Annotated in this window: 92 protein-coding genes, 2 tRNA genes and 1 pseudogene; 86 read left to right on the top strand and 9 right to left on the bottom strand. The window is 48.5% G+C overall.

What is annotated here, in order from left to right; translation table 11 throughout:
• Window positions 1-285 precede the first annotated feature (285 nt).
• Both CLFS41_RS04270 and CLFS41_RS04265 read left to right on the top strand, forming a co-directional pair.
• Window positions 286-1,713 carry an extracellular solute-binding protein gene (locus CLFS41_RS04270; protein WP_007869262.1) on the top strand — a complete coding sequence of 476 codons (1,428 nt, stop codon included), beginning with the start codon at window positions 286-288 and terminating at the stop codon, window positions 1,711-1,713.
• Window positions 1,706-3,646: a diguanylate cyclase gene (locus CLFS41_RS04265; protein ID WP_007869260.1), complete on the top strand. Its 1,941-nt coding sequence runs from the start codon at window positions 1,706-1,708 to the stop codon at window positions 3,644-3,646. Before CLFS41_RS04270 ends, CLFS41_RS04265 begins: the two co-directional genes overlap by 8 nt.
• Before the next feature lie 44 nt (window positions 3,647-3,690).
• Here the strand turns inward: CLFS41_RS04265 and CLFS41_RS04260 are convergent, their stop codons facing one another.
• On the bottom strand, window positions 3,691-4,623 hold the full coding sequence (locus tag CLFS41_RS04260; protein WP_007869252.1) for a LysR family transcriptional regulator: 933 nt from the start codon (window positions 4,621-4,623) through the stop codon (window positions 3,691-3,693).
• A gap of 197 nt (window positions 4,624-4,820) precedes the next feature.
• Between CLFS41_RS04260 and CLFS41_RS04255 the strand changes: the two genes are divergently transcribed.
• The 57 genes and pseudogenes from CLFS41_RS04255 to CLFS41_RS03985 all read left to right on the top strand — a co-directional run bounded on the left by CLFS41_RS04255 (window position 4,821) and on the right by CLFS41_RS03985 (window position 65,691).
• Entirely contained in the window at window positions 4,821-6,149 is a 1,329-nt protein-coding gene (locus CLFS41_RS04255) for an enolase C-terminal domain-like protein (protein WP_045091567.1), read from the top strand.
• 28 nt (window positions 6,150-6,177) lie between these two features.
• Window positions 6,178-7,185, top strand: coding sequence for a hypothetical protein (locus CLFS41_RS04250; RefSeq protein ID WP_007869245.1), 1,008 nt, complete (start codon window positions 6,178-6,180; stop codon window positions 7,183-7,185).
• A 108-nt stretch (window positions 7,186-7,293) separates the two neighbouring features.
• Entirely contained in the window at window positions 7,294-7,692 is a 399-nt protein-coding gene (locus tag CLFS41_RS04245) for a tripartite tricarboxylate transporter TctB family protein (protein WP_007869243.1), read from the top strand.
• A 15-nt stretch (window positions 7,693-7,707) separates the two neighbouring features.
• Window positions 7,708-9,204 carry a tripartite tricarboxylate transporter permease gene (locus tag CLFS41_RS04240; RefSeq protein ID WP_007869241.1) on the top strand — a complete coding sequence of 499 codons (1,497 nt, stop codon included), beginning with the start codon at window positions 7,708-7,710 and terminating at the stop codon, window positions 9,202-9,204.
• A gap of 31 nt (window positions 9,205-9,235) precedes the next feature.
• On the top strand, window positions 9,236-10,579 hold the full coding sequence (locus CLFS41_RS04235) for an enolase C-terminal domain-like protein (protein WP_007869239.1): 1,344 nt from the start codon (window positions 9,236-9,238) through the stop codon (window positions 10,577-10,579).
• Between the two features lie 158 nt (window positions 10,580-10,737).
• Window positions 10,738-11,598, top strand: a complete 861-nt coding sequence (locus tag CLFS41_RS04230; RefSeq protein ID WP_045091566.1) for an energy-coupling factor transporter ATPase — start codon at window positions 10,738-10,740, stop codon at window positions 11,596-11,598.
• A 47-nt stretch (window positions 11,599-11,645) separates the two neighbouring features.
• Window positions 11,646-12,527, top strand: a complete 882-nt coding sequence (locus CLFS41_RS04225; protein WP_045091565.1) for an energy-coupling factor transporter ATPase — start codon at window positions 11,646-11,648, stop codon at window positions 12,525-12,527.
• Complete coding sequence (locus tag CLFS41_RS04220) at window positions 12,520-13,320, top strand: energy-coupling factor transporter transmembrane component T (protein ID WP_007869233.1); 801 nt, start codon at window positions 12,520-12,522, stop codon at window positions 13,318-13,320. The genes CLFS41_RS04225 and CLFS41_RS04220 overlap by 8 nt, the downstream gene beginning before the upstream one ends.
• Before the next feature lie 42 nt (window positions 13,321-13,362).
• On the top strand, window positions 13,363-14,106 hold the full coding sequence (gene truA, locus CLFS41_RS04215) for a tRNA pseudouridine(38-40) synthase TruA (protein ID WP_007869231.1): 744 nt from the start codon (window positions 13,363-13,365) through the stop codon (window positions 14,104-14,106).
• Between the two features lie 224 nt (window positions 14,107-14,330).
• Entirely contained in the window at window positions 14,331-14,759 is a 429-nt protein-coding gene (gene rplM / locus CLFS41_RS04210; protein ID WP_007869229.1) for a 50S ribosomal protein L13, read from the top strand.
• 24 nt (window positions 14,760-14,783) lie between these two features.
• Complete coding sequence (rpsI, locus tag CLFS41_RS04205; protein ID WP_007869226.1) at window positions 14,784-15,176, top strand: 30S ribosomal protein S9; 393 nt, start codon at window positions 14,784-14,786, stop codon at window positions 15,174-15,176.
• Between the two features lie 347 nt (window positions 15,177-15,523).
• Window positions 15,524-16,354 carry a phage antirepressor KilAC domain-containing protein gene (locus tag CLFS41_RS04200; RefSeq protein ID WP_045091564.1) on the top strand — a complete coding sequence of 277 codons (831 nt, stop codon included), beginning with the start codon at window positions 15,524-15,526 and terminating at the stop codon, window positions 16,352-16,354.
• Window positions 16,351-16,518 carry a hypothetical protein gene (locus CLFS41_RS30390; protein ID WP_200895076.1) on the top strand — a complete coding sequence of 56 codons (168 nt, stop codon included), beginning with the start codon at window positions 16,351-16,353 and terminating at the stop codon, window positions 16,516-16,518. Before CLFS41_RS04200 ends, CLFS41_RS30390 begins: the two co-directional genes overlap by 4 nt.
• Window positions 16,499-17,173 (top strand): helix-turn-helix domain-containing protein, encoded by a 675-nt coding sequence (locus CLFS41_RS04195; RefSeq protein WP_045091563.1) that lies wholly within the window; start codon window positions 16,499-16,501, stop codon window positions 17,171-17,173. Before CLFS41_RS30390 ends, CLFS41_RS04195 begins: the two co-directional genes overlap by 20 nt.
• A complete protein-coding gene (locus CLFS41_RS04190; RefSeq protein WP_045091562.1) occupies window positions 17,170-18,015 on the top strand; it encodes an ATP-binding protein in 846 nt (281 codons plus the stop codon). Before CLFS41_RS04195 ends, CLFS41_RS04190 begins: the two co-directional genes overlap by 4 nt.
• Window positions 18,016-18,090: 75 nt before the next feature.
• Complete coding sequence (locus tag CLFS41_RS04185; protein WP_045091561.1) at window positions 18,091-19,011, top strand: ParB/RepB/Spo0J family partition protein; 921 nt, start codon at window positions 18,091-18,093, stop codon at window positions 19,009-19,011.
• A gap of 13 nt (window positions 19,012-19,024) precedes the next feature.
• On the top strand, window positions 19,025-19,531 hold the full coding sequence (locus CLFS41_RS04180) for a hypothetical protein (protein ID WP_045091560.1): 507 nt from the start codon (window positions 19,025-19,027) through the stop codon (window positions 19,529-19,531).
• A gap of 10 nt (window positions 19,532-19,541) precedes the next feature.
• Window positions 19,542-20,177, top strand: coding sequence for a DUF3846 domain-containing protein (locus CLFS41_RS04175; RefSeq protein WP_045091559.1), 636 nt, complete (start codon window positions 19,542-19,544; stop codon window positions 20,175-20,177).
• Window positions 20,178-20,195: 18 nt separating this feature from the next.
• Window positions 20,196-20,678, top strand: coding sequence for a PcfB family protein (locus CLFS41_RS04170; protein WP_045091558.1), 483 nt, complete (start codon window positions 20,196-20,198; stop codon window positions 20,676-20,678).
• Window positions 20,675-22,432: a VirD4-like conjugal transfer protein, CD1115 family gene (locus CLFS41_RS04165; RefSeq protein ID WP_045091557.1), complete on the top strand. Its 1,758-nt coding sequence runs from the start codon at window positions 20,675-20,677 to the stop codon at window positions 22,430-22,432. Before CLFS41_RS04170 ends, CLFS41_RS04165 begins: the two co-directional genes overlap by 4 nt.
• A 206-nt stretch (window positions 22,433-22,638) precedes the next feature.
• Entirely contained in the window at window positions 22,639-22,854 is a 216-nt protein-coding gene (locus CLFS41_RS04160; protein WP_002576404.1) for a Maff2 family mobile element protein, read from the top strand.
• A gap of 182 nt (window positions 22,855-23,036) precedes the next feature.
• Entirely contained in the window at window positions 23,037-23,252 is a 216-nt protein-coding gene (locus tag CLFS41_RS04155) for a Maff2 family mobile element protein (protein ID WP_002576404.1), read from the top strand.
• A gap of 305 nt (window positions 23,253-23,557) precedes the next feature.
• Window positions 23,558-24,424, top strand: coding sequence for a VirB6/TrbL-like conjugal transfer protein, CD1112 family (locus CLFS41_RS04150; RefSeq protein WP_002576403.1), 867 nt, complete (start codon window positions 23,558-23,560; stop codon window positions 24,422-24,424).
• 17 nt (window positions 24,425-24,441) lie between these two features.
• Window positions 24,442-24,834 carry a PrgI family protein gene (locus tag CLFS41_RS04145; protein WP_045091556.1) on the top strand — a complete coding sequence of 131 codons (393 nt, stop codon included), beginning with the start codon at window positions 24,442-24,444 and terminating at the stop codon, window positions 24,832-24,834.
• A 19-nt stretch (window positions 24,835-24,853) separates the two neighbouring features.
• Complete coding sequence (locus CLFS41_RS04140; RefSeq protein ID WP_045091555.1) at window positions 24,854-27,241, top strand: VirB4-like conjugal transfer ATPase, CD1110 family; 2,388 nt, start codon at window positions 24,854-24,856, stop codon at window positions 27,239-27,241.
• Window positions 27,242-27,244: 3 nt separating this feature from the next.
• Window positions 27,245-29,014 (top strand): C40 family peptidase, encoded by a 1,770-nt coding sequence (locus CLFS41_RS04135; RefSeq protein ID WP_045091554.1) that lies wholly within the window; start codon window positions 27,245-27,247, stop codon window positions 29,012-29,014.
• A gap of 36 nt (window positions 29,015-29,050) precedes the next feature.
• Window positions 29,051-29,302 (top strand): DUF4315 family protein, encoded by a 252-nt coding sequence (locus CLFS41_RS04130; RefSeq protein WP_013274293.1) that lies wholly within the window; start codon window positions 29,051-29,053, stop codon window positions 29,300-29,302.
• On the top strand, window positions 29,299-30,462 hold the full coding sequence (locus tag CLFS41_RS04125) for a CD1107 family mobile element protein (protein ID WP_045091553.1): 1,164 nt from the start codon (window positions 29,299-29,301) through the stop codon (window positions 30,460-30,462). Before CLFS41_RS04130 ends, CLFS41_RS04125 begins: the two co-directional genes overlap by 4 nt.
• 426 nt (window positions 30,463-30,888) lie before the next feature.
• Entirely contained in the window at window positions 30,889-31,605 is a 717-nt protein-coding gene (locus CLFS41_RS04120; RefSeq protein ID WP_045091552.1) for a hypothetical protein, read from the top strand.
• Window positions 31,606-31,676: 71 nt separating this feature from the next.
• Complete coding sequence (locus tag CLFS41_RS04115; protein WP_045091551.1) at window positions 31,677-33,755, top strand: DNA topoisomerase 3; 2,079 nt, start codon at window positions 31,677-31,679, stop codon at window positions 33,753-33,755.
• A complete protein-coding gene (locus CLFS41_RS04110) occupies window positions 33,752-34,639 on the top strand; it encodes an LPD16 domain-containing protein (RefSeq protein ID WP_045091550.1) in 888 nt (295 codons plus the stop codon). Before CLFS41_RS04115 ends, CLFS41_RS04110 begins: the two co-directional genes overlap by 4 nt.
• On the top strand, window positions 34,636-34,830 hold the full coding sequence (locus CLFS41_RS30665) for a hypothetical protein (protein WP_242856769.1): 195 nt from the start codon (window positions 34,636-34,638) through the stop codon (window positions 34,828-34,830). Before CLFS41_RS04110 ends, CLFS41_RS30665 begins: the two co-directional genes overlap by 4 nt.
• A 100-nt stretch (window positions 34,831-34,930) precedes the next feature.
• Complete coding sequence (locus CLFS41_RS04100) at window positions 34,931-35,524, top strand: YodL domain-containing protein (RefSeq protein WP_045091549.1); 594 nt, start codon at window positions 34,931-34,933, stop codon at window positions 35,522-35,524.
• Entirely contained in the window at window positions 35,525-35,731 is a 207-nt protein-coding gene (locus CLFS41_RS04095) for a transposon-transfer assisting family protein (protein ID WP_045091548.1), read from the top strand.
• A gap of 802 nt (window positions 35,732-36,533) precedes the next feature.
• The gene (locus CLFS41_RS30660) at window positions 36,534-36,878 is read left to right on the top strand and encodes a TnpV protein (RefSeq protein WP_227970575.1); all 345 of its coding nucleotides are present in this window, start codon (window positions 36,534-36,536) and stop codon (window positions 36,876-36,878) included.
• Between the two features lie 5 nt (window positions 36,879-36,883).
• Window positions 36,884-43,222, top strand: coding sequence for an SNF2-related protein (locus tag CLFS41_RS04090; protein WP_242856767.1), 6,339 nt, complete (start codon window positions 36,884-36,886; stop codon window positions 43,220-43,222).
• A complete protein-coding gene (gene mobC, locus CLFS41_RS04085) occupies window positions 43,219-43,551 on the top strand; it encodes a plasmid mobilization relaxosome protein MobC (RefSeq protein ID WP_045091546.1) in 333 nt (110 codons plus the stop codon). Before CLFS41_RS04090 ends, mobC begins: the two co-directional genes overlap by 4 nt.
• Before the next feature lie 152 nt (window positions 43,552-43,703).
• Window positions 43,704-44,009, top strand: a complete 306-nt coding sequence (locus tag CLFS41_RS04080) for a hypothetical protein (RefSeq protein ID WP_045091545.1) — start codon at window positions 43,704-43,706, stop codon at window positions 44,007-44,009.
• 16 nt (window positions 44,010-44,025) lie between these two features.
• Window positions 44,026-44,295 carry a hypothetical protein gene (locus tag CLFS41_RS04075; RefSeq protein ID WP_045091544.1) on the top strand — a complete coding sequence of 90 codons (270 nt, stop codon included), beginning with the start codon at window positions 44,026-44,028 and terminating at the stop codon, window positions 44,293-44,295.
• Window positions 44,296-44,349: 54 nt separating this feature from the next.
• The gene (locus CLFS41_RS04070) at window positions 44,350-45,822 is read left to right on the top strand and encodes a relaxase/mobilization nuclease domain-containing protein (protein WP_045091543.1); all 1,473 of its coding nucleotides are present in this window, start codon (window positions 44,350-44,352) and stop codon (window positions 45,820-45,822) included.
• Between the two features lie 174 nt (window positions 45,823-45,996).
• A complete protein-coding gene (locus CLFS41_RS04065; RefSeq protein WP_045091542.1) occupies window positions 45,997-47,013 on the top strand; it encodes an O-acetyl-ADP-ribose deacetylase in 1,017 nt (338 codons plus the stop codon).
• A 109-nt stretch (window positions 47,014-47,122) separates the two neighbouring features.
• Window positions 47,123-47,782 carry a VWA domain-containing protein gene (locus tag CLFS41_RS04060; protein WP_045091541.1) on the top strand — a complete coding sequence of 220 codons (660 nt, stop codon included), beginning with the start codon at window positions 47,123-47,125 and terminating at the stop codon, window positions 47,780-47,782.
• Window positions 47,783-48,078: 296 nt separating this feature from the next.
• Window positions 48,079-48,315, top strand: coding sequence for a helix-turn-helix transcriptional regulator (locus tag CLFS41_RS04055; RefSeq protein WP_045091540.1), 237 nt, complete (start codon window positions 48,079-48,081; stop codon window positions 48,313-48,315).
• Between the two features lie 13 nt (window positions 48,316-48,328).
• Window positions 48,329-48,751, top strand: a complete 423-nt coding sequence (gene brxF, locus CLFS41_RS04050; RefSeq protein ID WP_045091539.1) for a BREX-3 system P-loop-containing protein BrxF — start codon at window positions 48,329-48,331, stop codon at window positions 48,749-48,751.
• A 14-nt stretch (window positions 48,752-48,765) separates the two neighbouring features.
• The gene (locus CLFS41_RS04045) at window positions 48,766-52,440 is read left to right on the top strand and encodes a DUF6079 family protein (protein ID WP_045091538.1); all 3,675 of its coding nucleotides are present in this window, start codon (window positions 48,766-48,768) and stop codon (window positions 52,438-52,440) included.
• 37 nt (window positions 52,441-52,477) lie between these two features.
• Window positions 52,478-53,475 (top strand): annotated as a pseudogene (locus CLFS41_RS04040) (PDDEXK nuclease domain-containing protein).
• Between the two features lie 53 nt (window positions 53,476-53,528).
• Window positions 53,529-56,036, top strand: coding sequence for a DNA methyltransferase (locus tag CLFS41_RS04035; RefSeq protein WP_045091537.1), 2,508 nt, complete (start codon window positions 53,529-53,531; stop codon window positions 56,034-56,036).
• A gap of 14 nt (window positions 56,037-56,050) precedes the next feature.
• Complete coding sequence (locus CLFS41_RS04030; protein WP_045091536.1) at window positions 56,051-57,193, top strand: SAVED domain-containing protein; 1,143 nt, start codon at window positions 56,051-56,053, stop codon at window positions 57,191-57,193.
• A complete protein-coding gene (locus CLFS41_RS28900; RefSeq protein WP_052665614.1) occupies window positions 57,194-58,342 on the top strand; it encodes a nucleotidyltransferase in 1,149 nt (382 codons plus the stop codon).
• Window positions 58,299-58,802 carry a hypothetical protein gene (locus CLFS41_RS04020; RefSeq protein WP_052665613.1) on the top strand — a complete coding sequence of 168 codons (504 nt, stop codon included), beginning with the start codon at window positions 58,299-58,301 and terminating at the stop codon, window positions 58,800-58,802. Before CLFS41_RS28900 ends, CLFS41_RS04020 begins: the two co-directional genes overlap by 44 nt.
• Window positions 58,799-61,471 carry a helicase-related protein gene (locus tag CLFS41_RS04015; RefSeq protein WP_045091535.1) on the top strand — a complete coding sequence of 891 codons (2,673 nt, stop codon included), beginning with the start codon at window positions 58,799-58,801 and terminating at the stop codon, window positions 61,469-61,471. Before CLFS41_RS04020 ends, CLFS41_RS04015 begins: the two co-directional genes overlap by 4 nt.
• Window positions 61,472-61,474: 3 nt before the next feature.
• On the top strand, window positions 61,475-62,935 hold the full coding sequence (locus tag CLFS41_RS04010; protein WP_045091534.1) for a PglZ domain-containing protein: 1,461 nt from the start codon (window positions 61,475-61,477) through the stop codon (window positions 62,933-62,935).
• Window positions 62,928-63,632: a hypothetical protein gene (locus CLFS41_RS28895; RefSeq protein ID WP_052665611.1), complete on the top strand. Its 705-nt coding sequence runs from the start codon at window positions 62,928-62,930 to the stop codon at window positions 63,630-63,632. Before CLFS41_RS04010 ends, CLFS41_RS28895 begins: the two co-directional genes overlap by 8 nt.
• 23 nt (window positions 63,633-63,655) lie before the next feature.
• Entirely contained in the window at window positions 63,656-63,994 is a 339-nt protein-coding gene (locus CLFS41_RS04000; protein ID WP_045091533.1) for a hypothetical protein, read from the top strand.
• A gap of 31 nt (window positions 63,995-64,025) precedes the next feature.
• The gene (locus tag CLFS41_RS03995) at window positions 64,026-64,844 is read left to right on the top strand and encodes a hypothetical protein (RefSeq protein ID WP_045091532.1); all 819 of its coding nucleotides are present in this window, start codon (window positions 64,026-64,028) and stop codon (window positions 64,842-64,844) included.
• A gap of 18 nt (window positions 64,845-64,862) precedes the next feature.
• Window positions 64,863-65,291, top strand: a complete 429-nt coding sequence (locus CLFS41_RS03990) for an MmcQ/YjbR family DNA-binding protein (protein WP_045091531.1) — start codon at window positions 64,863-64,865, stop codon at window positions 65,289-65,291.
• Window positions 65,260-65,691 carry a hypothetical protein gene (locus CLFS41_RS03985; RefSeq protein WP_045091530.1) on the top strand — a complete coding sequence of 144 codons (432 nt, stop codon included), beginning with the start codon at window positions 65,260-65,262 and terminating at the stop codon, window positions 65,689-65,691. Before CLFS41_RS03990 ends, CLFS41_RS03985 begins: the two co-directional genes overlap by 32 nt.
• A gap of 71 nt (window positions 65,692-65,762) precedes the next feature.
• Here CLFS41_RS03985 and CLFS41_RS03980 read toward each other — a convergent pair whose 3' ends face one another.
• Window positions 65,763-66,272, bottom strand: coding sequence for an ImmA/IrrE family metallo-endopeptidase (locus tag CLFS41_RS03980; RefSeq protein ID WP_045091529.1), 510 nt, complete (start codon window positions 66,270-66,272; stop codon window positions 65,763-65,765).
• 48 nt (window positions 66,273-66,320) lie between these two features.
• Entirely contained in the window at window positions 66,321-66,737 is a 417-nt protein-coding gene (locus tag CLFS41_RS03975) for a helix-turn-helix transcriptional regulator (protein ID WP_002576372.1), read from the bottom strand.
• Between the two features lie 201 nt (window positions 66,738-66,938).
• Between CLFS41_RS03975 and CLFS41_RS03970 the strand changes: the two genes are divergently transcribed.
• The 8 genes from CLFS41_RS03970 to CLFS41_RS03930 all read left to right on the top strand — a co-directional run bounded on the left by CLFS41_RS03970 (window position 66,939) and on the right by CLFS41_RS03930 (window position 73,768).
• Window positions 66,939-68,174 carry a DNA polymerase IV gene (locus tag CLFS41_RS03970; protein WP_045091527.1) on the top strand — a complete coding sequence of 412 codons (1,236 nt, stop codon included), beginning with the start codon at window positions 66,939-66,941 and terminating at the stop codon, window positions 68,172-68,174.
• 81 nt (window positions 68,175-68,255) lie between these two features.
• Window positions 68,256-68,516 (top strand): hypothetical protein, encoded by a 261-nt coding sequence (locus CLFS41_RS03965; RefSeq protein ID WP_002576370.1) that lies wholly within the window; start codon window positions 68,256-68,258, stop codon window positions 68,514-68,516.
• Entirely contained in the window at window positions 68,513-69,244 is a 732-nt protein-coding gene (locus tag CLFS41_RS03960) for an ImmA/IrrE family metallo-endopeptidase (RefSeq protein ID WP_045091526.1), read from the top strand. The genes CLFS41_RS03965 and CLFS41_RS03960 overlap by 4 nt, the downstream gene beginning before the upstream one ends.
• Before the next feature lie 474 nt (window positions 69,245-69,718).
• A complete protein-coding gene (locus tag CLFS41_RS03950) occupies window positions 69,719-70,000 on the top strand; it encodes a helix-turn-helix transcriptional regulator (protein ID WP_013274263.1) in 282 nt (93 codons plus the stop codon).
• A gap of 472 nt (window positions 70,001-70,472) precedes the next feature.
• Complete coding sequence (locus CLFS41_RS03945) at window positions 70,473-70,895, top strand: type II toxin-antitoxin system PemK/MazF family toxin (RefSeq protein WP_013274262.1); 423 nt, start codon at window positions 70,473-70,475, stop codon at window positions 70,893-70,895.
• Complete coding sequence (locus tag CLFS41_RS03940; RefSeq protein WP_041709464.1) at window positions 70,888-71,133, top strand: hypothetical protein; 246 nt, start codon at window positions 70,888-70,890, stop codon at window positions 71,131-71,133. Before CLFS41_RS03945 ends, CLFS41_RS03940 begins: the two co-directional genes overlap by 8 nt.
• Window positions 71,134-71,192: 59 nt before the next feature.
• Window positions 71,193-72,407 carry a site-specific integrase gene (locus CLFS41_RS03935; protein ID WP_045091525.1) on the top strand — a complete coding sequence of 405 codons (1,215 nt, stop codon included), beginning with the start codon at window positions 71,193-71,195 and terminating at the stop codon, window positions 72,405-72,407.
• 152 nt (window positions 72,408-72,559) lie between these two features.
• Complete coding sequence (locus CLFS41_RS03930) at window positions 72,560-73,768, top strand: site-specific integrase (protein ID WP_045091524.1); 1,209 nt, start codon at window positions 72,560-72,562, stop codon at window positions 73,766-73,768.
• 306 nt (window positions 73,769-74,074) lie between these two features.
• On the opposite strand, the gene CLFS41_RS03925 is transcribed toward CLFS41_RS03930, so the two are convergent.
• Both CLFS41_RS03925 and CLFS41_RS03920 read right to left on the bottom strand, forming a co-directional pair.
• Window positions 74,075-74,530 (bottom strand): hypothetical protein, encoded by a 456-nt coding sequence (locus tag CLFS41_RS03925; RefSeq protein ID WP_007869222.1) that lies wholly within the window; start codon window positions 74,528-74,530, stop codon window positions 74,075-74,077.
• Window positions 74,531-74,661: 131 nt separating this feature from the next.
• Window positions 74,662-75,393, bottom strand: coding sequence for an SDR family oxidoreductase (locus CLFS41_RS03920; protein ID WP_007869219.1), 732 nt, complete (start codon window positions 75,391-75,393; stop codon window positions 74,662-74,664).
• A 171-nt stretch (window positions 75,394-75,564) separates the two neighbouring features.
• On the opposite strand from CLFS41_RS03920, the gene trxB reads away from it, so the two are divergent.
• The 3 genes from trxB to CLFS41_RS30015 are packed head-to-tail and all read left to right on the top strand — an operon-like array spanning window position 75,565 to window position 78,172.
• Window positions 75,565-76,482 (top strand): thioredoxin-disulfide reductase, encoded by a 918-nt coding sequence (trxB, locus tag CLFS41_RS03915; RefSeq protein ID WP_007869215.1) that lies wholly within the window; start codon window positions 75,565-75,567, stop codon window positions 76,480-76,482.
• A gap of 16 nt (window positions 76,483-76,498) precedes the next feature.
• Complete coding sequence (locus CLFS41_RS03910) at window positions 76,499-77,989, top strand: SH3 domain-containing C40 family peptidase (RefSeq protein ID WP_045091523.1); 1,491 nt, start codon at window positions 76,499-76,501, stop codon at window positions 77,987-77,989.
• A gap of 45 nt (window positions 77,990-78,034) precedes the next feature.
• On the top strand, window positions 78,035-78,172 hold the full coding sequence (locus CLFS41_RS30015; protein WP_156199993.1) for a hypothetical protein: 138 nt from the start codon (window positions 78,035-78,037) through the stop codon (window positions 78,170-78,172).
• 82 nt (window positions 78,173-78,254) lie between these two features.
• Here the strand turns inward: CLFS41_RS30015 and raiA are convergent, their stop codons facing one another.
• The 3 genes from raiA to CLFS41_RS03895 form a co-directional block, all read right to left on the bottom strand.
• Complete coding sequence (gene raiA / locus CLFS41_RS03905) at window positions 78,255-78,785, bottom strand: ribosome-associated translation inhibitor RaiA (RefSeq protein ID WP_007869210.1); 531 nt, start codon at window positions 78,783-78,785, stop codon at window positions 78,255-78,257.
• Window positions 78,786-79,363: 578 nt separating this feature from the next.
• Window positions 79,364-79,864, bottom strand: a complete 501-nt coding sequence (locus tag CLFS41_RS03900) for a CarD family transcriptional regulator (protein ID WP_040417408.1) — start codon at window positions 79,862-79,864, stop codon at window positions 79,364-79,366.
• Window positions 79,865-79,967: 103 nt separating this feature from the next.
• Window positions 79,968-80,171 carry a cold shock domain-containing protein gene (locus tag CLFS41_RS03895; RefSeq protein ID WP_007869208.1) on the bottom strand — a complete coding sequence of 68 codons (204 nt, stop codon included), beginning with the start codon at window positions 80,169-80,171 and terminating at the stop codon, window positions 79,968-79,970.
• A 628-nt stretch (window positions 80,172-80,799) separates the two neighbouring features.
• Here CLFS41_RS03895 and secA point away from each other — a divergent pair.
• The 5 genes from secA to CLFS41_RS03870 all read left to right on the top strand — a co-directional run bounded on the left by secA (window position 80,800) and on the right by CLFS41_RS03870 (window position 87,015).
• The gene (gene secA / locus CLFS41_RS03890) at window positions 80,800-83,373 is read left to right on the top strand and encodes a preprotein translocase subunit SecA (RefSeq protein ID WP_007869207.1); all 2,574 of its coding nucleotides are present in this window, start codon (window positions 80,800-80,802) and stop codon (window positions 83,371-83,373) included.
• A gap of 61 nt (window positions 83,374-83,434) precedes the next feature.
• Window positions 83,435-84,572 (top strand): peptide chain release factor 2 gene (gene prfB / locus CLFS41_RS03885; protein ID WP_117452023.1). Its coding sequence is split into 2 segments (ribosomal slippage): window positions 83,435-83,509 and window positions 83,511-84,572, totalling 1,137 coding nucleotides; the frame shifts between segments, so codons are not numbered across the junction.
• A 234-nt stretch (window positions 84,573-84,806) separates the two neighbouring features.
• The gene (locus CLFS41_RS03880) at window positions 84,807-85,250 is read left to right on the top strand and encodes an ACT domain-containing protein (RefSeq protein ID WP_007869203.1); all 444 of its coding nucleotides are present in this window, start codon (window positions 84,807-84,809) and stop codon (window positions 85,248-85,250) included.
• Window positions 85,251-85,331: 81 nt separating this feature from the next.
• The gene (locus CLFS41_RS03875; RefSeq protein ID WP_045091522.1) at window positions 85,332-86,573 is read left to right on the top strand and encodes a homoserine dehydrogenase; all 1,242 of its coding nucleotides are present in this window, start codon (window positions 85,332-85,334) and stop codon (window positions 86,571-86,573) included.
• A 91-nt stretch (window positions 86,574-86,664) separates the two neighbouring features.
• A complete protein-coding gene (locus tag CLFS41_RS03870) occupies window positions 86,665-87,015 on the top strand; it encodes a DUF2752 domain-containing protein (RefSeq protein WP_007869192.1) in 351 nt (116 codons plus the stop codon).
• 20 nt (window positions 87,016-87,035) lie between these two features.
• Here the strand turns inward: CLFS41_RS03870 and CLFS41_RS03865 are convergent, their stop codons facing one another.
• Window positions 87,036-87,488 carry a DUF4190 domain-containing protein gene (locus tag CLFS41_RS03865; RefSeq protein WP_007869190.1) on the bottom strand — a complete coding sequence of 151 codons (453 nt, stop codon included), beginning with the start codon at window positions 87,486-87,488 and terminating at the stop codon, window positions 87,036-87,038.
• 179 nt (window positions 87,489-87,667) lie between these two features.
• On the opposite strand from CLFS41_RS03865, the gene CLFS41_RS03860 reads away from it, so the two are divergent.
• The 11 genes from CLFS41_RS03860 to CLFS41_RS03810 all read left to right on the top strand — a co-directional run bounded on the left by CLFS41_RS03860 (window position 87,668) and on the right by CLFS41_RS03810 (window position 97,023).
• Window positions 87,668-89,812 (top strand): Tex family protein, encoded by a 2,145-nt coding sequence (locus CLFS41_RS03860; protein ID WP_045091521.1) that lies wholly within the window; start codon window positions 87,668-87,670, stop codon window positions 89,810-89,812.
• A 5-nt stretch (window positions 89,813-89,817) separates the two neighbouring features.
• Window positions 89,818-90,243, top strand: coding sequence for a tRNA (adenosine(37)-N6)-threonylcarbamoyltransferase complex ATPase subunit type 1 TsaE (gene tsaE, locus CLFS41_RS03855; RefSeq protein WP_040417433.1), 426 nt, complete (start codon window positions 89,818-89,820; stop codon window positions 90,241-90,243).
• On the top strand, window positions 90,243-90,995 hold the full coding sequence (tsaB, locus tag CLFS41_RS03850) for a tRNA (adenosine(37)-N6)-threonylcarbamoyltransferase complex dimerization subunit type 1 TsaB (RefSeq protein WP_007869183.1): 753 nt from the start codon (window positions 90,243-90,245) through the stop codon (window positions 90,993-90,995). Before tsaE ends, tsaB begins: the two co-directional genes overlap by 1 nt.
• 13 nt (window positions 90,996-91,008) lie before the next feature.
• Window positions 91,009-91,458 (top strand): ribosomal protein S18-alanine N-acetyltransferase, encoded by a 450-nt coding sequence (gene rimI / locus CLFS41_RS03845; protein WP_007869181.1) that lies wholly within the window; start codon window positions 91,009-91,011, stop codon window positions 91,456-91,458.
• Between the two features lie 180 nt (window positions 91,459-91,638).
• The gene (locus CLFS41_RS03840; RefSeq protein ID WP_007869178.1) at window positions 91,639-91,881 is read left to right on the top strand and encodes a hypothetical protein; all 243 of its coding nucleotides are present in this window, start codon (window positions 91,639-91,641) and stop codon (window positions 91,879-91,881) included.
• Between the two features lie 141 nt (window positions 91,882-92,022).
• Complete coding sequence (locus tag CLFS41_RS03835) at window positions 92,023-93,708, top strand: VWA domain-containing protein (RefSeq protein ID WP_045091520.1); 1,686 nt, start codon at window positions 92,023-92,025, stop codon at window positions 93,706-93,708.
• A gap of 199 nt (window positions 93,709-93,907) precedes the next feature.
• Window positions 93,908-94,819, top strand: a complete 912-nt coding sequence (locus CLFS41_RS03830; protein ID WP_007869173.1) for a ribonuclease Z — start codon at window positions 93,908-93,910, stop codon at window positions 94,817-94,819.
• A gap of 24 nt (window positions 94,820-94,843) precedes the next feature.
• Window positions 94,844-95,878 (top strand): tRNA (adenosine(37)-N6)-threonylcarbamoyltransferase complex transferase subunit TsaD, encoded by a 1,035-nt coding sequence (gene tsaD, locus CLFS41_RS03825; RefSeq protein WP_045091519.1) that lies wholly within the window; start codon window positions 94,844-94,846, stop codon window positions 95,876-95,878.
• A 5-nt stretch (window positions 95,879-95,883) separates the two neighbouring features.
• Window positions 95,884-96,627, top strand: coding sequence for a 2-C-methyl-D-erythritol 4-phosphate cytidylyltransferase (gene ispD, locus CLFS41_RS03820; protein ID WP_045091518.1), 744 nt, complete (start codon window positions 95,884-95,886; stop codon window positions 96,625-96,627).
• 156 nt (window positions 96,628-96,783) lie between these two features.
• Window positions 96,784-96,869, top strand: a tRNA-Ser gene (locus CLFS41_RS03815).
• A gap of 65 nt (window positions 96,870-96,934) precedes the next feature.
• Window positions 96,935-97,023 (top strand) — tRNA-Ser (locus CLFS41_RS03810).
• Window positions 97,024-97,160: the final 137 nt, after the last annotated feature.

Genomic DNA, 97,160 nt, shown 5'->3' with positions numbered 1-97,160 from the left:
GATTGTCTCTTCCTATCATGTTAGGGGTTAAAAGTCGGTATTAACCGATACCCCCATTCTTTCTTAAAATGGTCATTCCTTACATGGTCCAGGCTGCATATCAAACTCCGGACGGAAGGCTATTTGCAGATTCTTCCGCATATAATAGAATGGGAAGATCCCTTATAAAAACGTAATTTATCCATATCATATGCAAGAAAATCAAATAGACACTGTGTTTACAATCGTGTATACTTAAAAATAACGATGTATTACAGGCTGTATGTTTGGTATTGGAGAAGGACAATGAATCGAAGGAAATATAGGGTTCTGGCAATTATGCTGCTGGGGGTGCTGCTGGGGGGCGCAGGATGTGCGGGCAGGGAGAGCCTTGTGCTGGATCCTAAATCCCCCACGGTCATCACCATGTGGCATGCTTATAATGCAGTGGCAAAGGCCCAATTTGACGATCTGGTAATGGAGTTTAACGAGACCGTGGGTATGGAACAGGGGATCGTGTTGGATGCGGTGGGATACGGCTCCAGCGAGGAGCTGGAGGATGTCCTTTACGCGTCAGCTAATCATGTGATAGGGTCAGACCCCCTTCCGGATATATTTGCATCCTATCCGGATAATGCGTATCGATTGGATAAGATAGCCCCTCTGGTCAGTTTGGACCAATATTTTACAGAAGAGGAAAGGGAAAAATACAGGCCGGAATTTTTGGAGGAGGGTGTGTGGGACGCCTCCGGAGGATTTAAAATGATCCCGGTCTCAAAATCCACGGAACTTTTATATCTTAACAGAACGGACTGGGACCGGTTTGCTGAGGAAACCGGCGCCTCCATGGATCTGCTGCAGACCTGGGAAGGGCTGTCGGAGGCAGCTTCCATGTACTATGAATGGTCTGGTGGATGCGCGTTCCTGGGCATGAATTCATACAATGACTTTATGATGCTGTCCGCAGCACAGATGGGTGGTCAGGTGTATCAGATCAGGGACGGCAAGGTGGAATTTACCTATCCGGAGGAAATTGCAGCAAAAGCCTGGGATGCCTTCTATGTGCCCCACATCAAGGGATGGTATGAGAGCAGCGTATATAATCAGGATGGGATCAAGAGCGGCCGTCTGATGGCTTACATCGGTTCCTCTGCCGGGGCCGGTTTCTTTCCCCGGGAGGTGATAGAGAGTGAGAACCAGTCCCATGTCATCGAGTGCGAAAGCCTTCCATACCCCACCTTTCAGGACGGAACCTCCTATATGACCCAGAGAGGGGCAAACATGGCCGTGTTTGCATCTGATACGGCTCATGAATACGGCTCGGTCCAGTTCCTTAAGTGGTTTACGCAGCCGGAGCAGAATATCCGGTTTGCCGTATCCACCGGTTACCTTCCGGTGGAAATGGAGACGCTGGCATCTGTTAACGACCTTTTAGGCCGGGTGGATGAATCCAACAACGCGGCCGTGGTCAGGAGCAGCATACAGACTGCCCTGGATGCCATGAGCGCCCGGGAGTTCTATATCCGCAGGCCCTTTGAGGGTTCATACGATATGACCCAGACCTTTGCGTCTTCCCTGGAGGATAAGGTATCCCTTGATCTCCATGAGAAAAAGCGGAGGATGGAGGCCGGAGAGAGCCGGGAAGGTGTGGAGCGTGACCTTCTGGGAGAAGGGAACTTGAAAGAATGGTACGAAGCTCTCATAAAGGAGATGGCTGGTAGGACAGATGGGTAAAAAGAATATTAGCAGTTCAATCGCATTTAAGCTGGCAGTGGTGTTTATCTGTTTTGCTATATTCCAGAGCATTTTGCTGGCATCCCTTATGGTGCAGGGAGGTGTTCTGAAACAGGCTGAGGCCAATCAGTACCGCTTTTTCTCGGAAAAAGTCAATGGCCGCAGCAATAATCTGGAAAATCAAATGAAGAATATCTGGACGAATCTGGATTATGACATGGAACAGATCAGCCAGTTTTTTGAGACAGAGGCAGATGCCAAACAGGCTGACCAGATCCTGGAGGAGATGGCGCCCCTTGTCATGGATGCAATGCTGCGCACCAAAACAACGGGAGCATTTCTTGTGATCCCGGAGCAGGGGGAGGATGCGGATCATTCCCTGCCTGCCCTGTACTTCAGAAACAATAATCCGGACAGGAGCAGCAGGGAGAACTCCAACCTTTATATGCTGGTAGGACCATGGAATGTGGCGGAGAAAATGCAGATTGCAACCACGGCAAACTGGAGCTTCCGCCTGAATATGACAGATTCCAACCAGGCGTTTGTGACAAAACCATATGAGGCGGCCCGGGAGATAGGCAAGTCCAAGTGGTTGGGATACTGGAGCCCTCCCTTTAAGGTCAACCCTCAGGATGAGGAGGTCATTACATACTCCACTCCTCTGTTTGGAGCGGATGGAAACGTTAAGGCCATATTCGGCGTGGAAATATCCGTAAGCTACCTGTATCATTTCCTTCCAGCATCCGATCTGCAGACAGCCAACGCATATGGGTATGTTCTGGGGATCAGAGATGAGGAGGGACAGCTGCGGGCAGCCGTGACCCATGGCGCCATGCAGAAGAGAATGCTGGAGGAGGGGAAGCCCCTGGATCTTACCAGTGTGGACCAGGAAAATTCCGTTTACAGGCTTATGAACCACAAAAGCAATGAGGAGATATTTGCCTGTCTCAACCCCATGGGAATGTATTATTACAATACGCCCTTTGAGAATGAGGAATGGTATATCATCGGGCTGATAGAACGGCCGGTCCTTCTTCAGTTCCCGGAAAAGATAGGGAGGATCCTGAATTATTCCTTTCTTGTGTCCATTATCATTGGGTTTATCACAGCCATTATCACCAGCCAATGGTTTACAAGACATGCCAAGCTGATCGAGCTATCCGGGCTTCCGGTAGGTGTTTTTGAGATCGGCGGTCACTCAGGCCGGGTTTATATGACCAGTCAGATCCCCCGTCTGTTTAATCTTACCAGGGAACAGGAACGGAAGTTTTCCAGGGATAAGAATCAGTTTATCGCCTTTTTAAAGGAACTTAAGTCCCTGGAATCCGGGGAGGAGGGAGTCTATAAGATGGAGGCGGAGGGTGAGTACCGGTGGATTAAGATAACTCGGAAAAATTCAGAAAATCCTGTGCGCTGTGTGGTGGAGGATGTGACGGATGAGGTCCTTCAGACAAAGGCATTAAAAAAGGAGCGCGACAGGGACGGACTCACCGGGGTTAAGAACCGTATGGCCTTTGGAACGGTCATGGAACAGATCAAAGGGAGGCTGGATGAAACGTCAGTATGGGCGTTGGTGATGTGTGACCTGAATGACCTGAAAGGTGTAAACGATGCCTTCGGACATGATAAGGGGGATGAATATATCCGCGCAGCGGCGGATGCGATCCGGGATTCATTCCCACGGGGACAGGTGTTCCGTATAGGAGGGGATGAGTTTGCGGTCATCCTTTCAGGCGTCTCCCCTCAGGAAGTAGAAGAGGGTGTCCAGGTCCTGAGATGTACAATGGAGGAATACAGCAGCCGGTGCAGCTTTGACGCCTCTGTGGCAGCCGGTACGGCCTTTTATGACCCGGTCCTGGACTCGGACTTAGAGGGAACATTAAACCGGGCGGATGCGGGAATGTATGCAAATAAGAGGAAAATGAAAGCATAGGGAGTGGAATGAACTATGGGGTGGACTGGACGTATGGATTCCACTCAGACCACGCTCTGGTTGTTCTCTTTTGCCGTGGAATGATAATATTCAATCGCCAGTTCAATAAAGGTCTTACCCGCTTTGGTGAGGTAATGACCTTTTTTGTATGTGGCGCACAGCTCCCAGAAGGGATGGGAGGGGAGGTAGAAGTAGGCCACATCCTGCTGCTCCTTGGCATAGTTTTGAGTGATCAGCGAGCAGGCCATGTTGTTTTTCACCATGTTGCACAGGGTCAGGTTGCTGGAGGTCTCAAACAAGATCCGGGGAACGAAGCCGGCCTCCTCAAAAAGGGGGTCTATGACCGTGCGCAGGGTGGAGTTCTTAAACATCAGCACAAACTGCATGTCCTTAAAGTCACGCAGGTCAGCAGTGGCAAAGGGCTGTCCCGGGGGATTGGCGTGTCTGGCCAGGGGGTGGGACCGGGGAACGGCCAAAAGGATATTCTCATAGTAGATATGGATATACTCATCATTTGTCTTGTCCTTCTCGCTGAGGGTGACAAAGCCCAGGTCCAGGTATCCCTTGGATATCATGGACTGCTGATTCTTTACGCCGATCTCCTGAGGCTCTATGGTGATGTGGGGAAACTGCTGATAGAACTGGGGATAGATGCTCATCAGCATGGTAATGCCTCGTTCCGGTGTGAGTCCCACGGACAGGCGTCCCACCTTGTTGTCGGCCATGTCATTAAGTATATCATAGGCTTCCTGCTTTAACTGAAGCATCTGGCGGGCGTAACTTACATAGACCTTACCGGCCTCTGTGAGGCGCAGGTCGTTCTTGCTGCGGTGGAACAGCTGGATGCCCAGCTCAGATTCCAATTTCAGAAGCTGCTGGTTCAGACCGGACTGGGATATGTAAAGGCGTTCGGCTGCCCGTGTAATGCTGTTCTCATCTGCAATTTTCACAATGTATTCTAATTGTTTCAGATCCATATTCCTTCTCCTGATTTGTGAATAAGTTTTACTTAGTCTTTCTATCGAAACAAGTAATTTGACTTAGTTATATATATTTTATACAATAAAGACATGAAAAACACAAGAGCAAAATTACAAAATGACGGTTAACATTTTGTTAAAAAGCGCAGTAAGTAAAAAATAACACATAATTCATAAGCTGGGAGGTAGTGAAAATGTCGCCAACAATTACAAAGATGGAAGTCTGGCCGGTTGCAGGCTGTGACTGCATGGAATTGAACCTGAGCGGAGCCCATGCGCCGTATTTTACCAGGAACGTGGTGGTTCTGTACGGGGACAATGGTGAGACAGGCGTGGGTGAGGTGCCGGGAGGACAGAAGATCACAAAGGCATTGGAAGAGTGCATTCCCCTTGTGGTGGGCACCAAGGTGGCGGAATATAAGAGTACGCTGCTAAAGGTAAAGAAGCACCTGGAGGAAAAGGGCGAGGAGGATGTGAGAGGGAACCAGACCTTTGACCTGCGCACCGGTGTGCATGTGGTGACAGCCATTGAGGCGCCCTGCCTGGATCTGCTGGGAAAGCATCTTGGGGTACCTGTGTGTGAGCTTTTGGGAGAAGGACAGCAGAGAGACAAGGTTCGTATGCTGGGTTACCTGTTCTTTGTGGGAGACAGGAACAAGACGGATCTTCCCTATCTTTCAGAGCCTGATTCCGATTGTGAGTGGTACAGGATCCGCCATGAGGAAGCTCTGACAGCCGAGTCCATTGTGGCTTTTGCAAAGGCTACAAAAGAGAAATACGGGTTTGAGGATTTTAAATTAAAGGGCGGCGTGCTTCCAGGAAACGAGGAGATGGATGTCATCCGGGCCCTGAAAAAGGAATTCCCCCATGCCAGGATCGATCTGGATCCCAACGGCGGATGGCTGTTGGAACAGGCGGTTAAATACGTGGAAGGAATGCAGGGCATCCTAACATACTGTGAAGATCCGTGCGGTGCAGAGGGAGTGTACTCCGGGCGTGAGATCATGAGCGAGTTCCGCCGCCGTACAGGATTCCCCACAGCCACTAACATGATTGCCACGGACTGGAGGGAAGTAGGACACTCCCTGGAATCCCAGGCAGTGGATATCATCCTGGCAGACCCTCATTTCTGGACCATGGCCGGCTCCGTAAGGGTGGGACAGATGTGTCATGACTTTGGCTACACATGGGGTTCCCATTCCAACAACCATTTTGACATCTCACTGGCCATGTTCACCCAGGTGGGCGCAGCTGTCCCGGGAGAGTACAATGCGCTGGATACGCACTGGATCTGGCAGGAGGGCCTGGAGCGCCTGACCAAGGAGCCGCTTCAGATCGTGGACGGATGCGTGGCTGTCCCGAAAAAGCCGGGCCTTGGAGTTGAGGCGGATATGGACCAGATCAAGAAGGCAAACCAGCTTTACCTGGAAAACTGCCTTGGGGCCAGAAATGATGCAATGGGTATGCAGTACCTGATACCCGGCTGGAAATTTGATCCCAAACGTCCTTGTCTGGTAAGATAAATAAACATATAAAAAAGGAGAATGAGTAATGAAGAGAAGAGTATTGTGTATGTTATTGGTGTTGGCAATGGCAGTGACCTGCCTGGCAGGCTGCAACAGAAAGAAATCCGTCCGCGTGGTGATCGGTTCCTCCTCCACCAGCGGTGACAGCTACCTTATAGCTGATACAGTGACCCGTTACCTGGCAGAAGAGATGGGGTGGGATGCAAAAGTTGATCCCGTTGGCGCGGCAGAGATGTTTGAGATCCTCCGTACCGATAAGGGCAAGGGCGACACCATCGCGATCTTCCACGACATGATGTACCTGGGTGTTGTGTTTGGCACATACGGAGAAGAATACGCACTTGAAAATATCACCGTTGGCCCAAGAGTGGCCCAGAACCCGGGATGCTGTTTTGCAGCCAAGGCCGATGCGCCTTACAGTACAATGGTGGAAGCAGCTGAATACCTGAAGGCAAATCCGGATGCTGAGATCCGCGTGGCCTGTGAGAACGGCTCCGTATCCACCCTGTGCTATCTTGCGTACTACAACTGGGTACTTGACAACTACGGCCAGGAAGTAGCTGACCAGCTCCGCGTGATCGCAGCAGGTGTTACCTCTGAGAAGCGTCAGATGTTATGGGACGGCAATGTAGACATTATTTTTGATGATTATTACGGAATCCAGCAGTATGTGGGTGTTGACGACAAGCAGCTGGCCATGAAATGCGTGGGCCTTCTGGATGAGATTGAGGGCGCTGAAAATGCTCCTACTTATGCCGAGCAGGGAATCACCTTTAATAATGAACCATTTTCACTGTCCAAAGATTTCCTTGTATACTATCCTCAGAATATTGATGCCGAATTTGCAAAGGCAGTGGATGCAGCAGCAGCCAAGGTTTGTGAAAATGCCAATTTCCAGTCCGATATGGCCAAGTTAAATTACAGAGGCGCATATCTGGATTCCGCGGCAGCAAAAGAATTTATCTACAATAAGAGAACAGACATGACCCAGCTGATTGAGGCATGCCCGGACTTTGATTACCTGACACAGTGATCATAGTCTGACACAGTGACCATGGCCTGACTCAGTGACAACCGGCTAAAACGCACATAAGCGCCCGGAACACGGGCGCTGAGTGCTCCTTAAGAGGAGGGAAAGCTTGTGAAGCTTAAGATTATAAATTCAACATCACACTGGGTCATGCCCAGGATCGTGATGGTAATTCTGGTGATTCTCTTAATCATCATAGCAGTCCAAAGGATGATCAGCTGCAAGAAAACAGGAACACCATTTATTAACCTTAAGAACTACCGTTTCTTTATGCCAGGATGGGATAAGGTAAAGCTGCTGGGGAGTATCCTCACCTTTATTGTTTATATTTACCTGATGGAGTTTTTAACATTCCTTCCGGCCAGCATCATCAGTATCTTTCTGTTAAATGTTCTCTTTGACAATGAGAGAACAAAAAAGAGCATGATAACATCCGGTGTCATATCAGTTGGATTTTCCATATTTATCTGGCTGGTATTCGGGGTCCTGTTCCGCATCACTTTACCATAAAAGGAGGTTTCGATCATGTTTGGAATTATGAATATTATAATGTCGTTCCTCGGAGTGGTGATCGGTATTGTATTTGGAGCACTTCCCGGTATGACAGCAACCATGGCAATAGCGGTTTTTCTGCCGTTGACGTATTCACTGGACCTGGGCCAGGCGCTCTGCCTGCTGCTGGGTCTTTATGTAGGCGGCATCAGCGGCGGCCTTGTACCGGCTATCCTGATCAATATCCCGGGCACGCCTTCCTCCATTACAACGGGTTTTGACGGTCACCCCATGGCTGCCAGAGGAGAAGGTGAGAGGGCGCTGAAGATCGGTATCACTGTATCGCTGATCGGCGGTCTGATCTCCCTGCTGGCCCTGTTCTTCTTTACACCCCCGCTGGCAAAACTGGCCATCAAGTTTTCCGCTGTTGAAAAATTCCTGATCATTGTATTTGCAATGACGGTTATTGCAGCCCTTTCCAAGGGATCCATGACAAAGGGAGTTTTTGCAGGTTTCCTGGGCGTGCTGGTTACCTTGATCGGCCGCTTCTTTGACAACCAGCAGCTGCGCATGGTGCCCTCCTTCCTGACTGTGGAACTGGGAAGCGGGTTTCAGCTGCTCCCTGTCCTCATCGGACTGTTTGCCCTTTCACAGATCCTGCTGGAAGCGGAAACGGGAATGAAACGGAATCCAAAGATGGAAGGCGGCATCAAGGGCGGAGGAAAGGGGTTCTCCTTCTCAGACTTAAAGGGACAGGGCATTAATACGATCCGTTCCTCCGCCATTGGTACGTTTATGGGAATCCTTCCCGGAGTGGGCGGTTCCGCGGCATCCCTTCTGTCCTACAGCCAGGCCAAAAACTTCTCCAAACATCCGGATGAATTCGGAAAGGGCTGTGTGGATGGTCTGGTTGCCTCCGAAGCGGCAAACAATGCACTGACCGGCGGTGCCCTGATCCCTCTTTTGTCCCTGGGAATTCCGGGAGACAGCACCACGGCAGTTCTGGTAGGCGCCTTCCTTTTACAGGGAATCCAGGTGGGACCGTTGTTCATTACCCAGAACCCGGATCTTTGGAGGGATATCCTTCTTGGCCTGGTGGTGTGCAACATCATCATGTTTGTAGTAATGTTTTATCCCATTAAGTATATTGCAAAGATCATCAACATCCCGAAAAACCGCCTTTATCCGGTTGTGATCCTGATGTGCGTGGTGGGCTCCTATGCTATCCGCAACGGAAATATGTTTGATGTGTGGACTCTGCTGATTTTTGGAATTGTTGGTTTTGTGTTCAGCAAAACCGGAATCCCCTCCGCTCCCTTCCTCATTGGCTTTATTTTGGGAGATGACTTTGAGAAATATTTTATCGATGTGTTAAAGTCTTCAGAGGGAAGCTTTGCAGCATTTTTTAACAGGCCCATCGGCAATGTGATCTGGGTCCTGATCCTGATCTCACTTGCCTATGCATATTTTGATAATAAGAGAAGCAAGAAATTAGAAGCACAGAAGATAGAATTGCAGAATAAGGCCTGATGGGATAGGCCTTCCGGATGGAGGTAACCTAATGTTAAGCAAAACACCTGTAATAACGGATATGAAGGTCATTCCCTGTGCGGGATACGACAGCATGCTCCTGTCCTTAAGCGGGGCCCATTCCCCTCTCTTTACCAGGAATATCGTGGTCATAACGGATAACTCCGGCAATACGGGAGTGGGAGAGGTGCACGGCGGGGATGATATCACAAAGATACTTGAAAGCTACGTCCCCCTGGTGGTGGGCAGGACGATTGGAGAGTACAAGAGCATTGTCAGCTGCATCAGAAATAACGGATATGTGCCCGGGGGCAATGACGGGCAGGGGCTTCAAAAGCTGGACCTGAGCAACCTGAAGTTTGTGGTACATGCGGAGACAGCGGTGGAATGCGCCCTGCTGGATCTGATGGGGAAATTCCTGGGCCTGCCTGTCTGCGAACTGCTGGGAGATGGACAGCAGAGGGATAAGGTGGTGATCCTGGGGTATCTGTTCTATTGCCAGGATCATACAAAGACGGATATGAAGTACCTGGATGAAAGTGATTCTGATGACAAATGGTTCAGCCTCAGGCGCAGGACAGCCATGACCACGGACCGCATTGTTGAGAATGCATACGCCATGAAAGAAAAATATGGGTTCAAGGACTTTAAGCTAAAAGGCGGCGTATTAAACGGCTGGGAGGAAATGGAAACCGTCCGGGCCCTGAAAAAGAACTTCCCGGACGCCAGGATCAACATAGATCCCAACGGCTCCTGGACTCTGGAGCAGGCCATCCGGTACTGTCAGGGGATGAACGGCATTCTTACCTATATAGAGGATCCCTGCGGTGAGGAGAGAGGATTTTCCGGCCGTGAGATTATGAGGGAATTTAAAAATGCCACAGGCCTTCAGGTAGCCACCAACATGATCGCCACTGATTGGCGCCAGTTCTACCATGCAGCCAGCCAGACCGCTGTGGATATCGTGCTGGCGGACCCGCATTTCTGGACCATGAGCGGATCTGTGCGAATGGGACAGGTGCTAAATGACTGGGGATTGACCTGGGGGTCCCATTCCAATAACCATTTTGATATTTCCCTGGCTATCTTTGCCCACAGCGCGGCGGCCGCTCCGGGGAATATCACGGCACTGGATACACATTATGTGTACCAGGACGGCCAGTACCTGACAAAGAATCCCATGGAGATCAGGAACGGTGTCATTGAGATCCGCAAAGAACCGGGACTGGGCATTGAGGTGGACATGGATGCTGTCATGAAAGCCAATGAACTCTACCGTACCCTTCCTTACGGGGACAGAAATGACGGGGTGGCTATGCAGTACCTGATCCCCGGGTGGAAGTTTGACCATAAGAAACCGTGTATGGTGAGATAGGGATCGCAGTCATCCCAGAAAAAGGAGGTCCGGCAGGACCGGGACAGGTAAGTCCGGTTCTGCCGGACCTCTTATTTTATGCGCCATACTTGACTTCTATAGTAATTTCATCTACAATTGAAAAACGTAAACAATAGAAGGAAGCAAAGGAAGATCATATGGGAATCGTAAGGGCAGCAAAACTGGTCTATGAATATATCAGGCGTGACGAGGAAGAGAATATAGAAGAAGTAAACCGTGCCATAGACGGTTTGGACGTGGATATACAAAAGGGTGATTTTGTGGCTGTCCTGGGTCATAACGGTTCCGGTAAATCTACCTTTGCCAAGCATATAAACGGACTGCTGATGCCCACAGAGGGAACGGTGTGGGTCAGTGACATGGACACCAGGGACGAGGAACACCTGTGGGATGTGAGAAAGACCGCGGGAATGGTGTTCCAGAATCCGGATAATCAGATCATCGGAAACATTGTGGAGGAGGACGTGGGCTTTGGCCCTGAGAACATAGGCGTGCCTACTGAGGAGATATGGAAGCGGGTGGAGGAGAGCCTTAAGGCGGTGGGGATGACGGCATTCCGCCTTCAGTCCCCTAACAAGCTGTCAGGAGGCCAGAAGCAGAGGGTTGCCATTGCCGGTGTGATGGCCATGAAGCCGCAGTGCATCATACTGGACGAGCCCACGGCCATGCTGGATCCCAATGGCCGCAGGGAGGTCATTAAGACCGTCCATGAGCTGAACCGGGCAGAGGGGATCACCGTCCTTCTGATCACCCACTATATGGAGGAAGCCACGGAGGCTGACCGCATCATTGTGATGGATGAGGGCAGGATCGTGATGGACGGAAGACCTAAAGAGATTTTTTCCAGGGTCAGGGAGTTAAAGGAACACGGCCTGGATGTACCCCAGGTGACAGAGCTGGCGTATGAGTTAAATGAGGCGGGGATGCCTCTGTCCGATGGCATCCTTACCAGGGAACAGCTGGTAAAGGAACTGGCGCCCCTGATCAGGCAGGCATAGGAGGCCTTTGAACACTGGGCGTTGGAGTGACGGTAAGGAGAAAACAGATGTCTATTAAAGCAGTTGATCTGAATTTTGTATATGGCGGAGGAACGGCCTTTGAGCAGCACGCCCTGTTTGACGTGAACCTGGAGATACAGGACGGAGAGTTCATAGGGCTTATAGGACACACCGGGTCGGGAAAGTCCACGCTGATCCAGCATATGAACGGACTGATCAAGGCCAGTAACGGGGAACTCTACTACAATGGGGAGAACATCTACGACAACAGCTATGATATGAAGAAACTGCGCAGCAAGGTGGGGCTGGTATTCCAGTATCCGGAGCACCAGCTGTTTGAGGTGGATGTGCTCACCGATGTGTGCTTTGGCCCGAAGAATCAGGGACTTGGCAAGGAGGAGGCGGAAGCCAGAGCCAAGCAGGCGCTGGAGCTGGTGGGGCTGGATCCTTCCTATTATAGGCAGTCCCCCTTTGAACTTTCCGGGGGGCAGAAACGCCGGGTGGCCATTGCCGGGGTGCTGGCCATGGAGCCGGAGGTACTGATCCTGGACGAACCCACCGCAGGGCTGGATCCAAGAGGAAGGGATGAGATCCTGGATCAGATCGAACATCTCCACAAGGAACGGCACATGACCATTATCCTGGTTTCACACAGTATGGAGGATGTGGCCAGGTATGCGGACCGTCTGATCGTGATGAACCATGGACAGAAGGTATTTGACGGCACGCCCAAGGAAGTATTCCACCACTACAAAGAGCTGGAAGCGATCGGCCTGGCAGCGCCCCAGATCACCTATCTGGTCCATGACCTGAGGGCACAGGGCATTGATATTGATGGGGATATCACCACAGTGGAAGAGGCAAGGGAAGCGATACTTGGACAGTGGAACCGAAATTTGACAGAAAGCAGCAGGGATAAGAATGTTTAGAGAAATTACATTGGGACAATATTACCCGGTTGATTCCGTGGTCCATGGCCTGGATCCCAGGACAAAACTGTTTGGGACCATGGTCTTTATTGCGTCCCTGTTCATTGCGGATAACATTTGGGGGTATGTCATTGCCACATTGGTGCTGTCAGCCGCCATCAAGATCACAAAGGTCCCGTTCCGTTTTATTGTCAGGGGACTGAAGGCCATCATGATCCTTCTGATCATCAGTGTGAGCTTTAACCTGTTTCTCACAGGCGGACAAGTAATTGTGAAATTCTGGATATTTAAGATCACGGTGGAAGGTGTCCGCCTGGCGTTCTTTATGGGGCTCAGACTGGTATACCTGGTGATCGGTTCTTCCATCATGACGCTGACCACCACGCCTAACCAGCTGACGGACGGCCTGGAAAAAGGACTGGGATTTTTAAGACGGTTCAGGGTGCCTGTCCATGAGGTATCCATGATGATGTCGATTGCCCTCAGGTTTATCCCGATCCTTGTGGAGGAGACGGACAAGATCATGAAGGCGCAGATGGCCAGGGGAGCTGACTTTGATACGGGAAACCTGATCCAGAAGGCCAAGGCCATGGTGCCGCTGCTGGTGCCTCTGTTCATATCCGCCTTCCGCCGGGCCACGGACCTGGCCATGGCCATGGAGGCCCGCTGTTACAGGGGCGGGGAGGGACGCACCAAGATGAAGCCGCTGCAGTACAAGCGGGAGGATCATGACGCATATATGATATTCGCCCTGTACCTGGTGGTGATGATCGCATCCAGGGTGTATCTGTAGAACGGGGCTCCGAGAGTACAGGAATCTGGATAGGAGGAAAAGATGAAGCGAGTACGGCTTGTGGTAGCCTATGACGGCACCCATTACCATGGGTGGCAGATACAGCCGGGCAGGGTTACCATTGAATCTGAATTAAATGAAAAACTTACCATGCTTCTGGGAGAGCCGATCCAGGTCATCGGAGCCAGCCGCACTGACTCAGGCGTACATGCCCGGGGCAATGTGGCTGTATTTGACACAGAACACCGCATGCCGGCGGATAAGATCTGCCTGGCCTTAAACCAGCGGCTGCCCGAGGATATACGGGTCCAGTCATCGGAGGAGGTAGCGGCGGACTGGCATCCCAGGAAACACAGATGCATTAAAACATATGAATATAAGATCATGAACCGAAGGATTGAGATGCCTACCCAGCGTTTCTATTCGCATTTTTGCTATTTTCACCTGGATCTGGATCAGATGTGCCGGGCAGCGGACATACTCACAGGGGAGCATGACTTTAAAAGCTTCTGCAGCGTGCATACCCAGGTGACGGACACGGTCCGCACAATATACAGCCTGGATATCAGACGGGATGAGGAGGACATGATCACCATCCGGGTCACGGGAAATGGGTTCCTCTACAACATGGTCCGGATCATTGCCGGCACGCTGATAGCGGTTGGCATGGGACAGATCCATCCTGGGGAGATGGAGCAGATTCTGGAGGCCAGGGAACGGCGCCGGGCAGGTCCCACGGCGCCGGCCAGGGGGCTGACCCTGATCGAAATGAAATATGTGGACTAAATCACGTTTTTATGATGTTTTTGTGGCATTTTTTCCCGATTAAGTGGTTGACATACGGCGGAGGATATTATATAATATAAAACTGTGACATTAGCAGAGAATGTTCATCCAAAGCCCCGGAATGAACATTTGTAGATAAATACTTCCCATATTTATCATGCATAAAGCGGGCATCCGTTGGATGTCGATGTATAACAGGATTGAGATTAACAGGAGGTTAACCAATGAAGAGTTTTATGGCTAGTCCAGCGACAATTGAAAGAAAATGGTACGTAGTTGATGCTACAGGATATACATTAGGACGCTTATCTTCCGAGATAGCAAAGGTTTTAAGAGGAAAGAATAAGCCGATTTTCACACCTCACATGGATTGCGGCGATTATGTGATCGTTGTTAATGCAGATAAGGTGAAAGTAACCGGTAAGAAGTTAGACCAGAAGATCTACTACAATCACTCTGATTACGTAGGCGGCATGAGAGAGACCACTCTGCGTGAGATGATGGCTAAGAAGCCTGAGAAGGTTATGGAGTTAGCTGTTAAGGGTATGCTTCCAAAGGGACCTCTGGGAAGAAGCATGATTGACAAGCTTCACGTATATGCAGGCCCAGACCATGAGCAGGCAGCACAGAAACCAGAAGTTTTAACATTTTAATGAGGATTGGAGGAAGAAAGTATCATGGCTAACGCAAAATTTTATGGAACAGGCAGAAGAAAGAAATCCATTGCCAGAGTATATTTAGTACCGGGTACAGGTAAGGTTACGATCAACAAGAGAGATATCGATGAGTATCTTGGTCTTGAGACTTTAAAAGTTATTGTACGTCAGCCTTTAGTTGCAACTGAGACTACTGACAAATTCGATGTACAGGTTAACGTTCGCGGCGGCGGCACAACAGGACAGGCTGGTGCGATCCGTCACGGCATCTCCAGAGCGCTTCTTCAGGCAGACGCTGATTACAGACCCGTTCTGAAGAAAGCCGGTTTCTTAACAAGAGACCCAAGAATGAAGGAAAGAAAGAAGTACGGTCTCAAAGCCGCACGTCGTGCACCGCAGTTCAGCAAGCGATAATCGACAACTTCAAAATGCAAAAAAAGCCCGGAAATACGCCATTTTCCGGGCTTTTTCTATACCCAAAATTCTGCCTGGACTGTTCGGTTTTGATGGAATTTGAACGGAAATTTATGGGTTTATAGTGGTCAAATTACTGGTGGACAAGCCCATTTTGACCTCTTATGGGTTAAATTACTGGTGGACAATAGGAGCAAATGAAGTCCAATTTTGCCATCGACGGACGAACACATACTTGACTGATTTACATAGAGCCTTGGCTCATTCTTTGAAAACGAGAATGGGTCGAGGCTCTATTTTTTTCGCCCGAAATCCGGCGAGACAAATTTGAGCAGGAGGTAACAGGTATGACGGATTTCAATCAGAAGACCCATGACACCGATGTGGGCAGTCATGGCGGACAGTCGAGGCAGATGATGGAGGTGTTTGAGAACCAGGAGTTTGGTTCAATCCGGTTGTTACAGGAGGCAGGCAAGACCTTCTTCTGTGCAAGCGACGTGGCGAAAGCGTTGGGGTATGTGAATCCCTACGCCGCAGTGAAACGCCATTGCAGAGGCCCCCTAATGAAACGCGAGGGGGTCGTTCAGAAGGTGAATCAGTATGGGGATGCTGGAGAGCAGGTCGTTGAAATCTCCTTTATCACGGAAGGCGATGTTTACCGGCTGATCGTTCACAGCAAACTGCCATCGGCAGAACGATTTGAACATTGGGTGTTTGATGAAGTTCTCCCGTCCATCCGAAAGCATGGTGTGTATATGAGCGATTCCATTTTGGATCAGGTGATTCAGCACCCGGAGGTCATCTACACCCTGGCACAGGAGCTTGTAGCCGAGAGGGAGCAGCTTGAGGGTATCCGCAAACAGCTGGATGCAGCGCAGCCCAAGGCAGACTACTTCGATACCTTTGTGAATTCGGAGGATTGCACCTGCATCCGGAATTTCTGTAAGGAAATCGGAATCCCGGAGAAGACGGCGGTGGCTCTCTTACTGGATCACCGCTATCTGTACCGCAGTCCAAGTGGCTGGCTGATGCCTTTTGCAGACAAATCGGCAAGGGGCTATTTTATTGTCCGGGATTGCTATGGCAGAAGCGGAAAACTGGTGCAGCAGACGAGAGTGACCTGCAAGGGAAAGAATCATCTCTTCAAGTTGTTTAAGAAATGGGGTGTGATCGAATGACGCTTTTTACAGAGGGACGACTTCAGGCGTTTGAACGCATGATGCAGGATACCGGTAAATACCATCGCCGGGAGGACAGCGAAGATCATCCGCGCAAATGTCCGAAGAAGAAAGCGGAGCCTGCGAAAAAGGATGGTGAGCACCATGCCGGTATTCAGGGTTGAGAAAAACAGCAATTACACAACGATGTGCAATTACCACCTGCGGGATCAGGGTCTCAGCCTGAAAGGAAAAGGACTTCTCTCCATGCTGCTCAGTTTGCCGGACACATGGAACTATTCGGTACGGGGATTATCTTCGATTACGCCGGATGGCGTAGATGGAGTGCTTACGGCTCTGAAGGAGCTGGAGCGTCTTGGGTATCTGGAAAGGAACCAGCAGCGTGAGAGCAACGGGCGGATGGGCAGAGCTGAGTATGTGATTTATGAGATGCCGAGGAAAAAGCCGTGTTCGGAATCACCGTGTACGGAAAAGCCGTATACGGTAAATCCGGATACGGACACACCGGCTACGGAAAATCCCGCGCAATTAAGTACTAATAGAACAAGTACTGAAACAATCAATAAAAGAGAGAAGAAGGAAATCCAGCACCGGTATGGCTCATACGAAAATGTTCTTCTTTCTGACACGGAATACGGCAAGCTCCGGCAGGAATTCCCAGGAGATTATCAGATGCGGGTTGAACGGCTCTCTGAGTATATGGCTTCCACCGGCAGGAGTTACAAAAATCACCTTGCCACAATCCGGAGCTGGGCAAAGAGAGAAAAGCCAAAGTATAACCCGGCAGACTACACATTTGAGGAAGGAGACAGCCTATGAGCGAAATGGTGCCTGAAGTATTGAATGCAGCGTTGGATTCGCTCTTTACGCCGAAAGAACCCGGAGAGCGGGAATACCAGGGCGAGGACGGACTGCTGTATTGCCGGAACTGCCACACGCCGGTGCAGTGCAGGGTAAAGCTCTGGGGCAGAGACAAGATTGTTCCCTGCCTTTGTAGATGCCAGCAGGAAGCGATGGCGGAAAAGAAACGCCAGGATGAGCTGGTGGAGCGGCAGCGTAAAATCAGGCAGCTGAAAGCAACGGGGATTCAGGAAAAGCATCTTCTGGAATGGAATTTTGCCGTTGCAGAAGACAACAAGGATATCCAAATGGCAAAACGCTATGTGGAGCAGTGGAAAAAGGTCAAGGCTGAAAACCTTGGCCTTTTGTTATGGGGAGATGTCGGAACCGGAAAGTCCTTTGTGGCGGCATGTATTGCCAATGCGCTGCTGGATCAGGGCATTCCGGTTTTGATGACGAACTTTTCCAAAATTCTGAACCAGATGGGTGCCATGTATTCGGAAGAACGATATCGGTATATCGCTTCGTTTTCCAACTATTCCTTGTTGATTCTGGATGATCTGGGAATTGAGCGCAGCACCGAATATGCGTTGGAGCAGGTCTACGCCGTCATTGATGAACGGTACAAGGCCGGGCTTCCGGTCATTATCACAACCAATCTGAAGATTGCAGAAATCCGCAATCCGCAGGATGTGGCATACGCCCGAATCTACAGCAGGATTCTGGAAATGTGTACGCCGGTGCGAATCAGCGGAGAAGATCGCAGAAAGAGCATTGGAAAAGAAAAACAGCAGGTCGTAAAGGAGGTACTTGATCTATGAAGTGCAAGGCAAAAAAGGCGTTTTTCGCAGGTAAGGATGACATCTATCACCGCTGGAAGGAGGTTAAGAAGCTGAATGGCAAAAGCAAAAACCAGTATTACAACAGAAAACCGCAGTGGCTCAGCTGCCGACGCTGCGGCTAAGGAGCAGCGGACGGAGATGTCGCTTTCTGACCTGCATCCCTTTGAAGGGCATCCCTTTAAGGTGCTGGACGATGAGCTGATGGAACAGACTGTGGAGAGCATCAAGCAGATTGGTGTAGTATCACCGCTGATTGTCCGTCCTGACCCGGAAGGCGGATTTGAAATTCTTTCGGGACACCGCAGACTTCATGCGGCACAGCTGGCAGGTTTGGAGACAGTGCCGGTCATCGTCAGGGAAATGGACGATGATGCAGCAATCATCTTTATGGTGGACAGCAATTTGCAGCGGGAAAATATCCTTCCCAGTGAGAGAGCGTTTTCCTACAAGATGAAGTTGGAGGCAATGAAGCATCAGGCAGGAAGGCCATCGAAAGAAAACGATTCCCAACTTGGGAATAATTTTGGAAAACTGTCGAGTGAGGAAATGGCGGAAGAGCTTGGTACAAGCAAAAATCAAATTTTTCGCTATATCCGCCTTACCAACCTGATTCCCGAAATTCTGGATATGGTGGATGAAAAGAAAATCGCCTTTAATCCGGCGGTAGAGTTGTCTTACCTGAAACCGTCTGAACAGAAGGAATTTCTGGAGGCAATGGACTATGCACAGGCATCCCCGTCCCTGTCACAGGCACAGCGGCTGAAAAAGCTCTCGCAGGAGGGCGGCTGCGCCTTGGATGCCATGTGTGAAGTGATGAATGAAATCAAAAAGGATGAGCTTGACCATGTGACGATCAAAAACGAGGTTCTTCGGAAGTATTTTCCGAAATCCTATACACCGAAGCAGATGCAGGACACGATTATCCGGCTGCTGGAAAAGTGGCAGCGGAGTAAACAACGAGATATGGAACGATGAGAAGGAGATTTTTATGATGATGAACTTTAAGAAGAATCAGAACAACGCAGTGTGCAGCATGGACTGCAAGAACTGCCCGAATGGTGCATCGCAGCCGAATCCGATGGATGATCCCATGTTTGAGAAGACCGTTGCGATGCTTCATAACTGGGTGATGCTGGAGGCAATCCGTGAAGATCACCCGAAGGAGCGCATTGTGATGGTGATCCTGCCGGGGGCTGGCGGCGAACTTCTGACCGAGGATGCCAGTCGAGACATCTTTGAGGATGTTTACGATGAGATGGAGGCTGATCTGGTGGCAGATGGGGAACTGCTTCTCCATTATGATAAGAGCGATGTGATCGAGACAGACAGAACCCGCTATCTGCTGGGAGCTGCGGAAGTTTCGGAAATCGACCAGAACGGCAACGAATGCAGCATCAATCTGTTTACGCTGGAACGCACCATCGACTATGTGAACGAAAACCTGACGGTGGTTTCCATTGGCGGCGAGTTGGTTCCGGCACTGCGCCTGATCTAAGGAGGTGCCTATGAAGAAATTTGATGTGGAGATTACAGAGACTCTCCAGAGAAAGGTTTCCGTGGAAGCTGCCTCACAGGAAGACGCGGAACGCATGGTGACGCAGGCGTGGAACAATCAGGACTATGTTCTGGATTCCGGCGATTTCACCGGCGTGGATTTCAAGACCGTGGGAGAACATGAGCTGGCAGAGACCAGGACAATGGATGTGCTGCTGGTGCAGCCCAACGCCTACCCGAAGAAAATTAGTATTGGCACGGAGCTGGAAGATTTGCAGGCCATGGTTGGTGGCGATATTGAAGTAACCTATCCATTTGAGGATGAAGTGGCCATTATTCTGAATGAATCCGGTAAAATCAATGGCTTGCCGCTGAACCGTGCGATTTACACCGAAGACGGGGATATGCAGGACATTTATGCCGGTGATTTTCTGGTAGTAGGGCTGACAGAGGATGACTTTGGTTCTTTGACTTCGGAGCAGATGCAGAAATTTGAGGAGCAGTTCCATCAGCCCCAGATGTTCGTTCGTATGGGTCGTAGCATCATGGCGATTCCGGTTCCGGATGACATGGTGAAGAAGATGGAGGAAAAGGCTGCAAAGCCCCAGGAAAAGAGTAAACCGGCACCGGACCGGGACGGTTTGTAAGGAAGGAGGCGGAGATTCATGCAGGAAGAAGTTGAAAATCGTACCGTCAATCTGGCAATCAGCACCACGAAACTGACCTTTCACACCATCGTGAATGGCTATAATGCCTGGAAACGGCACCATCAGGCGAAAGTGGCTCAGAAAACAGCACAGCTGCCGATTGGAAAGCAGAGCATCAAAGAACTGATCGGTCAGAATCAGGGAGTCAGCAGTATCCCCATTGAGAAAACGGATTTGAAAGGCTTTGAACAGGTGGCGCGGAAATACGGCGTGGATTATGCCATTACGAAAGACCAAAATGTGATGCCACCCAAGTACACAGTGTTTTTTAAGGCGAAGGATGCGGATGCACTGACTTCCGCTTTTGAGGAATTCACCAACCGCAAGCTGAAAGCAAAGGAAAAACCGAGTGTTCTGGAGCAGCTTAACAAGCTCAAAGAGCTGGTTGCTGCAATTCTGCCGGATAAGGTTCGCCACAAAAGTCAGGAGCGTGATCTATGAGTAATAAGACAAAGAAGCTGCTGATCCTGAACCTGCCGTACTTCATTGCCGGTCTTGTATGTACCAATCTGGGAGAAGCGTGGAGAATTGCCGAGGGCACAGACATGTCTGAAAAGCTCCTCGGCTTTCTTTCTGCCCTGGGTGCAGCCTTTTCCAATCCGATGCCAAGTCTGCATCCGATGGATTTGCTGATTGGTGTGTGCTGCGGAGCAGGTCTGCGGCTTGCCGTGTACCTGAAAGGAAAAAATGCCAAGAAGTATCGCCATGGCATGGAGTACGGCTCTGCCCGGTGGGGAACGCAGAAAGACATCGAACCATTTGAAGACCCGGTGTTTGCAAACAATGTAATTCTGACCCGGACGGAGCGGCTGATGATGGGAAACCGTCCGAAGAATCCGGCAAATGCCAGAAACAAAAATGTGCTTGTGGTCGGCGGTTCCGGCAGCGGTAAGACCCGGTTTTGGCTTAAGCCCAACCTTTTACAATGCCACAGCTCCTACGTGGTCACTGACCCGAAAGGCGATATCGTAATCGACTGCGGACAAGCCCTTTTGAAGAACGGATACAGCATCCGGATTTTCAATACTATCAATTTCAGAAAGTCGATGCACTATAATCCCTTCGCGTATATTCACAGCGAAAAGGATATTTTGAAGCTGACCACAACCCTCATTGCCAACACCAAAGGGGACGGCAAGGCCGGTGACGAATTCTGGACGAAGGCAGAGACCCTGCTTTATTGTGCTTTGATTGGTTATATCCACTATGAGGCACCGCTGGAAGAGCAGAACTTTGCAACGCTGATTGAATTTCTGAATGCGATGGAAGTGCGCGAGGATGATGAAACCTTTCAGAATCCAGTGGATCAGATGTTTGAAGCACTGAAAAAGAAGAAGCCGAATCACATTGCTGTCCGGCAATATGCCAAATTTAAGCTGGCTGCGGGCAAGACCTTAAAGTCGATTCTGGTAAGCTGTGGCGCACGTCTGGCTCCCTTCGATATTGAGGAAGTCCGTGATATCACCATGTACGATGAGCTGTCGCTGGATACGGTGGGAGATAAGAAAACGGCTCTGTTCCTCATTATGAGCGATACAGACCCGACTTTTAATTTCCTGATTTCCATGATTTACACACAGCTGTTTAACCTGCTGTGCGAAAAAGCGGATGATGTCTACGGCGGCAGATTGCCGGTGCATGTGCGCTGCCTGATTGATGAGTGTGCGAACATTGGTCAGATTCCGAATCTGGAGAAGCTGGTAGCCACCATCCGATCAAGAGAGATCTCGGCATGTCTGGTGCTTCAGGCACAGAGCCAGTTGAAGGCAATCTACAAGGACAATGCAGATACCATCATCGGCAATATGGATTCCCGTATTTTCCTTGGCGGTTCGGAGCCGACTACGCTAAAAGAGTTGAATCAGGCACTGGGAAAAGAAACGATTGATCTGAACAACACATCTGATACCAGAGGAAACAGTCCATCCTACGGCACCAATTATCAAAAGGTCGGGCATGACTTGGCTTCGGTGGATGAACTGGCTGTGTTGGATGGTGGAAAGTGTATTTTGCAGCTGCGCGGTGTCAGGCCGTTCAAGTCAGATAAATATGATTTGACCCAGCATCCGAACTACAAGCTCACTGCCGGTGCTGATAAGAAAAACGCGTTCAGCATCGAGGCTTTTCTCGACCATCGGCTGAAGCTCAAGCCCGGTGATAAGTACGAAGTGGTTGACGCAGATCATGCCAAGTGAGTTTGTTCTGGTGACGAAGATGTCATGGGTGTACTGCTGGCAACAGTATAAGAAGGGGCGGCGAGCTGCCGCCTCTTTACATAGCCAGGTTTCTGATTGGGATTGGAGACCTGGCTATATGTTTGCCCATTTGCAGGTGCACATGCAGATGGAAAATCACTATTCATCCGCCTACAAGGGCGCATTGTACAAGGAGGTACACATTTATGGCATTTTTCAACAGCGCAGTAACCGTTCTTCAGACTCTCGTCATCGCACTGGGTGCCGGTCTCGGCATCTGGGGAGCCATCAATCTGCTGGAGGGCTACGGCAACGACAACCCCGGTGCCAAGTCTCAGGGCATGAAGCAGCTGATGGCTGGCGGCGGCGTGGCACTGATCGGCACGACTCTGGTGCCGCTGCTTTCTGGACTTTTTGGTTAAACAGAAAGCATACGAGGTTGGAATTCTGATGAGGGCGGCGGTGAGCCGCCCTTTTACATAGCCAGGTTTCTGATTGAAATTGGAGACCTGGCTATTTTTTGCCCATTTGCAGGTGCACATGCAGGGGGAAATTCACTATTCATCAGCCCATAAGGGCGCATCGTACAAGGAGGTACACATTTATGGCATTTTTCAACAGCGCAGTAACCGTTCTTCAGACCCTCGTAATCGCACTGGGTGCAGGTCTCGGCATCTGGGGAGCCATCAACCTGCTGGAAGGCTATGGCAACGACAACCCTGGTGCTAAGTCTCAGGGTATGAAGCAGCTGATGGCTGGCGGTGGCGTGGCACTGATTGGCACAACTCTGGTGCCGCTGCTTTCCGGTCTGTTCGGTTAAGCGAAAGCTGTCGGAACAAAGATTCCGACCGGGCGGCGAAAGCTGCCTGTTACATAGTCAGGTGCAGGCAATCTCCGCAGCTGGCTATTTTCTGCGCTCTCCGGCAGGTGCACATGTTGGAAGTATGGCGCGAACCGCAGTTTAGAATCGCACCGGCTGATAGGCCGGACAAGTTACAGGAGGACAAATCTATGGCGTTTCTTACTACAACTGCATCGGCACTGTCTCTTTTCTCTCAGCTGTTCATGCTTCTGTCCCGGATGGCGAAGCTGTTCGGCGTGTTTGCGTAAGGAAGGAGGCGGCTCATGCAGAGTATCCTTGAACAAATCACAGATTGGCTCAAGAGCATGATCATTAGCGGTATCATGGGAAATCTTTCAGGGATGTTTGATTCGGTCAACCAGCAGGTTGGACAGATCGCAGGCGATGTGGGAACCACACCGGCGAACTTTTCACCTGCGGTCTTTTCTATGATCCGCAACATCTCGGAATCCGTGATCCTGCCCATTGCCGGAATGGTGCTGACATTCATCGCCTGTTATGAGCTGATCCAGATGCTCATCGAGCATAACAATCTGGCAAATTTCGAGACCTGGACATTTTTCAAATGGGTCTTTAAGACCTTTCTGGCAGTGACTCTGATCTCGAACACATTCAATATCACGATGGCTGTCTTTGATGTAGCGCAGCAAGTGATTTCCCGAAGCGGCGGGCTGATTTCCGGCAGCACGTCCGTTAGCGATGCGACCCTGACAGCGATGCAGGCTACACTGGAAGGGATGGACTTGGGACCGCTGCTGGGACTGTATTTGCAGACCTTTGTGGTTCAGGTCACGATGCTGGCGTTGTCGGCTATCATCTTTGTCATCGTGTATGGCCGAATGGTGGAAATATATCTCATGGTGAGCCTTGCGCCGATTCCATTTGCAACTTTTGGAAACCATGAGCAGAGCCATACCGGTCAAAACTATCTGCGCTCCCTGTTTGCACTGGGATTCCAGGGCTTTCTTATCATGATTTGTGTAGGCATCTATGCAGTTCTGATTCAGAACCTGTCCTTTTCGGATAACATTATCAGCAGCATTTGGGGCGTTATGGGCTATACGGTTTTGCTGGCATTTACGCTGTTTAAGACGGGAAGCCTCGCAAAATCCGTGTTTGCAGCGCATTAAGGAAGGAGGCATGATTCATGGCATCTTATATTTCTGTACCGCGTGACCTTTCAAAGGTCAAAACCAAGGTCTTTATGAACCTGACCAAACGGCAGATTCTCTGCTTCGGAGCCGGTGCGCTGATTGGCGTTCCGGTTTTCTTTTTGCTCAAATTCAGCGGGAATCTGAGCCTTGCCGCCCTTGGCATGATGGCGGTGATGCTGCCGCTCTTCTTTCTTGCCATGTACGAGAAAGACGGTCAGCCGCTGGAAGTGGTGGCAAAGCACTTCTATGAGGCAAAGTTCAAGAGGCCGAAAACGCGGCCTTACAAAACAAAAAATTACTATGCACTGCTGGTACAGCAGGCAGATGTGGAAATGGAGGTAAATCGCATTGTTCAAAATTCTCGAAAAGCTGACAGCGAAGAATAAAAAGCAGGATGACATCCGAATGCCGTCCCATCTGTCAGCCACAGAGCAGAAACAGGTGCAGACGGTGATTGACCGCGCAAGGGGTGACCGCACGGTTCCGCATTCGGCACAGGAGAGCATTCCTTTTCAGCGGATGTTCCCGGACGGTATTTGCCGTGTGACGGACAACTACTACACCAAAACCATCCAGTTTCAGGACATCAATTATCAGCTGGCACAACAGGAAGATCAGACGGCTATCTTTGAGGAATGGTGCAGCTTCCTGAACTTCTTTGATTCCAGCATCCGCTTTGAGCTTTCTTTTATGAATATGGCTACGGATGCCTCGAATTTTGAGAAGATGGTGCGCATCCCGTACCAGAAGGATCATTTCAATCCGGTGCGCACGGAGTACAGCACCATGCTGCGCCGGCAGCTTGCCCAGGGCAACAACGGCCTGACCAAGACGAAGTACCTGACGTTTGGCATTGAAGCAGAATCCATGAAACAGGCAAAGCCGAGGCTCATTCACATTGAGATTGACCTGATGAACAACTTCAAACGATTGGGTGTCCGGGCAAAACTGCTCAACGGTAAGGAACGGCTTCATCTGATGCACGATATGTTCCACATGGGTGATCATGACCGATTCAATTTCGATTGGAAGTGGCTGCCGGAGAGCGGGCTGTCGGTAAAGGACTTTATTGCGCCGACCGGATTTGCGTTTCCGAAGAACCGTATTTTTCAGATGGGCGGGATGTATGGTTCCATGTCCTATCTCCAGATCACGGCTTCCGACCTGTCGGATCAGCTGCTGAAGGACTTTCTGGATATGGAATCCAGCCAGATTGTGACCATGCACATTCAGTCGGTAGACCAGAACAAAGCAATCAAGTCCATTAAGCACACCATCACGGAGCTGGATCGTTCCAAGATTGAGGAACAGAAGAAAGCTGTCCGTTCCGGATACGATATGGACATCATTCCGTCCGATTTGGCAACTTACGGTAAGGACGCAAAGGCACTGCTGAAGGAATTGCAGAGCCAGAATGAGCGTATGTTCCTGCTGACCTTTCTGGTGATGAACACCGGCGAGACGGAGCAGGAGCTGGAGACCAATGTGTTTCAGGCTTCCAGCATCGCACAGAAGTACAACTGCAACCTGCGCCGTCTGGATTTCCAGCAGGAGCAGGGGCTGATGAGCTGCCTGCCGCTGGCACAGAACCTGATTGAGATTCAGCGTAGCATGACTACCAGCAGCACGGCGATTTTCGTGCCGTTTACCACCCAGGAGCTGTTTCAGACTGGGAAAGAGGCTCTGTACTATGGGCTGAATGCGCTGTCCAACAACCTGATTATGGTTGACCGGAAAAAGCTCAAAAACCCTAACGGGCTGATTCTGGGTACTCCCGGTTCCGGTAAATCCTTCTCTGCCAAGCGTGAAATCGCCAATGCGTTTCTGGTGACGGATGACGATGTAATCGTGTGCGATCCGGAAGCCGAGTACACGGCTCTGGTGCAGAAATTTGAGGGGCAGGTCATTAAAATCAGCCCTTCCAGCACGCAGTATATCAACCCGATGGACATCAATGCGAACTATTCGGAAGAGGATAATCCGATTGCCCTGAAAGCAGATTTTATCCTGTCCCTGTGTGAGCTGATCGTGGGCGGCAAGGAAGGCTTGCAGCCGGTAGAAAAGACGGTCATCGACCGCTGTGTTCATCAGATTTACCAGACCTATTTTGAGCATCCGGTGCCGGAGAATATGCCGGTATTGCAAGACTTGTACGAGGCACTGCTTCGGCAGGATGAAAAGGAAGCACACCATGTGGCAACGGCACTGGAAATCTATGTGACCGGTTCTCTTAACCTGTTTAACCACCGCACCAATGTAGATATCAATAACCGGCTGGTCTGCTATGACATTAAGGAGCTGGGCAAGCAATTGAAAAAGATCGGTATGCTGGTGGTGCAGGATCAGGTCTGGGGGCGTGTGACTGCCAACCGTAACGCCGGTAAAGCTACTCGCTACTATATGGACGAGTTCCATCTGCTTTTGAAAGAGGAGCAGACAGCGGCCTACAGTGTGGAAATCTGGAAGCGATTCCGTAAATGGGGCGGTATTCCAACCGGCATCACCCAGAACGTGAAAGACCTGCTTTCTTCCCGCGAAGTGACGAACATTTTTGAGAACAGCGACTTCATTTATATGCTGAATCAAGCAGCCGGTGATCGTCAGATTCTGGCGGATCAGCTGAATATCAGCCCACATCAGCTGTCCTATGTGACCCACTCCGGTGAAGGCGAAGGATTGCTGTTCTACGGAAATGTGATTTTGCCGTTCGTTGATCGTTTCCCGACCGATCTGGAACTGTACCGGATTATGACGACCAAATTAACCGAAGTACAGGAAGCAAAGGAGGCGTAAGCGATGGCTGGCAAGAAAAATCCGAATCTCGGAGACAAGCTGCGGCAGGAGCGCGAGGGTGCGGAGAACACCCTTCGCGATTCCAGAAGCAAGACCGCAGACAGCAGTACGGGAGACAGCAGCAAGAAAAAAGCGGAACACCGAAGGCAGATTCGTCACGAGGCCGATCTTGCCAAGATGCGCAGTAATAAGCTGGAATCGGAGCAGGAGGTAAAGGCGAAGAAGAATGAAGCGGCTTCCGGGAAAAAGGGCGGTAAGCCAAAGAAGCCGGGGAATCTTGCGGCAGATGCGCTTTCAGCCAAAGCACATCAGAGTGTGCGCAATGCCGACCAGGATAATAATTCCGGTGTGGAGGCAGCGCATTTTTCCGAAGGTTCAGCGGAAGGTGCAGCCCGTGCCGGTTCCCGGTTCCAATATGGTCGAAAGCTGCGGCAGTACAAAAAGCTGGAGCGGTTGCAGAAAAAGGCAGATAAAGATGCCGTGGATTCCATCTTTGCGGAACGCATGAAGTCTGATCCGCAAGCTGGCTCGAATTTCTTTTCCAGATGGCGGCAGAAGCAGGCTATCAAAAAAGAGTATGCCGCTGCGAAGGCAGGTGCGGCCGCTGCGGAGAACACAGCAGCTGGCACAGCCAAAGCTGCGCAGGGTACTGCCAGCATGACGGAAAAGGCATTTCAGTTTGTGCAGAGCCACTCGCATATCATCATCGGGATTGCAGCCGTGGGACTGCTTGTTTTGGTGATTGCCGGGTCGGTTTCGTCCTGCTCCGTCTTGATCAATGGCGGCGGCAATGTGGTGCTGGGTACTTCCTATACAGCGGAAGATGAAGATTTGAAAGGCGTGGAGACGGATTATACCAAGCTGGAAGATAAACTTCGCAAACAAATCGACCGTATTGAAACCGACCATCCGGGCTATGACGAGTATCGATACAATCTGGCGGAAATCGGCCACAATCCCTATGAGCTTGCTTCTCTGCTGACCGTAGAATTTGAAAACTACACGAGAAGCCAGGTGCAGGCGCGGCTCCAGAGTATTTTTGAAGCGCAGTATGAGCTGAAGTTGGAGGAAAAGGTAGAAATCCGGACAAGGAAAGAAACCCGTGTGGGCTATCGCTACAATCCAATCACCGGAACCGGTCACACCTACACCTATCAGGTAACGGTACAGTATGAGTATAAAATCCTCAATGTAACGCTGCTCAATCGGGGCGTAGACTATGTTGCCAGAAATTCCGGTCTTACAGATGACCAGCTGCAACGCTACGAAGTCACATTGGAGTGCCGGGGCAATCGGGATGATCTGTTTGCAGGCATCGCCTTTGCAACGCCGGACGGCGCGGGTTCCAGCGGAGAATACCAGGATTACGACATTCCGGGCGAAGCTCTGACGGATGAAAAATTCCGGAAGATGATTACCGAAGCAGAGAAATATCTCGGTTATCCCTATGTCTGGGGCGGCAGCTCACCGAGTACCAGTTTTGACTGTTCCGGCTTTGTAAGCTGGGTCATCAACCACTGCTGCAATAGCTGGAATGTAGGCAGGCAGACGGCCAACGGTCTGATGGGAAAATGCGACATTATCCCAAAGAGTGAGGCAAAGCCCGGAGACCTGATTTTCTTCCAGAAAACCTACAACACCAGCGGAGCGTCCCATGTGGGCATTTATGTCGGCAACGGGATGATGATCCACTGTGGCAACCCAATTTCCTATGCTTCCATTGAGACGAACTACTGGCGGCAGCATTACTACTGTATGGGAAGAATTCGATAAAAAACAGGGCGGTTATTCGCCCGGAAAGGACACAACATGAGTTTGAAACTGGAAAAGATCGCTGCGGAGCGTGAGAAAGCCCGCAGGAAACGCGATGAGTGGGAGGAACGCAGAAAGGAATGGGACAGAAAGTACCACGAGCAGGAAAACAGCGAAATCTGTGAAATGGTACATGCCCAGAGCCTGACCCCGGAACAGCTGGCAGTTATCATTCAGATGGCGCAGGCTGCGGTTCCCAACCCGGAAAATCTGAAACTGGATGAGAAAGAAACGGAGGATATGGAATGAAAAAGATGATGGCAATGCTGCTTGCCAGTGTGATGGCGGCAGGAACCTTTACGACCACTGCGTTTGCCTATACGGGCGATGATGTGCAGAAGAACACATCTGTCAGTACCGCTGCACAGGAAGCGGATGCAGCGGAAAGCGCAAATGCAGGGAAAACGGACAATACCGACAGCATCGAAATCGACCCGGACATGCAGGTTCTGCCGGATGGCTATGAAGTCTCTACGGATGCGGATGGGAACCTGATCGTTACGGTGGGCAGCAAAGAATACAATATCGGCAGCGAGAAGGCCCAAAAGCAGATCGGCACGGTAGTGCCTGGTATCACCAGCCTGCATTTCCGTTCTGGTCCCGGCATGGATCAGGAGATTATCGGGTATCTGCATTCTGGCGATACGGTGGAGATTGTCGAAAAATGCGGTGACTGGTATAAGGTAAACTTCAACGGCAAAACCGGATATGCACATGGAAAGTACCTGAATGTCACGGATTCTGCAAAAGACAGCAGCATGTTCAGTGAAGATGCGCTGAAGCTGTTTCTGGATCTGATGCAGAGCGGACTGTCATCCGAGGATGAGAAGGAAGCCAGTGCAGCTTTGACTCCGGAAGGTAATATGACGCTGGTGGACGATATCGGTGAGGAAGAAGATAAATCCAGCCAGCAGTTCATCACACTGGTGACAAAGGCGGGCAACACCTTCTATCTGATTATCGACCGCGATAAGGACGGCAACCAGAATGTGCATTTCCTGAACATGGTGGATGAGGCCGATCTGCTTGCGCTGATGGATGAAGAGGAAGCTGCCAAGTACCAGGAGAAGGAACCGGAAGTCACAGAACCTGCGGAAACCGAAAAGCCGCAGGAGACGGAACCTGCACCGGAAGAGCAGAAAACAGAGAGCGAGCAGAAGAAAGCGTCTCCGCTTCCGATGATTATGCTGCTTCTGTTTGTGATTGGTGCAGCCGGTGTCGGCGGTTATCTCTATATCAAGATGAAGGGCGTAAAGCCTGCATCCAAGAAAAATCAGCCGGACCCGGATGCAGATTATCACGATGAGGATGAAGATGCGCTCCAGCTGCCGGAGGATGATGGTGACGAGGACGAAGAAGTGGATGTCAACGAGGATTATGAAGCAGAATCGGATGATGAACCTGTCTAATTAACGCTGCGTTGACCTGTGGGGCGGCTGAAAGGCCGTCCCTTTTACATAGAAATAATTACAGAGAATAGCAAACTTATGATTTTGTAGAAGTTTCTGCCAGGTTAGATGTGTTGCAAGTAGTGATGTTACCAGACGAGCCGGAAATGCTGTAGTTATTTTCTGTGAGCATATGGGCAAGAGTTAAAACGACTATAGAAGCCATTCCAGCGTATAGAGGGCCATTCTTGCTATTAAGAATGTTGCTGACGGTTGTGATTGTTTCATAGGACATAGGACACTGCTCCTTTCAGATATGTTTGATTTTTTGACGGTCATTTTAAGTAAAATAGGCATTGCGAACGTTTGGTTGCACGATTATAATAGCATTGAAGATGACCGCAATCAATGGACTATATATCTATAATGACCGCAAGGAGAAAACTGATGCCAAAAGGATTCGTAGAAACAGACCATGTAAATAAAGATGTGTTTATGCAGGTACTGAAGTTGAAGAAAACCAGCATACGCCGGTTAGATGAGGAATTAAGCATCGAGTGCTCAGATAAGACAATCCGCCGTTCTTTGAATAATGGCAAGATGCGGCGGCAGTATATCGAGCAGATTGCTAAATATTTGGATGTTGATTCAAGACTGCTAACAGGTGAACTTGTGGAAGGAGCATTTCACACAACGAACTCGGTGGTACGAGAACTGTACCTGAATCCTTTGACACATATTGAAGATTTTCCATATTTTCGTGAAGAACAAGAAAGACTGCAACGCGAAAAAATCGATGAAACATTGAAGAGAATACTGTCGCTATTTGAAATCTCCTATAAACAGTTTGAAGAAAAAGATTTCGAGGAACAATACTCTTTCCAACACGACCTTTTTGATGCAATTCTGTCAGTTATTTATAAACACTTTAAGCAAGATGGATATGGCGATGCAGAGATGTATAATTGCCAAAGAATCATTTCAGAACTTGAAGATTATCACGATTTGGTAGAGAGCCGAAAATATGCTGATAATATACTTAGAAAACATTTTATTAAGTCAGTGCCAGAAGGATATACAAAAACCGACATAGAAAAAATGACACCGGATGAACTGATTGAAATGGATGCATATTTTCAAATAAAAAGGAATGATGCCCGTTAAGGCATTTCTACATAGCAGTCATGCGCTTCGGTGTCTGGCTGCTAATTTTTTTGCGAAAGGAGCAGTATCGAATGAAGCTTGTATTAGCGGAAAAGCCCTCGGTAGCCATGAGCCTCTCGAAGGTGATCGGGGCAAATCAGCGCGGGGACGGTTATATGGAGGGCAATGGCTACCTTGTCAGCTGGTGTGTGGGGCATCTGGTGGAGCTTTCCCAGCCGGAAGCCTATGATGAAAAGTATGCCAAGTGGAGGTATGATGATCTTCCGATTTTGCCGGATCATTGGCAGTATCAGGTATCTGCCAGCACGAAAAAGCAGTTCGGAATCCTGAAAAAGCTCATGCAGCGGAAAGATGTGGAGAGCCTGATCTGTGCAACCGACGCAGGGCGCGAGGGAGAACTGATTTTCCGACTGGTTTACTATCAGAGCAGCTGCAAAAAGCCGGTGGAACGTCTGTGGATTTCCTCAATGGAGGACAGTGCGATCCGGGAAGGCTTTCAGAAGCTCCGACCGGGAACAGAATATGATGCCTTATATGAGGCGGCTTTATGCCGGGAGCGTGCCGACTGGATTGTCGGAATCAACGCCACCCGGCTTTTTTCATGTCTGTATGGGCAAACCCTGAATGTGGGGCGCGTGATGACACCAACCCTTGCGATGGTGGTTATGCGGGATGCAGCAATTCGGGCGTTCAAGCCGGAGCCGTTCTACTCGGCAGAATTGAAATTTCGGGATTTTCAAGCGGGCGGTGAGCGGATGAAAGAAAAAGCAGAAGCAGAAAAACTGGTGGCAGAGTGCTGTCAGGCGGGAAGTGCCATCATTACTAAGGTGGAGCAGAAAGAAAAATCAGAGAAGCCCCCGGCCCTCTTTGATCTAACCTCGCTTCAGAGAGAAGCAAACCGGCAGCTGGGATTTACTGCCCAACAGACACTGGATTACACACAGGCTCTGTACGAGAAGAAACTCGTGACCTATCCCCGTACCGACAGCCGCTATCTGACGGATGATATGGCACCTCTGGTGCCGGAACTTGTTTCTGTGATCCAGCAGAGCTTTCGGATTCAGCCGGATGAGCCAGTTCCAGTGAATGCAGCGCAGGTCATCAATTCCAAGAAAGTCACCGATCACCATGCCATTATCCCTACAAAAACAGCGGCGGGTTATGACATTTCCTCTCTTCCCAGTGGAGAACAGGCGATTCTTACCATGCTGGCGGTGCGGCTGATTTGCGCGGTAGGCACTCCCTGCCGCTATGCAGAAACCATAGTGGAAGCAGAGTGCGCCGGTCAGAAGTTCAGCACGAAAGGCAAAACGGTCACGGATATGGGCTGGAGGCGATATGCAGGAAAGCCGGTTGAAGATGCTGAGAAGAATGCGGAGGTGGGTGATCTTCCGGAGCTTTCGAAAGGCATGACACTGGAACTTGCCGGTGTCGATCTGAAAGAGGGCAAGACCAGCCCGCCTAAGAGATTTACCGAAGATCTTCTGCTTTCAGCGATGGAGAGTGCCAGTTCGGATGAATTCCCGGCTGGCGTAGAGCGAAAAGGCATCGGCACACCGGCCACACGCGCTGCCATCATCGAAAAACTGGTGCAGAAAGGCTTTATCGAGCGCAAGGGCGATAAGAAAATAAAATACCTTTGTTCTACGGACAAGGGAAATGCGCTGGTGACGGTGGTGCCGGAACAGATTCAGTCCCCATCCATGACGGCAGACTGGGAGGAAAAACTGCTGAAAATAGAACACGGCGAGTATGACAGTGATGCCTTTATGGGCGAAATCAGCAGCATGGTCAGCGGACTTGTTAAAACCTACGAGGCTGTAAAAGGTGCTGATGTGCTAATGCAGCCGGAACGGAAAGTCATTGGTTCCTGCCCGGCCTGCGGCAGTGATGTCTGCGAAACGGCAAAGGGATGGTTTTGCAAGGACAAGAGCTGTAAATTTGCGCTCTGGAAGGAAAACAGGTTCTTTCAGACACTGGGAAAGCAGATGACAGAGGAACTGGCAAAGCAACTGGTAAATCAGGGAAAAGCACGGCTTACCCATTGCTATTCCAGGAAGTCCAATCGTTATTATGACACAACCGTTCATGTAGAGACCGGCGAGGAAGGTGCAGCAGCATTTAAGCTGGAGTTTGGAGGTAAAAAATGAGCATGAAAATGATGAATGCAGCTTATCTGGTGGATAATGCTGCTCTGCTTTCCTTGCAGGAAAAGCAGGATGGCGTGGATTTCCATTGCTTTGATATGAACAGCAAGGTGCAGATTGCCGAGGGACACATTGGCTGGGATGTGTTGGATAAACAGCCGTTTTCTACGCTGGAAGAAAGCGCGAGGGTGGCAGTACTCCAGAAGATTCCCCAGCTTGCTGGTCTTAACGTTGCTCCAGTAGCTCCGGAGATGCTGGAACAGATGCGAGGCGGCAGGAAGGTTCTTTGGCAGATGAAGAAGGCTGATCCTGAGCTGGAGAATGCTAAAAATATCCGTTTTATCACCAGCAGCTACGAGGATCGGTTCAAAATCCCGGATGGCAGTGCGGTGGAGATCGAGTATCCGAATCGGAAGTTTTCGGCCCGCTGTGAATATATGGACGAGTATCATCTGCGCCTTGGGTATGATGTTCTGCACATCTGCCAGCTGGCAGAAATGCTGGAATGCGGCGGCGGCACATGCCGCCCTGAGCCGCTGATTACGGAAGAACACAGCGCATGGGATTTGGGAAGCAAGGGCTTTCTTGCCATTCAGACCTGTGAGGACGGTTACGACTATACCTTATATCATAAGGACTTCACGGAAATTGACGGCGGACAGATCGACAACCCGGAAATCCGCATGAATGCAGCCAGAGACCAGATTCTCTCGGATTATGGGTTCGGTGGCCGTACCATGACGCGGATTGACTATGATGAACTTTGTGACCGTGCAGAGGATGCAGAAATCAGCAGACGGGAATCTGTGCTGGGTAAACTCTCGGATTTATCGTCCAGAACGGATACGCCGGTGAAAGCTGCCAAGGCGAAGGAGGCGGAGCGATGAAGTACAAGTTCACAAAGGCGGAGCAGGAAACCGTCATCAATTTTGACAATGAACTGGATACCGCCAGCATTTATACCCATGACAGCCGCCTGATTAAGAAGCTCCGTGAACTGCGAAAACAGTATCCGGAGCAGTTTATTTTGGAGCACCGGGAGCATGGGTCGGTCACTTATACGATTCCGAAACGCTGAGTCGGTATCCGACCGCCTTATAGTGAAAAGCGGCGGGAACAGCAGCGACAGGAAGCAAAGGAAAACGGCCTGCCGTTTATGGAGAAGGGAGAAATGAATGATGGCAAGAATTGAAAAATGGGATGAAGTGCATGGAAATCAGGCATCAGATGAGAAGATGATGGCATTTCTCGACAGTGCTACCGACCAGTATGCGATTTTGCAGCTTCGCCGCAGTGAGGAGACGGTATATGAACGCTTTTCGTCTATGCGCGAACTGGAGCGGATGGGCTTGGAGCCGGATATTGACCATTATGAGGTGGTTTATACGGCTCCGCTTCTTCCCTACAAGGATCAGAATACGATGTTGGAGGAATTGTATGCGAAATTCAATGTTTCCCGCCCTGATGATTTTACTGGGCATAGTCTTTCTGTGTCTGACATCGTGGCTTTACGGCAGAATGGTGTTGTAAGCTGTCACTATGTGGATTCCATCGGCTTCCAGGAGCTGCCCGGATTTTTGAAACCGGAGAATTACCTGAAAGCCGCAGAAATGGCAATGGAAGACGATTACGGTATGATTGACGGCGTAATCAATAACGGAAAGAAGGAAGAACCGACGGAGAAAGCATCGGTTCTGGATCAGCTGAAGGAAAAGCAGGAGGCTGTGCCGCCTGCACCGCCTCGCAGGTGCTGCGAAGAAAAGGAGTTATAAATGCGTTTTACGGATGACGAATGGATGCTCATGATGCTTTACAGCCCTGGTACACGGACAGGGCTGATTGCAGAGCTTCAGACGATGCAGAAAAGTCTGACCGGCAGAGACAGAAACCTGCGCAGGTGGACGGCCTCGCTTCTTGCAAAACTGGCAGAGATGACGGATGCAGAATATGGGGCACTGGAGTTGTATCCGGACGAATAAAGGAGAGGAGGAATAATACAGATGATGACGAAAACGGCTTATTATATGCAGATGGCACAGGAAGCTGCGGCACAGATCACTGGCAGCAAAGAACAGTGGACAGCGTTTCTGACCACATCCGCACGGCTTTATAAGTATCCTTTTGCGGAGCAGCTGATGATCTATAAGCAGAGACCAGAAGCAACGGCCTGTGCAGAGTACGATCTCTGGAATGACCGGATGAACCGCTATGTGAAGCGCGGCTCCAAGGGCATTGCGCTTTTGGACATGCGCGGCGAGCAGCCGAAACTGCGGTATGTATTTGATGTGGCAGATACCGGAGAACGGAAGAATTCCCGACCGGTACAGCTCTGGAAAATGAATACAGAGCATGAGCAGCCAATCATTCGGGCACTGGATGCAGCGTTTGATGTTCCTGCCGGTGCCGGGTCTCTGGAAAATCACATCATGGAAGCGGCGGAACGCCTTGCAAGGGATTACTGGGAGGAAAACCGCAGGCAGATCAGTGACATCGTTGCAGATTCCTATTTGGAAGGGTATGATGAACTCAACATCGGAGCTTCCTTTAAGAGAGCTGCAGCTGTCAGCATCGCATATTCCGTCTTTACCCGGACGGTGGGCAATGCAGATGACTATTTTGAACACGAGGATTTTCTGGACATCTTTGATTTTAATACGCAGGCTGCCGCCAATGTGCTGGGAACTGCGGTCAGCGAAATGTCCAGCCAGATCTTCCGGGAAATTGAACGCACGATCCGAACCTATGAAAGAGATAAGCAGGCAGAAAGGAGCCAAAACTATGATGGAGCTGAATTACACGAAGAACGGCGATTACCTGATTCCGGACATCCAGCTGTCGGTGCAGGAACAGAAGCCCCTGGGCAAGTACGGGAGGATGCGCAGAGCGTTCCTGCAGGAGAACAACACGCTGCTGTACAATCACCTGATCCTGACCGAGAAACTGTACCCACACCTGTGGGAGATTCAGGAGACCGCGACCGCACGGATGGAGCAGATGATGGCGGAGCTTCTGAAAGCGAATCCGGCACCGGACAAGAAATCGAACCAGATGGCCTGGGTGCAGCACATGAACATGCTGAAAGCGCAGGCAGAGGAAGTCATTCTGACGGAACTTATCAACAGTTAAACTTTATGAGCCTGTTTCAGTCCGAAGCAGAGCAGATTCAGAAAATTGATGCGGCGGCAGAAAATGCAGCCAGAGAAGCGGAGAGCGAAAAGCCCTCCGCTTTTGTCATTTCTGAGGATGAAATCGACCGGATGCTGCGGACAGGTTCTAATTTTGAGGGCGGAAAAATCCGTATTTATGCGCTGTATCAGCAGCAAGGGGACGCAAAAGAACGAGCTGCATTCCTGAAAGCGGAATATGGTCTTGGCGGTCACAGCTATACCTTTATGGATGGCAGTCGCGGTTTTGCGGATTATGACGGAAAAGGCATTCTGCTTCGCAATTATGGCCATGACCGGGAAGTGCACCTCACATGGTCGGCGGTGGATAAGCGGTTAGATCGGCTTGTGGAAAATGGTCAGTACCTGACTGCTCTGGAAATGGAAGAGTATCGGAAGCTGGAGCAGGAATATGGTGCACCGCTTCCTATGCCGACTGCCGCCCATGTATTTCCGCCAACGCCACCGGAATGCTATGATACCGGAAATGAGCATGTGGACAATATGCTGAATACGGCTGCGGATGTCTATGCCCGGAGTGAACTGGCAGCACCCCAGCGGTTTACCGTGATGGAGACAGACGATGGCTATGCGGTTTGGGATGATATTCAGGACGGCATTCATGTGGAGCCGGATGGCGTCAGCGAAGAGTTTACCAGCGAATGGGAGGCAGAGACCTACCGTCAGCAGTTGATTGAAAAAGTCCAGGAACGGGAAGCCAAAGACTGGCTCTATGTTGAGCAGAGCAAGCAGGATTTGCAGCAGGACATTCCATTCCCGGATGTGGAATCCAAAGAAGTACAGGAACCGGCTCATGCAGAGACAGATCCTCTGGTACTGGAAATGCAGGAACACGCCAGAGAACTTGCCAGAGAGTCAGGCTATGCACCGGATGAACGGTTTGTGGTTACGATGACCGGCGATAATTTCCCGGATTCTAAAGATGCGTTTGCCATTTGGGATTATGTTAAAGAAGAGTATTACGGATATTCGGACGGAAAAGTGCAGACATTTGCCGATTATGTGAGTGCATCAGAGGCATTGCAGGAGATTCGCGGCAGAAATATAGAGGCTGAAAAAGAGCCTGCAACTGTGCAGCCAGAATCCGCAGCTCCGGTGCAGCCGGATTATCGTATCGGCGATACGCTGTATCTGGACGGAAAGGCTTTTACGATTGAAAAAGTCGGGCTTTTCGATGTGGAGCTTCGGGACCCGGATTCTGTGTATCCGATCTTCCGCTCGGAAAGCAAGGAAAATCTGGCAAGACTTTTGGGGCATGAGGATAATGTTCACCTGCACAATCTGGTGGTTGATCTGAATTCTGGAAAAGATATTGAGAATACAGGTACTGTATGGTCGGATGAGGCATTGGATCAGCTCCCGATTACAGCTGTGATTGATGGGACAGTTCAAACATTCCCTAATGCAGCTGAGGAAGAAGCGTTCCGGGCAGAGCATGAAGCAAAACATGCAGAAAACTATCGCATCAACAGCTTTCACCTCGGCGAAGGCAGTCCAAAGCAGAAATTCCGTGCCAACATGGATGCCATCTATACGCTGAAGGCCTTGGAAAACCAGCACAGGGATGCAACACCGGAGGAACAGGAAACACTGGCCAATTATGTCGGCTGGGGCGGGCTGGCAGATGCCTTTGACGCAGAGAAAACTGCCTGGGCAGGCGAATATAAGGAGCTGAAAGCAGCTCTTACGGAAGAAGAATATGCCGCAGCAAGGGCTTCGACTCTGAATGCGCATTACACCAGCCCTACCGTGATCCATGCAATCTATGAAGCATTGGACGGTATGGGATTTGAGAAAGGCAATATTCTGGAACCGTCGATGGGTGTCGGCAACTTCTTCGGTATGCTGCCGGATTCCATGCTGGGAAGCAGACTGTATGGTGTGGAACTGGATTCCATCACCGGGCGCATTGCGCAGAAGCTGTATCCGCAGGCAGAAATCAAGGTGGCAGGCTTTGAGACCACCGACCGGCGCGACTTCTATGATCTGGCCGTGGGCAATGTGCCCTTTGGCAACTACCGTGTCAGCGATAAGCCCTATGATAAACTCGGTTTTTCTATCCACAACTATTTCTTTGCCAAGGCGTTGGATCAGGTTCGTCCCGGTGGTATCGTGGCCTTTGTTACCAGCCGCTATACGATGGATTCCAAGAATCCGGACGCACGAAAATATCTGGCACAGCGGGCAGAACTGCTGGGAGCCATCCGACTTCCCAACAACGCATTCCGTGCCAATGCCGGTACAGATGTAGTGTCGGATATCATTTTCCTGCAAAAGAGAGACCATCCCATTGATATCGAACCGGATTGGGTGCATCTGGGGCTAACTTCGGAGGGCATTATCCTCAACAGCTACTTTGTTGCCCACCCGGAAATGGTGCTGGGCGAGATTACAACGGAAAGCACCCAGTACGGCAAGGAAGAATGTACGGTCATCCCGATTCCGGATGCGGATCTGGGAGACCAGCTGCATGAGGCTGTGCAGCACATCGGCGGTCACTATGAAGCGCAGGAGCTGGCACCGGAGGAAGAACTGTCTTTGCAGGGCGAAACCATTCCGGCAGACCCCAATGTAAAGAACTTCTCCTATGCCGTGGTGGATGGGGATGTCTACTTCCGCGAGAACAGCATCATGCGGAAGGCTGACCTTTCTGCGACAGCCACCGGCAGGATCAAAGGCATGGTGGAGCTTCGCACCATTGTGCAGGAACTGATCGACTACCAGTTGAACGATTATCCGGAGGACGCGATTGCCCAGAAACAGCGGGAACTGAATGTAGCCTATGACCGATTCGCCGATCAATACGGGCTTATCAACTCCCGTGCAAATGCGCAGGCTTTTTCAGAAGATTCATCTTATTATCTGCTCTGCTCTCTGGAAAATGTAGACGAAAACGGCAAGCTGGAATCCAAGGCGGATATGTTCACCAAACGGACGATTCGACCGGAACGGGCTGTTACCAGCGTAGATACTCCGGCTGAAGCTCTGGCAATCTCCATCGGAGAGCGCGGCAGAGTGGATTTGCCCTATATGTCGGAGCTTTTAGGTACACCGGGGGAATATGAAAAAATCCAGCAGGAACTGCATGGTGTCATTTTCAAAGACCCGATGACGCAGGGCGGCGAGGAAACCGGCTGGGTAACAGCTGATGAATATCTGTCCGGCAATGTCCGGGAAAAGCTCCGCGTGGCAGAACTGGCTGCGGTTTCCGACCCTGTCTTTGCGGTGAACACGGAATATCTGAGAAAGGCGCAGCCGAAAGACCTGGATGCGTCGGAGATTGATGTGCGCCTTGGTGCTACATGGGTCAATCGGGATTATATCCAGCAGTTCATGGAAGAAACCTTTGAACCGCCGTTTTACCTGCGCCGGAACATCGAGGTGAAATTCTCTCCCATGACGGCAGAGTGGCAGATCACCGGTAAGAGTACACCGAGCCGGAATGATGTCCATGCCTATATGACCTACGGCACCAGCCGTGCCAATGCCTATCGGATTCTGGAGGATACGCTGAATCTGCGGGATATCCGTATCTACGATACGGTGGAGGATGCAGACGGCAAGCAGAAGCGGGTTCTGAATAAAAAGGAGACCACCCTCGCCCAGCAGAAACAGCAGGCCATTAAGGATGTGTTCCAGAACTGGGTGTGGAAAGACCCTTATCGCCGTGCGGAATTGGTGGAAAAGTATAACGAGCTGTTCAACAGTACCCGTCCCCGTGAGTACGATGGCTCCCATATCCGCTTTGGCGGCATGAATCCGGAAATCCGGCTGCGGGAACATCAGCAGAATGCCATTGCTCATGTGCTGTACGGAGGCAATACGCTGCTGGCCCACGAGGTAGGTGCCGGTAAGACCTTCGAGATGGCCGCTTCTGCTATGGAGGCAAAGCGGCTGGGACTGTGCCAGAAATCCATGTTCGTCGTTCCGAATCATTTGACCCTTCAGTGGGCAAACGAGTTCCTGCGCCTGTATCCGAGCGCAAAACTGCTGGTGGCAAGCAAAAAGGACTTTGAGACTGCCCGCAGAAAAAAGTTCTGCGCACGAATTGCCACTGGCGATTACGATGCGGTTATCATCGGACATTCCCAGTTTGAGAAAATCCCGGTGTCCGCAGAACGGCAGGAGCGGATTTTGACTGCCCAGATTGATGAAATCGAAAATGCCATTGCTGAGATGAAATCCCAGAATGGCGAACGTTTCTCCATCAAACAGATGGAAAAGACCCGGAAAGGATTGGAGGCGAGATTGGAGAAACTCCGGGCAACCGACCGAAAAGACGATGTGATTACTTTTGAGCAGCTGGGCGTAGACCGGCTGTTTGTAGACGAGGCACACGCGTTTAAGAACCTGTTCCTCTACACAAAAATGCGCAATGTCGCAGGTTTGTCCACGTCGGAAGCGCAGAAATCTTCGGATATGTTTATGAAGTGCCAGTATATGGACGAGTTGACAGGCGGGCGCGGCATCATTTTTGCGACCGGCACCCCGGTCAGCAACAGCATGACTGAGCTTTACACCATGATGCGGTATCTCCAGTACGGCACGTTGCAGCAGAAAGGGCTGACCCATTTCGACAGCTGGGCTTCTACCTTTGGTGAGACCACCACGGCCATTGAGCTGGCACCGGAAGGAACCGGATACCGGGCAAGAACAAGATTTGCAAAGTTCTTCAACCTGCCGGAGCTGATGAACATGTTCAAGGAAGTGGCGGATATCAAGACTTCCGATCAGCTGCATCTGCCGGTGCCGGAGGCAAAGTTTGAAACCGTGGTGGTGCAGCCCTCGGAGCATCAGCAGGCGATGGTGGCGGAGCTTTCGGAGCGGGCGGCGGCTGTGCATTCCGGTGTGGTAGACCCATCGGTCGATAACATGCTGAAAATCACATCGGATGGCAGAAAGCTGGGGCTGGATCAGCGGCTGATGAATCCGCTCCTGCCGGATGACCCCAACAGCAAGCTCAACGCCTGTGTGCGGAATGTACTTCGGATTTATGAGGAAGGACATTCGGATAAGCTGACCCAGCTGCTGTTCTGCGACCTCAGTACACCGAAGAACGATGGAACCTTCAACGTGTATGAGGATATCCGCGCTAAACTCATCCAGTCCGGTGTACCGGAGGAAGAAATCGCATTTATCCATGATGCGGATACCGAGGCAAAAAAGAAAGATTTGTTTGCCAAAGTCCGTACCGGACAGGTGCGAGTGTTGTTAGGTTCGACACAGAAGATGGGCGCAGGCACGAACGTGCAGGACAGGCTGGTGGCCGTGCATCATCTGGATGTAGGCTGGCGGCCTGCGGACATGACCCAGCGAAATGGCCGTATCATCCGTCAGGGAAACCGAAACAAAGAAGTGCAGGTTTATCAGTATGTGACGGAAGGAACCTTTGATGCCTACCTCTATCAGACACTGGAGAATAAGCAGAAGTTCATCAGCCAGATTATGACCAGCAAATCTCCGGTGCGTTCCTGTGATGATGTGGATGAGCAGGCACTTTCTTATGCGGAGATCAAGGCACTTTGCGCAGGAGACCCGCAGATCAAGGAAAAAATGGACTTGGATGTAGATGTTGCAAGACTGAAAGTGCTGAAAGCAGACCATCAGAGCCAGCAGTACCGATTGGAGGATAAGCTGATGAAATATTTCCCTGCGGAGATTGAGAAGACGCAGGGGTTCATCAAAGGCTTTCAGTCGGATATTCGGACGGTGGCGGCACATCCGCTGCCGGAAGAAGTGTTCTGCGGCATGGAGGTAAATGGCACACGCTTTACTGAAAAAGCAGAGGCCGGTGAAACAATCCTCGCAATCTGTAAAGCTAATCAGAGTCTGGAGCCGGTGCCGCTTGGCAGCTATCGAGGTTTCAAGATGGAGCTGTCATTTGACAGCTTCCAGAAAGAGTATCAGGTGCTGTTGAAAGGCGAGATGACCCACCGAGTACCCATCGGCACCAGTGCTGCGGGTAATATCCAACGTCTGGACAATGCTCTTGCTGGGATTCCTGCAAGGCTGGAAAAGGCGGAACAGCAGTTGGACAGTCTTAGGAGCCAGCAGGAAGCTGCGCAGGCCGAGCTTGGAAAACCGTTTCCCCAGGAGGCAGAACTGGCAGAAAAGAGTGCAAGACTGGCAGAACTGGATGCACTGCTGAATATGGATGACCGTGGAAAGGATGATCCAGACCGTGAAAAAACAACGGAAAAACCGTCTGTCCTGGCAGAGCTGCGTGACCGTGCAGGGCGCATTCCGCCGATGACACATCGAGATGATGAGGAGGTGGCACTATGAGTGTTCGGGAACACTGGATCAATGTCCGGGTAAACCCGGAAGAGCTGGCAAGGATTCGTGAAAAGCAGAAGGAATTGGGTATTCGGAACACCGGTGCCTATATGAGAAAAATGGCGATGGACGGGTACTGCGTGAATCTTGATTTGTCGGATGTGACGCAGGTATCCACCCTTCTTCGCCGATGCAGCAACAACCTGAACCAGTACGCAAAACGCGCCAATGAATCCGGAAGCATCTATGCGGAGGATATCCGGGATTTGCAGAAGCGGCTGGATGAACTCTGGGAGATGCAGAAGCTGATCCTGAAGAGGCTTTCCGGTATTCGCTGACGGCGCAAACGTGCGGGATTTCTACAGTACATGGCACAGATGAAACTGTCTGTGCCGTTACATATTTTTTGAGTCTTTCTGTTGACATCGTGGTGTTTGGCAAGTGTGTACGGTAAAATGAAGATGAAAAGAAAAACGAAGGGGTGAAATCCATGAAGATCGTATGTTTTTTGTTGAAGCTGGTGCTGAAAATTCTGTTGCTGCCGGTTGCGTTTCTGCTGCGATTTCTGTGCTTTATCTGGAATCTGCTGATGCAGCTATCCCTGTGGGTGCTTTCACCGGTCATGTTGTTCGTTCTTGGCTGCGGCATCTATTCGGTGGTACGGGCGAACTGGACGGATGTATTCCTGCTGACCCTGATTGAGATGGGGCTGTTCGCAGCTGCGGTTGGTGCGGGCGGTATCATGGAACTGATGGAGCGGCTGTGCGAGCGTGTAGAGGATGTTTTGTCAATTTGAATTCAGGAGGAATTAGATGGATATTCAGTTTATGAAAGATTATTATGATTTACGGTACGAGGAAACAGATGGAGAGAATCATTTTGCGGATGAGGCAACTTATCAGGAAAAACAGTCTGAGCATTCGAAGATGGAAGACCAACTGATGGAAATGGTAGGCGGCAGCGAATCTAATGTGTGGAAGCTGTACGAAAGCATCATGTGTCTCTATTTCGATATGGAAGAAATCATCAAGCAGGCAATTTATTTGCAGGGAGCTTATGACCGGGAACGGATGTTAAAATGAGAATAGTGAATTGGTAAGAGCTGCCTTCGGGTAGCTCTTTTTAGATGGAGGAATATGAAAATGGCGGCTACAAGACTAATTGCGCTGCATATCAATAAAGGAAAGACGGTAGCGCAGTGTCTGGCTGACCGTACTGATTATTCCGAGAATGCAGCAAAGACGGAAGATGGAAAATATATCAGCGCGTATGCCTGTGATGCAAAGACCTGTGATGAAGAATTTCTGCTTTCCAAACGGCAGTATGAGCATATCACGGGAAGAACCCAGGCGCATGATGTGATTGCATATCAGATTCGGCAATCCTTTAAGCCCGGAGAAATCACGCCGGAAGAGGCGAATAAGGTTGGGTATGAGACAGCCATGCGATTCACCAAAGGAAAACACGCATTTATCGTGGCTACCCATGTTGATCGTGCGCACATTCATAACCACATTATCTTTAATTCGACTACATTAGACTGCACCAGAAAATTCCGAGATTTTCGCTTATCCGGTCTTGCACTGGCAAGGCTCAGTGATATCGTCTGTCTGGAACACCGGTTGTCGGTCATTATCCGGAAGCCCTATGGGGAGCGGCAGAAGAGAACGGAATACCCGGAGAAAAAATCGCAGCGGGATGAAATCTGCGAGGCCATTGATGCAGCATTGGCAAGAAAACCGAAAGACTTCCGGGAACTGATTGGAATTTTGCAGGAAGCAGGGTACGAGTATAAAGATGGAAAACAGCCTGCACTGCGGGGGAAAGGCCACGCCAGATTTGCTCGTTTCCGCTCTCTTGGTAAAGGATATTCGGTTGAAGAACTCTGCGAAGTGATTGCCGGAAATGCGGTTCACAAAAGCAAATTTGCAGAGAAAACCCGCACAATCGCACGGTCAGCACAGGTGCATCAGAATGCAGAGCTGTCGTTCCTTATTGATGTCCGTGCCAAAATGCAAGCAGGCAAAGGCGCGGGGTATGCGCGTTGGGCGAAAGTCTTTAATCTGAAGCAGATGGCAAAAGCCATGATGTTCATGGAAGAGCATGGAATCAAGAGTTATGCAGAGCTGAAAGAACAGGCAGATGGAATTTCTGAAAAATGCGATGCGCTGCTGGAATCTGTAAAAGCAGATGAGGCACGGATGTCGGAAGTGTCAGTGCTGCGGAAGCATCTAATCAATTATGCCAAGACAAAAGATGTTTTTGCCGCGTATAAAGCATCCGGCTACAATCGGGAATTCTATGAAGCCCACCGGGATACGCTGGCCTTACGCAGCGCAGCGAAAAAGGCATTTGATGACTATAAGAAAGAGAACGGTTCTGACAAAAAGCTCCCGCGCATCAGCGAGCTGAACGCAGAGTATGCGATGCTTCTGGAACGAAAGAAAAGCTCCTATGCAGAGTACCGCAAGACCAAATCGGAAATGCAGGATTGGCTTGTGGCACAAAAGATCGTGCAGGAAATCCTGAAAGAGGACGAACAGAAGAAAGAGCAGCTGCATGAGCAGGAAGTGCGGCAGGAAGAAGAAAATAGACAAAGCAGTCGATGATGGATTGTCCGGTGCAGTGTGGGCGTAATGCTCATGCTGCACCGGGCTTTTTTGCGAAAACTGCCAGTCTTGATAGCAGGAGGATTATCGGTCTTTACTCAAATTTTGCATCTTAACACAAAAGAAGTTATAATACAGATAGAAAGTTAAATTGACGAATGGGGGGTATGCTTCATGCCGTTGCAGATTATCAGAAACGATATTACAAAAATGAGCGTTGACGCAATCGTCAATGCTGCCAACACTTCTCTTTTGGGCGGTGGTGGTGTGGACGGCAGCATTCATCGTGCCGCCGGACCGGAGCTGCTTGCAGAGTGCAGTATGCTGCATGGCTGCGAGACCGGCAGCGCAAAAATCACAAAGGGGTACCGTTTACCCTGCAAATATGTGATCCATGCAGTCGGCCCGCGTTGGCGGGATGGCATGCATCGGGAACAGGAGCTTCTGGAATCCTGCTATCGGACATCTCTGAACCTGGCAAAAGAAAATGGCTGTCAGTCGGTGGCCTTTCCGCTGATTTCCTCCGGCATTTACGGCTATCCGAAAGACCAGGCTCTGAAGATTGCAGTCGATACCATCAGTACGTTCCTGCTGGAAAATGAGATGATGGTCTACATCGTTATCTTTGACCGAAAGGCATATCAGATTAGCGGAAAACTGTTTGCTGATATCGCGGCGTATATAGATGACCGGTATGTGGAGGAACACACCGACAGCCGGGCAGAACAGAGAAGGCGGCTCGAAGCGTTGTCAGAGGAATCTTACTTTGAAGCTGCACCTGTTCCGCTGCCGCCCGAAGAAATCTGTAAATCTTGCAGCAGTCAATCTTTGGAGGAGGCACTGGGGCAGATTGATGAGAGCTTTTCGGAAATGCTGCTGCGGAAGATTGATGAAAGCGGCATGACGGATGCCCAGTGTTACAAGAAGGCAAACATTGACCGGAAGCTCTTTTCCAAAATTCGTTCTGATAAGTTCTATAAGCCATCCAAACCTACAGTGTTGGCATTTGCCCTGGCTTTGGAACTGCCGCTTGCCCAGATGCAGGAGATGCTGGGTAAGGCAGGTTTTACCCTTTCCCATTCGAGCAAATTCGATATCATTGTAGAATATTTTGTCGAACGGGAAAACTACAATGTGTATGAAATTAATGAGGCACTGTTTGCTTTTGACCAGAGCCTGATCGGAGCATAAGGACAAAGAAATGTCGCTTTCCATGCGACCACTCCACAAAAGAAAATCGCTATACTATGGCTGTAAGGTACGAAACCGAGCAGCCATAATCTTTTGGGAGGACAAGCATATGAGAAAGAATTTAACAGAGATCGTTTTTATCTTAGACCGCAGCGGTTCCATGAGCGGATTGGAACGGGATACCATCGGCGGATTCAATTCCATGATTGAGCAGCAGAAAAAAGCAGAGGGCGAAGCACTGATCTCAACGGTGCTGTTTGACAATGTGAGCGAAGTCCTGCACGACCGCGTAAATGTAAAGGACATCCGGCTAATGACTGACCGTGATTACACAGTTCGCGGATGCACGGCACTCTTAGATGCCATCGGCGGTGCGATTCATCACATTGGAAATGTTCATAAGTACGCAAGACCGGAGGATGTGCCGGAACACACCATGTTTGTAATCACTACGGACGGAATGGAAAATGCCAGCCGCCGGTACAACAGCGAAAAAGTGAAGCAGATGATCGAGCGGCAGAAAGCAAAATACAGTTGGGAGTTTTTGTTCCTTGGTGCCAATATTGACGCAGTAGAGACCGCAAGTCAGTTCGGAATCGGCGCAGATCGTGCAGTCAACTATCGGTGCGACAGTGAAGGAACCGCGTTGAATTATGAAGTGGTCAGCGAAGCAATCAGCTCTGTCCGGTGCAGTGCCCCGCTGAGCGCAGACTGGAAAAAGCGTATAGACGAGGACTACAAAAAGCGTGGAGGCCGCAAGCACAAGTAAATGTTTTTTGAAGCCGGGGTGACGATTCACTCCGGTTTTTTCTTTGGCAGGAACTACCGTTAAAGCATCTGGAACGGATGCACAGCCCGATGCCGCAGGCAGCGTTCTAAGGGGATTGGGGAGTTTCCCCAACAAGCAGAAAATCGCTTTCGTGTCACGAAAGCCCTGCTTGCAGAAGAGTGAAAAGCGTTTTGAACGCACGATTTTCTGTTTACTTGGAAGACGATAAGTGCTATACTTGAAAATAGAGAAATTATACCCATGGACAGGCTATTTTTGAGCAGGAGGCAGAGGCGATGGCGGTATCATATAACAAGTTGTTTAAGCTGTTGATAGACAAGAAAATGAAGAAGAAAGAGCTGTGCGAGCTTGCCGGAGTCAGCGCAAGTACCATTGGGAAAATGGGGCGCGGCGAACCTGTTTCTATTGAAATGGTAGAAAAAATATGTCTTGCATTAGGATGTACTGCTGACGATGTGTTGGATTTCATCCCAGAGAGTCCAGATAATGGGACAGCTGATAATGTAGAATAAGGATGGTGGCCGAATGGGAAGGATAATACAGTATCGGCTGCTCCAATCCGAAAATCAAACAGGACTGATGAGACCAGTTGTCTACTGTGATGAAAAATACTGCGAAAGTTTACAGCAGGTTTCATTAAATGAGAAAATGGCGGCTCTGCTCATAAAAATTAAACCGGAACGAAGAACCATGAGGCTTGAAAGATGCTTTCAGGAAGTTCTTACAAATATTCCGGAAAACAGTTGTATCCGAGACTTTGATGTGCTGTTCAATCCAGCATACAAGATAGATGTACTGCAACTTCTTACAGTTGCGAATCGAAGCAAATCGTTTTCTGTTTTGTGGCCGGGAACTGTGGCAGACGGAAAATTGGTTTATGCGGAAGATGGATATGCGGACTATAAAGAATACGATGTAGAACAATACGACATAACCTGTGTCGTTTAAGGGAGGATAAAAAAGTGGAGTACTCAGACTTGATCAGCTTCAACCCGATTGAGGATGTCATTCAGCTTACTACGGCGGATGATGCGAACCGGGCGAAAGAGTATGTGAAATCTTATGTTATGTCTGATACCATGGCGGCAAATCTGAAAAGCCCGGTATTGGATCAGCTTCAGATGGACGAAGTGGTTGATAACAAGGGTGTTCTTGTTGTTGGTAACTATGGTACTGGTAAATCACACTTGATGAGCGTGATTTCTTCTATTGCCAAGGATGCGGATAACCTTCAGTATCTTCAGAATAAAAACTTTGCAAAAGAGATGGAGTGCATCGCAGGCAAGTCTGAAGTACTTCGCATTGAAATCGGCGGCGTAACAATGTCGCTGCGTGAAATTCTGTTTGGCTTCATTGAAGACGATTTTGCAGCACGAGGAATTGATTTTGAAGTGCCGGATTTTGATACAGTCCGCGATAATAAAAAGCTGATTCGTGATATGATGATGGCCTTCTCTGCAAAGTATCCGGACAAGGGATATCTGATTGTTGTGGATGAGTTCCTGAGCTATCTGACTTCCCGTGACGAGCGGCAAATTGTTCTCGACCTTGAATTTTTCCGCGCACTTGGCGAGATGTGCTCCAAGAGCAAACTGCGCGTAATTTTTGGTGTACAGGAGAAGATTTTTGATAATCCGCGATTCAGCTTTGTGTCGGATACACTGAAACATGTGTCTGATCGTTTTACGCAGATTGTCATCACCAAAGAGGCAACATCTTATGTTGTGTCTGAGCGTATCTTGAAGAAAACGCCTGAGCAGAAGGCTTTGATTCGCAAGCATTTGGAGAAATTCTCAATGCTTTATACTGGTATGTCTTCCCGGATGGACGAGTTTGTAGATCTGTTCCCAATTCACCCGTCCTATATTGATGTGTTCAATAAGATTTACCTGATTGAGAATCGGCATATCCTGAAAAACATCTCGATGACAATTCGCGATATTTTTAACCGCGATGTGCCAGAGAATGAGCCGGGCATCATCTCTTTTGATAATTATTGGCCTGCAATCAAATCCAATGGATTGCTCAAGAGTGATGTGACCATCAACCGCGTTGTTACTGCCAGTGGACAGCTGGAGGATATCATTAACCGTGCGTTCCCTAAGCCTGCATACAAGCCGCTGGCAATTAAAATTATATATGCACTGAGTGTTCATCGCCTGACTACGAATGGCTTGGACGTACATTTCGGACTGACGGCAGAGAATCTGAAAGATGATCTTTGCCTGTTCCTGCCGATGCCGGAGCAGGATGCGGACTTCCTGTTGGCTCTGATTAAGACTACGCTGAAGGATATCATGACCACAGTATCTGGTCAGTTCATTATCTACAACGATGCCAATAACCAGTATTACATTGATGTGGATAAGGTCGTTGACTATGATGAGAAGATTAAACAGAAGGCTTCCATCATGGCAGACGGCGAACTGAATCGCTATTTCTATCAGCTGATTTACAGCTGCCTTGATTGGGATGCAAAGCAGTATGTTCCTGGATTTGAGATTTATCAGCGCGATCTGAACTGGGATAGCCATAACATTTTCCGTGAAGGCTATTTGTTCCTCGGTCTGCCGGGAGAGCGCAGCACTGCACAGCCGGAACGGGATTTCTATATCCATATTATGCCGCCATACAGCAGCGGCAGCATTGCTGTGAAAAATTTGGAGGATGAAGTTTATTTCTTCTTCAAATCCACTGCGGAGTTTAAGGAAATTCTGGGCTTCTTCTCTGCTGCCAATGCACAGGCACAGATCAGTGAAGGTAAAGATAAGGATGCCTATCTGAGCAAGGCAGCGATGATCCGCAAAAAGCTGATTAAGTATCTGAGTGAAAATAAGAACACCTGCTTTGATATCCAGTATAAGGGGCAGAAGCGGCAGATGATCGAAGTGCTCCGTGGACGCTATAACCGGGATATGGACTTTAAGGACACCGTTGATTTGGCGGCTTCCCTGTGTCTGGATGAATATTTCTGCGGCAAATATCCGGATTGTCCTATGATGAAAACAAAGGTAACTCGGAAAAACATGGCAGAAAATGTACGGCAGGCATTTGATTATTTTGCAGGTCGTAAAACGCAGACGGCAACCTTGATGCTCCAGAGCTTTGGCGTTCTGGATGGCGATAAGATTCGACCGGAAGGTTCCAAGTATGCAGCTTACTACATTGACCAGCTGAAACAGCTGCCGCCGCAGGGCGTTATCAATTATTCGGATATCTTTGATGTCAAATATGATGACCAGTACGAAGATAAGCATTTCAAGATCAACTATCTTTTTACACCGATCATCTTCCTGTCCATGGTATATGCGGGCTATGCAACGATGACTCTGCGCAATGGCACTGTTCTGAGTGCATCGAATCTGGATACTGTACCTCGCATTGGTGTTCTGGACTTGTATGAGTTCAAATATCTGGCACGGCCTGCGCAGATGGCAATGGCAGAGCTGAAAAAGCTCTTTGATGTGCTGGAAATCAATCCGGCTCTGCTGGACAACCCGAATGACCGTGATGAGGGTGTGAAGCAGTTGCTGAAAAAAGCGCAGGAAACGAGCAATGCTGCTGTTCTTGCAAACCAGAAGCTGAACAATGGATTTGAGCTTTGGAATGAACCGCTTGTGGATGCGCAACATCTGATCGCTATGCAGAAAGCCTGTGCAGCAGTTAAGGATGAATTTAGCAATTATTCTGCTCGGTTCAATACTCCGGCGAAGCTGAATAACTTCACGCTGACCTTTGATGAAATTGATAAGTTGGAGGAGCAGATTGCACTGATCAAGGCGATAGCGGAATATGTGACTTTCAAAACAGATTGTGCAAACAATGTTTCCTATCTGAGCAACATTGAGTTTATCGACCTTGGCGCAAACTTCAAACAAAAACTGGAAGCTGCAAAAGACGAATTCCGTTCTGCACGCGATAGCATTCTGACCGGTACATCCGGAGATGCAGCCGCGCAGAAGGTAAATGCTGCTCTTGAAAAGGTAAAAGAAGAGTATATCGGCATTTATTTTGAAGAACATAAGAAAAAACGCTTGGACATTGACGATGCAAAACGACGCGGTAAATTACAGGAGAGTTCCGTACTGGCAAATCTGCGCAAGCTGCGCGGTGTTGAAATCCTTTCGGCAGCCAAACTGACAAAGATCGAGCAGGACATGGCTAACTTGAAAGTCTGCTATGAGCTGACACCGACTGAGCTGAAAACAACTCATATCTGCCCGCATTGCCATTATAACCTTGGTGATCAAGTGCCGAATGTAGCGGGCCAGCTGGATAATCTGGATATTCGGATTGATGATCTGGTGACGGAGTGGACGCAGACTCTGTTGAATACGATTTCTGACCCGATTGTGGCAAGCCAGAAAGAGTACCTGAGTGCAGAACAGCAGAAAGCGATTGATGACTTTATTGCATCCGGTACTTTGCCGAAGCGTGTTGACGATTTCTTCATCAAGGCGATTCAGGCATTGCTGAAGGGCTTTGAACCTGTGGTAGTGGATGCAAAAGATTTGATGGATAAGCTGATGAAGCTGCCGCCGATGGATGAAGTTAGCTTTAAGCAGAAGCTGAATGAGCTGATTGCTGGCTATACCAAGGGTAAGGACGAAGGTAAACTCCGTATTATTGTTAAGTAAGAAAAAATTGTGAGAAAGCGAGGCGAAGCGTGTGCTGATGAATACACCGGAGTATCTCTCCATCATCGAAAATATCAAAAGTGAGATCAAGGCTGCACAATACCGTGCAACGATTCATGCGAATTCGGATTTGCTACTCCTTTATTATGACATTGGAACGGTTATTAACGAATACAAAACATGGGGAAATAAATTCATTGAAAATCTCTCCTATGATATTCAGGTGACTTTCCCGAGAGAAAAGGGTATTCTGTCCGAAATCTGAAGTACATGGCGAAATTTGCAGCCCGCTTTGCTGACAGAGAAATTGTGCAAGAGGTGCTTGCACAAATTACTTGGTATCACAATATTGCTTTGATGGATAAGGTTAAAACTGCGGAAGAACATATCTGGTATGCAAATGCAACGGCACAAAATGGCTGGTCCCGTAATGTTCTTGTCCATCAGATCGAAAGTGGCTTATATCAGCGGCAAGTTCTGGCGGATAAGGTCACGAATTTTGAACGCCGTCTACCATCTCCGCAGAGTGAGCTTGCAGTGCAGACTATGAAAGACCCGTATGTCTTTGATTTCATTCCGTTCCGGGAAGATATGCTGGAGCGGGACATTGAGCAGGCATTAGTGCGGGATGTGACCAAGCTGCTTCTGGAACTTGGAACAGGCTTTGCGTTCTTGGGAAATCAGTACCACCTGAATGTTGGCGGCGATGATTTCTATATCGATTTGCTGTTCTATAACCTGAACCTGCGCTGCTATGTGGTTATCGAACTGAAAACCGGAGAATTCAAGCCGGAATACGCCGGACAGCTGAATTTCTACCTGTCAGCGGTGGATGGTATCTTAAAGAAAGAGCAGGATAATCCGTCCATTGGTCTGCTCTTGTGCAAGAGCAAGAACAATGTGGTGGCGGAATACTCTCTCAAGGACATTTCCAAGCCGATTGGCGTGAGCGAATACAAAGTTACCAGTAGCCTGCCGGATGATCTGGAAAAGCAGTTGCCGTCCGTTGAGGATATTCAGAAACGGATCAAATAAAATTGTGCAAGTGCCGCTTGCACAATTTAGAAAACGAAAGTGAGGAAACAGCTATGGAACGCAGAAAGCTGACCAAAGAAGATATAGATAAAGTGCGCAACATCGAAGGCTTCCCAATCGGTACGGATGAGGATATCATTGCACTTTCAGATGCACCGTTTTATACTGCCTGCCCGAATCCGTTCATCGAGGACTTTATCAAGGAGTATGGCACTCCGTATGATGAGGAAACGGACGATTATCATCGGGAGCCGTTTTCTGATGATGTTGAAGAAAATAAGCACGACTTGATTTATAATATCCATGGTTATCATACCAAAGTTCCGCCAAAGGCAATTCAAACGTACATTCAGCATTATACATCGCCTGGAGATATTGTTTTTGACGGATTCTCTGGTTCTGGAATGACTGGAGTAGCAGCTCAACTTTGTGGTGATGGATTTGCAAGTGAAGGGGCGAGAAATGCTATTATTTCTGATCTATCGTCCTATGCGACGTTCATTTCGTCTAATTACAATAGACCTAACGATGTCAATACAATAGATGCATTGGAACACATTATTGATTCTATTGAGAGTCAATATGGTAAATACTACAGTACCATACATACGTTGAATGGAAAAATTCAAACGGATTTTAATGGAAATCCGATTATGGGGAAAATCAACTATGTGGTTTGGTCGAATGTTTACTTTTGCCCGCATTGTGGACATGAATTGAATTATTACCGCGTTATGATATTGAATGGGGCAAAATCCACGGAAAAGAAAATTAAATGCCCTAATTGTAGTGCTGTAACGGATAGAACCAAATTGGAAATCAAGTATCAAGTTCAATTTGATGCGGCATTAGGAGAAACGAGTAAAACGCCGGAACATGTACCGGTTCTGATAAATTATTCGGTTGGTACTACAAGATATACAAAAGAACCAGATGAGGAAGATTTAAGAAAAATTAGAGAAGTTGAAGCAAAGCCGCTCAAGAGCCATCCTACAAATATGATGATTCACGGGGATGAAACGGAGCGTTTGTTCAGGGTCGGAATTACACATGTTAAACAACTTTATCCGACCAGAACGTTGTTCTTTTTGTCTGAATTTTTTGATAGATTTAAGGACGATAACAAGAAAATGTTCTTGTTTACAAGTGCTCTTCCAAAGCTGACGATTCTTAATCGGTATATGCCGGAGCATGGAAGTAGAGCATTAGTAGGGCCACGTGCAGGAACATACTATCTGCCGAACTTGTTTGTGGAAAACGATGTCATTGGGCAATTACGCTTCCAATTGAACAAATTGAAGAATCTGTATTATAAAAAAGGAAATGTATTAGTATCAACGCAAAGTACCACGGATTTGTCCAATATACCAACTAACAGTATAGATTACTGCTTTATCGACCCTCCGTTTGGTGCCAATATTATGTATTCGGAGCTGAATTTTGTGGCTGAGAGTTGGCTTCGCATAACAACAAATAACACTAAAGAAGCAATCATTAACAAAGCACAAAGAAAAAACATACCTGAATATCAGGAGTTGATGACCAAGTGCTTTAGTGAGATTTATCGAATTTTGAAACCGTCAAGATGGCTTACAGTTGAATTCCATAATTCCAAGAATGGAATATGGACATCTATTCAAGCAGCGTTGGGTGTTGCCGGATTTATAATTGCAGATGTGCGTGTGCTTAACAAGGAAAAGAAGACGATTAACCAGTTTACAGCGGCAGGGTGCGTTGATCAGGACTTAATTATTTCAGCATATAAGCCTAAGGAAAAATTCAAAAAGGAATTTTTACTTCATGCAGGATCTTCAGAAACAGCATGGGCTTTTGTTCGTCAGCACCTCGCCAATATACCAGTTGTTGTCGTAAAAAATGATCGCATTGAAGTGATTGCTGAGCGTCAAGCATACCTGCTCTTCGACCGTATGGTTGCCTACCATATCATGCAGGGTATTCCTGTGCCGCTGGATGCTACTGATTTTTACCGTGGATTGGACGAGAAGTTCCTGAAGCGCGATAATATGTACTTCCTGCCGGATCAGGTCAATGAGTACGATACTGCCCGCATAACGACCGAAGTGGAGAATATCCAGTTTGAGCTGTTTGTTACGAATGAGAAGTCTGCTATTTCCTGGCTGTATCAGCAGCTGGATGAACAGTTCTGCGGCCCGCAAACCTATGCAGAGCTTCAGCCGAAGTTCATGCAGGAAGTCAAGGCGGTTGATAAGTACGAGCAGATGCCGGAACTTGCTACCATTCTGGAAGAGAACTTCTTGCAAGACGAGAAGGGCCGTTGGTATATTCCGGATGTAACCAAGGAAGGCGATCTGGTCAAACTGCGTGAGAAGAACCTGTGGAAGGAATTTGAAGGCTATATGAACAGCAAAGGCAAGTTGAAGCTGTTCCGCTCGGAGGCTATCCGTGTAGGCTTCTCTCGCCTTTGGAAGGAAAAGAACTATAAAGCCATCGTTGATATCGCAGAGCGTCTGCCGGAGCAGACCATTCAGGAGGATTCAAACCTGCTGATGTACTATGATATCAGCCTTGGAAGAGTGTAAAAGGAGCGTTGCCTATGGGGAAGAATGAATCATCTGAAATCAAGAGAACACCAATTCGCGAAGCAGTAAAACTGCGCTTGTGGGGAATGGCAGCAGGCAGATGCGAAATTTGTAACAAACTGTTGTATTTGGATTCACATTATGGCGATGATGCTAATTTTGCCGAAAATGCCCACATTCACGCAGTTGGTAAAACAGGACCAAGGCATGCTGATGATATGACGCAAGATGAAATAAATAACATAGACAATTTAATGCTTCTTTGTGCCGAGCATCACCATTTAATAGATACTAAGCCTGAAAACTACCTGTCGGATTTTTTGATTGTACAGAAGAAGGCTCATGAAGACCGGATTCGGAGATTAACGGAGATTCAAGATGCTGATTCTTGTAAGATGGTGACATTCTTCTCAAATATAGATAATGTAGATGTGTTTAATGCAGCATCTGTACTTAGGAGAGCCACTGTAAAATGTGGTCTTTATCCAAAACAGGATGACCCAATAGAATTGCATAATGGATTGGTCACAAAATACATACCATCAAAGGATATTATGCAATTTCAAGCAGCTGAACTGGAAGGCCAAGTCAAACAGTATTTTGGTAGCATTGTAAAGAAGGAAGATGTTGTTGCATTATTTGCGCTTGCTCCGCAACCACTTCTTTTCAAATTGGGCTATTTACTTTGTGACCAGCTAAATGTTTGTGTCTTCCAGTGCCATCGCGAGGGAGATAAATGGGCATGGCCAGATGATCAGTCAACAGTGGATTTTCAAATCCATCAGTCAAAGGCTGATTCTGAAACTGCGGTGGCATTGGTTATTGATTTGAGTGCTGAAATTATTGATCAAAGAATTGAAAATACATTGGGCGAAAAATGTACCATCTATCATCTGACTATTCCGGAGCCAAATCGCGTGTTTGTCAAGAATCCTCAGATTCAAGATAGTTTTGTCCGTACTTTTCGGCTGGCAATGGAAAGAATAAAGAATGATAATCCTAAGGCAAAGGAAATCTGCTTATTTCCAGCTATGCCTGCATCGCTTGCAGTTCGTGCGGGTATGGATATCATGCCCAAGGTGGATTTGCCAGTTAAAATCTATGATCAGCTTTCACAGAAAAATAGTTTTGAAGAAACGATAACGATTGGAGGGTAAATGATGTATACCAAAGAAGCGTATAATAGCCTGCTTAAATCGACAGCTCAGAACATTGATATTAGCGATGAAATGTTTGAGGCAGCAGAAAAGACCTATAAAGATCTTGGAAAATGGATAGATCAGGAGACTCCTGATTATGAAATTAGTATTTATCCGCAAGGTTCGTTTGCCCTTGGAACTGTGGTTCGTCCAATTACAAATGCAGATGATTACGATTTGGATATTGTCTGTCAATTCAAGAGTCAATATGGCTTGACGGCAAAGGAACTTAAGGTTGATGTGGTTAAACCACTGCTTGTTCGTTATAAAAAGACGAGTAGAGAAATTGAAGAAAAAAAGAGATGCTGGCATGTTGAATACGATGATGTTCCAAACTTCCATATGGATGTTATTCCAGCTCATACTTATGGGAGTGTAATCCGTATAACTGATCATAATGAAGACGATGACACTTATGATTATTTAGGAAGCAATCCGGCAGGCTATGTGAAATGGTTTTTCGATGCTTGTGCAAAGCAACGTAACAGATTATATGAACAATATATCAAGGATCATCGTACAGTTGTTGCGCAAGCTGATGTCGAAGATGTAAAGCGTAGAAAGGTAAAAACACCATTACAACGCGTTGTACAGATTCTTAAACGGCATCGAGACATTAAGTTTGCAGATGACAATAGCGGTAATAAGCCCATATCAATTATAATCACAACAATAGCGGGAAGGCTGTATGAAGAAGAGGATAATATTTACGATGCTCTTTTCAATATCCTTTCTAAAGCTCCTTCTTGGATTATGGATAACCGCAAAGATCAGCAATTTTACATAGAAAACCCAAGTTATAAAGGTGAAAACTTTGCTGACAAGTGGAATACGCATCCGGAACGTGCTACTGCATTTTTACAATGGTTATATGCTGCGAGGAAAGACCTGGTCGATGGAAGCCTTTTGCAATATAACCGAATTGAAATGGGAAATCATCTAAAAGAATGCTTTGGTAGCGAGACCGGAAAAGCTGTTTTTAACAGTGAAGCAGAGACAGTGAGATCAGCTATTGCAGCGGGAACCTTGAAAGTAGACACATCGACAGGAAATATATCAAAATATGGCACAGTTTCAGTTCCACCAGCACATCACTTTGGCGCGTAAATATTTGAAACCTAAGCCTATTTCGTTGGTGAATCAGCAAATACAGATGCAGTATTTGTACGATAGGCTACTGGTAGCAAACTATATTGAGGATTCCATGCTTGTATGTATTTTAGATATACAGCCGTCCTCCGAGTCTCAAGTGTATAGAATCAAAATTACTTATAAATTGAGTGATGGAGCACCAAAGGCATGGCTGATTTCGCCACCATTACAAAAATATGAGGGAAAATATCCACATCATAAGTACGGCAAGGATGATAGCGGAAATTACCAACTGTGCGTTTATTACCCCAAATATAAAGAATGGAATCAGCAAATGTATATTGCAGATTCGTTTGTGCCATGGGTCTGTACATGGCTGAGTACTTATGAATACTGGCTTGTGACCGGAAAGTGGCACTACGATGAAATGTTTACAGGCCGAAATCAAATTAAGGAATGGAAGAAAGAGAAATGATAGCTGTCGGGGATTTCGTTTTTGACACAATAGAAAAAGCAAATGTGCAGGTTTTGGAGAAGATTGAAGCATGGGGCTATACTTCTTATAAGGTCTTTAATCCGGCAACCGGTCGGGTGTATAAGGCAAATGAGGAACAGCTTAGCTCATCGGGCAGTACTATGCAGTACGATGAAAATTATCTGCGCTATGTTACGCTGCTCTCTAAAATCAAAAACGAAACTGCCGGTGGTTTCCTTTCTTCTCTTGCCAGCGGGATTATTCCGTTGCCGCACCAGCTCCATGTGTTGAACCGCGCAATGGAGACCAACAACATTCGCTATATTCTGGCGGATGAAGTTGGTCTTGGTAAGACGATTGAAGCTGGTATGATCATCCGAGAATTGAAGAGCCGTGGTCTTGTCAGTAGGATTCTCGTTGTCTGCCCGACTGGTCTGGTGACCCAGTGGGCAAGCGAGATGCAGGAAAAGTTCCATGAGAAATTTCAAGTGATTTTACCTTCCGATTATGATACGATTCGCCGCCTGACGGATAATGATGATGTGTATGGTCAGTTCGATCAGGTGATTTCCCCGATGGATTCTATCAAGCCGATTGAAAAACACGCCGGTTGGAGCGAGGAAAAGGTTGAAAAGTACAATGAGGAACGAATCTATTCCATCATCAACAGTGGATGGGATTTGATCATCATAGATGAGGCGCATCGTGTGGCTGGTTCCTCCGGCGAAGTGGCTCGCTACAAGCTGGGCAATCTGTTGGCACAGGCAAGCCCATATCTGCTGCTGTTGTCAGCAACACCGCATAATGGCAAAACTGAGCCGTTTTTGCGGCTGATTCGTTTGCTGGATGCGGATGCTTTCCCGAATGCCAAATCTATTGTCCGAGAACAGGTTGCTCCATTCCTGATCCGCACGGAAAAGCGCGAGGCCATTGACAATAATGGTAATCTGCTGTTCAAGAACCGTATCACGCATCTTGTGACGATTTCATGGGACGAACGCAATAATTTGCAGCGGGAACTGTATGAGATGGTCAGCTCCTATGTCGCAAAGACCTATAACAAAGCACTGCGCAATCGCAAGAAAAATATGTGCCTGATCTTCCTGTTGATTATCATGCAGCGCATGGTGACGAGCAGTACGGCGGCTATTCGACAGAGCCTGGAGCGCAGATTAAATGTTCTTCTGGAGCAGCGCACCTGCGTTGGTAATTTAAGGGAAGAGGACTTGGACGAACTGAACATCGAGGATGGTGTTGAGGATGCTCTTGAAGCGATTTCTCTGGATATGGAGTTGGAAATCGAGGAGCTGAAGCAGATCATCTCTCTTGCAAAACAAGCACAGTTCCAGAATCAGGATGCAAAAGTAGAGCCGCTGTTGAATGAGATTGATGCTATTCTGAGTGAGGATCGTACACAGAAGGTCATTATTTTTACAGAATTTGTTGCTACGCAGACTTATTTGCAGGAGCTGCTTGTGAATAGAGGATATACGGTAACGATCCTAAACGGTGGCATGAGCATTGACGAGCGAAATGCTGCCATGCAGGAGTTTAAGGCCAGTACCAGTATTTTTATTTCGACAGATGCCGGTGGCGAAGGTCTGAACTTGCAGTTTGCCAATATTATCATCAACTATGACCTTCCGTGGAACCCAATGAAAATCGAGCAGCGGTGTGGTCGTGTTGATCGTATTGGTCAGCAGAGAGATGTACATATTTATAACTTCATTGTGGGGGAAACAGTAGAAAACCGTGTTCGTGAAGTGCTGGAAGAAAAACTGTCCGTTATTCTGAAAGAGATGGGCGTTGATAAGTATTCGGATGTTCTGGACAGCGAAGTGGCAGAATGTGACTTCACTGATGTGTATATGCGCTCTATTGGTCATGCTTCACAGGTAGAGAAGAATCTGTACCCAGTTGAGGCAGAGATGAAGCAGCAGCTTACGAATGCGCAGAAATATAAAGATGTGATTCGAGAAGAGAAAGACTTGACAAAACTTGTCGGAACGGAGTCGAATTTCGATGTAGACAGTGCGCTCCGCACAATGCTGACATATTATGAGTGCTGGCAGGGGCATGACCCGCGTTTGATTGACCGCATCAGCATTGCAGATGAAGAAATCACACAGCATTTGAAGACGGAGTTGGTGCAGGATCGGACGGCACCGCTTATGTCCATCCAGATTGATAACTTCCCCAATGAGGAAGGCTATTTTATGCTTTGGGAGCTGTCTATCTCTGAAAAAGAGAGCGGAAAGCGGATTTTGCCGATATTCGTCAACAGTGCAATGGTATTGCGGCCGATGGCAGGAAAACGTATTATGGATGTTTTCCTCGATGGAAGCAGCAAGCTCAGGGTTTCGTCTGTGCCGAATGTGGATGCGGAAATTTATTCTAAGCTTGAAAAAAGCTGTATGGATTTTGCCTATGACACATTTGTCGAATTAAAAGAAAAGCAGATGCAGCAGAATGAGGAAAGTTTCAAAAAATATATGTATGCTTTGGAGCTGAGGCAAGAGGCCGCAGAACATATTGGAATTGAAAATATCCGCAGAAGCCGCCTGCAAAAGCTGCAAAAAGAAAAGGCCAACATTGAAGCACAGCACAGGAAAGGCTCACAGGTATATCCGGATTTTAGGTTAATCATGATGGCAAGATTGGAGGCGTAACAGATGATTGGAGACTATGTGTTTGAAAAAACAGCTGCACAGTATACGAAAAAAATGATGCTCGTTGATGCAGATCATCTGGAAGAAAAAGCGCATTATAGTGCGGTGTTTCAGGCACATGGCTTCAGGACTGTTGTGTATACTGATGATTTGAACTTCCGGGTTAATAATACAAGCCTTCTAAATGGAGAGGAAAAGCTTGTGATTCTGGTGCAGCCGGGTGTTTATGTGCCATATGATATTCGGAAAAAATGCCGGGAGGAAGAAATTTCGTTCGAGACATTATTTCCAAAGTTGAATAGCGCAGTTCTGCGAGAAAGCAAAAATCTGGATTTGGAACTACTTACGCTGGCATATCAGACTGACTTTGAGAAATACCATGAACGGAAACAGACGGAAATGTTTCTTCGCCTCAAAATGTATGCTCAGAAAAATGTTGAGCTATATTTGAGAGATTTATACGAATGTGCGCTGAACCAAGCGAAAAGTGTTGAAGATTATAGGGCTTGGTTTGAGCTTGCGGAGAAAAAAGCAACGATTGATGTAACCGCAGTAGAACACAATGTTGACATTGATACTTCAGAATTGAATCGGGCGTTTTGCGCCTATGCAATGAAAAATTTTGGAAAGCTGTCTTCGGAAATTAACCCGGAATCACCGGTCATGGTAAGCAGTGTAATGGATTATATCCATGACCATAGTGAAAAGGCTGCAATTATCGTAATGGATGGTATGTCAGAATTTGACTGGACGATATTGAAAAGATCGTTTGCAGGAATTTGTTATCGCCAAAGTGCTGCCTTTGCCATGATTCCATCTACGACATCTATTTCTCGCCAATGCCTACTGAGTGGAAAATATCCCAGTCAGCTGGCTGAACCGTGGAAGCAAAGTAAAGAGAAGAATGAATTTTATGAATGTGCGAGAAAATATGGGTATAAGGACAATCAGATAGGCTACGAACGAGGGTATGATGCGAGCTTTTCGGCGTTTGTAAAGTGTGGGGCGGTCATCATTCTTGATATTGACGAATTGGTTCATGCCCAATATCAGGGACGTATTGGAATGTTGAATGATGATACGGTGCTGATGAAACAGAATAAGCTTGCTGAGCTGACAAAAAGATTGTTGCAGGATGGTTTTGATGTCTATATTACAGCAGATCATGGAAACACACCTTGTACAGGACTGGGACGATTGACCGGCTCTGGCGTTGAAGTCGAAACAAGAAGCCACAAAATGGTGGTATTGAAGGATTTTGCTAATAAAGACAGTTTGATAGAACGATATGGCCTTCTGGAATATCCGAAATACTATTTGCCCAAAGATTATGACTATCTAATCTGCAATGTGGGGGATTCTTTGGATATCAAAGGTGAAAATGTAATGACGCATGGCGGGATTTCGCTTGACGAAGTGGTGGTTCCGTTCATAATCGCGAGGACGGAGGATTATCATGGCTAAAATGGTTGGTTTGTCAAGAAAACTGAAATTACCTTGGCTGAAATATACGGTTGACTTAGTGGCGGACGGAACAGCGGAATCGGAGATTAAAGATAAGCTCAATGAGTATTTGAGCTATGAGATTGATAGCCCAACGGTTCTCCGTAAGACCAGAGAGATTTTGATGAATATCTGGGTTTATGACAATCCATACAGTTCCTGCTTAAAAAGCGAGGCAGTACAGCTGATAGAAAGGTATCCGGAATATGCGGTGAGTATCAACTGGTGCATGATGTTGGCGGCATATCCGGTGTTTCTTGATATGTGCAAACTGATTGGGAAAATGTCGGAATTTCAGGATGAAATAACGCTTGCCCAGTTGAAACAAAAGCTATTTGATGAGTGGGGAGAAAGAACAACCTTATATCATTCGATTGATAAATTGATTTCAACACTAAAGGAATTCGATGTGCTGCGCTGTGAAAAACCGGGAAAGTATCACATCAACAGGATGGCAGTAAATAATGAACAAGTCAGTGCATTTATGGCATATGCAGTGATGAATATTGATGACAGTGGATACTACTCTTTTCAAGAATTGAATGATTCGGTATATCTGTTTCCCTTTGAATATCATGTTGAAAAGGAAACTATTGTTTCAGATGACAGATTTTCAATCAGTACATTTGGTGGTGAGATTTCGATATCTTTAACTTGAAATATCTGGGAAAGGAGATTCTTATGGCTGATAATCGAAAGAAAGCCTCTATGTCACAGGTTCTTGCAGATATAAAGCCTTACATAACGAAAAAGCTTATGGCGACTCCCTATGTTAAGGAGCAAGATATTCAGGTTATTTGTCAAATTCTCCTGCCCAGATACAAGAATGTGCAGCTCATGCAGGGACTGACCAACAACAAGCCGGATTTCAGAATTCAGGTAAAAGGTTTGTTCGGGACAGAAGAGAAACGGTTTGAAGTGATTGGCGGTGATAAGAAAAGACCGGCAACCAAGAAGAAATCTGACCTGGGCTGGATTGATCGGCTGGAAGAGATAGATGCTGCGCTGGATGATTTCTGATGGCGATGCAGTGTGGAGGAGGTGCGGCTAAGTGACCTGGGCTGAATATTATGAGCGATATGACGGATGGCAGGAAAGTACTCAGTATAGCCGTCTGGCCTCTATCAAGGACTTCGGACCGGATGAAAGTCCATCTGAGGAAATATGTGACTGCATTCAGTATGTAGATACGCGCACAGCGACCAGCATTCTTCGCAGAGCATTAGCAGCGGGAGTCCGGTTTCGAGCTGCGGAAGTTGCGGAGATTGCAGATAGCGGGCAAATCGAAGATGAAAAAGCACTGGAAAAGCTGCTTCAGACAGCTGTGGATGCTTATACGGGGGAACAGCTGGATACGCTGCTGAGCTGTCTTCCAGATCCGGAACCGGTCTATGAGCTGATTGATAAGATTACATCCAAACCGACGCACTTTACAGAGGAGGATGTTCTGACACTGCTTCCTAATCTGCCAGATGAGGAATCCATCTATCAGCTGGTCAACTCGACAGACGCGGTTTTTACAGAAAATGGGCTGAATGAGTTGTGTGATTATGGTGTGGACGAGTCGCTGATCAGGAAGATTTCAAAGCGTAGTAGCATTCCGTATGCTGATCCAGATGCGCCTGACGAGGAAATTCCGCTTAAAGAGACACAAGCGAAGAAGCCAGGACTGTTCAGCTGCTTACTGATGGGAATGGCTCTGGCTGGCAATCCTAAGCCTAAAAGTACAGGCAGATGCACGGGAGATTGTGCTCATTGTCCTCCCCACTATGGTTATCGCTATGGACGATGGTATTATGGACATGGGCATACACATGGCTGCGAATTCTGCGGAAATGGAGGATGCAGTGGGAAGTGCAACATAGATTGACTTCGCTTGCAATGTGATATGACACGACAAGAATTATTTACATGGATACGCCAGCAGTACGGCACAGAGCCGGAATACCCCTGGCATGACTGGAATGCAGTGCTGCGGCACAACGACAATAACAAATGGTATGGTGTGGTTCTGGAAGTATCTGCTGATAAGTTGGGATTGCCGGAGGCAGGCATCATTGATGTCCTTAATGTGAAAAGTGATCCGCTGCTGATCGGCTCTCTTCGTGGGCAGGATGGCTATTTTCCGGCCTATCACATGAACAAGGAAAAATGGCTCAGTATTCAGCTCGGCAAACCGGAGCTGGATGATGCCATCAAAGACCTGCTTTCTTTGAGCTATGAGCTGACAGCACCGAAAAAGCGTAAACCAAAATCATCAGCAAAAAATCCGGGAGATTCCGCAAATGGCAAAGAAAAAGAAACTGACGAAGGCTGAGCGAAAGGAAGCACGCCTCCGCAAAGGCAAGCAGTGGCTGCTCACCTATACCGGCTCACCGAAAAAGATGAACAAGCATTACCGGGAACGCTTTCATGTGGATGCTGTGACTGCCGCTAAAGATTTGCAGGAGCTTGGAGTCAATTATACACAGGAGCAGCTTGACCAGATTAAACAGGCTGAAGAACAGCGGCTTCGGCAGCGGAGAATGGAGCGGGAAGCGGAAGAACGGGAACGGCTGGCAGAACTGTATGAGGACTGCGATGGTCGTTTTGCTTTTATCGCCGGATATACAGATGGCGGCGCACCGTATGGTGTGATGTGGGAAGAAGTCGGCATTGATCCGAGACTGCCGTTCGAGGAAAAAGTGAAGCTCTATCACATGCAGATGTTAGGCTGATAATTGTGCAGACGGCATCTGCACAATTTGCAACAAAAAAGAGGAGCTGGTCAAGGCTCCTCGAAGATACGTTATTTCAAAAAGTTGCTTTTATGTTCCAGTGCGTGCAGATTATATCCAAGTGTGGCCAGGTGTGCTACCTTCAGCGCAACCAGATTGATGTCGGTGGACATCGCACGGGCAATCTGCTCGGCTGTGTATCCATATTCATAGATGTAGCGAAGGACTTCATCGCTGTCCATTAGGATCTCCGCTGCTACGATGTTGGCTTCATATTCCGGTTTGGATTTCATGTCGTAGAGCATGAACTCATGAATCGGGGTGGTTTTCGCCATATTCCGGTGAAGCTGGTCATGCCCTAATTCATGTGCGCACACGATGCGCAGCATATTTTCATCCAGACTGTTATTCAGGAAAATAAAGCGATTTCGCTTAATCACCCGGTACATTCCTTTCAGGGAACCAAAATTTTCGCAAAGCATGACATTGATACCAAGCTGCCTTGCAATTTCAAAAGGGTCTCTGGAACCGCAGCGTTTTACCAGTTTCTCACCGACCCGTGAAAGCTGTTCCGCATTCATCATACCACCTCCAGTTTACAGTATAGCGAAAAGTGTGTACGATAAATATCACTGATCGGATTTTTTACGCCTCGTTTTCGGGGCGTATTTTTTATTGTTCTCTTTGGCAATCCAGTAGGCATCGGTCAGAGCTTTATAAGCTCCTTCGATGGCATCTTCGCTTAATTCGCCGCCAGCGAACATACCGGTCACTTCACTGACCAGTTCTTCAATATCTTTCGCTGCTTTTGCACCGCCTTTTTCATGAGCTTCTACGACATAGGTGCCGCTGCTTCCCAGCAGGTACTCAGTAGTAGTATTCAGCGCATCCGCGATCTTCTGGATCGTAACCATATTGGATGGTTTGCGGCTGCCAAGCTCATAATTCTGAATTGTGCGGGCGGTTACACCGGCCTTCTCTGCAAGTTCTACCTGAGTTAAATTGGCTTCTGTTCTTTTTTCTTTCAACCTTTCTTTGAAGACCATAGGAATACCTCTTTCTTTTTTGATAACGAACACGAACATTTTTTCATAAAAACCTATTGACACGAAAAACTGTGCTTGCTATAATGACGATGAAAACACGAAATACAATTCGTGTAATTATAGTATCACAAGAAATGCTGTGTGTCAATGTGTTCGTGAAAAGTTGTTCGTGCTTTCACGAACGGAGAGGAGGAATACGGGATGCAGAGAGTGATTCTTCACTGTGATATGAATAATTTCTATGCCTCTGTTGAGTGTATGCTGAACCCGGAACTGAAGAACAAGCCGGTGGCAGTGTGTGGTTCTGTGGAGGAACGGCATGGTATCGTACTTGCGAAGAACTATGCAGCAAAGGCGTTTAGCGTTTCCACGGGAGAGGCAATCTGGCAGGCAAAACAGAAGTGCCAGGATCTTGTGATCGTGGAGCCGCACTATGAGCAATATATGAAGTTTTCAAAGCTGGCTCGTGAGATATACGGTCGATACACTGACCAGATCGAGCCGTATGGGATGGACGAATGCTGGCTGGATGTGACCGGAAGCGGCTGCATGGGAACCGGATTTGAAATAGCTGATGAGATTCGCAGAACTGTTAAGTTTGAATTAGGACTTACGATTTCCGCAGGAGTGAGCTTCAACAAGATTTTTGCCAAGCTTGGGTCGGATATGAAAAAGCCGGATGCGATTACCTGTATTGAAGAAGATTCGTTCCGAGAGAAGATTTGGTGTCTTCCTGCCTCTGATTTGCTTGGAGTCGGCAGAGCGACCGAGAAGATTCTATCCGGTTATGGGATTCATACGATTGGAGAGCTTGCTGCAACATCGGATGATTTCTTGAAGTGCTGCCTTGGAAAGAATGGACTGGCGATTAAGAAATATGCCAATGGGCTGGATGATTCACCGGTTATGCGTTCCGATTATGTCTCCCCGGTAAAAAGCATTGGGCACGGGATAACGACCATGCAGGATTTGGAAAATAACGCCGAAGTCTGGTGTGTCATGCTGGAACTGGTGCAGGAGATCGGAACCAAGCTGCGCACACATAAAAAGAAAGCAGGCGGAATAGCGATTTCCATCCGCAACAACGAGCTTTACACGAAAGAGTGGCAGTGCCGGATTAGTATTCCGACACAAAGCCCCACCTATCTGGCGAAAACCGCATTTGCGCTGTTTGCAAAGAATTATCAGTGGGAGCATCCGATTCGTTCAGTGACGGTTCGGGCAATCAACCTGTTTGAAGAGGATTGTCCGATACAATACGACCTATTCACCGATATGAAATCATTGGATCGCCAGGAACGGCTGGACGCAGCGATTGAGCAGATTCGATTCCGATTCGGGAAAGATGCGATTAAAAATGGGGTACTTTTTCAGAAAAGCAAGATGCCGACAGAGCGAAAAGTGGATTTGGTTATGCCGGCAGGAATGATTGGTTAATACAGCACCGGCAGAATCTGGTGAGTTCTTTGCTAAAAGAAGTCAACACATTCGCCGATTTACAGAGGAGGAGCGTAGAATATGTCGGAACAGAAATGTAGAAAAGTATATGTACCTGTGAATTTGGATGTGGATGCAGAGGGAAATATCCGTCCGCGTCTGATTCGGTGGATTGACGGACGGGTGTATGAGATCGACCGATTGAAGCATAAGTGTCGGGCTGCTTCCACGAAGGTAGGTGGCTGCGGAATCCGTTATACGGTCATGATCGGTGGGCATGAGAGTTTCCTGTACAACGAAGATGAAAAATGGTTCGTTGAGGCAAAGGAGCAGTGCCTATGATCCTTTCACAGAAAAAAATAGAAGAAATCGCTGTTGCAGTGATAAGAGATTTTCAAAAGTCCTTTTTCGGCAGCGAAGCAGATGATCCGACGAGATTCGCGCTTCCGACACCCATTGACCAGTTTGCATCCGATTATCTGAACCTGAAGGTGTCATTTCAAAAGCTGTCCTCGGACGGAAGCATCTATGGTCTGACTGCGTATGTGGATACAGAATATCAAATTGAAGTCGATGGAAGTCAGAGGAGCATCTTCCTGAAAACCAATGATGTGGTTCTGGACAAGAGCTTCATTGAACCGGAGAATATACGGAAACTCTGCGGAAAACGCAGGTTTACGCTGGCACATGAGTGCGCTCACCAGATATTGTTTCAGCTGGATGCCGATGACCGAAAGATAGCCTGCCATAAGAGACCGGAAGTGAGGAAAAAAGGTTCCCGCGTTCTGAGAACGCAGGAAGATTGGAACGAGTGGCAGGCCAATTCGCTGGGAGCTGCCATCCTGATGCCCCAGTCAGAAGTGGATCGGGCGATGTGGTTCATCAACAGCAGAAAGCCTCTGACATGTTATGGATGGCGTTTTTATGACAAAAACCAGGTGAAGATAGATACTTTCTGTGGTGTCTTTGGCGTTTCGAGATCGGCAGCTGTTATCCGCTTGGAACAACTGGGCTATCTGAACCGGAAAAAGGATTATGAATATCGTGATCCATTGGAGGTGTGGCCATGAGCAGGAATATCAGAGTATCGGAACCATCTGCGGAAATGCAGATTAAAATCATCCGGGCAAAGGATGCGATTGCTTCGCAAAAGCCCAGGATTGTCAGGTGCCCTTATTGCCGACACAATTCAATCATCGTCTTTGAGGATACCAGAGGACATGTGCAGACCAAATGCAAGGCCTGCGGACGCGAGACCGTCTTCAATGTTTTGGAGATGAGAAGATTACGGAGATTGCAGCTCTACTATTCGTCTTTGAATGGTTGAGATGACAATAAATAACCCTATTAACACAATTTTATAAGTCATAGCTGTGCTGTGGAGCCGCTGACAGGCGAAGTCTTCCGAATGCCGCATGAGACAGAATTATGGGATACCCATGTTCTGTTTTATCGGCACAGGATTTTTTCTTCACCGTCATGCGGCTCTTTTTTTGACCTTCCGTCGATCCGGTTCTGTACCGGCTGTGCGGAAGGAGAAACGTATGTATTACGATCAGCATGTATGTGGAGCAAGAATTCAGGAATTACGCAAATCAAAAGGGTATACGCAGGAGGCCCTGGCTGAGGCGATTGATATTGATGCAAAACGCATTTCCAAAATTGAGCGCGGAGTAATATCGGCATCTTATAATGACATGATTTTGTTTTCGGAATTCTTTGGAGTAACGCTGGATTATCTGATCATTGGCAAGAGACAGGATGTGGATGCGTTGAAAAAGAGAGTGCAGGATGCCATTACGCAGCTTCAGGAAGCACTGATGTGAACTCGCAAAATTAGGTGGGCAAAGTCGCAGTTTCCGGCGTGTTATGTAAAACCGCATTCTTTTATACTTACTTTACAGCTAAGGCAACAAGGCTGATGAACTATGAAAATTGAATACTCATTCTCCAAGTACATTACTGACAGAACGAGCCTTCGACTGCACGCCATGATGCCCAACAGGGGCGAAGCGAAATCGCAGCAGCAAATGTCGGATTGCAACCGACGGTGGTGTAAAAGCCTGTCAGGGACAATGATACTTCCGTAATTCGCGGTCCGGCCATAAAGAAGGCGGGATGGTTAAATTCCAATGGAGCAGTGAAGCACACTGCCGCTTGTGAGAAATCCCCGATCTCTGGGGTGCCAAGAAAAAGTACAGAGAAACCATATTTTAAGAAAGGCTGTCAGAATAAAGCATTTGTATTATTTTCTGTCAGCTTTTATCCATAGATGACTATGGGATTGGAGGCAACCAGATGAAAGAAAACTGGGTTTACCGGCGAGGAGATATTTACCTTGCCAATCTTGGTGTTCCGATAGGATCAAAGCAGGGCGGTGTTCGTCCGGTAGTGGTTCTTCAGAACGATGTCGGCAACTTTTATTCGCCGACGATTACGGTTGCTCCTCTGACAACGAAGATTCAAAAGAAAAGAAGCCAGCCGACACATTATTTCCTTCGGAAGGCAAAAGGGCTGGCAAGATCTTCGATGGTATTGGCGGAGCAGCTTGATACATGTGATAAGACCTGTGTGATTCGGTATCTCGGCAAGGTAAGTAAGGGACAGATGCGCGGAATTGATGAAGCTGTGAAAGTGCAGCTTGGATATTATATTCCGGAACAGGCAGAGAAAAAAAGACAAGGCAAATGCCGAAAGGAAGTGAATTTTGATGGTGGATAAATTGATTAAGCGTAAAGAAGCCGCTGAGATGTTGGGAATTAGCCTGGACACCTTGGATCATGCAAGAATGGAAGGGCTGATCACTTACGTTCAGTATGTTGAGAATGGCTGTGTTTATTTTACTGAAGTTGGACTTCAGGAGTATATTGCAAGGTCTACACACCGTGCAAGGCCGAAGGATAACAATCCGACTTTCCGAAAGAAGAGAACAGCCAGGAGCGAAATTCGACATCGTTGAGTATTGGCAGGTTATTCGCAATAATGAATATATCAGCTAAAAGTTTGGAGGTGTCGAAGATGGCAAGAAAAAGATATGCGATTCCTCAGTACGGAACCGTCATCATGGCGGGTAAGGAATATTACCGGACTCGAATTGAGGATGCTGATGGAAAGCGGGTGGCGTTGTATGGCAGAACCCGTGAAGAATTATATGATAAGGTGCTCGAAGCGAGAGAGCAGATTGAGGATAATACATTTCGCAGATCATCCCCCACAGTAAAGGAGTATTGCGAAAAGTGGCTATTGTTACAATCCGCACAGGTAAGAGCCACTACGTTGACGGATTACACATCGAAGGTAAACCGGCATATTATAAAGCCGCTGGGTCATATGAATATAGCAGATGTTACAGCAGATGATATTCGTCTGGCACTGGTTCCTGTATCAAAAAAATCAGCATCTGTGTACAAATCGGTTAATATCCTTTATAAGAGCATTTTTGCGGCAGCAAAAGAAAGCAAAGTGATTCAGGACAATCCTACAATTTATTTGTCTGGAAAGAACGGAGGCGTTCCTCAAAAAGAGAAAACCCCTTTGACGGATGATCAGGTGGAGAGGTTGCTGGATGCGATAAGAGGATTGCCACCGTATGTATTTGTGATGCTTGGCTTGTATGCGGGGCTTCGGCGAGAAGAAATTCTTGCATTGCAGTGGGATTCAGTTTTTCTGGATGAAGCAGCACCGTATTTGACGGTGTGCAGAGCTTGGCATACAGAGCACAATCGACCAGTAATAATGTCTGAGCTGAAAACAAAGGCTGCTCATCGAGATGTACCGCTTCCTGATTGCCTGATGAAATGTCTGAGAGAAGCAAAGGAGACTTCCACATCCGCCTATGTTGTTGCGAACAGCGAGGGCGAACCGCTTTCATATACGCAGTTTAAGAGGCTCTGGCAGTATATTGTGACCAGAACCGTAAAGGAACGGAGCTACTACCGTTATGAGAATGGAAAACGAGTGAAGCATACGGTGAAACCGGTGCTGGGCGAAAGAGCTGCGCATAATGGAAAGGTGGTTTATAGCTTAGACTTTGAAGTGACACCACATTTGCTGCGGCACACTTATATTACAAATCTTATTCACGCATCGGTTGATCCTAAAACAGTTCAGTATCTTGCCGGTCATGAGAACAGCAAGATAACGATGGACATTTATGCAAAGGTAAAGTATAACCGACCGGATGAACTGGCGGGCATATTAGAGGATACCTTTACACTGTGGGATGCAGAATAGGCCAGACAGTTTCATGAATGAGATCAAAAAGAGTAGGGATAATCCCTGCTCTTTTTACATATAGCCGACATCCTTGAGAACCGGAGCAGCATTCTGGATAATTAAAGAGCAAAGATCAATTTGGATGTATCAAGAAAATGGAGGAAGCAATAATGGCAAGAAAAAAAGTAGTGCCAGAATATGGCACAATTATGAAGAGGGGTGTTCAATATTACAGAACACGAATGCAAGATGCGGATGGAAAATGGATTTCGCTATATGCACAGACTCCTGAAGAGCTGTACGATAAATCCATTGAGATGAAGCGCAGCATTGAGGATGAAATATTCCGGAAGAATAATCCGACAGTAGCTGAGTATTGCGAAAAGTGGTTGAAGATGCGCTCGGCGAGTGTGCGAGAAAACACATTGAGTGGATATGAGCGCACGATAAGAAAATACATTATTGGAGCTATTGGAGATATGTATATGGACGAAGTGACGACTGATGACCTTCGCTTGCTGCTGGTGCCAATCTCCAAGCAATCAGCTTCCCTGTACAGCAAAATGAATATGCTGATCAAATGTGTTTTCTATTCAGCAGAAGAAAGCAAAATCATCAGTTATAATCCGGCTGCGTCGCTTTCTGCAAAAGGCGGAACACCAAAGCAGGAAAAGAAGGCATTGACGGATGAGCAGGTGAAAATTCTTCTGGATACAATCAGGGGATTACCACCGTATGTTTTCGTAATGATTGGGTTGTACGCAGGGTTGAGGCGGGAAGAAATTCTTGCACTGCGATGGGATTGTGTTTTCCTGGATGGTGCCACCCCATATATATCGGTAAGGCGAGCATGGCGTTCTGTAAATAATCGTCCGGTAATTTCAACAGAATTAAAAACGCCAGCAGCCAAAAGGGACATTCCCATTCCGGGCAAGTTGGTGGAATGTTTGAAAGAGGCAAAAGAAAAGTCAAAATCGGAATATGTGATCTCGGACAGGAATGGTAACGCTCTGGCTGAATCTCAGTTCGTGAGGGTGTGGAAGTACATAGCAGTTCGTTCTACGGAAGAACGCTGCTATTACACCTATGTGAATGGGCAGAAGATTAAGCATGTGGTAAAGCCGAAGCTTGGTGAGCATCAGCCGAACAATCCGAAGTTGGTATATACGATGGATTTTCAAGTGACACCGCATCAATTGCGTCACACTTATATCACGAACCTGATTTATGCTTCGGTTGATCCTAAAACCGTACAGTATCTTGCCGGACACGAAAACAGCAAGGTGACTATGGACATTTACGCTAAAGTAAAGTATAATAAACCTGCCCAATTACATGGGGTGATCAACAGAGCAATCGACACATCAAAAAAAGATTAGGGTTAAAATCCGACAAAAGCCTACAAAATCGTGGGTTTAAGAACTGGTGGACGAAGAGCAAAAAGCTTGAAAAAACGCGTAAAATCAAGCAAAATCGAGCTTCGGTTTCGTGAAGTACGGCTTAAAGGCAGCACGCCGTGCGCCACAGTTCTCCAAGAGATAATAAGAGGTTATATCATAGACTTATCAGAACCCTTGAAAACATTATGTTTTCGAGGGTTTTTTGCTATATCGGATATGACAAAAATACCTCCGGGCGTAAGATAAGCCGTGGAGGTATTTTTTGTGTGTGATGTGGCAGTTTGGTTAACGTGCCCCAAACTTGGTACCGCGTTTGATGGTACCGTTGCTGTTCCATTCCGTGTATACGTATGGACCGCCGTCTGTGGTTCCGTTTTCAGTGAATTCATGGGACTCGCCGTTGTAGCTGTGGGTGCCGGTCACCAGTTTCAGGCTGTTGTTGTCAAAATAATAGACATTTCCATTGATCTTCATAATCCCGCCCTGAAGTTCGCCGGTGTCGGCCGCATAATACCAGGTACCGTCCTTCTGGATCCAGCCGGTTCTCATGATCTGGTCGGAGCCAAAGAAGAACCAGTGGTTCTTGTAATTAACCCAGTTGTTGGTACAGTAATCTCCGGAACCCCACTGATATTTCATACCCTGTGATGTGCTTACGAAACCTGCGGCAAATGATGTCATAGCGCTTCCCGCTGCCAAAGCAAGTGTCAGTGCAGCGGTGGCCAAATATTTCTTTTTCATATAAAATTCCCTCCTTGCAGAATCTACTGATTATCTTTGTTTTCGATAGTTGGATTCTACACCCTGGAGTAACTCCAAGGTCAATACAGTTAATGTATTTGTAAGGAAAATGGAATTTTAATGTAACTTTGTCAGATCCATCCACCGTCCAGGCCAATCACCTGTCCGGTCAGGTAGGATTCCTTGTATCCCAGATGGTAAACCAGGTCCGCTACCTCCTCGGCCTTGCCCAGACGGCCGGAGGGAATCTCCTCCACCAGGGCGATCAGGTCGTCCTCCTCCATCCACTGGTTCATCTCCGTGTCAATGGCGCCGCAGGCAACTGCGTTCACCTGGATGTTGCTGGGGGCCAGCTCCTTGGCCAGGGCTTTGGTCAGGGCATTGATCCCGCCCTTCGTAGCGGAATAGGCGGTTTCGCAGGATGCTCCCACCACACCCCATACGGAGGAAATGTTGATGATCTTTCCCTGCTTTTGCTGAAGCATATAGGGGATGGACAGCTTACAGCAGTTAAACACCGAGGTCAGATTGGTGCAGAGCATCTTTTCCCAGTCCTCACAGGTCATGTCCTGCAAAAGCCCTATATAGGAAATACCGGCATTATTCACCAGCACATCAACACCGCCAAACTGGGTTTTGATCTTCCCGTACAGCTCCTCGCAGCATTTCATGTCGCCCATGTCCCCCTTATATGCAAGGCAGGGCACCTGGAAGGACTCGATCTCCTTCTGGGTCTGGAGAAGACGGTCCTCTCTGTGGACGCAGCTAATGGCTACGTTATAGCCCTTTTTGGCAAACTTGACTGCAATGGCCTTGCCGATGCCCCTGGAGGCCCCGGTGACCAGTACTGTTTTACGTGGCATAAGACACACATCCTTTCTGTCATACACTGTATCTACATTTTATCACATCCCATGGATAATTGTAAGAAATTGAATTGTAATATGTGAAATATATGTGTTATAATAATTACAAATTGGTCAAAATAGTAAATAACTTGTTAATATGATAATAGATAAGGAAAAGGTAAGGATATGGCACAGGTATATGATTTGATTATTATTGGTTCAGGCCCCGCAGGGCTTGCGGCTTCTGTCTATGCCCAGAGGGCAAGGCTGAATACACTGGTGATCGAGAAGGCGATGGTCAGCGGAGGACAGGTTCTGACAACCTATGAGGTGGATAATTATCCCGGACTTCCGGGCATTGGCGGATATGATCTGGGGCTTAAGTTCCGGGAGCATGCAGACCAGCTGGGAGCGGAGTTCGCGGAGGATGATGTGGTAAGGATCGAGGACCAGGGGAATATCAAGCGGGTGGTATGCGAGCATGAGACCTATGAGGCCAGGGCTCTGATCCTTGCAACAGGAGCGGTTCACAGAAAGCTGGGCATTCCCGGTGAGGAGGAGCTGGCAGGCGCAGGCGTCTCTTACTGTGCAACCTGTGACGGCGCATTTTTCCGCAATAAGGTAACGGCTGTGGTCGGCGGCGGAGACGTGGCTGTGGAGGATGCCATTTTCCTGGCCCGTATGTGCAGCAAGGTCTATGTCATCCACAGAAGGAACGAACTGAGGGCGGCTAAAAGTCTCCAGGAAAGTCTTTTATCCCTTGAGAATGTGGAGATGGTATGGGACAGTGTGGCTGACAGCATCAACGGAGACGGCATGGTAAAGAGCTTGTCCGTAACCAATGTAAAGACAGGTGAAAAGCGCGATCTGGATGTTCAGGGCGTGTTCATTGCAGTGGGGATCTCACCGGAGAGCAAGGCGTTTGAAGGGCTTGTGGAGATGGACCACGGATATATAAAGGCAGGCGAGGACGGGGTGACATCTGCACCGGGCATCTTCGCCGCAGGCGATGTGAGGACAAAACCCCTGCGTCAGATCATCACAGCGGCAGCAGACGGCGCCAATGCTGTAACAAGCGTGGAGCGGTATCTGATAGAAAACTAGGGGGGATACGGTTCAGATGAAGAATTGGATGAAAATACTGGCTGTGAGCAGTGCGTGCAGCTGTGTCTTTGCAATTCCTGCTATGGCATCCACCAATCTGGAGACAGGTTCCTCACTGGCAGGCATATCCGTGGCCCTGAACAACTTCTATGCAGGTAATACGGAGCCGGAGAAACAGCTGGCATCCATCTATTCCGATATAGAGACTAGGGCCGGAAAGAATCAGGGCGGCGGAGGAAACAGTAAGAGTACATCAGCCGGGGACAGCCAGGACTCCTCCGAAGCGGACGCTTCAGTAGGCCAGGCTGCCCAGGCGGCGCAGGCACCCGAAGAAACAAAGGCATCAAAATCATCAGCCTATGACAATGTGGCGGTTTCCAAGGTCAACGGTTCTGTAAATATCCGGACCGAAGCCAATACCGCCAGCGGTGTTACAGGCAAGATCTTTAATGATTCCGCTGCCACCATCCTGGATACCGTGGATGGGGAAGGCGGTAAATGGTATAAGATACAGTCCGGCTCAGTGACCGGCTACATAAAGGCAGAATATTTTGTGACCGGGCAGCAGGCGGAGGCCAAGGCCAAGGAGGTGGGAACCACCTACGGTACCATCGTGGGCACGCCCAGCCTGCGCCTAAGGGATACGCCCAACCTGGAAGGCAAGACCCTGACCCTTCTCTCAGAGGGGGCCCACTATGTGGTCACCGGGGAGGAGGGGGATTTCCTGAAGGTTTCCGTGGATTCGGATCTGGAGGGATATGTGTTTAAGGAATACATGAAGACCAGTGTGGAGTTTAACAAAGCCGTGTCCGTGGAGGAGGAGAAGGCGAAAGCAGCGGAGGAAGCCAAGCGCAAGGAAGATGCGGAAAAAGCTATCAAGGCGCTGGAGGAGGCTAAGAAGAAGGAAGCTGAAAAGAAGACCACGGAAGCCACCACCAAAGCCCAGAAGACCACGGAAGCTCCTACCACTGCCGCACCTAAGAAAGAGGAGACAAAGGGAACGGATCCGGTGGTCCAGACCATAGCGGCTAATCCGGAGAACGGCAATGACAGCACTGTGGCCGCGCCTACCACCCAGAAAGCCACAGAGAGCACCCAGTCCAAGGGACCGGGTTCACCGGGGACCTCGTCCTCCGAAGTGGTATCTGCGACCAGGAATGCGGTGGTGGCCTATGCAAAGCAGTTCCTGGGCAATCCTTATGTGTACGGTGGGACAAGCCTTACAAGCGGTGCTGACTGTTCCGGATTTACCCAGAGCATCTTCTCTCATTTCGGCATCAGCACAGGAAGAAGCTCCAGGGACCAGGCGGCCAGGGGAAAGACGATCTCCGTCAGCGAGGCAAAGCCGGGAGACCTGCTGTTCTATGCCAGCGGCGATTATATCAATCATGTGGCGCTTTATATCGGAGGCGGACAGGTCATTCATGCCAGCAATCCTACCACCGGTATCTGTATCTCGCCTGCGAATTACAGGACGCCGTGTAAGGCTGTTACGTTCCTGGATTGATGGTTATTGAGTAAAGCCTAGGGGTGAAGGAAGGCTGCAGCAGATATGGGAATGATGAACCATGTCGGCTGCGGCTTTTTTGCAATTATAATGGGATCAAAAAATAAATGGGACAGCCATCCATTGGCAAGGTATACAAGGGACGCCATGTCTGCCATGAAGGGGGCAGGGTATGGCCTGTAGGGCTAAAGCGAGATAGAGATAAGGGATACATATTAAAAGCCGGCAGCTGCATCACACAGCTACCGGCTTGTCTATTCTATGATCAGAATTCCGGTTCGATCAATCCGTAGGTTCCGTTCTTGCGCTTGTAAACCACGTTCACCTGGTCGGTGTCTGCGTTTAAGAAGACGTAGAAGTTATGTCCCAGCATCTCCATCTGCAGGCAGGCTTCTTCGGGAATAGTTGGCTTGATGGCGAATTTCTTGGTTTTAACGATCTGTATCTCGTCATCCTGAATCTCATCCTCTTCCTCGATAAATGCCTGGGAGAAGGAAACTGCCGCCTGTTTCTTGTCAATCAGTTTCTTTCTATATCTCCGGATCTGACGTTCGATCACTTCTTCCACCAGATCAATGGATACATACATATCGGTACTTGATTCCTCAGCCCGGATGGTATTGCCCTTGACCGGGATGGTCACTTCAATCTTTTGCCTGTCTTTCTGCGCGCTCAGCGCAACGATTACTTCGGTGTCCGGAGTGAAGAAATGTTCCAGCTTGCCTATCTTCTTTTCAACGGCAGCCTTCAAACCTGGAGTTACCTCAATATTTCGTCCTGTTATGGTATAACGCATAATCACCAACTCCTTTACTTGAGATAGTGACATTATAACATATTTAGTATAAAATTACAATCAGATCCTATAAATTGCCTAACAATTTATCTTAATTTTTTATAAAAATAATCTTCAAACCATGTGGATAAGTATTGAATTACTAATAGAAACCATTCAAAAATGTCAAGAGTAAACCATGTATTTTCTCCCGAAATACGCAAGTTTATTAGAAGTGTACAAAAATAAAATTTATGTTAAGGCCAGGTAAAGTTTGAAAACAAAAACTTATAAACCTGTGGATAATGTGGATAAGTCGGTGTATAACTAAATTTTGCCTTAAAATGGACAAACTGGGATGTGGATAACTTTGGGGGTAATGTGCATAAACTTCTGGGGATAATGTGGACAGGTAAAAAATCGAACACATTTTTTGTGCAATGTGCTTGGTTGACCATAAGTATGGACAGAATACTAAGCTGAAGCGGCTTTGTTTAAAGAAAAAGGACAACCGCCTCCTATTAGGAGACGAGTTGTCCTGAAGCGATAAGATATCCATGCCTGATATCGTATGTCAGCCGATTGGGATATCTTAATACTTAACAAATGCAGCCGGTTAGATCGTGTATATAGCCAGGTACCGTATCCGGACATATATCCAATGCGGCGGCTAACTCACCAAAGAGTAATCTTCGGGCATTGTTAACACCATCTTTTTCACGGATATTTAAAACCCTCCCTTTACTTTTTCGGGATTGTTCCATCTGCGTTATTTCCTTGATCATTGCAGCTAATTCTGTACAACTTCCGGATTGGAATATCTGTTTGTAAATTTGAGGGCGCTCTTTGTCATTCTTATATCCCCTGCACTTGACATAGGGCCAGGATAATATGAAGTTTTGCGCCTCGCCTTTTGTCATAATATCACGCATCATTACTTTGTTCGTGTCTACAGGAATGCTGATTGTCCTGTTAGACTCAAACTTTGGAATTAAACGGTAATATAATTTGTCATTATCTGAGAAGTCGGTCTTTGATATAGCATCCACCCGGCAGACGCCTACGGTTCCATAAAATATAAAATCTCCTTTTTTAAACAGGTTACCACCTTTCTGAACAGATTCTGCTCAATCATTTAACGGGGATTGTTTAATGGTGCGTATTTTTCTATACAGGACCGTCAGGCCTTTTTCTTAACTAATACTATGCTGCGCAGACATTAACGGCCTGCAGACCGCGATTGCCGTTGGTAATGTCAAAGGTTACGGATGCACCGTCCTCTAATGACTTAAAACCATCGGAAGCGATTCCTGAAAAATGAACAAATATGTCCTCGCCATTTTCTGCATTAGTGATAAAACCAAATCCTTTTTGTGAGTTAAACCATTTAACTGTACCTTTATTCATGAAAGATACCTCCTGATATTTTATTATACCTTTTGATAAAATAAAAAAATCACATATTTTTGTAAACCATCATAGGAATAATGACTTACAAAAACATGTGAAATCAGAATCTTATAAAAAATATAAATTCAGTATACCCTTGTTTTGAGTCATTGTCAAGATAAATAATAAATTGTTTGTGAATGAATTAAATAGGGGATCAAAGGGAAGGAGTATGTAAAAAGAGGATGGGATGGGACCGCACCCGCGTAGATTCATGTTATTTTATATCATGTTATACGGTCCCGGGAGGCACAGAAAAGTGACACGGAAACTGGAAAACCTTGTAATACCGTTGATTTTATGTCCAAAATGTTAATTTTTCATTAACCCGTTGAATAAATTCCTTCCAAGTGCTACAATAAGTAAGATTGTATCATAGGCGGAGTATTTGCAGTATTTTATCTGGAAAGCCCCATAGCGGGCATTGTGGAAAGATAAGGAATAAACTGGAATCAGAGGGCAGATAATATAAGTACTGCGATGCAGTACCGGGCATGGACACAGCTGTGCCTGCAAATGCTGCACATACAGGCGCTGGTTGAAAATTAGTTTCTATTATATAAGGAAGAAGTTAGGAGAGTATACCATGAACGTAATTGAAAAGGTGTTCGGGACTCACAGTGAAAGAGAACTGAAGATGATAAGGCCAATCGTGGCAAAGATTGAAAGCATGCGTACTGACATGATGGCCAAGTCAGATGAGGAACTGCGCGACCAGACCAGGATCTTTAAAGAAAGGCTGGCTGAGGGAGCCACACTGGATGACATTTTGCCGGAGGCATTTGCCACTGTTCGGGAAGCGGCAAGAAGAACCCTGAATATGGAGCATTTCCCTGTACAGCTGATTGGTGGTATTGTTCTTCACCAGGGCCGTATTGCCGAGATGCGTACAGGTGAAGGTAAGACGCTGGTTTCCACCTGTCCTGCCTATCTGAATGCGTTAAAGGGCAAGGGCGTGCAGATCGTTACGGTCAATGACTACCTGGCAAAGCGTGATGCCGAGTGGATGGGCCAGGTACACCGTTTCCTGGGACTGAGCGTAGGCGTAGTGCTTAACGACATGAACAGCGAGGACCGCAGGGCGGCATATGCCTGCGATGTTACCTATGTTACCAATAATGAACTGGGATTTGACTATCTGCGTGACAACATGTCCATTTACAAGGAGCAGCTGGTTTTAAGGGATCTGGACTACTGTATCATTGATGAGGTTGACTCCGTATTGATTGATGAGGCCAGGACTCCTCTGATCATTTCCGGTCAGAGCGGCAAGTCCACCAAGCTGTATGAGGTCTGCGATGTGCTGGCCCGCCAGCTGGAGCGCGGCACTGTTTCCAAGGAGTTTTCCAAGATTGATGCCATTATGGGCGAGGAGATCGAGGAGACAGGCGACTTTGTTGTGGATGAGAAGGATAAGGTTGTGAACCTGACCGAGCAGGGCGTAAAGAAAGTGGAGGAATATTTCCACATCGAGAACCTGGCTGATCCCGAGAACCTGGAGATCCAGCATAATATCATTCTGGCACTGCGCGCCAACAACCTGATGTTCCGTGATAAGGACTATGTTGTAAAGGATGATGAAGTTCTTATTGTAGATGAGTTTACAGGCCGTATCATGCCGGGCCGCCGCTATTCAGACGGTCTTCACCAGGCCATCGAAGCCAAGGAGCATGTGAATGTGCGCCGTGAGAGCCGTACACTGGCTACTGTTACGTTCCAGAACTTCTTTAATAAATACACCAAGAAGTCAGGTATGACTGGTACTGCCCAGACCGAGGAGAAGGAGTTCCGTAACATCTATGCCATGGATGTTATCGTCATCCCCACCAACCGTCCTATGGTCCGTAAGGATATGGAGGATGCGGTATACAAGACCAAAAAAGAAAAATATAAAGCAGTGGTTGAGGAAGTTGCAAAGGCGTATGAAAAGGGCCAGCCGGTGCTGGTTGGTACCATTGCAATTGAGACTTCCGAGCTGCTTAGCAAGATGCTGAACAAGCGCGGCATCCAGCATAAGGTGCTGAACGCCAAGTTCCATGAACTGGAGGCTGAGATCGTAGCAGATGCCGGTATCCACGGATCCGTGACCATTGCCACCAATATGGCGGGCCGTGGTACGGATATTAAGCTGGATGAGGAAGCCAAGGAACTGGGCGGCCTTAAGATCATCGGTACGGAGCGCCATGAGTCCCGCCGTATTGACAACCAGCTGCGCGGCCGTTCCGGACGTCAGGGAGATCCCGGTGAATCCAGATTCTATCTGTCGCTGGAAGATGACCTTTTAAGACTCTTTGGATCAGACAGGCTGATGGCCATGTTTGAGGCCATGGGTGTACCGGAAGGCGAGCAGATCGAGCACAAGATGCTTTCCAATGCAATTGAGAAAGCACAGATGAAGATAGAGAGCAACAACTTTGGTATCCGCGAGCAGCTGCTTAAGTTCGATGAAGTGAATAATGAGCAGCGTGAGGTTATCTATGCTGAGCGCCGCAAGGTACTGGACGGCGACAACATGCGCGACCTGATCCTTAAGATGATCACGGACACGGTGGAGAATGCGGTTGATATGTCTATTTCCGATGATCAGTCACCGGACAAATGGGACCTGAAAGAACTGAATAACCTTCTTCTTCCGGTGATTCCGCTGAAGCCGGTCATTTTAAATGATGATCAGAAGAAATCCATGAAGAAGAATGAGTTAAAGCATAACCTGAAGGAAGAAGCCATTAAGCTTTACGAAACAAAAGAGGCTGAATTCCCGGAGCCGGAGCAGATCCGTGAGATCGAGCGCGTGGTCCTGTTAAAGGTGATCGACAACAAGTGGATGGCCCACCTGGATGATATGGACGCGCTGCGTGAGGGCATTGGCCTTCAGGCTTACGGCCAGAGAGATCCGGTGGTGGAGTACAAGATGCAGGGCTATGAGATGTACGAGTCCATGATGGCATCCATCCAGGAGGATACGGTGCGTATCCTGTTCCACATCAGGGTGGAGCAGAAGGTAGAGCGTGAGCAGGCTGCCAAGGTAACGGGCACCAACAAGGATACTTCCCTGGCAAGCGCTCCAAAGAAGCGGGCCGAGCAGAAGATCTACCCCAATGATCCGTGCCCATGCGGTTCCGGCAAGAAATATAAGCAGTGTCACGGAAGGATCAAATAAAGACCGAAATGAAGGAATACAGATTCAGATATCAAATAATAATATGAAAGTGGGTGAAGCTGTGGTAGAGTTAGATAATTTTAAATATACGTTATCAACGTATGACAAACCATTAGTGGAAGTGAGGGATTCACTTTGACCTGGATAATAAGGTCAGACGAATCGATGAATTAGATAAATCCATGGAAGAGCCCGGATTTTGGGATAATCCTGAGAAATCCACCAGAATGGTGCGGGAAGCCAAGAATCTGAAGGACGAAGTGGAGACATTCAGGGAACTGGAGCAGGAGTATGACGATATCCAGGTCATGATACAGATGGGATATGAGGAAAATGACGCGTCCCTGATCCCTGAAATTGAGGAAATGCTCAGTCATTTTGCAGAGACCCTGGAGAAGATGCGCATGAAGCTGCTTCTCTCCGGCGAATACGATGCCAACAACGCCATCCTGCGCCTGAACGCGGGGGCGGGCGGCACGGAGTCCTGCGACTGGTGCAGCATGCTGTACCGGATGTACTGCCGGTGGGCAGAGAAAAAAGGCTTTAAGACAGAGGTGCTTGACTTCCTGGACGGAGACGAGGCCGGCATTAAATCCGTTACCGTACAGATCAACGGAGAGAATGCCTATGGTTATCTGCGCTCTGAACACGGAGTGCACCGCCTGGTGCGTATTTCACCCTTTAACGCGGCGGGCAAGCGCCAGACATCCTTTGTGTCCTGCGATATCATGCCGGACATTGAGGAGGATATTGATATAGAGATTAATCCGGATGATATCCGTATTGATACCTACCGCTCCAGCGGCGCAGGCGGACAGCACATCAACAAGACTTCTTCTGCGATCCGTATCACCCATTTTCCCACGGGAACTGTGGTGACCTGCCAGAATGAGCGTTCCCAGTTCCAGAACAAGGATAAGGCCATGCAGATGCTGAAATCCAAGCTGTTTATGCTTAAACAGGAGGAACAGGCGGCCAAGGCAGCCGGGATCCGCGGTGATGTGAAGGAGAATGGCTGGGGAAGCCAGATCCGCTCCTATGTGCTCCAGCCGTATACCATGGTCAAGGATCACCGGACCGGGGAGGAGAGCGGCAATGTAGATGCTGTGCTGGACGGAGGGCTGGATCCCTTTATCAGCGCATACCTGCGTTGGATGAGCCTGGGGTGCCCGAATAAGAATGATGTGCCGGAAGACTGATATCATGTGCAGGAATAGGGCGGCGGTCCCATGTTGAAGAAGAATCATAATAAGCAGCCATGTCAGAGCGGTGTACGCCCTGTCTGGCTGCTTTTTAACGTTTCCTCCTTCTTGTGCGGGAGAAAATACAGGAAAGTAGTTGCATTTAAAAGAAAAGTATGCTAATATCTTCCTCATGAGTACAGATGTATTCCTAATACGGACATAAATGCTGACCTATGAAAGGATTGGAGAATGGAAGATAAAAGCAAATACTTTGTGGTAAAGCAGAAGGCAGTGCCGGAGGTCCTCTTAAAAGTAGTGGAGGCGAAAAAGCTCCTGGAAACAGAGCGCGCCATTACAGTGCAGGAGGCAACGGATAAGGTGGGAATCAGCCGCAGTTCCTTTTATAAATATAAGGACGATATTTTCCCCTTTTATGATAATACCAAAGGCAAGACCATTACACTGGTGGTGCAGATGGATGACGAGCAGGGGCTGCTCAGTGACCTTCTTCATGTGGTAGCGGTGTACAGGGCTAATATCCTGACCATTCACCAGAGTATTCCGGTTAACGGTGTGGCGACCCTTACTCTCAGTGTGGAGGTTAGGGACAACACAGGCAATGTGTCCAGCATGATCGATGAGCTGGAGGTCCTGGATGGAATCCACTATGTAAAGATACTTGCAAGAGAATAGAGATGCCTTAAGGGCAAAGATGAAGTTTGAGACGCGTCCGGGCAGGGACCTGGAAAATAAAACACAGGGAGTGTAAGGATTATGATCAAGATAGCAATTATGGGTTATGGAACCATTGGTTCCGGCGTGGCAGAGGTGCTGGAGCAGAACAGGGATGTGATCGCAAAGCAGGCGGGGCAGGAGGTGGAGTTAAAATATGTCCTGGATCTGAGGGAATTTCCCGACAGCCCGGTGGCGGACAGGATCGTCCATGATTTTAAGGTGATCGAACAGGACGAGGAGATCAACATCGTGGTGGAGACCATGGGCGGTCTGAATCCCGCCTATCCTTTTGTAAAAGCCTGCCTTTTGGCCGGCAAGCATGTGGCCACCTCCAACAAGGCGCTGGTGGCTGCTTACGGCACAGAGCTTCTGGCCGTTGCACGGGAGAAGGGCGTGAATTTCCTGTTTGAGGCCAGTGTAGGCGGAGGAATCCCCATTATAAGGCCCTTATACCGCTGTCTGATGGGGGAACGGATCGAGGAAATTACAGGTATTTTAAACGGAACCACCAACTTTATTCTTACCAAGATGGATAAAGAGGGTGAATCCTTTGAGAACGCCCTGAAGGAAGCGCAGAACCTGGGATATGCGGAGCGCAACCCGGAGGCTGACGTGGAAGGACATGACACCTGCCGAAAGATTGCCATTCTGACAGCCATGGCAACTGGACGGGAAGTGAACTTTGAGGATATTTATACGGAGGGGATTACCAGGATCACGGATATTGATTTCAAATATGCGGAAAAGATGGGGACCTCGGTGAAGCTTTTTGGCTCCAGCCGTATGGCGGGAGGCAAGGTTAATGCCTTTGTTGCTCCGGTGATGATCCAGAAGAATAATCCCCTGTATTCTGTCAATGATGTGTTTAACGGGATCATGGTAAAGGGAAATATGCTGGGAACCTCCATGTTCTATGGAAGCGGGGCAGGAAAGCTTCCAACAGCCAGCGCGGTTGTGGCGGACATCATTGAGGCTGCCCAAAACCTGGAGCGCAGCCTGGCCGTGGGCTGGAGCAGTGAAAAACAGGCCATCGAGTCCATGGACCTTGCCAGGTTCCGCTATTTTGTCCGGGTAGCAGGCTCTTACCGCAATAAGGAAGAGGATATCAAGCGCATCTTCGGCAAGGTGGAGGTCGTGGAGCTTTACGGCATGGATGAATTTGCTGTGCTCACTGCTGAGATGAGTGAGGGCGAGTTCAAGGCAGCTGCCGTGGCCTACGACAGTGCGGAGCAGGCGCGCTCTGATTACGGAATCAAGCAGATGATCCGGGCCATGATATAATACCGCGTGGAGCAATACCGCGTGGGACAATACCGCATAGTGCGATGCAATGCGGGCCGGCCGGAGATTATGCTTTAGAGGAAAGGACTTCATGGAAACACTGATTCAATGGATCACAAGGCAGGGGCTTCCCTGCCTGTTTCAGCTTATAACAGGATTATACTGCCCGGGATGCGGAGGCACCAGGGCGGTGAGGGCGCTGCTTCATGGGAATCTGAGGATGAGTTTTCAGTATCATCCCCTGATTCTTTACGCTGTGCTGGTCCTCACCGTGGAACTTATCAGCTTTGCCCTGTCCAGGGCATTAAAAAACCCCAGATGGTATCTGGGGCATGAGACGCTGTTTGTGTACATTGCGGCAGGGATTGTGGTGGTAAACTGGATCTATAAAAATGTGATGCTGGTATTTTTTGGCATCGACCTGCTGCCGCTGTGGAGTTAGCGGTCTGTCCTGCCGGTTCCTTAAAAATGGATCCAGGAGGAACCGCCTGACAAGTGCATCTGCTGGTTGAGCTGCTGCTGCAGGTAGTTGATGTACTCATTGAATTTAGGTCCCAGTTCAGGGTCGCTGAGGACTTCGTAATAGCGGAGCAGCAGATAGAAAAAGAAAAAGGTCAGGGCAATGGCAATGGCGCTCAGCACAAGGCCCGCGATGGCCCGGGCGCTGAAATCCTTTTTACCGCTCACATCCGCGTTCCTGGACATGAAAGCCAAGACGATCCCAAGTACGCCGCAGATCAGGCCGGTAGAGGAATTGCTGCTGCTGATCAGGGAAGCCGGAAAATAAAAGAGGCTGCAGATCAGGCCTGTGATGCCTGCAATCATGGAACAGGTAGCCAGACGCTCAGCGGAAGTTGAATTCTTCTGCTGGTTATTTGCATTGGGCTTTCGCTTATTTAAAGTATTATTCATCATTCTGAACAAATGCCTTTCTGTAAATTCTTACGGTCATATTCTAATTGTTATCCTGCTTATTTTATCACGAAATGCCCCACCTGTCCAGATGAAGACAATTCCATTGTAAGAGAACTTGCATAAGAAGACCCAATGCACTATAATAAAACAGTTAGATTACAGATATGTGAGGTTGATCCATGGATATTATTAAGAAACTGGCGGAAGAACTAAATATCGGCCGCCATCAGGCAGAAGCGGCTGTGAAGCTGATCGATGAAGGAAATACCATTCCCTTTATCGCAAGGTACCGCAAGGAGGTTACCGGCTCCCTGAATGATGAGGTGCTGCGTAATCTGGATGAGCGGCTGAGATATCTGCGCAACCTGGAGGAACGGAAAGCCCAGGTGATTGCATCTATCTCCGAACAGGAAAAGCTCACTCCTGAGCTGGAGCTTAAGATAAAAGAAGCACAGACCCTGGTGGCTGTGGAGGATCTATACAGGCCCTATAAGCCAAAACGCCGTACCAGAGCCATGATCGCAAAGGAAAAGGGCCTGGAACCACTGGCGGACACCATCAGCTTACAGATGACAAAGGAACCCCTGGAACTTGTGGCTGCCGCCTACATTTCAGAGGATAAGGGCGTGCTTTCGGCAGCGGATGCCATTCAGGGGGCCAAGGATATTCTGGCCGAGCGCATTTCGGACAACGCGGAGTACCGCACTTATATCAGGAATGCCACCATGAATAAGGGAGTGATCCAGTCCGCGGCCAAGGATGAGAAGGCCCAGTCCGTCTATGAGATGTACTATAACTACGAAGAGCCGGTGAAAAAATGCGCAGGGCACAGAATCCTTGCATTAAACAGGGGAGAGAATGAGAAGATCCTGACGGTGAAAATTGCTGCGCCTGAGGATCAGATCCTGATGTACCTTGAAAAGCAGACCATTGTCAGGGACAACCCCTATACCACTCCTTTGCTGAAGGAAGTGGCGTCTGACAGTTACGCAAGGCTTATCGGACCGTCCATTGAAAGGGAGATCCGCAGCGAGCTGACGGAACGTGCTGAGGAAGGGGCGATCAAGGTATTTGGAAAGAACCTGGAGCAGCTTCTCATGCAGCCTCCCATTGTGAGCCGTGTGGTCCTGGGGTGGGATCCTGCGTTCCGCACAGGCTGCAAGCTGGCCGTGGTGGACAGCACGGGGAAGGTGCTGGATACGGTCGTGATCTATCCCACCGCGCCCCAGAATAAGGTGGCGGAGGCCAAGAAGATCCTGAAGGATTTTATCCGAAAATACAACATTTCCCTGATCTCCGTTGGAAACGGAACCGCATCCAGGGAATCGGAACAGATCATCGTGGATCTTTTAAAGGAGATCAAGGAGCAGGTCCAGTATGTGATTGTCAATGAGGCAGGGGCTTCCGTCTATTCTGCAAGCAAGCTTGCCACAGAGGAGTTTCCGGCCTTTGATGTGGGACAGAGAAGTGCGGTTTCCATTGCAAGGCGCTTACAGGATCCGCTGTCCGAACTGGTGAAGATCGATCCCAAATCCATTGGCGTGGGACAGTACCAGCATGATATGAACCAGAAGCATCTGGGAGAAACCCTGGAAGGCGTTGTGGAGGACTGTGTGAACAAGGTGGGCGTGGACCTGAACACGGCGTCCGCTTCCCTGCTGGAATATGTTTCCGGAATTAACAAGACCCTGGCAAAGAATATTGTGGCTTACAGGGAGGAGAACGGTGCATTTAAGAACCGTAAGCAGCTTCTTAAGGTGGCCAAGCTGGGTCCCAAGGCATTTGAGCAGTGCGCAGGTTTTATGAGGATCGCAGGGGGAGAGAATCCTCTGGACGGTACCAGCGTGCATCCGGAGAGCTATGAGGTGGCGAAAAAGCTGCTTGAGACACTGGGATATGACCTGGCAGAACTGAACCGGGGCGGCCTTAAGGGAATCAGCAGGAAGATTACGGATTACAGGAAGATGGCAGAACGGCTGGAAGTGGGCGAGATCACCCTGCGGGATATTGCAGGGGAACTGGAAAAACCCGCAAGGGACCCCAGGGATGAGATGCCAAGGCCTATTCTCAGAAGCGACATTCTGGAGATGAAGGATCTGAAGCCGGGGATGGTGTTAAAAGGAACCGTGAGAAATGTAATTGATTTTGGCGCCTTTGTGGATATCGGTGTGCACCAGGATGGTCTGGTACATATCTCACAGATGACGGACAAATATATTAAACATCCTCTTGAGGCAGTGAGCGTGGGGGACATTGTGGATGTGAAGATCATCAGCGTGGACCTTGCCAAGAAGAGGATCGCCCTTACCATGAAAGGAATTTGACAATGATGGTGTATGAGACATGGAAACCGGAGGACACATATGAACTGGGGAGGAAAATGGGGCAGGAGGCCGTACCGGGCCAGATTGTCTGCTTAAACGGCGACCTGGGAGTGGGGAAGACTGTATTTACTCAGGGCTTTGCACAGGGCCTTGGAATTGATGAGCCGGTGAACAGCCCCACGTTTACCATTGTCCAGCAATATGATGAGGGCCGGCTTCCACTGTATCATTTTGATGTATACCGCATCGGGGATATCAGTGAGATGGATGAGATCGGATATGAGGACTGCTTTTTTGGGGAGGGAGTCTGCCTGATTGAGTGGTCCGGCCTGATCCGGGACATACTGCCCGATCATGTAACCCAGGTGACCATTGAGAAGGATCTGGAAAAGGGTTTTGATTACAGACGTATTCTGGTGGAGGAAAATTGATGAGAGTTTTAGGCATTGAGAGTTCATCTTTGGTGGCCAGTGTTGCTCTGGTGACCGATGACATTTTAACAGCTGAATATACCGTGGATTTTAAAAAGACCCATTCCCAGACCTTGCTTCCCATGCTGGATGAGATCGTAAAGCTTCTGGACCTGGACCTGGGCACCCTGGATGCCATTGCAGTGGCAGGCGGTCCGGGTTCCTTCACAGGTCTGCGCATCGGGGCGGCCACGGCGAAGGGATTGGGACTGGCCCTTAAAAAGCCTTTGATCCATGTTCCCACTGTAGACGCCATGGCATATAATATGTGGGGGGCAGCCGGCCTTGTGTGCCCTATTATGGATGCCAAGAGAAGCCAGGTGTACACCGGGCTGTACCGGACGGAGGATGGCCTGGAGGTGCTGATGGAACAGTGTCCCATGGATATGAGGGAGCTGGCCCGGCTTTTAAACCGGAAGGGTGAGAAGGTTATATTCCTGGGTGACGGAGTACCTGTGTATCAGAAAATCATTGAGGAGGAGATGCAGGTACCCTATGTATTTGCGCCGCCTCAGATGAACCGCCAGAGAGCGGCCTGCGTGGCTGCGTTGGGGATGGGGGCCCTTGGGGAAGATCCTGCGTATAAGGGCGCACATGTGGTAAGTCCGGAGGAATTTACACCGGAATATCTGAGAAAACCCCAGGCAGAGCGCCAGAGGGAGGCAGAGGCTTCTGAGCAGGGAGCGGCCAAAAAGCTGCCCGGAGATTATTAATGGGAGTGGAAGCATGGAATTGATTACAGGGGTACGCCCCATGATTGGGAAGGACATCGAGGAGGTGGCACGCCTGGAGCGGGTGTGTTTTTCAGAGTATTGGTCTGAAAACCTGATCCGTTCCGGTCTGGACAGCAGGCTGGACACTTATTTTGTGTATCAGGATCATGACCGGATTTTGGGATACTCCATTATCAGGGTTCTGGCGGACGAGGGAGAAATCCAGCGGATCGCCGTTTATCCCAATTACCGCAGGCAGGGGATCGCGAGGAAACTCATGGATGCCATGGTTTCATTTTCCAAAACCAGAGGCGTACGGGCCATTGCCCTGGAGGTACGGGAGAGCAATGAGGGAGCCAGAAAGCTTTATGAATCCTACGGTTTCCGGCAGGAGGCCGTGCGCAAGGGGTACTACCACAGCCCTCAGGAGGATGCGGTCATCATGTGGAATCGGGAAATTTGAAACAATTTCCACTTAAAATATGAATATTTTGTGTATATAATGAAGGGGAATCGGACATTCCTCTTCATTTTTTTCTTTAAGGCAGCAAGCACATGGCTTTATAGGCCGCGGCAGCTGGTTAGGTAAAGATTTAAGGGGATGGATGAAAGGACACGATGAAAGAGAAAGGCGAGGGTTCATATGAAGAGGTACAATAGAAACGGGCAGCTGGAGGCAGTCCTTTGCAACTGCTGCGGAAAGAAGCTGGTCGTGGAGCACGGGATCATCCGGGAAGGCTCCATTGGTATTGACCATGCATGGGATTATTTTTCTGAAAAAGATGGACAGATCCATCATTTTGATTTGTGTGAAGACTGTTATGATGAAATGATATCCGGATTTAAACTTCCGGTGGAAACAGAAGAGCAACTGGAATTACTATAAGTTTTTGTAAGGATTAAGTACGAAATCTTAGGCTTTCTTTATGCTTTTATTAAGCCTATTGCAACACTCCTCCTTTTTTGATATGTTGGGATCACAACAGGAAAATGCTGCCGGCAGGGCAGCACAAAGGAGGAGATGATTATGAAAAAAGGAGCCGGATGGATCTGCCTGCTTATGGCAGTTTTTGCGGCCGCAGGTCTCTTGGGCGGGTGTGCCGCAGGAGGACAGAAGGAAGCAGCGGCCACTGCAGCCCTTTCCGCCACAACGGTTTCGCCTGCCTATGATACGGCAGAAGCAGCGGAAACCTGGGCTGCCGCCGGCAGGGACAGCGGTTTCCCGGCCCCGGGACAAAAAATCGGGGAGGACAGCCGCCGGCCGGTACACAACACGGAGGAATACCGGTATTATCCGGAGAATCCCTTTATGTCCGTGGCCGATGCGCCGCTATCCACCTTTGGGGCGGATGTGGATACTGCATCCTACGCCAACATCCGCAGGATGATCCTGGATGGCGACCGGGTGCCTGAGGACGCGGTGCGGATCGAAGAAATGCTTAACTATTTTTACTATGACTATCCAAAACCCAAGGAAGGGGAGCCGTTTTCAGTTACCGCCAGGCTGGCCCAGTGCCCTTGGAATGACAAGCATGATCTGCTTCAGATCGGCCTTCAGGCTGAGAAGTTAGATGAAGGCACCATGCCAAAGTCCAACCTGGTTTTTTTGCTGGATGTATCCGGGTCCATGGAGGCGCCTGACAAGCTGGATCTTGTAAAACGGGCATTCCTGATGATGACGGAATATCTGAAAAGTGACGATACCATTTCCATAGTGACCTATGCCTCCGATGACAGGATCGTTTTGGACGGCGCTGCCGGTGAAGACAGGTTATCCATCATGACAGCCATTGAGAATCTCTCGGCCGGAGGCAGCACCCACGGTTCCAGGGGCATAGAGACAGCTTACCAGCTGGCGGAAAAGCATTATATTGAAGGCGGCAACAACCGGGTTATCCTTGCCACTGACGGAGACTTAAATGTGGGGATCACAAGCGAGGGCGGCCTGACACGGCTGATCAAGGACCAAAAGGACAGAGGTGTATTCCTGTCAGTTCTGGGATTTGGAACAGGCAATTTAAAAGACAACAAGATGGAAGCCATGGCAGATAACGGCAACGGACAATACTCCTATGTGGACAGTATTGCGGAGGCCAGAAAGGTTTTGGTGGAGGAAATGGGCGGCACCCTTTTTACGGTTGCCAAAGACGTGAAGTTCCAGGTGGAATTCAATCCCGCCAGGATTAAAGGATACCGTCTGATCGGCTATGAGAACCGGGTGATGGCAGACCAAGACTTTGAGGATGACACCAAGGACGGAGGAGAGATCGGGGCAGGACACAGGGTAACGGTTCTGTATGAACTGATCCCCGCTGACTCCAGGGAACTGATTCCGGAAACCAGCCTCAAATACCAGACGCGGCCCAAGGAGACATCCCAGGCGCCGGACACGGATACGCCGCCTGCCTATGACGATGAGTGGCTCACCATAAAGATCCGCTACAAACAGCCGGACCAGGACAGGAGCGACCTGTTGGAATATCCGGTAAAGGATGACAGCTTCCACACCCAGATGCCGGAGGATATGGTGTTTGCCTCCTGTGTGGCTGAAACAGGTCTTCTTTTGAAATCATCGGAATATGCATCCAATGCCTCTTACGCATCTGTGATCAGCAGGCTCCAGGATCTAAAACGTATAAAAGAAGATGACTACAGCAATGAATTTTTATATCTGGTAAAACGAGTTGCAGCTGCAGCCGATCAATCCCGGTAGGGAATCATATCATAGGATCCAGAGGTCCGGAGGTTTAATCCCGGGTCCTCTGGACTTTTTTATTTCCTATCTTCCATAACTTTTTCAGCCCTACTTGATTATTCCTAATAAAATGTGATATGATTTCCTGAGTTAATACGTATCAGAGCGTTCCAAAAATGGATTTTCATACACGCTCCAAGAAAAATGAGGAAATAATATGTTAGATATTTGTTTATTAGGAACCGGAGGCATGATGCCTCTTCCATACAGATGGCTTACCTCCATGATGGCCAGATGCGGGGGAAGCAATCTGCTCATAGACTGCGGTGAGGGAACCCAGATCGCACTGAAGGAGAAGGGATGGAGCCCGAAACCCATTGACATAATCTGTTTTACCCATTATCATGCGGACCATATCAGCGGCCTGCCGGGCCTGCTTCTTACCATGGGCAATGCTGAGCGCAGGGAACCCCTGACCATGATCGGGCCCAAGGGCCTTGAGCGGGTGGTGACGGCTCTCAGGACCATAGCCCCGGAACTGCCTTTTCCATTGCAGTTCATAGAACTTACCGAGAACAGGGAACGCATGGAAATGGGCCCTTATGTGATAGATGCCTACCGGGTCAACCACAATGTGATCTGCTACGGCTATTCCATTACCATACCGAGAAAAGGACGTTTTGATGTGGAGCGGGCCAGAGCCCAGGACATTCCCCAGAAATTTTGGAACCGGCTGCAAAAGGGCGAGGAGATCGAGTATGAGGGGCGGCTTTTGACCCCGGATATGGTTCTGGGAGAAGAACGCAGGGGGCTTAAGGTTACCTACTGTACAGACACCAGACCGGTGCCGGTGATCGCCGAGTATGCCTCCATGGCAGATCTTTTTATATGCGAGGGAATGTACGGTGAAAAGGAAAAGGCGGTCAAGGCAAAGGAAAACAAGCATATGACATTTTATGAGGCCGCGGCCCTGGCCAAAGAGGCACAGCCAAAGCAGATGTGGCTCACCCATTACAGCCCGTCTCTGATCAAGCCGGAGGAGTATATGGATGAGGTGAGAAGCATTTTCCCCCGTGCCAAAGCGGCCAGGGATGGCTGGACCGCCGAACTGGAGTTTGATGAAGAATAATGTCCTATTATTGGAGATGGAAAAATGATGGATCATACATTAGAAGATATATTAATACTTGCAATTGAGAGTTCCTGTGATGAGACGGCTGCTTCTGTGGTGAAAAACGGAAGGACCGTGCTGTCCAATGTGATCTCATCCCAGATCAGCACCCATACCATATATGGAGGAGTGGTCCCTGAGATCGCCTCCAGGGAGCACATTAAGGCGATCAATTATGTGATCCAGCGGGCCCTGGCAGAGGCAGGCGTGACTTTGGAGGACCTGACCGCCATTGGGGTGACCTATGGACCCGGGCTGGTGGGAGCATTGCTGGTAGGGGTGGCAGAGGCTAAGGCCATTGCATACGCAGCCGGAAAGCCCTTGATCGGGGTTCACCACATCGAAGGCCATGTATCAGCCAATTTTATAGAGAATCAGGACCTGGAACCGCCCTTTGTGTGCCTGATCGTATCCGGAGGCCATACTCATCTTGTGATTGTAAAGGATTACGGGGAATTTGAAATTATCGGACGTACCAGGGATGATGCTGCCGGGGAAGCCTTTGACAAGGTGGCCAGGGCGGTTGGGCTGGGATATCCCGGCGGCCCTAAGGTGGACAAGGCAGCCAGGGAGGGAAATCCCCATGCCATGGAGTTTCCCCGTGGAAAGGTAGAGGGAGCGCCCTATGATTTCAGTTTCAGCGGCCTTAAGTCAGCTGTGTTGAACCACATCAATCACATGCGCATGACCGGGCAGGAGATATATGTGCCTGATCTGGCAGCCTCTTTCCAGAACTCCGTGGTGGAGTCCCTGGTAAGCAGGGGAATCCTGGCGGCCAGAGAATACGGCTACAAGAAATTAGCCATAGCCGGGGGTGTTGCATCCAATACCGCTTTGAGAAGCGCCATGGCAGAGGCATGTGAAAGGGAAGGGATCCGGTTCTATCACCCGTCCCCTATTTATTGTACGGATAATGCCGCCATGATCGGCGTGGCTGCATATTATGAGTATCTGAAGGGAAATGTCTCAGGCTGGGATCTGAATGCGATTCCCAATCTTAAGCTTGGAGAACGGTAGGAGATATGAATAAGAAATATTGTACCGCTGTGGTGCTGGCAGCCGGAAAGGGCGCCAGAATGGGGACACAGACCGCAAAGCAATACCTGGAAATCGGGGGAAAGCCTGTGGTGGTCCATGCCCTTGAGGCATTTCAGGCTTCCCCTTTGATTGATGAGATCATCCTGATGACAGATGCGCAGCATGTTGGATACTGTTCAAGGGAAATGATCCCTGCGTATGAGTTGAGTAAGGTTTCCACCGTGGGGGCGGGGGGGAACGAACGGTATGAAAGTGTGTGGAAAGCGCTCTGCACCGTGATGGACCGGGATGAAAAGGAAGATGAGGGACTATGGGCAGACAGAAAAAACGGCTATGTATTCATACATGATGGAGCACGTCCCTTTGTGACAACGGATATCATTGCACGCGCTTATGAGGATGTATGCCGCTGGGATGCCTGTGTGGTGGGGATGCCTGTAAAGGATACCATCAAACGAGTGGATGAGAAGGGCTTTGTGGTGGACAGTCCCAACCGCAGCCTGATCTGGCAGGCCCAGACCCCTCAGGTATTTTCCGTACCCCTGATCACCAAAGCCTTTGAACGCCAGCTAAGGGAGGACTGCACCCATGTGACAGATGATGCCATGGTGGTGGAGGCGCAGATGGGGGTGAGGGTACACATGACAAACGGCAGTTATGAGAACATAAAGATCACCACTCCGGAAGACCTGCTCATAGCGGAAGCAATATTAAAGAAAAAAAGATAAAAAAAGTGTTGACTTCTGTCGAAATACGTGATAGACTAATCGAGTTGCCGCTGAAGAGCAGCAAGACAAAAAACACTGACAAAAAAGTTTTTTGAGAAAAATCAAAAAAACACTTGACAAAACTGCTAAAGTCCTGTAATATTGAAAAGCACGTTTGGAGAGATATCGAAGTGGTCATAACGAGGCGGTCTTGAAAACCGTTTGTCCGCAAGGGCGCGTGGGTTCGAATCCCACTCTCTCCGCTGCAGACGGATTTGTGTGATTTGCCTGCGAGAATATAATATAATAAGTAACAAGATTCAACCAAGCAGAAGTACCCAAGAGGTTGAAGGGGCTCCCCTGGAAAGGGAGTAGGTCGTTAGTAGCGGCGCGAGGGTTCAAATCCCTCCTTCTGCGTTCGGCGTTTGAACGGGACAAGATAAGATCTGGTCCGGCCCAAGTGTCATGTACCTTTACAATTGAAGACTGAATAATACACAAACCCTGAAAATTCTAAAAACAAAAGGTCTGGTTTAGACCTTTGGATTTGAGAA

It is taken from the genome of Clostridium sp. FS41, assembly GCF_000954015.1.
GTDB classification, from domain to species: domain Bacteria; phylum Bacillota; class Clostridia; order Lachnospirales; family Lachnospiraceae; genus Enterocloster; species Enterocloster citroniae.
The sequence above is the reverse complement of the archived record's forward strand: the minus strand, read 5'-3'. Positions and strand labels throughout refer to the sequence as shown.

Excerpts from the sequence above, each read along its gene's own strand:
- CLFS41_RS04270 (WP_007869262.1), top strand. The coding sequence starts at position 286 with ATGAATCGAAGGAAATATAGGGTTCTGGCAATTATGCTGCTGGGGGTG.
- CLFS41_RS04265 (WP_007869260.1), top strand. The coding sequence starts at position 1,706 with ATGGGTAAAAAGAATATTAGCAGTTCAATCGCATTTAAGCTGGCAGTG.
- CLFS41_RS04260 (WP_007869252.1), bottom strand. The coding sequence starts at position 4,623 with ATGGATCTGAAACAATTAGAATACATTGTGAAAATTGCAGATGAGAAC.
- CLFS41_RS04255 (WP_045091567.1), top strand. The coding sequence starts at position 4,821 with ATGTCGCCAACAATTACAAAGATGGAAGTCTGGCCGGTTGCAGGCTGT.
- CLFS41_RS04250 (WP_007869245.1), top strand. The coding sequence starts at position 6,178 with ATGAAGAGAAGAGTATTGTGTATGTTATTGGTGTTGGCAATGGCAGTG.
- CLFS41_RS04240 (WP_007869241.1), top strand. The coding sequence starts at position 7,708 with ATGTTTGGAATTATGAATATTATAATGTCGTTCCTCGGAGTGGTGATC.
- CLFS41_RS04235 (WP_007869239.1), top strand. The coding sequence starts at position 9,236 with ATGTTAAGCAAAACACCTGTAATAACGGATATGAAGGTCATTCCCTGT.
- CLFS41_RS04230 (WP_045091566.1), top strand. The coding sequence starts at position 10,738 with ATGGGAATCGTAAGGGCAGCAAAACTGGTCTATGAATATATCAGGCGT.
- CLFS41_RS04225 (WP_045091565.1), top strand. The coding sequence starts at position 11,646 with ATGTCTATTAAAGCAGTTGATCTGAATTTTGTATATGGCGGAGGAACG.
- CLFS41_RS04220 (WP_007869233.1), top strand. The coding sequence starts at position 12,520 with ATGTTTAGAGAAATTACATTGGGACAATATTACCCGGTTGATTCCGTG.
- truA (WP_007869231.1), top strand. The coding sequence starts at position 13,363 with ATGAAGCGAGTACGGCTTGTGGTAGCCTATGACGGCACCCATTACCAT.
- rplM (WP_007869229.1), top strand. The coding sequence starts at position 14,331 with ATGAAGAGTTTTATGGCTAGTCCAGCGACAATTGAAAGAAAATGGTAC.
- rpsI (WP_007869226.1), top strand. The coding sequence starts at position 14,784 with ATGGCTAACGCAAAATTTTATGGAACAGGCAGAAGAAAGAAATCCATT.
- CLFS41_RS04200 (WP_045091564.1), top strand. The coding sequence starts at position 15,524 with ATGACGGATTTCAATCAGAAGACCCATGACACCGATGTGGGCAGTCAT.
- CLFS41_RS30390 (WP_200895076.1), top strand. The coding sequence starts at position 16,351 with ATGACGCTTTTTACAGAGGGACGACTTCAGGCGTTTGAACGCATGATG.
- CLFS41_RS04195 (WP_045091563.1), top strand. The coding sequence starts at position 16,499 with ATGCCGGTATTCAGGGTTGAGAAAAACAGCAATTACACAACGATGTGC.
- CLFS41_RS04190 (WP_045091562.1), top strand. The coding sequence starts at position 17,170 with ATGAGCGAAATGGTGCCTGAAGTATTGAATGCAGCGTTGGATTCGCTC.
- CLFS41_RS04185 (WP_045091561.1), top strand. The coding sequence starts at position 18,091 with ATGGCAAAAGCAAAAACCAGTATTACAACAGAAAACCGCAGTGGCTCA.
- CLFS41_RS04180 (WP_045091560.1), top strand. The coding sequence starts at position 19,025 with ATGATGATGAACTTTAAGAAGAATCAGAACAACGCAGTGTGCAGCATG.
- CLFS41_RS04175 (WP_045091559.1), top strand. The coding sequence starts at position 19,542 with ATGAAGAAATTTGATGTGGAGATTACAGAGACTCTCCAGAGAAAGGTT.
- CLFS41_RS04170 (WP_045091558.1), top strand. The coding sequence starts at position 20,196 with ATGCAGGAAGAAGTTGAAAATCGTACCGTCAATCTGGCAATCAGCACC.
- CLFS41_RS04165 (WP_045091557.1), top strand. The coding sequence starts at position 20,675 with ATGAGTAATAAGACAAAGAAGCTGCTGATCCTGAACCTGCCGTACTTC.
- CLFS41_RS04160 (WP_002576404.1), top strand. The coding sequence starts at position 22,639 with ATGGCATTTTTCAACAGCGCAGTAACCGTTCTTCAGACTCTCGTCATC.
- CLFS41_RS04155 (WP_002576404.1), top strand. The coding sequence starts at position 23,037 with ATGGCATTTTTCAACAGCGCAGTAACCGTTCTTCAGACCCTCGTAATC.
- CLFS41_RS04150 (WP_002576403.1), top strand. The coding sequence starts at position 23,558 with ATGCAGAGTATCCTTGAACAAATCACAGATTGGCTCAAGAGCATGATC.
- CLFS41_RS04145 (WP_045091556.1), top strand. The coding sequence starts at position 24,442 with ATGGCATCTTATATTTCTGTACCGCGTGACCTTTCAAAGGTCAAAACC.
- CLFS41_RS04140 (WP_045091555.1), top strand. The coding sequence starts at position 24,854 with ATGCCGTCCCATCTGTCAGCCACAGAGCAGAAACAGGTGCAGACGGTG.
- CLFS41_RS04135 (WP_045091554.1), top strand. The coding sequence starts at position 27,245 with ATGGCTGGCAAGAAAAATCCGAATCTCGGAGACAAGCTGCGGCAGGAG.
- CLFS41_RS04130 (WP_013274293.1), top strand. The coding sequence starts at position 29,051 with ATGAGTTTGAAACTGGAAAAGATCGCTGCGGAGCGTGAGAAAGCCCGC.
- CLFS41_RS04125 (WP_045091553.1), top strand. The coding sequence starts at position 29,299 with ATGAAAAAGATGATGGCAATGCTGCTTGCCAGTGTGATGGCGGCAGGA.
- CLFS41_RS04120 (WP_045091552.1), top strand. The coding sequence starts at position 30,889 with ATGCCAAAAGGATTCGTAGAAACAGACCATGTAAATAAAGATGTGTTT.
- CLFS41_RS04115 (WP_045091551.1), top strand. The coding sequence starts at position 31,677 with ATGAAGCTTGTATTAGCGGAAAAGCCCTCGGTAGCCATGAGCCTCTCG.
- CLFS41_RS04110 (WP_045091550.1), top strand. The coding sequence starts at position 33,752 with ATGAGCATGAAAATGATGAATGCAGCTTATCTGGTGGATAATGCTGCT.
- CLFS41_RS30665 (WP_242856769.1), top strand. The coding sequence starts at position 34,636 with ATGAAGTACAAGTTCACAAAGGCGGAGCAGGAAACCGTCATCAATTTT.
- CLFS41_RS04100 (WP_045091549.1), top strand. The coding sequence starts at position 34,931 with ATGGCAAGAATTGAAAAATGGGATGAAGTGCATGGAAATCAGGCATCA.
- CLFS41_RS04095 (WP_045091548.1), top strand. The coding sequence starts at position 35,525 with ATGCGTTTTACGGATGACGAATGGATGCTCATGATGCTTTACAGCCCT.
- CLFS41_RS30660 (WP_227970575.1), top strand. The coding sequence starts at position 36,534 with ATGGAGCTGAATTACACGAAGAACGGCGATTACCTGATTCCGGACATC.
- CLFS41_RS04090 (WP_242856767.1), top strand. The coding sequence starts at position 36,884 with ATGAGCCTGTTTCAGTCCGAAGCAGAGCAGATTCAGAAAATTGATGCG.
- mobC (WP_045091546.1), top strand. The coding sequence starts at position 43,219 with ATGAGTGTTCGGGAACACTGGATCAATGTCCGGGTAAACCCGGAAGAG.
- CLFS41_RS04080 (WP_045091545.1), top strand. The coding sequence starts at position 43,704 with ATGAAGATCGTATGTTTTTTGTTGAAGCTGGTGCTGAAAATTCTGTTG.
- CLFS41_RS04075 (WP_045091544.1), top strand. The coding sequence starts at position 44,026 with ATGGATATTCAGTTTATGAAAGATTATTATGATTTACGGTACGAGGAA.
- CLFS41_RS04070 (WP_045091543.1), top strand. The coding sequence starts at position 44,350 with ATGAAAATGGCGGCTACAAGACTAATTGCGCTGCATATCAATAAAGGA.
- CLFS41_RS04065 (WP_045091542.1), top strand. The coding sequence starts at position 45,997 with ATGCCGTTGCAGATTATCAGAAACGATATTACAAAAATGAGCGTTGAC.
- CLFS41_RS04060 (WP_045091541.1), top strand. The coding sequence starts at position 47,123 with ATGAGAAAGAATTTAACAGAGATCGTTTTTATCTTAGACCGCAGCGGT.
- CLFS41_RS04055 (WP_045091540.1), top strand. The coding sequence starts at position 48,079 with ATGGCGGTATCATATAACAAGTTGTTTAAGCTGTTGATAGACAAGAAA.
- brxF (WP_045091539.1), top strand. The coding sequence starts at position 48,329 with ATGGGAAGGATAATACAGTATCGGCTGCTCCAATCCGAAAATCAAACA.
- CLFS41_RS04035 (WP_045091537.1), top strand. The coding sequence starts at position 53,529 with ATGGAACGCAGAAAGCTGACCAAAGAAGATATAGATAAAGTGCGCAAC.
- CLFS41_RS04030 (WP_045091536.1), top strand. The coding sequence starts at position 56,051 with ATGGGGAAGAATGAATCATCTGAAATCAAGAGAACACCAATTCGCGAA.
- CLFS41_RS28900 (WP_052665614.1), top strand. The coding sequence starts at position 57,194 with ATGATGTATACCAAAGAAGCGTATAATAGCCTGCTTAAATCGACAGCT.
- CLFS41_RS04020 (WP_052665613.1), top strand. The coding sequence starts at position 58,299 with ATGGCACAGTTTCAGTTCCACCAGCACATCACTTTGGCGCGTAAATAT.
- CLFS41_RS04015 (WP_045091535.1), top strand. The coding sequence starts at position 58,799 with ATGATAGCTGTCGGGGATTTCGTTTTTGACACAATAGAAAAAGCAAAT.
- CLFS41_RS04010 (WP_045091534.1), top strand. The coding sequence starts at position 61,475 with ATGATTGGAGACTATGTGTTTGAAAAAACAGCTGCACAGTATACGAAA.
- CLFS41_RS28895 (WP_052665611.1), top strand. The coding sequence starts at position 62,928 with ATGGCTAAAATGGTTGGTTTGTCAAGAAAACTGAAATTACCTTGGCTG.
- CLFS41_RS04000 (WP_045091533.1), top strand. The coding sequence starts at position 63,656 with ATGGCTGATAATCGAAAGAAAGCCTCTATGTCACAGGTTCTTGCAGAT.
- CLFS41_RS03990 (WP_045091531.1), top strand. The coding sequence starts at position 64,863 with ATGACACGACAAGAATTATTTACATGGATACGCCAGCAGTACGGCACA.
- CLFS41_RS03985 (WP_045091530.1), top strand. The coding sequence starts at position 65,260 with ATGGCAAAGAAAAAGAAACTGACGAAGGCTGAGCGAAAGGAAGCACGC.
- CLFS41_RS03980 (WP_045091529.1), bottom strand. The coding sequence starts at position 66,272 with ATGAATGCGGAACAGCTTTCACGGGTCGGTGAGAAACTGGTAAAACGC.
- CLFS41_RS03975 (WP_002576372.1), bottom strand. The coding sequence starts at position 66,737 with ATGGTCTTCAAAGAAAGGTTGAAAGAAAAAAGAACAGAAGCCAATTTA.
- CLFS41_RS03970 (WP_045091527.1), top strand. The coding sequence starts at position 66,939 with ATGCAGAGAGTGATTCTTCACTGTGATATGAATAATTTCTATGCCTCT.
- CLFS41_RS03965 (WP_002576370.1), top strand. The coding sequence starts at position 68,256 with ATGTCGGAACAGAAATGTAGAAAAGTATATGTACCTGTGAATTTGGAT.
- CLFS41_RS03960 (WP_045091526.1), top strand. The coding sequence starts at position 68,513 with ATGATCCTTTCACAGAAAAAAATAGAAGAAATCGCTGTTGCAGTGATA.
- CLFS41_RS03950 (WP_013274263.1), top strand. The coding sequence starts at position 69,719 with ATGTATTACGATCAGCATGTATGTGGAGCAAGAATTCAGGAATTACGC.
- CLFS41_RS03945 (WP_013274262.1), top strand. The coding sequence starts at position 70,473 with ATGAAAGAAAACTGGGTTTACCGGCGAGGAGATATTTACCTTGCCAAT.
- CLFS41_RS03935 (WP_045091525.1), top strand. The coding sequence starts at position 71,193 with ATGGCAAGAAAAAGATATGCGATTCCTCAGTACGGAACCGTCATCATG.
- CLFS41_RS03930 (WP_045091524.1), top strand. The coding sequence starts at position 72,560 with ATGGCAAGAAAAAAAGTAGTGCCAGAATATGGCACAATTATGAAGAGG.
- CLFS41_RS03925 (WP_007869222.1), bottom strand. The coding sequence starts at position 74,530 with ATGAAAAAGAAATATTTGGCCACCGCTGCACTGACACTTGCTTTGGCA.
- CLFS41_RS03920 (WP_007869219.1), bottom strand. The coding sequence starts at position 75,393 with ATGCCACGTAAAACAGTACTGGTCACCGGGGCCTCCAGGGGCATCGGC.
- trxB (WP_007869215.1), top strand. The coding sequence starts at position 75,565 with ATGGCACAGGTATATGATTTGATTATTATTGGTTCAGGCCCCGCAGGG.
- CLFS41_RS03910 (WP_045091523.1), top strand. The coding sequence starts at position 76,499 with ATGAAGAATTGGATGAAAATACTGGCTGTGAGCAGTGCGTGCAGCTGT.
- CLFS41_RS30015 (WP_156199993.1), top strand. The coding sequence starts at position 78,035 with ATGGGAATGATGAACCATGTCGGCTGCGGCTTTTTTGCAATTATAATG.
- raiA (WP_007869210.1), bottom strand. The coding sequence starts at position 78,785 with ATGCGTTATACCATAACAGGACGAAATATTGAGGTAACTCCAGGTTTG.
- CLFS41_RS03895 (WP_007869208.1), bottom strand. The coding sequence starts at position 80,171 with ATGAATAAAGGTACAGTTAAATGGTTTAACTCACAAAAAGGATTTGGT.
- secA (WP_007869207.1), top strand. The coding sequence starts at position 80,800 with ATGAACGTAATTGAAAAGGTGTTCGGGACTCACAGTGAAAGAGAACTG.
- CLFS41_RS03880 (WP_007869203.1), top strand. The coding sequence starts at position 84,807 with ATGGAAGATAAAAGCAAATACTTTGTGGTAAAGCAGAAGGCAGTGCCG.
- CLFS41_RS03875 (WP_045091522.1), top strand. The coding sequence starts at position 85,332 with ATGATCAAGATAGCAATTATGGGTTATGGAACCATTGGTTCCGGCGTG.
- CLFS41_RS03870 (WP_007869192.1), top strand. The coding sequence starts at position 86,665 with ATGGAAACACTGATTCAATGGATCACAAGGCAGGGGCTTCCCTGCCTG.
- CLFS41_RS03865 (WP_007869190.1), bottom strand. The coding sequence starts at position 87,488 with ATGATGAATAATACTTTAAATAAGCGAAAGCCCAATGCAAATAACCAG.
- CLFS41_RS03860 (WP_045091521.1), top strand. The coding sequence starts at position 87,668 with ATGGATATTATTAAGAAACTGGCGGAAGAACTAAATATCGGCCGCCAT.
- tsaE (WP_040417433.1), top strand. The coding sequence starts at position 89,818 with ATGGTGTATGAGACATGGAAACCGGAGGACACATATGAACTGGGGAGG.
- tsaB (WP_007869183.1), top strand. The coding sequence starts at position 90,243 with ATGAGAGTTTTAGGCATTGAGAGTTCATCTTTGGTGGCCAGTGTTGCT.
- rimI (WP_007869181.1), top strand. The coding sequence starts at position 91,009 with ATGGAATTGATTACAGGGGTACGCCCCATGATTGGGAAGGACATCGAG.
- CLFS41_RS03840 (WP_007869178.1), top strand. The coding sequence starts at position 91,639 with ATGAAGAGGTACAATAGAAACGGGCAGCTGGAGGCAGTCCTTTGCAAC.
- CLFS41_RS03835 (WP_045091520.1), top strand. The coding sequence starts at position 92,023 with ATGAAAAAAGGAGCCGGATGGATCTGCCTGCTTATGGCAGTTTTTGCG.
- CLFS41_RS03830 (WP_007869173.1), top strand. The coding sequence starts at position 93,908 with ATGTTAGATATTTGTTTATTAGGAACCGGAGGCATGATGCCTCTTCCA.
- tsaD (WP_045091519.1), top strand. The coding sequence starts at position 94,844 with ATGATGGATCATACATTAGAAGATATATTAATACTTGCAATTGAGAGT.
- ispD (WP_045091518.1), top strand. The coding sequence starts at position 95,884 with ATGAATAAGAAATATTGTACCGCTGTGGTGCTGGCAGCCGGAAAGGGC.